Below are 112,440 nucleotides of genomic sequence, written 5' to 3'. Positions count from 1 at the left end.
GCGAGCCACAAGCCGATCGTCCCCGTCTGCCCCTGAAAGAATATAGGTCCTTGCGAAACCCACGGTCTTGGCTGCAATGGCAAAACAAATCCCCACCGCGAGCGGAAGAACCGAGACGGTAGACAGGGTGGAGAGCAATACGCCGAAACAGCTCACCACCATCGCATCGATCCAAAGGCCGAAGACGGTGGCCCAAAAAGGCCCGCCCAAATCCACTGGGTATTGCTGGGCGTAGTGCCGTCCAGCCAGGAAGGTCACGCCCCAGAGCAGCACGGCAAGACAGAGCGCCGCCACAGCCAGGAGCAGCGCAATTCCCGCACAACGCCCCAGCAGGTAGGCGCTGCGCGAAACAGGGTAGCTGACCGAAAAAATGACAGTCCTGCGCTCGACTTCCCGGGCGATCAGCTCCTGAACCCAGAACAGCCCGAGAAGTACCAGAACGATACGAAGAAACGAAAAACCGACGTCGAGAGCGACGGTCTGTGGCTGCCTCGGAGAGAATGACGCTGACAAATAGGCCACTCCCATGAGGAACAACCCTATTGCGGCGATCACCTGAATCGAACGCCCCCGCACACCAGCCTTCCATGCCGAAAGGCAGAATTCCTTCACCCCTCCCCCCCACTCGCATCGCAAGTCACCAAATGGAAAAGGCGCGCCAGAGCGCGCCTTTGTGCCGCCCGCAAACCTCAATCAACTGGCATTCAACGCCGCAGTCGCCGTAGTCGTCGAGACGTCCGATGTGGTACAACCAGCCGAACATTGCGCCCCTGCCTTCACCGCGCCACCGTTCGTATTACCCGAGAAGGTGAACTTCCCCTTGGCAGAACCCGAACTGACCCCCAGAGCGACACCGTCCTGATCGAAAGCCATGTGCACATTGGCCGAACACTTCGGAGTGAAGCCCACCTTCACAAAAGTGCTGGCGTCCGAAGTCACAGCAGTTCCGTTACCTGCCGCCCCACCGGCACAAACTGCACCGTTGGTCGCGGCGTTGGCACCCGTACTCGCGGCAAGAACCGTCACCAAGCCAAAGCCCAAAGCCAGAATTTCCTTTTTCATCTTGAATCTCCTATCTATTCATTCAATGGACAACGCGCAACCGGCCTTACTGCGACGAATTTGCCGTTGCTGCGGTCAGGAAGTTGCGGGCGTCGGACTGGGCTGCCTTGTCCTCACCTTTCTTGGTGTACTCGCTGAACTGGGGAATGGCGATGGCAGCCAGGATACCGATGATAGCGACCACGATCATCAGTTCGATCAGGGTGAAACCCTTTTGCAGCTTTTTCATAACGATAACCTCCTAAAAGAAAGCAACGGATCATCCGTTCGCTAGGACACTAACACATTTCATGCCAGCTTGAATCACGGTTCTTTGTTCGCTATTGCCAGAGTCAGAAAATTGCGCGCATCCGATTGCGCCGCCTTGTCCTCCCCCTTCTTGGCGTATTCGCTGAACTGCGGAATGGCGATAGCGGCGAGGATACCAATAATCGCCACGACGATCATCAATTCAATCAAGGTAAATCCACGTTCCATGAGCACTCCCCCGGTTGTCTGCGCGAAGCCACAAGCCAGAATTGTGCCAATACCATGGAGCGCAACCCGCTATTCCACCGCCCCCAAAACCTTCAGACTGACAATTTTCGTCACATCCGACCGCAACTCGTCACGTTTTCCGACCACCCCCGCGAGGATCCCCCCCGCGTCAGAATAGTTGTCGCCCCGATAGAATCGACAAACTGGGGGCGATGATGGAAGAACGAATTGGCTCGATACGGACAAGCATTCAAGGACAGAGCGGTGGCGAAGTTGTTGCCGCCGGAAAGCGCGACATTGGACGACGTGGCGCATGAGATCGGCGTTGGTGTCTCGACGCTGGAACGCTGGCGCAGCGAGGCGCTGTCCAGGCCCGCTCGCGAGCGGGCCTGGACAGCGGCCGCCCGCTTCGATGCCGTGCTGACCACGGCAGCGATGGACGAAGCAGGCAAGAACGCCTGGTGCCGCGCCAATGGTGTGTACCCGCAGGAGCTGGCAGCCTGGCGGCAAAGCGCCACGCAGGCACTGGCCGAGCCCGAAGAGGCCCGTGCCAGCCCGCAGCAGACCAAACAGGACCGGCGCCGCATCAAGGAGCTGGAGCGCGAGCTGCGGCGCAAGGACAAAGCCTTGGCGGAGACGGCAGCCCTGCTGGTGCTGTCAAAAAAAGTCGCGGCGATCTTCAACAAGGGAGAGGACGAATGATCGGCCTCGAAGATCGCCAGCGACTTGCCCGAGACATCCACACGGCGCACCAGGCCGGCGCCCGCTTGCGCCACGCCTGCGAGATTGCCGGCATCGACGTGCGCACCCTGCAGCGCTGGCAGGCCCACGACGGACTCACTGCGGGCGACGGCAGGCCCGCAGCGCTGCGTCCGGCACCGGCGCACGCCCTGAGCCCGGCCGAGCGCGCCGAGGTGCTGCGTGTGGCCAACGAGCCGCGCTTTGCCGACGTGCCGCCGGCGCGCATCGTGCCCATGCTGGCCGACGAAGGCGTCTATCTCGCCAGCGAATCGACCTTCGCCCGCGTCTTGCGCGCGCACGGGCAGAGCGCCCACCGTGGTCGCGCCAGAGCGCCTGCGGCCACGCGCCCGCCGACTACGCACATCGCCACGACACCGCGCCAGGTCTGGTGCTGGGACATGACCTACCTGCCGGCTGCCGTGGTCGGCCGCTGGTTTCACCTGTACCTGATCCTCGATCTGTACAGCCGCAAGATCGTCGGCTGGGAAGTGCATGAGACCGATGCCGCCGACCATGCTGCGCATCTGGTGCGGCGCACGGCGCTGGCCGAGGGCATCGCGGCCCTCGATACCAAGCCGGTGCTGCACGGCGACAACGGCGCCACACTCAAGGCCACGACCGTGTTGGCGATGCTGCACTGGCTGGGTATCAAGCCTTCGTACTCGCGTCCGCGCGTGTCCGATGACAACGCCTATGCCGAGGCGCTGTTCCGCACCGCCAAGTACCGCCCCGAGTTCCCGGCCAAGGGGTTCGACGATCTCGATGCCGCCCGTCGCTGGGCCGCCGGCTTCGTGCATTGGTACAACTTCGATCATCGCCACAGCGGCATCCGCTACGTCAGCCCGGCACAGCGCCATGCCGGCGAAGACCATGCGATTCTCGCGGCGCGTCATGCGTTGTATACCAAGGCGAGAGAACGCAACCCTGCCCGCTGGTCGGGCCATACGCGCGACTGGGCCCCCATCGGCGCCGTGACGCTCAATCCGGAACGCGACTCGGTGGTCAACACAACATCGCCAGCGACAGATAAGCAGCCTTTGGCGGCATGAATCAGGCGACAACTATCTTGACGCGCGCCGGATCTCGCGCGCGTCCCCGGCACGATGTGCCGAGAGGAGGGCACTGTTCGCCGATGCTCAACCTGCTCGTTCCACATCCCGCTGCAGGGGATCGAGAAACTGTTCCGCGTAGGCTGAATAAACATCTCCGGCCTGGAAGACCTCGAACAGCTCCGGGTCGATATGCCCGTTCTCCCTGAATTTTTGCATGATGCCCAGGGCCTGGGAGAGCTTCATCCCTTCCTTGTAAGGCCTGTCCTTGGCGGTCAGGGCTTCGAAGATGTCGGCGATTCCCATCATGCGGGCCTGCCAGCTCATCTGGTCGCGGGTGAGGCCGCGGGGGTAGCCTTTGCCGTCCATGCGTTCGTGGTGGCCGCCGGCGTATTCGGGGACGTTCTTGAGGTGCTTGGGCCAGGGGAGTTGCTCCAGCATCTTGATGGTGGCAACGATGTGGTGGTTGATGATTTCCCGCTCGGCCGCGGTGAGCGTGCCGGCGCGGATGGTGAGGTTTTCCGCCTCGTTGGGGGAAAGGAAGGGGGAATCCTCCCCCGCAGTATCGCACCAGCGCCGCGTAGCGGCGATGTGGCGCACCCGCGCGATGTCTTCGTCGCTCATGCGTTCGCCACCGATGTTGGCCCGGCGCAGGAATTCCCGATCCGACTCCAGGGCGGCGATGGCCTCCTGGCAACGCGCTGTGGCGGCGTCGGCGGCTTCTCCGGCCAGGATGGCTTGCAGGCGGGCAATCTCGGCGTCGCGCTTGAGCACTTCGAAGCGGGTGTCCACCAGGGCGATGCGGTCGAAGATGGTTTGTAGCTTGGTGGCCTTGTCGACCACGTGCACCGGCGTGGTGATCTTGCCGCAGTCGTGCAACAGGGCGGCGATGCGCAGTTCGTAACGGTCCTTGTCGGTCAGCTTGAAGTCGGCCAGGGGCCCTTCGGTCACGGCGTCGGCCGCTTCGGCCAGGAGCATGGTGAGGACGGGAACCCGCTGGCAGTGCCCGCCAGTGTAGGGCGACTTTTCGTCGATGGCGGTGTTGATGAGTTTGATGAAGGATTCGAACAGGTCTTCCAGTTGGGCGATGAGCTGGCGATTGGTCAGGGCGATCGCCGCCTGGGAGGCGAGGGATTCGGCCAGACGCTGGTCGGTGACGGCGAAGGCGCGCACATGGCCGTCGCCCTGATCGATGGCGTTGATCAGTTGCAGGACGCCGATAATCTCCCCTTCGTGATTCTTCATGGGCACGGTGAGGAAGGACTGCGAGCGGTAGCCGGTGCCCGCGTCGAAGCGGCGCGTCCCCGCAAAATCGAAGCCTTCGGCGCTGTAGGCGTCCTCGATATTGACGGTCTGCCCGGTGAGGGCGGCGTAGGCCGCCACCATGGTGTTGTTGGGGCTGCCGTCCTCGCGGTAGAGGGGAAGGTCGGCGAACTTGCTGGAAATGGGCGCGCCGCTGGAGCCGCCGAAGGCGATGCCCAGGGAATCGGTGCGCACGATCTCGAAGTGCAGATGGCGCTGGTCTTCCGAGACCAAGTAGAGTGTCCCGCCGTCGGCGTGGGTGATCGCCTTGGCGGCCAGCAGAATCTTTTCCAGCAGCCGGTCGACGTTGCGCTCGCTGGAAAGCGAGGCCCCGATGTCGTTGAGCTGTTCGAGGCGGCGGAAGAGTTGCTCCAGGGTATCCATGGCGACTCCTATTTGATGCACACGGACCGCACCTGCTTCATGTCGGTGATGCCCTGGACGACTTTTTCGATGCCGTCCATCTTGAGGGTGCGCAGGTTTTCATTGAGGGCGCAGGCCAGGATTTCCGCCACCCGCGCCTTTTCCTGAATCAGTTTCTTGACCGGGTCGGTGCCCACCAGCAGCTCGTGCAGGCCGACCCGGCCCTTGTAGCCGGTATCGTTGCAGGTGGGACAGCCCCTGGCCCGGTAGAAGGTGAATTTGCCGTCCTTGGCGTAGCGGGCGCCCCAATCCTTGTAGATGGCCTCCATGGAGCCCTTGGGATCCTTCTTCCAGCTCTCGGTATTGGCAAGCTCCTCGCAGTATTCGTGGATCAGGGCCTTGATCTCGTCCTGGCCGGGGTGGTACGCCTCCTTGCATTCCTTGCACAGGCGCTTGGCGAGGCGCTGGGCCAGGATGCCCAGCAGCGCGTCGGCAAAGTTGAAGGGATCCATGCCCATGTCCAGGAGCCGGATGATCGATTCCGGCGCCGAATTGGTGTGCAGGGTGGCGAAGACCAGGTGCCCGGTAAGGGAGGCTTCGATGCCGATCCCCGTAGTCTCGGGATCGCGCATTTCGCCCACCATGATGATGTCCGGGTCGGCCCGTAAAAAGGCTTTCATCACCGTGGCGAAGTCGAGGCCCGCCTTTTTGTTGACCTGAACCTGGCGTAGCCCTTTCTGCGTGATTTCGACCGGATCCTCGGCTGTCCAGATTTTGGTCTCGGGTTTGTTGAGGTAACCAAGGACGGAGTGCAGGGTCGTCGTTTTGCCGGAACCGGTGGGGCCGCACACGAAAAAGAGCCCGTAAGGCTTTTCGATGCACTTGATGAGATTTTCCCGGTTGCGTGGGGTGAGGCCAAGTTGTTCCAGGGGAATCGGTTCGCCGGCCGCCAGGATGCGCATCACCACATCCTCGACCCCGCCCGCCGTCGGAATGGTGGCGACACGCAGTTCGATGTCCAAGGGGCCGAATTTCTTGAACTTGATCTTTCCGTCCTGGGGTTTGCGCTTCTCGGAAATATCCAGGTCGCACATGATCTTGAGCCGCGTCACCAGGGAAGCCCGGTAGGACGCCGGCACTTCGATGTACTTGACCAGCGAGCCATCCTTGCGAAAGCGGATGGCGGTCTTTTCCTTGCCCGGCCGTGGCTCGATGTGGATGTCAGAAGCGCCCTGCTGATAGGCTTCGACAATGATCTTGTTTACGAGGCGAACGAGTTCGTTGTCGGCCGCGGCCATGGCGTCGTCGCCCCCGAGGTCACCCAATTCCTCGCTATCCCCCATGTCGGAAAGAAGGTCGTCCACCGACCCCATGTTGGAGAGGGCACCGAAGAATTGATCTACCGACTGCGCGAATTCACCATGGGTGGTCACGCGATAGACGATCTTGCTCTTGGGGAAAATGTTGTTGACGACGCGGGAATTGCGCACCCGCTCCGGGTCCGGGGCCATGACGACCAGCCCTTCCGGCGTGTCATCCAGGGGCAGCCAATGGCTTTCATCCACGTACTCGCGCTTGATATGGCGCAGAAGATCGATGGGTTTTATGCGGTCGGCTCTGAAGGGCTCGTAGGGCACGTCGAAAAACTTGGACAGTGCTGCACCGATCGCCGCGGGTTTGACGCTGAATTCCTTCTGAAGAACCGCCTCGATGTCAGCGCCCTTTTCCCGGGCGATGCGCTGGGCCCGCTCCAGGTCCGGAGCCGACAGGACACCGTCGGCGACCAGGTAGTCGTATTTCGAGCGGATGACGAAAACCGGCTTCTGGCGCTGGGTCAAGGCGACCGCCAGGGTCTTCGCCAGCTCGCCCACGCCTTCCACCGCCAGGGGCGGGAATGGGACATCGGCCCGGTTGTTGATGAGCTGGATGACCCCCAGGAGTTCCCCGTCGTCGTCGAGGATGGGCGCGACGAGCATTTGCTTGGACCGATAGCCGGTGCGCTTGTCCACCTCCTTGAGAAACTGCATCTTGGGGCTGTACTGCTTGAGCTCCACGTCATCGTAGACGTCGCTGATATTGGCCAATTGGCGCGTTGCCGCGACGTAACCGGCAATACTCTGGTCGGCGATGGGGAGCTTGATGTCCTTGAAGGAATTGAGGCCGGTCTTGACCCGCGAGACGATGGCCTGCTTGTCCTCGCCCACGACATAGATGGTCAGGCGATCGGCGTTGAAGAGATTGCAGATGTCCGGCGACAACTCCAGCATGATCTCGTCCACCGCGCTGGTGGCGTGGATCTTGTTGGTCACCCCATGGAGATTCTTGAGGAAGACCAGACGGCTCGCGACGTCCGATCCCCCGGCGGTTTCTGTCTTGTTCTGTGCATTCATGTCACGCTTCCCCGGCGTTCAATCCGCCCTCCAGCCAGCCGGCCCGAAAACCATGCTGGGAGAGCAGAAAGGCGGCGGCCGAACTGCGCCGGCCGCTCTGGCAATAGACGATGTATTCGGTGTCGGGCTGGAGCAGGCCGAAAGCGGCCCGCAGTTCGTTCAAGGGAATGTTGCGCGCGCAGGGCAGGCCGTCCTGGGCGAATTCCGCCGGATAGCGCACGTCCAGCCAGCGGGCGGCCCCCGCCGCCACTCGCGCCTCGGCCTCGGATCGCGACAGGGCATGCAAGAGGGGCTCCTTGAGCAACTCGTCGAAGTCCTCCTTGCCCAGGCGCAGGACCACCCCGTCGCGCTTCATGGTCACCGTGGCATTGCGGGTCGCACCGGACACCAGGGCTTCCTCCCCAAAGGCCTGGCCGCCCTTGAGTTCGGCGACATGGACCTGGCTGCCGCCGATGGCCCGGGTCACCTGCGCCCGGCCGCTCTCGATGACGAAGTAGTAGTCCCCCACTTCACCTTCGCGCACCAGCACCTCGCCTCGCTTCACCTTGAGGCGTTCGAAGCGCAGCATCAACTCGTAGAGATTGGCCGCCGGCAGGATCGAGAGGCCCGAACCGGGCTGGCTATGCAGGCTGATCGCGCCGGTGACGGTCTTCCACAGCGAACTGTCCTGGGCGTACTTGGGCGGCCGGTTTCCCTCGGCGGACAACTGGTCCCAGGTCATCATGATGTCCAGGAGGTCGTCGTCGATGCGCACCACTTCGATATCGGTGATGGCCCGGCTGGCCCGGATCGGCCCCGACTTGCGGCCCAGGGCCCATACGGCGTCCTCGCAGGAACCCACCAGCACCCGCACCCCGCCGGCGGCCAGGTCGAGCTTGATCTCGCCGCCGACGAGAAAGACCGACACCTTCTGCAGGTCGACCCCGAGCAGGGGGTCGGCACCCAGGGGAAAGCGCTCCATGGCGCACAGCCCGGCGAGTTCCTTCAGTCGCTCCGGCGACAGGCTGCCAAGGGGTTCCAGGCGAGCCAGGATGTCGGCCTTCATGGTTCAGAACTCGAAGATCTGATTGTTCTGAAGCATGCGGGGCTTGAAGGCGCCGAGGCAGTCCTCGATCTCCTCCATGGTCAGCTCGATCTGCCCCGGCTTGAGGTGGGTGATGTAGATGTCGCACTCCCGTTCGAGCTTCTGCAGCTCCTGGGCCAGCATCTTGGGGCACAGGTGACGGGACAACAGCGCGAGTTGCTCCTCCCGGTTGGAGAAGGCGCATTCGACGATCAGGTGCTTGAGGTTGCGAATGCGGTTCACCGCCTTCCAGAAGGCATCACAGATGCCCGTATCACCGGAGAAGACGAGGCTCGCCGATCCCGAATCGACCTGGTAGCCCACCGCCGGTACGGTGTGGTCCACCGGCAGCGGCGTCAGGCGTCGGCCGGACAGGGTCGTCCCCTGCCCCAACTCGATGACCTGGAAGCGCATGAAGGGGTTGGCGGCATTGGGGATTTCGGAAAAATCCGGCCAGATCGCCCAGTTGAAAATGTGGTTGCGCAGGATGGTGAGCACTGCTTCGGTGCCGTACACCGTCAGGGGCGTACTACGTCGGTCACCGACCGTGTCGATCATCAGCGGGAGCGAAGCGATGTGGTCCAGGTGGGTGTGAGTCAGGAAGACGTGATCGACCATGGCCAACTCGGCGATGGTGAGATCCGCGACGCCGGTGCCGGCATCGATCAGGATGTCATGATCGACGAGCAGTGAGGTGGTGCGCAGATGCCGACCCCCGATACCGCCGCTGCAACCGAGTACACGGAGTTTCATGGCTACTTGGTCTTGAAGGTGGTGACGCCGTCCCAATCCGCGGCGGGCGGATCGCTGCGCAATTCGGCGATACGTTCGATATAGAGACGATAGAGTCCCCGGTCGGGAAAGCGACGCGCCAGGTTGTGCAACTGCAATTCGGCCTGATCCCACTCCTGGGAGCGATAGAGTCGCAGGGCGTGTTGCCAGAGCTTGAGTTCATCCAGGGTTTCCGGCGTCACCTCGCCGACGATGCCCATCGGCTCGTAGATGGCGAGGGGCTCGCCTTTGCCCTTGGGCCGCACCCGATCGACTTCGCGGAAGACCATATCCTTGATCGCCGCCTTGGTTCCCTCACCTACCAGGATGCCGACGCCGTAGTTCTTGGTCAGTCCCTCCAGGCGGGAGCCGGTATTGACCGCATCGCCCATGACCGTATAGGCCTTGCGCACCGGCGAGCCCATGTCGCCCACCGTCATCATGCCGGTATTGATGCCGATGCCGATGTGCAACTCGGGCCAGCCCCGCGCCCGGAAGGGCTCGTGCAGGGACTCCATTTGCCGCTGCATCTCCAGCGCCGTCAGGACGGCATTGCGGGCGTGCTCGGGATCCGTCACCGGGGCGCCCCAGAACGCCATGATGGCGTCGCCGATGTATTTGTCCACCGTGCCGCGGTACTTCTGGGTCACGGCAGTCATCGCACCCAGATAGTCGTTCATGAGTTGAGTGAGTTCCTTGGGGTCGAGCCCTTCGGAAATGGTGGTGAAGTCACGCACGTCGGAAAACAGCACAGTCAGTTCCTGCTTGCGCCCTTCCATGCTGTAGCGCTCGGGATCCCGCGCCATCTCGTCCACCAGTTCGGGCGGTACGTACTGGCCGAAGAGTTCGGTAAATTGGCGCTTGCTCTTCGATTCCACGAAGTAACCCCAGGACATGTTCAGGGCGAAGAGCACGAAACACAGCAGGAGCGCGGAAGCCAGGGGAAGCACCATGCCCCCGGCGTACCAGAGAACCAGGTTGAGCACCACCACCACCACCAGGGCCGCAACGGTGAGCAGGGATGCGCGCAAGGGCGAGAGCAGGGGAAGCAGCAGGGTCAGCGCAGCGCCCACCAGAAGAAGCTCGACAACTTCCGCGCCGAGCACGTAGGAAGGCTTCTGGCGCAGGCTGCCGTCCATGATGCCGGCGATCATGTTGGCGTGAATCTCGACTCCGGGGTAAGTCGCGCCAACGGGGGTCGAGCGCAGATCCATGAGACCCGGAGCGGTAGTCCCCACCAGTACCGCACGCCCCTTGAGGACGGCCGCGTCCACCCGCCCCTTGAGGACATCGGCCGCGGAAACATAGGGAAAGCTGCGCTCATTGCCGCGATAGGGAATCAGGGCACCACCGTTTTCGTCCACCGGGATGCGCAGCAGAACCTTGTCGCCCCCCACGTCCAGCCATTCGATGGTGCCCTTGCCTTCCGGGAATCCGGGACGGACAGGGACCCCGCCCAGCAGGTAGCGGACCATGGCCAGGGAAAGCGCCTCGTAGTAGGCGCCTTCGTGCCGCACCACCAAGGGTACCCGGCGCGACACGCCGTCGAAATCGACGATGGGGTTGAAGTGCCCGGCACTGGCCGCCGTCTGCTGCAATTCTGCGAGGTTGGCACCAAAGCCTTTCCAGTCCAGCAGGGTATCCTGCCGGCTGCCGAACTGCCCGGCGGGCCACACCGGTGCGGGGAGGACGCCGCTGCGCCGGGCATCATCGATGCCGGAGAAGTAATAGCCGAGCACCACGGGCCGGCCCTTCAGGGTCTCGGCAAAGAGACGATCGAAGTTGAGGCTCGAGCGCAGCGCCGGGAGGGTTTCCTGAAACCCCTTCTCGCCCTTCAGTTGATCCTGCGCCAGCCTTTCCAGCACCTTGAGCCCCGAACTGTCGTCGGGCTCGGCGAACACCACGTCGAAGCCGACGACGGCGACCCGGTAATCGTCCGTGAGTTTGCGCACCAGTTCGGCGACCGTATCGCGCCCCCAGGGCCAGCGCCCCACTTCAGCCAGGCTTTTCTCGTCCAGGTCGACGACGACGACGCGGTCATCCTTGCCCCCCGGCATCGACATACGCATGCGGACGTCGTACAGGTAGCCATCGAGGAGGTGAAAGAAGGGAAGCTGCCAGATCCGGGCGCCGTGCCCCACGAACAGGAGCACACAGGCGGCACCGAGCAGGTAGCGGATGAGATGTTTTTTCAAGTTGGCCTGACGAAGGTGGTATCCCGGGCGTCAGGTCTTGAAAAAGAACTCCATCTTGATACCGGCGATCTCGATCACGTCGTGATCCGCCAACTGATGGGCCTGGGAATCGAGAACATTGCCGTTGACGATGGGGAACTGGGCGCCTTCGACATGGGTGATGAAAAAGCCGTGGGGGCGACGGGCGATGACCGCCACCTGAACTCCCGGTTTCCCGAGGGTGGTGAGGGTCTTGGTCAATTCGAGTTCCTTGCCGGCGTTGGCACCGGTCAGGAGCTGTATCGCTGCCGTGGGCGCCGCGGTGGTGGGCGTCGCCGCTCCTGCGGCAATGGCGGCCGGTGTGGGCCCCGGCACCACCGGGGCCTGGAGGCCCGCCGGCTGGCTTTCGCTGGCCTTCGCCATGGCCGCGGCCTCGGCGGGCTTGGGGGCTTCCGGTGCATTCTTCAACACGTTGGGCCGGATGAGCATGGTCTTTTCGAAATCCGCCCCACCGCCTCCGGCCGCGGGCTGTTCGCTGACGTACTTGAGCTTGTACTTGCCCAGTTCGACCACGTCGTTGTTACGCAGGAAATGCTTCTTGACCGGCTGGCCGTTGACCAGGGTGCCGTTGGTACTGTTCAGATCCTCTAGAAACGAGTCGTTGAGGATGGTGACGATGGCCGCGTGCTCGCCCGAAATGGCCAGATTGTCGATCTGGATGTCGTTGTGCGGCTTGCGCCCTATCGTCACCCGCTCCTTGTTGAGCGAGATTTCCTTGAGCACCAGTCCGTCCATCGAAAGGATCAGTTTTGCCATGTTGCCATCCTCATTTCACTTGAACCAGGCCAGGAAGCGCTGCCACCAGCCCCGCGGCGCTGCAAAATCGCCACGAACCTTGACAAGAATAACCGAAACGTTGTCCTTGCCACCATTGTCATTTGCCATCTGTATCAACTGATCGCCTGCCAAGGGAAGATTGGACGCAAGGCTCTGCAGGGTCATGGCGATTTCCTCGTCCTCGACCATGTCGTTCAAACCGTCCGAACACAGGAGATAGATGTCGCCGGGTTCCACGTCATAGTCGCGGACTTCGGGTTCCACCTCGGGATCGACGCCCAGGGCCCGGGTGACGAGATTCTTGTTCTGGGAATATTTGGCGTCTTCCGCGGTGATGAGGCCGCTGTCGATCTGCTCCTGCAGGAGCGAATGGTCCCGGGTAACCTGCTGGAATTCGTCGCCGCGCAGACGGTAGAGGCGCGAATCGCCGATGTGGGCCACGGTGACCAGATTGTCGTAGAACCAGGCCATGACGAGCGTCGTACCCATCCCCGCGTACTGGGGCTGGCTCTGGGCAGCGTTGTATATCGCCTCGTTGGTCCCGGCCACCTGCTCGCGGATGTGACGGTGGGACAGGCGCTTGCCGGTCTCCTCATCAAGCACCTGGGGGCTGCACGTCTGGACCAGACCGGTAAGATTGGAGGACAGCAAGGTGGTCGCCATGCCACTGGCCACCTCACCGGCGTTGTAGCCGCCCATGCCGTCCGCCAGGATGGCGAGACCGTGATCGGCGCTGCCGAATACCGCATCCTCGTTGTGCGAGCGCACGACCCCGGGATCGCTGCGGGTCACTACTTCCAGCACTTCAGCCAATTTCATCGTCCCCGTTCCCTAAAGCGTGATATCGACGTCGCCGGCGTTGCCGGTCTGGTCGGGCGAGGCCCGCCCGGACCCGGCCAGACAGGCCCGCAGATCGGCAGCGAGGTCGTTGCCGCGCTGGTAGCGTTCGTCCGGATCCTTGGCCATGCTGCGGGCGATGACCGCGTTGAGTTCGGGCGAAATCGCGCCATTGACCGATGCCGCTTCGGGCGCCGGCTCGTTGGCGATCTTGTACATGAGCTGGGCCATGGATTCCCCGACGAAGGGCAATTGGCCGCAGCACATCTGGAACAGGGTAACCCCCAGGGAATAGAGGTCGGAGCGGCCGTCCACCTTCTTGCCGGCCAGTTGCTCGGGCGACATGTAGGAAGGTGTCCCAAGAACCATACCGGTCTTGGTCTTCGAAGAATCTGTGATGCGCGCGATCCCGAAGTCGGTCACCTTGACCTGATCCCCCTCGGGCTCGTACATGATGTTGGCCGGCTTGATGTCGCGGTGGACGACGTTGTTCTGGTGGGCGTAATCGAGGGCTTCGGCCACCCGCGCAACGACGGAGAGCACCTGCGGCAGGGGCAGCAGCCCGGCCGCCTTGGTGGCGACGACCAGGTCCTTGCCCTTGAGGAACTCCATGGCGATGTAGGCCAGATCGTGCTCCTCACCCGCATCGAAGATGGTGACGATGTTGGGGTGATTGAGCCGACCTGCGGTTTCCGCCTCGCGGAAGAAGCGCTCCTTGACTTCGGCCAGTTCGTCCTCGGCGAACTCCTGGGCCAGAGCCATAGTCTTGATGGCGACGACCCGGTTGATCTTGGGATCGCGCCCCAGGTACACCACGCCCATGGCCCCCTTGCCCAGTTCCTTTTCGACCTGATAGCGGCCCAGCATGGGCTTTTCCACCTGGCCGTCTCCCAGGATCACGGTGCCGCTTGCAGCCTGACCACGGCTGCCGCCCAGCATGACCGTCTCCGACATCTGCTTGGCCTTGGTGATGCGCTGCTGCAAATCGCGGAACTTGGGGTTGAAATCGGCCATGTAACGGAAAACCGCCTCGGCCTTGTTGAACTGGCGCTTGCGCTCGTAGTCCAGGGCGAGGTTGTAGAGGTTTTCCATCAGTCCGTCGTCCATCGGACACTTGCGGAACTTGTCGAAAGCCATGTCGAGCTGGCCCTGCCCCTGGAAGGCGAGGCCCAGCATGCGGTTCGATTCGGCGGACTCGGTATCGGATTTCTGTTTGCCGCGCTCGGTCATCAGGTAGCGCTTGGTGGTCAGGAGAAGATGCCCTACCACCAGGAGCGAGGCAGCGCCCATGAGCTGAATCCACATGCCGGAACCGACCATGAGGCCGAAGTGCGTCCCGATGAGCAGAATGAGAAGCAGCGCCGTGGCCGCCGCTCCCAGGGCCGCAGAAAGCCGCGGCAGGAAGGCGATCAGATAAACCGCCACCAGCAGGAAGGCCCCCAAGGTCGCCGCGCCGCCCCAGGCCGGCGTCACGAAGAAGTGTTCCTGCAGGATGCTGGACACGGAATGCGCCAAGGTAAGAACCGGGGGCATGGCAGGTGAAATCGGGGTCACCTGGGGCGTTCCGACCCCAGCCGCCGTTGCTCCGACCAGGACGATCTTGCCGGCGTACTTGGCGGCGGGAATCTTGCCGGCGAGCACGTCGTAGAAGGAGTCCACCTGGAAGGCCGGGTGACCATCGACGTCCTTGTAGAAGAAGGTATTCATCTCGGTGGCCGGACCGGTGGCGATGCGCAGATTGCCGAGACGCACTTCCTCGCCCAGTTGCACGCGAATGTCGGCCGGACCGAGGTTGAGGCTCTTGGCGGCGATCATCAACGAGAGGGCGGGGTAATACTGGTCGAAGTACTGCACCACCAAAGGCTCGGCGCGGATTCCGCCGTCGACGTCCGGATTGGCATTGAGATGGCCCACCGCGGCCGCCTTGGCGCCGATGGCTTCGAAGGGATACTGGACCTGCATGCCCGGCAGCGCAAAACCGCTGCCCGGAGTAACCTGGGGAACTCGGTTGGCCACCACGTAATCCGGCAGGGGTTTGTCGGGCCTGCCGCGGGCCTCACCCAACTGGAAAGTGAGGGGCAGCAGGATGGTGCCCGTCTTGGCGTAGCTCTCCGCCAACTGGCGGTCGGTGTTGAGGGCGCCCTCGGCTTCCTTGAGCACCGCCGCGATTTTCTCCAGTTCGCCGCTGGCTGGCGCCCCCTCGGCCGCGGCCTGATTGACGATGTCGGTCAGCTTGGTGATATAGGCGTAACCGGGGGAGACTTCCGGTTCATAGAAGAAGACGGTATTGCCGACCGCCTTGGCCTGGGCAGTGGCCATGAGGTCGGCAAAGCGGGCGTGGACGTCCCGCGGCCAGGGCCAGCGGCCGATATTGGCGATGCTGTAGTCGTCTATGGCCACCACGGCAACCCGGTCGGAGGGCGTACGGCTGGACTTGTTCACGCCCATGTCGTAAGCCTTGCGCTCCAGACTCTGTACCAGGTCGGAGCCATTGGCGACGAGCATGAGCACCGTCACCACCACGCCGAGAAACCAGTCGGTCTTCCAGAAACCCGATTTACCCATGCCCCCTTTTCCTTCTATGTTTTTTCAGCGCAAGAGGCCGAAATACAACTATTTAACCGCTATTCTTACGCGGGCTTCTCAACATAGTCAAATTTCATCCGCCGGGCAGCGGCGACCCCAGGCCTTTCTGTTGCGCCGCCGCGAGAACCCGCACGGCGAGGGCCAAGTCCTGGATGGCCAGGCCCTGGGACTCGAAAAGCGTGATATCGAGGGGCGAAATACGCCCTGCACGCCGCCCCACGACGATATCTCCCAATTCGACCAACTGCCGGGAATGGAGCCTGCCCTTGTCCAGCGGCGGCAGCAGATCGCCGGCCTCGGCCAGGGCGGTCGGCACGGCATCGACGCAGATCAGGGCCGCCCGCCGGATGGCCTCCTCGGACAACTCGCGCCGGATCAGGGCATTGGAACCGGCAGCGTTGATGTGCGTCCCGGGCGCCAGCCAGGCGGCCTCGAAGAGGGGGCTTGCAGCGGTGGTCACCGTTCCCAGAACGTCGGCCTCACGGACCACGGCTTCCGGCGACGGCGCAGGGACGACGCGGACGCCGAGGCGCTCACCCATGCGGGCGCAGAAGTCGGCCAGACGATCCGCCCGGCGGGCATACACGCGGACTTCCTCGATGGGCCTCTGAGCGCAGACGGCCTCCAGGTGTCCCTCCGCCTGCCACCCGGCACCGAACAGGCCCAGCACCCGGCTTTCAGGACGCGCCAGGAGCCGTGTGGCCAGCCCGCTCGCCGCGCCGGTGCGCACCATGCCGAGGCGGTCGGCCGATATCGTCGCCAGAGGAATGCCGGTTCCCGCGTCGAAGAGGTGCACAAAGAACCGGTTTCCGCTGCGATTGCTGGTGTAGGCCTTGTAGCCGATAACGCCCTGCTCGGGCAGGGCGCCGTGCAAGACGTGCAGCGTGGTGCCCGGCAGGCGCGTCCTGGCCCGCGGCGTGTCCTGCGCCTGGCCGAGGGACAACTCGCGATGGGCCGACTCGACGGCTTCCAGGGCCATCGCCGTCGTCAAAACCTGACGGACGTCTTCCTCGCTCAGATAAAGCGCCATACACACTCCTCCATCACGCCGGACAACGGGGCTGACCGGCACCGGGCTTGCCCGAGACCAGGGGACGCAGCAGGGGCTCCATCTCCTTGAATACCTGCACCGGCAGGGCCGAGGTGAAATCGTAACCCGCCGCCTGCTCGCCGGGGACGAAGGCAGTCACGGTTCCGAAAAAACGCTCCCCCAGGTAAAAGACGAAGGTCGCCGCCCGATTGACCACCCGGGAGGACTTGATCTGCCCTCCGGCACCGATCACGTCGAAGCGATGGTCCCCGGTCCCGGTCTTGCCCCCAACCAGGAGCGGCTTGTCGTCGGGTCCACGATAAGTATCCTTGAGACGGCGCGCAGTGCCGCTATTGACCACCCGCAGAAGCGCCTTGCGGGCGGCAGCGGCCACTTCGACGGGCATCACGCGCGTCCCCGCGCGCGGTGTCCACAGCAACTGGGTCTCGAAGGGGGTGCCACTGGCGAAACGCAGCTCGTCCACCCGGACCGTCGCCTGGCGAATACCGCCGCCCACCACGATACCCATCAATTCCGCCAGGGCCGCCGGCCGATCGGCCGAACTGCCGATGGAGGTGGCATAGGAGGGGACCAGTCGATCGAAGGGATAACCCACCCGCTTCCAGCTCGCGGCGATGCGCTCGAAGGCCGCCACTTCCAGGGCGATACGGATGCGCACATCCTGGGCGCGCCGGAAGCGGGAGTTGAGCAGCCAGCGATAGGCCTCCTGCCGCTGCTGCACGCTGGCCGCGACGACCTGGTCGAAACCTGCTTTCGGGTTCTGCTTGAGATAACCCACCAGCCACAGTTCGAGCGGGTGCACACGGGCCAGGTAGCCCTGGTCGGAGAGATTCAGGCGCAGGGGGGCGTAGGTGGAGTAGAGCTTCCTGAGTTGCGCCTCGCTGCCCGCCCGGTCTCCGAGCTGGGCGTTCATGAAGGCGCTGAAGGAGGCAAAGTCCGCCTGGGGCTCCACACCAAGGAACGCTGCTGCCAGACGACTCGGCAGGGGGCGCAGGTCGGAAACCAGGGCCGGCAATAGATCCTCCGGCGCCGTACCGCGGTATTTGCGGAAGAAATGGGCCAGGAAGGCCCTGCCCTCCTGGTCGGCAAAGCGGCTGAGGAAGCTGCGGCGCGCCCTTTCCTCGTCCCTGCGCAGTTCCGCCCCCGGAGCATCTTCGGCTTCGTAGGCGTGGTAATGGACCACGTCGCGCATGATGCGCACGAAGGAGAGGTTGATCGATTGCTCCAGGGCCTCTTCGACCGTAGGCACTTTGGCATCGTCCTCGCGCTTGAAATTCTGGAAACTGTGCAAGCCGCCGCCAGTGAAAAAAGTTTCCTTGGGGTCGGCGGAATAGCGCCGGTTCAAAGCGGCATCGAGCAGGGCCGGGAGGCTCCTGTCCTCGCTGCGCAGCAGGTGCTCGATGGCCCAGCGGGTCAAGGGGTCGCTGCCTTCCGGACGCAGCTTGCGCAGATCCTCCGGCGTCAGGCTGCCGTAGCGCCGATGCAGGTCGGCGACGACTTCCAGGTAGCTCACCAGGGTACGGAACTTGGCGCTCGACCCCAGATCGAGCTTGGTCCCCACGTTGATGTCCAGGGGCTGATCCACGTTGTCCGCCTGGACCCGCAGCAGATTGCCCTGGGCGGTGGCCTCGAACAGGGTGAAGCTGAAGCGCACTTCAGTCGGATCGCCGCGCAGCAACAGGCGCTCGCTCTTCAAACCCAGGCATTTGAGCACCGTTTCTTCGCGCAGGCTGGCCAGGAAGCGCGTCACGCCGTTCTGGGCCTCCGCATCCAGGGTGGCGCGGGCCGTAAGATCGTAGCGGTCGAGGGCGTAGAGATTGTCCACGTCGAGATAGTCCGCCAGCACGGAACGGGCGGCATTGACCGCCTTGCGCTCGACGAAGGAGACCGCTGGCGGCGGCAGGGGCGTGTCGCGGGGATTGAGCTGTACGGCCAGAGCAGCGTCGCGCAAGGCGGCCGAAATGACGCCCTCCTGGGCCAGGATACGGAGGTGGCTGTCGGTGAGTTCGCCCAGGCGTCGTTCGCTCACGGCGAGAAGATCGGAAGGCCGACGCTGGGCGATGAAGAGCGACAGGGCCTCCTTGAAGGGTGCCGCTGCCGCGAACGGTGACTCCTGCGCTGCCACCAAGGCCCGATTGGCCTCGCCGAAGTCCCGCCCGTACCAGGCCCAGAGGCCATCGCCCAGGCCATTGACCTCGCCCACGCCGGGTACCGCGCCGAGAGGAACCGAATTGACGAAGTCGAGCACAATGCGCCGGCGAGTCTCCAAGGTCTCGACGCCCCCGTGGTAGGCCCGCAGCGAGGCCGACGCCATCTGGCGGAGTTTTTCCTCCGGCCCGTGGGTGCGACCGCCCGGCGAGTGGCGGAATTTTTCGATCTGGGTGGCGAGGGTGCTGCCCCCTGCCCGCCCGGCCCCCTCCGGATCGACGGCCCGTACGGCCTGACCGATCAGCGCCCGGCCGAAGCGATCCCATTCGACGGCCGGATTGCGGCGGGGGTGCTCGCTATCGAGAAGCTCGCGGTTCTCGATGAACAGGAGCGACGCGACCACGATGGAGGGAATGGCCTCGAAGCGTTCGTATTGGCGCTGGGGGTAGAGGGTCGAATAGAGCGTCTCGCCCTTGCGGTCGAGAACGGTAAGACCGGCCTGGGACTTTTCCCGATAGATGGGATTCAATCCGCGCCCGGTGATCTGCCGGAAACGCTCCGACTGCCGCGCCTGGGCGCTCACCTCGAACCCGGCCGCCGCCAGTTTGGGCAAGGCCACGCGCAACTGGGCGTAGCCCAGACGCTGGTCGTAGGGCCCCTCGGCCGGCAACCAGAGATCGGGATTGGCGCCCGGTTCGACGCGGAAATCGGCGCCCTGGGCCCATTCCGAAAAAAGGCGCGACTGAAGCCAGGATTCGCGCATTTCGATCCAGACGGCGATAGCCGCCGCCAGGGCCAGAATCAGGGTAATGCGAAACAACCAGCGAAGAGGGGAAAACCCCCGGCGGCGTCCGTCACGCCGCACTTCCCTTGGGGTACCTGCGTTATTCATGCGCTTGCCGCTCTCCCGGGCGACTTGGTGGATCAGATGATGCTATTGGGGTCGGGGCATTTTAGTCCGAAGCGGGCCAAAAAAACCCAGGCCCAAAACAAAAAAGCGCCGGGGGCTCCGGCGCTTTCTCGGGGGCGAAGGCGCGCTACAGCATGGCCTTGAGCAACTTGGCCATTTCCGACGGATTCTTCGTCACCTTGAAGCCGCAGGCTTCCATGATGGCGAGTTTGGCATCCGCCGTGTCGGCTCCGCCGGAGATCAAGGCACCGGCGTGGCCCATGCGCTTGCCGGCCGGGGCGGTGACGCCGGCGATGAAGCCGACGATGGGCTTCTTCATGTTGGCCTTGCACCACTGGGCGGCTTCGGCTTCATCGGGACCGCCGATTTCGCCGATCATGATGACGGCGTCGGTGTCCGGATCGTCGTTGAACATCTTCATGACGTCGATGTGCTTCAGACCGTTGATCGGGTCGCCGCCGATGCCGACGGCGGAGGACTGGCCTAGGCCCAACTCGGTCAGCTGACCGACGGCTTCGTAGGTCAGCGTGCCGGAGCGGGAAACGACGCCGATGCGGCCCTTCTTGTGGATGTGACCCGGCATGATGCCGATCTTCACTTCGTCCGGGGTGATGAGGCCGGGGCAGTTGGGGCCGAGCAGCAGGGTCTTCTTGCCGCCGGCGGCCTCCTTGGCCTTCATCTTGTTGCGCACCACCAGCATGTCGCGGACGGGAATGCCTTCGGTGATGCAGATGGCCAGGTCCAGGTCGGCTTCGACGGCTTCCCAGATGGCGTCCGCGGCACCGGCGGGCGGCACGTAGATGACGGAAACGGTGGCGCCGGTTTGCTTGGCAGCTTCCTTGACGGAACCGAAGATGGGGATGTTGAAGATGCTCTCGCCCGCCTTCTTGGGGTTCACGCCGGCGACGAAGCAGTTCTTGCCGTTGGCGTACTCCTGGCACTTTTCCGTGTGGAACTGGCCGGTCTTGCCGGTGATGCCCTGGGTGATGATCTTGGTGTCTTTGTTGATGAGGATGGACATTCTCAGTGCTCCTTACTTGACCGCGGCGACGATCTTGGTGGCGGCTTCGGCCATGGAATCGGCGGAGATGATGGGCAGGCCGGAATCCTTGAGGATCTGCTTGCCCAGATCCTCGTTGGTGCCCTTCATGCGGACGACCAGCGGCACGGACAGGTGGGTTTCCTTGGCCGCGGCGACGACGCCGGTGGCGATGGTGTCGCAGCGCATGATGCCGCCGAAGATGTTCACCAGGATGCCCTTGACCTTGGGGTTCTTGAGCATGATCTTGAAGGCTTCGGTGACCTTCTCGGTGGTAGCGCCGCCACCCACGTCCAGGAAGTTGGCCGGCTCGGCGCCGAACAGCTTGATGGTGTCCATGGTGGCCATGGCCAGACCGGCGCCATTCACCAGGCAGCCGATGTTGCCGTCGAGCGAAATGTAGGCGAGGTCGAATTTGGAGGCTTCGATTTCATCGGCATCCTCTTCGTCCAGGTCGCGCATGGCGACGATTTCCGGCTGACGGTAGAGGGAGTTGGAATCGAAGTTGAACTTGGCGTCCAGGGCCTTGACGGTGCCGTCGCCCTGGTGGATCAGGGGGTTGATCTCCGCCAGGGAAGCATCGGTCTCCATGTAGCAGGTGTACAGCTTCTTGAAGGTGTCGCAGGCCTGGGCGACGGAACCTTCCGGCATCTGGATGCCCTCGGCCAGGGTCATGGCCTGGTCGTCGGTCAGCCCGGTGAGCGGATCGATGAAGACCTTGATGATCTTCTCCGGGGTCTTGTGGGCAACTTCTTCGATATCCATGCCGCCTTCGTAGGAGGCCATCATGACGACCTTCTGGGAAGCGCGGTCGGTGAGGGCAGCCACGTAGTATTCGTGCTTGATGTCAGCGCCTTCCTCGATCAGCAGATTGCGCACCTTCTGGCCTTCCGGGCCGGTCTGGTGGGTCTTCAGTTGCATGCCGAGAATCTGACCGGCGTACTCGCGCACTTGTTCGAGGGTTCTTGCCACCTTGACGCCGCCGCCCTTGCCGCGGCCGCCGGCGTGGATCTGGGCCTTGACTACCCAGATGCTTCCCCCCAGGGTTTCGGCCGCCTTGACCGCGTCATCCACCGTCGTGCAGTGAATACCGCGCGGAACCGTCACACCGAATTTTTTCAGGATTTGTTTGCCCTGATATTCGTGAATTTTCATGCGCTTTCCTTGCTAGAGTTGAGTTGCGAGCGAAGGGCGGCAGAGCCGGGTTGGCCGGATTCCGCCCGATTGGAGCATCGGAAGGCTGAAGATACTAGCACAAGCTTTCATGAAGCTTGCAGCCTGAATTCATAATTACCTGGCCGCAGCGGACCTGAGAACCTGACGCAATAACACAGCCAACAGCACGCCCGCCAGGACCAGACCGAGGACGGCGGCGAGCCAGAATCCGGCCACGCCCAAGGGATCGGCCGCCCGATAGGCCAGCCACCAGCCGCCCCCCAGGGCGATGCCCCAGAAGCACAGAACCTGGATCACCATGGGCAGGAAAGCGACGCGGCACGCCCGCAGGGCGTGGCCGGCGACGGTCTGCCAGGCATCGCAGAGCTGATAGGCGACGATGAAGGGAATGAGGGCCAGAGCCACCTGCCGCACCCCGGCCTGATCCGAGTAGAACGCCACCACGGGCTCGGCCGCAAGCCACAGGACAGCGCCGGCCAGGATCGCGAGCCCCATGGCCAGCGCCAGCCCGGCCCCCACCGCTCGCCGCGCAGCCGGGAAGTCCTTCGCGCCCATGGCCTGCCCCACCGCCGCCAGAGTCGCGAGGGAGACCGACAGGGGAAGCATATAGCACAGCGTGGCCAGATTGGCGACGATGCGGTGTCCGGCGACGATTTCTGCGCCCAGGGGCGCAATGAACAGGGCGACCAGGGTAAAGGCCGTGATTTCCACCAGATTGGACAGACCCATGGGCAGCCCCAGGCGCAGGAGTTCCTGCCAGCGGGACCAATCGGGCTTGCGCCATCCCTGTAAGGGGCGGTAGCGCTTGCCCAGGGGGCCAAAGTGCAGATAGGCCGCACCAGCCCCGCAGGCAAGCCAGGCGATGCCGACGTTGGAGAGGGCGCAGCCCCTCACGCCGAGGGGTTCCCCCAACCAACCTTCCAGGGCCAGCCCCCAGGCCAGGAAGCCGTGCAGCAGCAGGCTGGAGAATCCGATGAACATGAGCACCCGGGGCTTGCCGAGGGCGTTGCAGAAGCCGTAGAAGGTCCGGTAGCACAGGGCGGCGGGCAAGCCCCAGGCCAACAGGGCGAGGTAGTCGCGCACGCGGGACTCGATGGCGGGATCCATGCTGGTCAAGGCCAGCGCCAGGTCGGGGTGGCGCAGGAAGGCGACACCGGGCACGCTGAACAGCAGCGCCAGCCAGAACCCCTGCTGCAGGACACCGGCCACCTCGTGGTCCTGCTTCGCTCCCTGCAGGTGGGCGACCACCGGTGCGACCGCCTGGAGGATTCCGGCCAGGGCAAAAATGACCGAGACGTGCAGACCGCCGCCGATGGCAACCGCCGCCAGATCGACGGCGCTGACGTGCCCGAGCACTACGGTATCGACCAGCATCATGCCGATGGATGAGAGCTGGGCCACCAGAATGGGAAGGGCATGGGCGATCAGCCCGCGGGCGGTGGCGACGAACATGGCGCCATTGTCGCACGCCATGGAGACCACTCTTTTGTCATGCAATTCTCAATGCCGAGGAGCCCCGATAAACGTGAAATATCTGTTTGCTCCGCCCCCGCAGATACACTAACTTTAGTAATAGAAATCTCAACTGAAAGCCCCCGGCCGATGCCCTTCCGTCAGCATTCGGCACCCGGCCTGCGGGGAAGGCGCACAAGGGAGAATCATCGTGAGCAGACCACATCGCCTCGCCTTCGGCGAAGGGGAGCCTTTTTGTCATTTGCCCCAGGACGATCTCGGTTGGCTTGCCGGGCGCATGGTGCAGGAAGATTACCCGGCCGGGCATACGGTGCTGTCGCCGGGCAGCCCCGGTGAACATCTGTATTTCATCGAGAGCGGCTATATCGGCCTCTTTCCGGAGACTGGTGACAGGGTTCTGGCCGAGTTGGTGCCGCGGGAATGCTTCCCCCTCGAAGCATTGGAGGATGGCAAGGCAGTCAGCGTCCGCTTCCGCGCCCTGCAGGATTCGATCTGCTGGCGCCTGAAGACGAATGACCTGCGCGAACTCTCCCGGCGCAATCCCCATTTCGCCAAGCGCCTCGCCGCCCGCGCCCAGTCCCTGGCCCGCCACGCAAGCCGCCCGGCCCCCGTGCCGGCCGCCCTGGCGCAAGAGCTCCCCATACCGCAGACCCTGGCTGCCTGCGCCGGCCGGCCGGTGGTCGAGGTCGATGCCGACGAAGCGCTGGTCTCCGCGCTCAAGCGCCTGCGCGATCAGGACGCCCACCTGCTCCTCGTGCGCGACCGCAACGGTTCCCTGGCCGGCGCCTTCGGCTATGGCAACCTGCTCGACGCCGTGCTGGCCGGCAAGGCCGAACTGACCGCCGCCATCGCCACGCGCATGACCCCCCTGCCGCCGTGCCTGCCGGAATCGACTTCGGTACACGAAGCGGCGGCGCTGATGATGGAACGGGGCATCGACGAAATCCTCGTCGAAAACGTAGCGCCTCGCCGATCCCTGCGGGTCGTCAGCCACCCCGAGTTGCTGGCGGCCGATGCGGCGCGTATCGGCTGGCTCCGGCACCGCCTCGCCAGCTCGGACTCCGGCCGCGATCTGCAGACGGCCGCCAAGGATATTCAGGCCTACTCGGCCCAGCTCCTGGGCCAGGGGGTCGCCGCCTGGCAGGCGACGCAAATCGTTTCCAGCCTGAGCGACCAACTGGCGCGGCGGGTGATCGAGGTCGAATTCGCCCAGGAAGAACTCTTCGACCTCGACCAGCTGGCGTGGATCGTCATGGGCAGCCAGGGGCGCCACGAGCAGACGCTCTTGACAGACCAGGACAACGGCATCATCTTCACGCCCCGCGACCCGGCAGCCACCGACGCCGTGCGCAACGCCCTGCTACGCGGCGCGCAGCGGGTGAACCAGACCCTCGCCAACTGCGGGGCATCCCCTTGTGCGAGGGCGGCATCATGGGCGGCAACCCGCGCTGGTGCCTGACCCTTGAGGAATGGAAAGCCCAGTTCCGACAGTGGCTCCATGTACCGGAGCCGGAAGCGATCCTCAACGCCACCATTTTTTTCGACCTCCGCCATCTGTGGGGCGATGGCACCCTGACCGCGGAGCTCACCCAGGAGCTTGCCAGCCAGGCGCCTGACAGCCAGCGTTTCTTGCGCCTTCTGGCCGAAACCGCCCTGCTGCGCTCGGTACCCATCGGCTTCTTCCGCGATTTCCGCGTGGATCGGGATGCCGAACCGCCCAACAGCATCGACCTCAAGCAAGGCGTGCTGTCGGTCTTCGTCGATGCCGCCCGTCTCTATGCCCTGCGCCACGGCATCCACGAGCAGGCCACGGCGGGACGGCTGCTCGCTCTGGGCGCGGCCGGTCACCTGCCGGGCAAGGAAGTGGCCGCCCTAGTGGAAGCCTTCCGCTTTCTGCAATCCCTGCGTCTGCGCCTGCAGCACGAGACCTTGGCCGGGGGCGGGAAGCCGCGCAACCGCATCGACCCCTACACCCTCAACGACCTGGACCGGCGCTTTCTGCTCGAGGCCCTGCGTCAGGCGGCACGCCTGCTGAAGCGCATAGGCATCGACTTTGCGATCACGGGCTGACGCACCGCCTCGAGCCAGGTCAGAAGAATCGTCGCTGAGGGGTCAGGCACCGGATGGCCCCCCATATCGCGGTGCGGCGCCGTTGCGTTTTCCTGGAAGGACGGGTCGCGCCAGAGGGACACGAATCACCGCCTGAAGACCGCCGAGGGGGCCTATGCCTTACGGGAATAAGGAGCCGCAGCCTTCGTCGTGAAACCGTGGAACAATTCACTCCCCGGCTACTACCTAAGTGATAGATTGCCCCCGTAAGTAAGATCAGGGGGTTGTAATGAAGCCTAGCATGTTCCGTCTCGGCGCCATGGCCGCGGCCTTTCTCGCCTTGGACGCAGGCGCGGCGGGATTCGGGGAGATCACCCTGCAATCGCGGGTGGGGGAGCCGCTGCGCGCCGAGGTCGCCATCGTCGGCGACGACCCCAATCTCGCGGGGGCCTGCCTGCGCCTCGCCCCCTTGAAGGACTCCGACCTGCCGGTGGTCACTGCCGCCCGCCTGCGTCTGGTCCGCGTCGGCGACGCCTACCGGGTCATCGTCACCGGCAGCCGCGCCATCCACGATCCGGTGTTCGTCCTTGCCCTGCGCGCCGACTGCGGCGTCGAATTGCAGCGTGACTTCGTCCTCATGCCTCAGGCGCCAGTGGCCCTGCCCGAAGTCGCCTCGGGCGAGGCACACGCCGTGGCCCCCCCGCGGTCCGGAAATGCCGGTAGCGTCGCAGCTTTCGAGGGTGACACCCTGGAGAGCATCGCCACCAGCCTCGCTGCCGACAGCCCCGCCCGCCAGCGCCGCCTGTTGGCCGGCTTGCGTCAAGCCAATCCAGACCTCGCCGATGACACGCCCCTGGCGGAAGGCACCCGCGTTCTCCTGCCGCCGAAACCCCGGCGCCCCGAAGCGGCGCGACCGGCGAAGCCGCCTGTGCGCACGGCTGCCGCCCCGCCTGCCGATCAGGAACGTCCCGCCCCCGCTCCCCACGCAGCCCCCCGGACTCCGCCCGCCGATACGGCGGACCGACTGGTACTCGGGGCTCCGCCGGTGGAACTCCGAGCGGGGGAAAAGCCCACGGCTCAGAAAGCAAGCCTGCCGGAGATCGAAGAACGCATTCTCAAGATGGAAACGACGCTGGGACTGCTGAATCAACAGGTAGACAAACTGAATCAGGCCATGAATCTGGCCACCGAGGCCCTGGCCCTGCAGCAACAGTTGCAGATGGCCCAGGCCCTCCAGGCACCGCCGGCCCAAGCCGCCGCTCCAGCCGTCGCCCCCCCGGCATCCCGCGCGCCTGCGACGCCGGCCACGACGACCTCCGGGCAATGGCTGGAACTCGCCTTGAGCGCCCTGATCGGCGGGATACTCGCCGCGGGGGGCGCCCATGTCCTGGCCCGCCGCCGTGGGCTGAACGATGGGGACCTTCCCCCTCCGGGCCGGCCCTCCGCCCAGATCCCTCCACCGCCACAGCCGCAATCCCGCCCCGCCGAGGCGCCCCCCGCACCGCTCGCAGCGGCGGCCCCGGAAATCGACCTTCTGCTCGACTCCGTGCCCGGAACCCCGCTCACGCCACCGGCCCAAACCCACTCGGTGCCCCCTTCCATCCCTGACATGGAAGTGGAAGAGGACGAGTCCGCCCTGCACCTGGCCGAGATCATGCTGTCCTTCGGTCGCCTGCGGGGAGCAGCGGACAGCCTGGCCTCGTTCATCGCCCAACAGGCGCCCGACCGCATCGAAGCCTGGCTCATGCTGCTCAATCTCTACCGTCGTGCCGACATGCGCGACGAGTACGAGACCCTGATGCGGCGCATCCGGGATCGCTTCAATTTCCGTGTACCCGACTGGGAAGAGTCCGAAACGCCGGTCTCGGGGCTCAAGTCCCTGGAGGATTACGAGCACATCACCCGACGTCTGACCAAGACCTGGGGCACCCAGTCCTGCCGCGACTATCTCGCCGGCCTGGTACAGGACAACCGCGAGGGCCAACGGGCGGGCTTCCCCCTGGAAGTCATCGAGGAAATCGTCTTTCTGCTGCACCTGCTGGATGAGGGCTATGGCTGCCAGCGGGCGAAAGTCGTCCCGCTGCCAAGAGCCGCCTGATCGACCGCAAGGTACGGCCTCAAACCGGGTTGTCGATATCGACGAAGCGGCAATCCAGGGCGAAGGTTTGCGCCAGATGGTCGGCGAGGGCCCGGACGCCGTAGCGCTCGCTGGCATGGTGACCGCAGGCCACGTAGGGCACACCGCTCTCCCGGGCCAGGTGAACCGTCTGTTCGGAAATCTCTCCGGAAACAAAGACGTCCGCCCCCAGGGCGATGGCGGCTTCGAAGTATCCCTGGGCAGCACCGGTGCACCACGCCATGCGGCGGACGGGTCGTTTCCCGTCACCGACGAGCAGGGCATCCCTTCCCAGAGCGCCGCCCAAGTCGGCCGCCAAATCTGCGGCCACCGGCGTCCCCGCCGGCCGCCCCAGACAGCCCAGATCCTGGTCCCCGAAGCGCCCCTCCGGCTGCCAGCCGGCAAGGCGCGCCAGCTGGACGTTGTTGCCGAATTCCGCATGGGCATCGAGGGGCAAATGGTAGGCAAGCAAATTGATGTCGGCGCTCAGGAGCGTTGCCAGGCGCCGGCGACGCATCCCGGTGACACGGCCATCCTCGCCGCGCCAGAAATAGCCGTGGTGGACCAGGACGGCATCGGCACCGGCCGTTACCGCCGCGTCGAGCAGGGCCTGACTGGCCGTCACGCCGGCGACGATGCAGCGGACATCGGCGCGTCCTTCCACTTGCAGGCCGTTTGGGCAATAATCCCGGAAGCGGCCGCAGTCCAGCACCCGGTCGAGATACTCCACCAATTCTTCCCGCTTCATCGTTCCGGTCTTCCATGCAGAGGTTGTGGCTGATTTTTGCACAAACGGTGACGGTTCTGCTGGCCGCCCTGTTCGTCGTCGCCACCCTCAAGCCCGAATGGCTTCCGCGGGAGCGGCCTGCGGTGGTGGCCCTGCACGAATCGCACACGCCCCCTGACGACGGCACGCGTCAGGCGTCCACTTACCGTGAAGCGGCACGCAAGGCCCTGCCTTCCGTGGTGCACATCTACACCACGCAGGAAATCCAGGCGCCCCGGCACCCCTTGCTGGAGGATCCGATCTTCCGCCACTTTTTTGGCGATCGCTTCGACAGCCGCCCCCAGCGCACCTCCAGCCTGGGCTCCGGCGTCATCGTCAGCGATTCCGGCTACATCCTGACCAATTTCCACGTCGTCGAAGCTGCCGAAGACATCCAGGTTTCCCTGGCCGACGGCAGCACGCAGAAGGCCCGGGTCATCGGCAGCGACCCGGAGTCCGATCTGGCGGTCCTGCGCATCGCCGGCGACCATTTGCCGGCTATCACCTTCGGCCAGATGGAGCACCTGCGGGTCGGCGACGTGGTGCTGGCCATCGGCAATCCCTTCGGCGTGGGACAGACGGTCACCATGGGCATCGTCTCGGCCCTGGGGCGCTCTCACCTGGGCATCAATACCTTCGAGAATTTCATCCAGACCGACGCGGCGATCAACCCGGGCAACTCGGGCGGCGCCCTGGTCGATACCGCGGGCAATCTGGTCGGCATCAACACGGCCATCTACTCCCGTACCGGCGGCTCCCTGGGGATCGGCTTCGCCATTCCGGTGTCCAGCGCCAAGGACATCATGGAGCAAATCATCCAGAATGGCGCGGTCACCCGGGGCTGGATCGGCGTCGAGGCCCAGGAAATCACGCAGGAACTGGCGGAGTCCTTCGGGCTGCCCGATACGGCGGGCGCCCTGATCGCTGGCGTGGTGCGGGGCAGTCCGGCCGACGGCGCCGGGGTTCGCCCTGGAGATGTTCTGCTAGCCGTCGGGGACAAGGCGGTCAAGGATTCCCAGGTCATGCTCGACCTGATCGCCGCCCTGAAGCCCGACGAGCGCGTCACCTTCCGCCTGCGGCGGGACAAGACCCTGCTCGAATTGCCTGTCCGCATCGGCAAGCGCCCGGCCATGAAGCCGCAGGAGGATTGAGCCGTGTGCCAGTTGCTCGGCATGAACTGCAACGTGCCGACCGACATCTGCTTTTCCTTCACCGGCTTTCAGGCCCGCGGCGGGGCCACCGATGTCCATACCGATGGCTGGGGCATTGCTTTCTTCGAGGGAGCCGGGGTTCGCCTCTTCCTCGACCCGCAGCCCTCCGCCGCGTCGCCTGTGGCCGAACTGGTGCGGGGCTACCCCATCCGCTCGACCAACGTCGTGGCCCACATTCGCAAGGCCACCCGGGGCTCGGTCGGCTTGGAAAATACCCACCCCTTCCTGCGGGAGCTCTGGGGACGGCACTGGATATTCGCCCACAACGGTCATCTCGAAGGCTTTGCGCCAAGCCTGACCGGCTTTCCGCAGCCGGTGGGCAGCACCGACAGTGAGGCCGCCTTTTGCTGGCTATTGCAGGAACTGCTGCGGGAATTCGGCTCGGTCCGCCCGCCGGACGATGCCCTCTTTGCGGCACTGGCGCGGCTGACGATCCGCCTCGCCGCCCACGGCGAATGCAATTTCCTGCTTTCGGGAGGCGAGTGGCTGATGGCCCACGCCTCCACCCGCCTCTCCTACATCGTGCGCCGGGCCCCCTTCACGGAAGCCCATCTGCGCGACCAGGATGTGACGGTGGATTTTTCTGCCCTGACGACCCCGGCGGATCGGGTGGCGGTGATCGCCACCGAACCGCTGACCGACAACGAAACCTGGCAGGAAATGCCCCCCGGAAGCCTCTGGTGGTTCCAGGAGGGCGAAGCAAGACGCTGGCTCCCGACGCTGGCCGGACAGCGGCGCACGCCGCCGGCCGCGCTTTGAGCAGAATTCAGGGCGGTGGCGCGTCGGTAGCAGCCGGCTCCGGTCGCGACACAAGACGTGAAGCAAGGATGCCAAGTTCATAGAGCAGGCACATGGGGATGGCCAGGGCCAGCTGCGACACCACGTCAGGCGGCGTCACCACGGCCGCAACGACGAAGGCCCCCACGATGAAATAGGAGCGCCATTCCTTGAGGCGCTCGACGGTGACCAGACCCATGCGCACCAGCACCACAAGGGCCACAGGCACCTCGAAGGACACGCCGAAGGCGACAAACATGGTCATCACGAAGGACAGGTAGGCCTCGATGTCCGGCGCCGGGGTGATGCTCTTGGGCGCGAACCCGGAAATGAAGGTGAAGACCTGACCGAAGACGAAGAAATAGCAGAAGGCCATCCCGAGCAGGAACAGCAGGGTGCTGGACACGATGAGGGGGATGCCCAGGCGCTTCTCGTGGGCGTACAGACCCGGAGCGACGAAGGCCCAGGCCTGATAGAGCACCACCGGGAGCGCCACGACGAAGGCCACCAAGGCCGTGATCTTGAGGGGAACCATGAAGGGCGTGATGACCCCGATGGCCACCATCTTGGCGCCTTCCGGCAGGGTCTTGGTCAAGGGCAGGGCGAGCAGGTCGTAGATGGCGCCCGGTCCGGGGTAGAGGCACAGCACCCCAAAGACGATCCCCACCGCAATCAGGCTGCGCATGAGGCGGTCGCGCAACTCGACCAGGTGGGAGATGAAGGACTCTTCCGCCGCGTCGCTCATGCAGTCGTCTTGGGGGTTGCGCCGTCCGCAGGTGGCGGAAGCGGGGTATCGAGCGACGCTGCTGCAGGTAGCGCCGCCTCGACCTCAGCCGCCACGGCGCTGACGGGCGCTTCGATCGCGGTGCGGGTGGCCTCCAGATCCTTCCGCAGGGAATCCTCGATTCCGCGGGCGGATTCCACCACCTCGGATTGCATCTTCTTCAACTCGTCGAGCTGGATTTCGCGGTTGATGTCGGCCTTGACGTCACTCACGTAGCGCTGTGCCCGCCCCAGGAGGTGGCCCACCGTCTTGGCCACCCGGGGCAGTTTCTCGGGCCCGATGACGATGAGCGCCACGATGCCGATGACGATGAGTTCGGAGAAGCCTATGTCGAACATGCTGGTATGCGGATCGGGTCCTTGGTGCGCAGAGACGAAGCAAGCGCCCGGCGTCTTGGCCGCGCACGGCCCGCCGACCCGCCCCCCGTGGCCTGAGCTAGCTCTTGGTCTTTTCCTTGACTTCGACGTCGATGGTCTGGCCGCTGACTTGCTGGGGGGGCACCGGTTCTGCCGCTTTGTCGGCGCTGCCTTCCTTCATGCCGTCCTTGAAGCCCTTCACGGCGCCGCCCAGATCCTGCCCCACGTTGCGCAGTTTCTTGGTGCCGAAGATGAGCATGACGATGACCAGGACGATGAGCCAGTGCCAAATGGAAAAACTGCCCATGATTCTCTCCTCAGATGCGTTTGAGCATGGGGCCGACCGGATCCGGCCCGCCCACGATGTGCATGTGCAGGTGCGGCACTTCCTGACAACCGACCCGCCCGGTGTTGATGATGACACGGAAACCGTCCGGGCTGCCCTGGGCGACGGCGATTTCGTTGGCCTTGAGGAGCATCCGGCCCAGTACCGCCGCGTCCTCCGGCACCACGGTGGCAAGCGAAGTGATGTGTTTCCTGGGGATCACCAGAATGTGCACCGGGCGAGCCGGATTGATGTCCTTGAAGGCGAGGATGTCTTCGTCTTCGAACACCCTGGCGGCCGGAATCTTGCCCTCGACGATGCGACAAAAGATGCAGTCGCTCATTTCTTCTGGCCCCGGGCCGCTTTTTCATCGATGCCCGAAATCCCCTCGCGCCGCCGCATCTCCTGGGAAACGTCCTCGATACCCATGTCGTAGAAGGCGAGCAGCACGAGAACGTGGTAGATGACGTCGGTGGATTCCCAGACGATGTTGAGCCGCTTGCCATCCTTGGCCGCCATGATGAGTTCGGCGCATTCCTCGCCGATCTTTTTCAGGATGGAATCCGGCCCCTCAGCAAAGAGTTTGGCGGTGTAGGATTTTTCCGGATCAGCGTGCTTGCGCTCAGCCAGGGTTTCGGAAAGGCGATGCAGGATGTCGTGAGTGCTCATTTGGCGTAGATGTCCTTGGGGTCTTTCAAAACCGGATCGGCGGGAACCCAGCGCTCCCCCCTGAGTTCGTTGAAAAAGCAGCTCTCGCGGCCGGTATGGCAGGCGATGCCGCCTTCCTGGGCGATGGCGAGGAGCACGACGTCGCCGTCGCAATCGGTGCGGATGGAACGCACGTTCTGGAAATGACCCGACTCCTCGCCCTTCTTCCACAGCCGGCCCCGGGACCGCGACCAGTACACCGCCCGTCCGGTGCGGGCCGTTTCCCGCAGCGCCTCGCGGTTCATCCAGGCAAACATGAGCACCCTGCCCGTCGTGTCATCCTGGGCGACAGCCGGTATGAGTCCGTCTGCATCCCATTTGAGCGCCTCCAGCCAGGGGAGCGCGTTGTCGAGATCACTCACGACCACGCCCCGCGCGCCGCGCCACCTGGGGGCGACACATTCCCGGAGCAGTCGTGCAGCCCGCTCATAGACGCACTTCGATGCCCCGGGAACGGAGGTGTTCCTTGGCCTGCCGTACCGTGTACTCGCCGAAGTGAAAAATGGAAGCTGCCAGCACCGCGTCGGCCCGCCCTTCGGTCACCCCATCGGCCAGATGCTGGAGATTGCCCACCCCGCCGGAGGCAATGACGGGAATCCCCACGGCGTCAGCCACCGCCCGGGTCAGGGCGAGATCGAAGCCGTTCTTGGTGCCGTCCCGGTCCATGCTGGTGAGAAGGATTTCGCCAGCCCCCAGGGTCTCGACCCGCTTCGCCCAAGCGATCGCGTCGAGACCGGTGTCGTTCCGCCCGCCGTGGGTGAAGACATGCCAAGTGCCCGGCCCGGTCTGCTTGGCGTCGATGGCCACCACGATGCACTGGGAGCCCACCTTGCTGGAAGCCTCGTGGACCAAATCCGGATTCTGTACCGCGGCGGTGTTCATGGAAACCTTGTCGGCTCCGGCATTGAGCAGCCGCCGCACGTCTTCCACCTTGCGCACACCACCGCCCACGGTGAGGGGGATGAAAACCTGCTCGGCGCAGGCCTCGACGATGTGCAGGATGATGTCGCGCTGGTCGGAGGAGGCCGTGATGTCGAGAAAGGTCACCTCGTCGGCCCCCTGCTCGTCGTAGCGGCGCGCGATCTCCACCGGGTCGCCCGCGTCCCGCAGGTCGACGAAATTGGTGCCCTTCACGACCCGGCCGGCGGTCACATCCAGACAGGGAATGATCCGCTTGGCCAGCCCCATCAGGCGCCAGCCTTGTCGGCCGCGGCCTGGGCCGCCTTGAAATCGAGGCTGCCGTCGTAGATGGCGCGGCCCGCGATGGTGCCGATGACGCCCTCGCCTTCGACGGCACAGAGCTTCTCCACGTCGGCGACGCTGGACAGCCCCCCCGAGGCGATGACCGGAATGCTCAGAGCCTGGGCCAGACGCACGGTGGCCTCGACATTGACGCCGGAGAGCATGCCGTCGCGGCCGATGTCGGTATAAATGATGGCCTCGACGCCGTAATCCTCGTATTTCCGCGCCAGATCGACGACATCGTGGCCGGTGAGCTTGGACCAGCCGTCGGTGGCCACCTTGCCATCCTTGGCATCCAGACCGACGATGATGTGGCCGGGGAAGGCGCCGCAGGCATCGTGCAGGAAGCCCGGATTCTTCACGGCCGCGGTGCCGATGATGACGTAGCTGATGCCGTCGTCCAGGCAGCGTTCGATGGTGTCGAGATCGCGGATGCCGCCGCCCAGTTGGACCGGGATCTTGGCACCCACTGCCTTGAGGATGGCCTTGATGGCCGACTCGTTCTTAGGCTTGCCGGCAAAGGCGCCGTTCAGGTCCACCAGATGGAGCCGGCGTGCACCCTGGTCGACCCAGTGGCGCGCCATGGCGGCGGGGTCCTCGGAAAACACGGTGGCCTGTTCCATCAGGCCCTGTTTCAGACGGACGCACTGGCCGTCCTTCAAGTCAATGGCGGGGATGATGAGCATGGGAAGCGGGAGAGGGAGATACGGAAAGTCACAGCCGCCGGCGCGGAGAAATCAGGGACGCCACTGGGCGAAATTCTTGAGCAACTGCAGCCCGTCGCGGGCGCTTTTCTCCGGGTGGAACTGGACGGCGAAGATATTATCCCGCCCCACTGCACAGGTAAAGGGGACGCCGTACTCGGTCGATCCGGCCACCAGGGCGCCGTCGCGGGGTTCGACGCAGTAGCTGTGCACGAAGTAGAAGCGGGCGCCGTCGGCGACGCCCTGCCACAGGGCATGGGGCCTCTGGCGCACCTCGTTCCACCCCATGTGGGGCACCTTGAGGCGCTGACCGTCGGCGGCGCTCATACGGGCTTCCGGAAAGCGCCGCACCGAACCGGCGAAGACACCCAGGCCGGCCACGTCGCCCTCTTCGCTGTGCTCGAAGAGCATCTGCAGGCCGATGCAGATGCCCAGAAAGGGCTTGTCCCGGGCTGCAGCGAGGACGGCGGGCCGCAGGCCACGAGCGTCGAGTTCCCGCATGCAGTCGGGCATGGCGCCCTGTCCGGGAAAGACGACGCGCTCGGCGGCGGCGACCACCGCCGGGTCGGCGGTGACCACCACCGGCTTTCCGTCCGCCACATGCTCCAGGGCCTTCGACACCGAACGCAGGTTGCCCATGCCGTAGTCGATGACGGCGATGGCCTTGCCAGCAGTCACAAAGTCCCCTTGGTGGAAGGCATGGCGCCGGCCATGCGGGGATCGGGCGTCGCCGCCATGCGCAGGGCGCGGCCGAAGGCCTTGAAGACCGTCTCGGCCTGGTGATGGGCGTTGACGCCGCGCAGGTTGTCGATGTGCAGGGTCACGCCGGCGTGATTGACCAGCCCCTGGAAGAATTCGCGCACCAGATCCACGTCGAACTGCCCCACCCAGGCGCGGGTGAATTCGACGTTGAAATCGAGCCCGGGACGGCCGGAAAGGTCGATCACCACGCGGGAGAGGGCTTCGTCCAGGGGAACGTAGGCGTGACCGTAGCGGGTGAGCCCCTTCTTGTCGCCCCAGGCCTGGGCCAGTGCCTGGCCGACGGTGATGCCGATATCTTCGACCGTGTGATGGGCGTCGATATGCAGGTCACCCGTGGCCTCGACGTCGAGGTCGATCAGGCCATGGCGTGCGATCTGGTCCAGCATGTGATCGAGAAAGGGCACGCCGGTGGCGAAGCGCCCCCGGCCGGCGCCGTCCAGGTCGAGACGCACGGTGATGCGGGTCTCCAGGGTGTTGCGGGTGATTTCGGCTTGACGCATGGGGCAGCGGCGTTCGGGCAAAGCGGCATGATACCATTTCGCCCTGTTTCCGCCCTTCCCGCCGCCATGAGTCGCTTCTGGAGCCAGGCCGTCCGCGGCCTCACCCCCTATGTTCCCGGCGAGCAACCCAGGATCGCCGACCTGGTCAAGCTCAACACCAACGAAAACCCCTACCCGCCCTCGCCCCGGGTGCTGGCGGCGATCCGCGCCGAACTGGGCGACGACGGCGCCCGCCTGCGCCTCTACCCGGACCCCAACGGCGAAGCCCTGAAGGCGGCCGTGGCGCGGGAATATGGCGTCGAGGCCCGCAACGTCTTCGTCGGCAACGGCTCCGACGAGGTGCTGGCCCACATTTTCCAGGGGCTCCTCAAGCACGAGGCGCCCCTCCTCTTTCCCGACATCACCTATAGCTTCTATCCGGTCTATTGCGGGCTTTACGGTGTCGATTACCGCAGCGTCCCCCTGGACGAGGACTTCGCCATCGACCCGGCGGCTTACGGCGGGAACTGTGGCGGCATCATCTTCCCCAACCCCAACGCCCCCACCGGGCGCCTGCTGCCGCTGGACGCCGTGGACCGTATCGCCGCCAGCAATCCCGACGCGGTGGTGGTGGTCGATGAAGCCTATGTGGATTTCGGCGGCGAGTCCGCCATCCCCCTCACCCGGACCCGGGACAACCTCCTGGTCGTCCACACTTTGTCCAAATCCCGCTCCCTGGCCGGCCTGCGGGTAGGCTACGCGGTAGGCCACCCCGACCTGATCGAGGCCCTGGAGCGGGTGAAAAACAGCTTCAATTCCTATCCCCTCGACCGCCTGGCCCTGGTCGGCGCCGTCGCGGCCCTGGAAGACAGGGAGCACTTCGAGCATTCCCGCCAGGCCGTCATCGCCACCCGGGAACGCCTCGCTGCTGCCCTCGCCGGCCTGGGCTTCGCCGTCGTGCCTTCGGCGGCCAACTTCCTCTTCGCCCGCCACCCCGGCCACGATGCCGGAGCCCTGGCCCAGGCCCTGCGGGAGCGCAGCATCATCGTGCGCCACTTCCGCCTGCCGCGCATCGACCAGCACCTGCGCATCACCGTCGGCACCGACACCGAGTGCGAACGCCTGGTCGCCGCCCTGACCGCCATCCTGGCATGAGCGCCGCCCCCTACGCGGCGGTCGCCGAGCAGATGGCCGATGCCCTCATCTACGCCGACAGGGCAGGCCATATAGTGCTCTGGAACCGCGCCGCCGAGGCCCTTTTCGGCCATCCCGCGGCAGCCGCCCGGGGCCAGAGTCTGGACATCATCATCCCCGAGCGCCTGCGCGCCGCCCACTGGGCCGGCTATCACCGCGCCCTGGCGGCCGGCCGGACCCGGGGCGACGGCAGCCCGACCCGCAGCAAGGCCCTCACCGCCGCGGGAGAGACCATCTACGTCGAGATGAGCTTCGCCGTGGTGAGTGACGACGCCGGCCAGCCCCTGGGATCGGTCGCCGTCGCCCGCCGCGCCCCCCCGCCGGCCCGCTGAGGGGGGCCGAACTCCGCGCCGCGACCTCCGTCCAAACTGCATAGCCCTCCACCCGACCATGAACCCCAAGACCGAAGACATTCGCTGGCTGCGCCCCGACGGATCCGTCGTCTCCTGCACCGAGAAAATCAAGGTGCTGCGGGAAAACCTCGCCGAACTGCGCCAGGTCGCCCAGGATTCCTTCGAGGACGCCCTCCTGATGGAGTGCTCCGAAGAGCAGATCCGGGCGGTGTTTCAGGAGCTGATCGCTTCGCTGGAGAATCCTTACCAGCCTTGAGCCCACAATACTTGACAACTTGACATGCAAGATCGGGCCACCTATTGGATGGATTCGATCCCAACCGGAGAACTCCCGTGAAATCCGTCCAGGTTGCCGAATTCAAAGCCCGCTTTTCCGAAATGATCGATGCCGTCCGCGCTGGCGAGACGGTCGTCGTCGCCTACGGGCGTAGCCAGGAGAAGGTCGCCGCCCTGATTCCCTACGCCCAGCTTCCCGTCGGGCAGCCCCGCCGCCTCGGCGTTCTGGCTGGCCGTGCAAAAGTCGTCCTGGCCGAGACTTCGCCCTTAGCGACGAAGAATTCCTCGGCGAATGAAGCTTCTCCTCGATACCCGCGCCTTCCTCTGGGCGGCGATCGATCCCGACCGGCTCTCGCCGGCTGCCCGCGGCGCCCTCTGCGACCCCGGCAACACAGTGGCCGTGAGCGCCGTATCGTTCTGGGAGGTGGCACTCAAGACCGCCCTCGGGAAGCTCACCCTCAGCGGCACGGACCCGGAAGGCCTGATCGACGCTGCTCTGGCCCAAGGCTTCGATCTCCTTCCCCTTGACCCCGGCCCGGCGGCCCGCTTTCATCGCCTGCCGACCCATCCACAGCACCGCGACCCCTTTAACCGCATGCTCGCCTGGCAGGCCCTGGCGGAGGGCTACACCCTGGTGAGCCGCGATCGCCAATTGACCCGCGCGCCGCCCGACGGGCTGCGGGTGTTGTGGTAGGGCTCACACCCAGCCCGCCAACCCCGCCGCCGCCCCGGCCGCGATGAACCACAGGGGATGGAACTGGGTGCGCAGGTTGAGAATCACCGCTCCGGCCGCCAGCACCCATCCCGCCCAGTCGAGCCCGGCCCCGCTGCCGATCAGCGCCGCCCCGGCGAAGACCAGCCCCACTGCCAGGGGCGCCACGCCCATCTGCACCGCCTGCTGCCAGCGGGCGCCGCGAAAGCGCTCCCAGCGGGGGATGAGAAAATAGATCACCACGCTCATGGGCAGGCACATGGCCAAGGTCGCCACCAGGGCGCCGGCCAGGCCGGCGACCTTCCAGCCGATCAGGGTCACCACCAGGCCGTTGGGGCCGGGGGCCGCCTGGGCGATGGCGTAGAGATGGATGAAGGTGGCTTCGCTCAGCCAGTGTTCCTGTTCCACCACCACCCGCTGCATTTCCGGCAGCAGGGCCGTGGCGCCGCCGAAGGCGATGCAGAAGAGCAGCGCGAACTGAAGGAAGAGCTCAGCGAGGAGCGGCATCCTGCAAGCGCCAGTAGGCCAGGGCTGCGGACACCCCGAGCAGGGCCACCATCAGCGCCGGCAAAGGCCAGCGCAGGACGGCGATGCCGATGAAGACGAGGCCTGCGAAGGGCAGGAAGAAGCGCTTGTCCCGTACCGCCATGCCCATGCGGATGGCGGTGGCGAAAAGGAGGCCGCAGCCCACGGCGGCGATACCCCGCAACATGCCCTGGACCAGGGCCAGTTCGCCATAGCGGTCATACAGCAGGGCCAGCAGCAGAGCAATGACCAGCGGCCCGCCCATCAGGCCCCCGGCGGCGGCCATGGCCCCGGCCACGCCCCGGTAGCGGGAACCCACCGCCACCGAGAGGTTGATGACGTTGGGCCCGGGCAGGAACTGACACAGGCCGAGGAGGAAATTGAATTCCTCCGCCGTCAGCCAGCGCCGCTCCTCCACCAGCATGCGCCGGGCGAAGGGCAGGACGCCGCCGAAGCCGGACAGACCCACCGAGGAAAAGCCGAGGAAGAGCTCCTTCAAGCCGGGCTTGGGAGCGCCCTCCCCCGCCATCAGGATTCCAGCCGGTATTCGGCCGACTGCGCGTGGGCCGGCAGGCCTTCGCCCTGGGCCAGGGTCGAGGCGATGCGGCCCAGGGTCTGGGCGCCGGCCTTCGACACCTTGATCAGGCTGGTGCGCTTCTGGAAGTCATAGACTCCCAGGGGCGACGAAAAGCGGGCGCTGCCGGAAGTGGGCAGCACATGGTTGGGGCCGGCGCAGTAGTCGCCCAGGGATTCGGAGGTGTAGTGGCCGATGAAGATGGCCCCGGCGTGGTGGATGTGCTCGACCCAGGGGTCGGGCTCGGCCAGGGACAGCTCCAGATGCTCCGGCGCCACCCGGTTGGCAATGGCGATGGCTTCGGCCAGGTCGTGCACCAGGATGAAGGCGCCACGATTGGTCAACGAAGTCTCGATCACCGCCCGCCGCGGCATGGTGGGCAGGAGCCTGTCGATGCTGGCCTGGACGCGGTCGATGAAGGCTGCGTCAGTGCAGATGAGGATGGACTGGGCCAACTCGTCGTGCTCGGCTTGCGAAAACAGGTCCATGGCCACCCAGTCCGGGTTGCCGGAACCGTCGGACACCACCAGGATTTCCGAGGGGCCGGCCACCATGTCGATGCCGACGATGCCGAAGACCCGGCGCTTGGCGGTGGCCACGTAGGCGTTGCCGGGGCCGACGATCTTGTCCACCTGGGGCACGGTGGCGGTGCCGTAGGCCAGGGCCCCGACCGCCTGGGCGCCGCCGATGGCGAATACCCGGTCCACGCCGGCCAGGCAGGCCGCCGCCAGGACCAGCTGATTCTTCTCGCCGTCCGGGGTGGGCACCACCATGATCAGCTCTTCGACGCCCGCCACCTTGGCGGGAATGGCATTCATCAATACCGACGAGGGGTAAGCCGCCTTGCCGCCGGGCACGTAGAGGCCGACCCGATCCAGCGGGGTGACCATCATGCCCAGTTTGGTGCCATCGGCCTCCGTGTAGGTCCAGCCTTCCATCTTCTGCCGCTCGTGGTAGGCGCGGATGCGGCCGGCGGCGGCTTCCAGGGCGGTGCGACGCTCGGCGGGCAGGCCGTCGAGGGCTGCCTGCAACTCGGCCTTGCCCAGCTCCAGGTCGGCCATGGACGTGGCGGAGAGGCGGTCGAAACGGTTGGTGTATTCGACCACGGCAGCGTCGCCCCGGGTCTTGACCTCGGCCAGGATGGCGGCGACGGTGCGCTCGATGGCGTCGTCAGCGGCGCCCTCGAAGGCGAGCAGGGCGTCGATGCGGGCGGTGAAATCGGCGTCTGCCGTGGATAAGCGTTGGATGGGCACGGTCATCCTATTTCTCCACCGCCCCGGCGAAGGCGTCGAGGATGGGTTGCAGGGCTTCCCGCTTGACCTTGAGGGAGGCCTGATTGACCACCAGGCGGCTGGAAATGGGCATGATGTCCTCCACCGCCACCAGATTGTTGGCCTTCAGGGTGCCGCCGGTGGAAACGAGGTCCACGATGGCGTCGGCGAGGCCCGCCAGGGGGGCAAGCTCCATGGAGCCGTAGAGCTTGATGAGGTCCACATGGACCCCCTTGGCGGCGAAGTGCTCCCGCGCCGTCTTGATGTACTTGCTGGCCACCTTGAGGCGGGCACCCTGGCGCACGGCGTTGTCGTAATCGAAACCGGCGGGCACGGCCACCATCATGCGGCACTTGGCGATCTTGAGGTCCAGGGGCGCATAGAGCCCTTCGCCGCCATGCTCGATGAGCACGTCCTTGCCCGCCACGCCGAGGTCGGCGGCGCCGTACTGGACGTAGGTGGGCACGTCGGTGGCGCGCACGATGACCACCCGCACCTCGGGTCGATTAGTGCCGATGATGAGCTTTCTCGAAGTTTCGGGGTTTTCGTCCGGGACGATGCCCGCCGCAGCCAGCAGGGGAAGGGTCTCATCGAAGATGCGGCCCTTGGAAAGTGCAATGGTGATGCCGTTCACGGGATGATCTCGTGGTAAAAAGCGGATTTTACCGCAAAGCCCACCCCTCCCCATGAGCGCCATCATCTACGCCCTGACTGCCAACGGAGGCATCGCCATTTCCAAAGGCGCCGCCGCCATGTACACCGGTTCCTCCGCCATGATGGCCGAAGCCGTCCATAGCAGCGCCGACTGCGCCAACCAGCTCCTGCTGCTCCTGGGGCTCAAGCAGGCCAAGAAGGAGCCCACGGCCCAACACCCCCTGGGCTTCGGCAAGGCCACCTATTTCTGGTCCTTCGTGGTGGCCCTGATGCTCTTCTCCCTCGGCGGTGCGTTCTCGATCTACGAGGGCGTACACAAGCTTTCCAGACCCGAGCCGGTGGAGAACCCCCTGGTCGCCATCGCCGTCCTGACCATCGGCATCGTGCTCGAAGCCTGGTCCCTCAAGGGCTGCATCGCCGAAATCCGCGAAAAGGCCGGCCCCATGCCCCTGTGGCGTTACTTCAAGGAAAGCCGCGAAGCAGAACTGGTCGTCATCATGGGCGAAGATATCGCTGCGCTTCTGGGTCTGTTCGTCGCCCTGGTGGCCATCAGCCTTGCGGCGCTCACGGGGAATCCGCTTTTCGACGCAGCGGGGAGCATCGCGGTCGGGGTGCTTCTGGTGGTGGTCGCCATCGGCGTCGGCTTTCAGGTGCAGAGCCTGCTGATCGGTGAGAGCGCTGCGCCGGAAACCGTCGCCGCCATGCGCGCCTGGCTCACCGGGCGCGACGAAATCGCCGAGTTGTACGACCTGATGAGTCTGCAAATGGGGAGCTACATCTTCGTCGCGGTCAAGGCGCGCATGAGCGAGGCCCAGGACGCCGGCCGCCTGGTGGACGACGTCAACCGCGTCCAGGACGGGTTGAAGGCCGCCTTCCCGGAAATCCGCTGGGTGTTCTTCGAACCGGACGACAAGGGGGAAGGCTGACCGCGCCGCCCGAAGCGCTGCCGCAGGGCACCCTGGCGATCAGTGCACGCGCTTCACCGAGGCCCCCCGAAAACGCGGCTTTTTGGCTGTCGCCAAAAACTCGCGAATCAGTGCACGCGCTTCACCGAGGCCCCCCGAAAACGCGGCTTTTTGGCTGTCGCCAAAAACTCGCGAATCAGTGCACGCGCTTCACCGAGGCCCCCCGAAAACGCGGCTTTTTGGCTGTCGCCAAAAACTCGCGAATCAGTGCACGCGCTTCACCGAGGCCCCCAGGCGCGCGAGTTTTTCCTCGATCCGCTCGTAGCCGCGGTCGAGGTGGTAGATGCGTTCGATGAGGGTTTCGCCTTCGGCGACCAGGCCGGCGATGACCAGGGAGGCGGAGGCGCGGAGGTCGGTGGCCATGACCGTGGCGCCCTGGAGTTGGGGGACGCCACGCACGATGGCGTTGCTGCCTTCGATCTGGATGTCGGCCCCCAGGCGCATCAATTCCACCGCGTGCATGAAGCGGTTTTCGAAAATGGTCTCGCGGATGGTCGCCACACCTTCGGCCACCGCGTTGATGGCCATGAACTGGGCCTGCATGTCGGTGGGGAAGGCTGGATAGGGCGCCGTGCGCAGGCTGACCGCCTTGAGCCGCTGCGGCGCCTTGAGGCGGATGGCATCGCGCTCGGTGACGATGTCGCAGCCGGCGTCCATGAGCTTGTCGATGACCGTGTCGAGATAGGCGCCCGAGGTCTTGAGCAGACGGATATCTCCGCCGGTGGCGGCGGCGGCGCAGAGGTAGGTGCCGGTCTCGATGCGGTCCGGCATGATGGCGTGCCTGGCGCCGGTCAGGCGCTCGACCCCCTGGATACGGATGATGTCGGTGCCCGCACCAGAAATGCGCGCCCCCATGGACACCAGGCAGTTGGCAAGATCGACCACTTCCGGCTCCCGCGCGGCGTTTTCGATGATGGTTTCGCCTTCGGCGAGGCAGGCCGCCATCATGAGGTTTTCGGTGCCGGTGACGGTGACCATGTCGGTGCAGATGCGGGCCCCTTTCAGGCGACTGGCCTTGGCGTGGACGTAGCCCTGTTCGACCCGGACTTCCGCCCCCATGGCCTGCAGGCCCTTGATGTGCTGGTCCACGGGTCTGGCGCCGATGGCACAGCCGCCGGGCAGCGATACCCGGGCCTCGCCGCAGCGGGCGACCAGGGGACCGAGGACGAGGATCGAGGCCCGCATGGTCTTGACCATCTCGTAAGAAGCCAGGGGATTGGACAGCCCGGCGCCGTCGAGAACCACGGAATCCGATCCCTCCAGGGTCACCCCGACACCCATCTGCCCCAACAGGCGCAGCATGGTCGAGATGTCGTTCAGGTGGGGAACGTTGGTGAGCGTCAGAGGCTGATCGGAGAGCAAGGACGCGCAGAGGATGGGGAGGGCCGCGTTCTTGGCTCCCGAGATCGCGACTTCGCCGGCCAGGGGAACGCCCCCTTGAAGCAGTAATTTATCCACGCTGGGCACTCCATTCTTCTGGGGTGTAGGTCTTGAACGAGAGCGCGTGCAGTTCCCCGGTGTCGAGGCGCTCGCGCAGGGTCTGGTAGACCCGTTGCTGCCGCTGGACGCGGTTCTTTCCGGCAAATTCGGCGCTCACCACGACGGCGTCGAAGTGGTGGCCGTCGCCATCGACGGAAAGGTGCTCGCAGGGAAGCCCTGCGAGGATGAGTTGCTTGATCTGTTCGGGATGCATCATTCTTATGCCCTCAGTTTCCAGCCGCGTTTCAGGAGCCCGAGGGTGAGCGCCGAAATTGCCGCGAGGCTGGCGACGACCACGATCAGGCTCAGGTGCGGCGGCACGTCGGAGACGCCGAAAAAGCCATAGCGGAAGCCGTCGATCATGTAAAAGACAGGATTGTAATGGGAGACGCGCTGCCAGAATTCGGGCAGCGAGTGGATCGAATAAAAGACACCGGAAAGCATGGTCAGCGGCATCACCAGAAAGTTCTGAAAGGCCGCGAGCTGGTCGAATTTTTCGGCCCAGATGCCGGCGATCACCCCCAGGGCGCCGAGCACGCCGCCACCCGCCAGGGCGAAGGCGAGAATCCACAGGGGAGCCTCGATGCGCAGGGGCGCGAACCAGGCGGTCACCGCCAGCACACCGACAGCCACCATCAGGCCCCGCACCATGGCGGCCAACACGTAGGCGGCGAAAAAAGCCCCATAGGAGATGGGCGACAGCAACACGAAAACGATGGACCCGGTCACCTTGGACTGGATCAGGCTGGAGGACGAATTGGCGAAGGCGTTCTGCAGCACCTGCATCATGACCAGACCGGGGACGAGGAAGGCGATGTAGCGCACGCCATGGACGGCCACATGCTCGTCGAGGACGTGGCCGAAGATGAGGAGGTAGAGCAGCGCCGTGAGCACCGGCGCCGCGACGGTCTGAAAGCTCACTTTCCAGAAGCGCAGCACTTCCTTGCTGAACAGGGTCCAGAAGCTAAGCACTTTTCATCACCCGCACGAACACTTCCTCCAACGAGGCACCCCGGTGAGCTGCCATGAGCCCTTCCCGGGTATCCAGGGCGACGACGCGCCCCTGTTTCATCAGGGCGATGCGCCCGCACAGGGCCTCGGCCTCCTCCAGATAATGGGTGGTCAGGATAATGGTGTGCCCCTCGCCGTTGAGGCGCCGCACGAACTGCCAGAGTCCCTGCCGCAATTCCACATCCACCCCTGCCGTGGGCTCGTCGAGCACGATGACCGGCGGCTTGTGCACCAAGGCCTGGGCCACCAGGACGCGGCGCTTCATACCACCGGAGAGGCGCCGCATGTTGACCTCGGCCTTGGCGCTGAGATCGAGATTGGCCAGGACTTCGTCGATCCAGTCGTCGTTGCGGCGCAGACCGAAGTAGCCGGACTGGATGCGCAGGGTCTCGCGCACAGTGAAAAAGGGGTCGAAAACGAGTTCCTGGGGGACCACGCCCACGAGACGGCGCGCCTCCCGATATTCCCGCCCCACATCGCGCCCCAGGACGCTCAGGCTTCCGGAGTCCGGCCGCACCAGGCCGGCAAGACAGGAAATCAGCGTGGTCTTGCCGGCTCCATTGGGGCCCAGGAGACCAAAAAACTCGCCCGCGGCGATCTCCAGGGACACCCCAGCCAGCGCCGTCAGGGCACCAAAACGCTTGACAACGTCAACGAGAGATACGGCGGCGGGCACGAAGGAAAAGCGGGATCAGACGAGGGGCAGGATACCGTCCAGGTCGTAGAGCCCTGCCAGGGCCCTGACACCGGACGGAGCGCCACGGAACGCAAGGCTTCCCCCCTGTTTCTCCGCCTGCCGTACCCAATCGAGGAGAACGGCAAGGGCCGAGGAATCAGCCCCGCCAACGGCCGCCAGATCCACCACGGCAACCCCCCCGTCGATGAGGGCAGCCCCGGCCGCGCGCAGGGCCGCGGCATTGTCTATGACCATGGGAACGGTCACCCGCCAGCCGCCGGGGCGGCGCTCGATCATTTCTTCTCCGCTTTGCCGGCTTCGAGCGACTGGTTCTTGCCAGCCAGGGACTGGATCAGGCCATCGATGCCGCCGTTGCGGATCTCCTGGCCGAACTGATCGCGGTAGTTGGTCACCAGGCTAATGCCCGCAACGACCACGTCGTAGACCTTCCAGCCGTTGTCCAGCCTTTCCAGGTTGTAGTCGAGCTGGATCGGCTTGTTGCCGGCCTGGAGAATTTCGGTGCGCACCAGGGCATCCGTGGCACCTGTCGCCAGCACGAAGGGCTTGTAGCGGACCGTCTCGTTGCGGTACGCGGACAGGGAATTGGAGTAGGTCCTCACCAGCAAGGTCGTGAATTCATGGGAAAGGCGCTCCTGTTGCTGGGGCGTCGCCCGCCGCCAGTCCTTGCCCACCGCCAGCGCGGTCATGCGAGTGAAGTTGAAGTGGGGCAGCACACGGGTCTCGACCAGTTCCACGGCCTTCCTGGCATTGCCGTTCTGGATTTCCTTGTCCTTGCGGACGATGTCGAGCACCTCGTCGGTCACCCGCCGCACCAGGGCGTCGGGAGCCTCCTGCGCCTGGGTGGCCAGGGAGAGGAGCAGCAGAAAAAAGGCAATAAAAAGTCTCATGCGGGCACGACTTCCGTAGGGCGAGGGGGATTACTCTTCGGGCAGCCGGGGCGGATTGCCGTCGAAAATCTGGCTGCGGCGGCGTTGCAGGTAGGCGTCCCGAATGTAGGCGTACTTGTCCAGGGCCGCCTCTTCGACCACCTTGTCGGCCGGCAGGAGGCTGGCCCGCACGTCGATGAAGCGCACGGCGTAGGCGGAATTGCGCACCCGCACGTCGTTCACCCCCCACTGGACGGGGTCGGCGAAGGTATCGACCACGAATCCCCCCGTATCGCGCAGGGTGCGCGGCCCGATGATGGGCCAGAAGAGGTAGCCACCGCCCCCCACACCCCAGCGGGCCAGGGTCTGGCCGAAATCCTCGTCGTGCTTTTCCAGGCCCATCTCGCTGGCCACGTCGAAGAGGCCGAAAATGCCCACGGTGGAATTGATGAGCAGGCGGCCCAGATCGCTGGCCCCATCGCCCACCTTGCCTTGCAGGCCGTTATTCACACCGATCCACAGATCGCCGATATTGCCGAAGAAGTTGCCCACGCCGGCCTTGGCGGGCAGGGGCATCACGGCGTCGTAGCCTTGGGCGACGGGCTTGGCGACCTTGTCGATCCCTTCATTGACGGAGAACATGGCCCGGTTGAAGCCCTCGTAGGGATCCCGCGGGTTGCCGCCGGTACTGGCGCAGCCGGACAGCGTTGCCATCAACGCCACCGCGGTCAGCCAGCCGCCGCAGCGGCCCGAGTTTCCATGTTCGCCCATCGCCATCATTGCTTTTCCTGTCCTTCAGCCGCTTTGTTGAAAAGAAACTGGCTGATCATCTTTTCCAGAACCACGGCCGATTGGGTCTTGCCGACCGCATCACCCGGATTGAGCATCTTTTCGTCGCCCCCCGGTTCCAGACCGACGTACTGCTCCCCGAGGAGGCCCGAGGTATAGATCGAAGCAAAAGTGTCCTTCGGAAACCTGTACCGCTGGTCGATCTTGAGGGTCACGACCGCTTCGTAGGTCTGACCGTCGAATCGGATGTCGTCTATGCGCCCGACCACGACCCCCGCGCTCTTGACCGGCCCCCGCACCTTCAGGCCGCCGATGTTATCAAACTTGGCGGTGAGGATATAACTCTCGGAGAGGTGGGCCGAGGAAAGATTCCCCACTTTCAGCGCCAAAAACAACAGCGCCGCAATGCCGATGGCAACAAATACGCCGACCCAGAGGTCGAGGACGGTGCGATTCATGAAGTTCCCCGGAACATGAAGGAAGTCAGGACGAAATCGAGGGCCAGGATGGTCAGGGCCGATGTCACCACGGTGCGCGTGATGGCACGGGAAACTCCTTCCGCGGTAGGCACCGAGTCATAGCCTTCGAAGACGGCGATGAGGGAAACCGCCACCCCGAAAACCACGCTCTTGATGACGCCATTCCAGACGTCGAAGCGAAAATCGACCGCCGCCTGCATCTGCGACCAATAGGCGCCGTCGTCGACGCCGATGAAGACCACGCCGATCAGCCAGCCGCCCAGGACGCCCATGGCGGAGAAAAGGGCCGCCAGCAGGGGCATGGCGATGACCCCCCCCCAGAAACGCGGCGCCACCACCCGGGCGATGGGATTGACCGCCATCATGTCCATGGCCTTCAACTGCTCGGTGGCCTTCATCAAGCCGATCTCCGCCGTCACCGACGATCCGGCGCGGGAGGCAAAGAGCAGCGCCGCCACCACCGGCCCCAGTTCGCGGGTGAGGGAAAGTGCCACCAGCACCCCCAGGGCCTCGGTGGAGCCGAAGCGCTGCAGGGTTTCATAGCCCTGCAGACCCAGAACCAGGCCTACGAACAGGCCTGAAACGACGATGATGAGCAGGGAGAGCACGCCGCTGAAAAAGACCTCGCGCAGGGTAAGGTGCAGGCGGCGGAAGGCCGTCCCGGACGCCAGCAGAATGGCTACCAGGAAGCGGCTCGCGAAGCCGACGCGCCACACCAGTTCGATGGCGCCGTGCCCGAGGCGGTGCAGGGGACTGCCCCGCTCAGCCACGCCCGCCCCCCAGGAAATCGCTGCGCAGATCGCTGGCTGGGTAGTCGAAGCGCACCGGCCCATCGACCTCGGCATGGACAAACTGATGCACGAAGGGGTCGCGGGACGCGCGGATTTCGTCCGGCGTGCCCTGGGCGACGATGCGCCCCTCGGAAACGAAATAGATGTAATCGACGATGAGCAGGGATTCCTGCACGTCGTGGGTCACCATGATCGACGTGGCCCCCAGGGCATCGTTCAGGCGGCGGATCAGTTGCCCGATCACCCCCAGGGCGATGGGATCCAGCCCGGCGAAGGGCTCGTCGTACATGACGAGGGCCGGATCGAGGGCCACGGCCCGGGCCAGGGCCACCCGCCGCGCCATGCCGCCGGAGAGTTCGGCCGGCATCAGGTTCCGGGCTCCCCGCAGACCGACGGCCTCCAGCTTCATGAGCACCATGTCGCGAACCATGGCTTCCGGAAGTTCGGTGTGTTCGCGCAGGGGGAAGGCCACGTTGTCGAACACCGTCATGTCGGTGAACAGGGCGCCGAACTGGAACAACATCCCCATCTTGCGCCGCGCCCGATAGAGGTCCCGCTGCCCCATGCGGGAAATGCGGTGTTCGCCGAGGCGGATTTCGCCGCGACTCGCCTTGAGCTGACCGCCGATGCAGCGCAGGAGCGTCGTCTTGCCGCAACCCGACCCCCCCATGATGGCGACCACCTTGCCGCGCGGAATCTTCATGTCGATCCCCCGCAACACGGGCCGGCCGTCATAGGTGAAGTGCAGGTCTTCGATATCGACCAGGATATCGTCGGGCAAGATGGGAATCCTTGAAAAAGGGGCCAATTCTAGCAGAAGGGAGCGATTTCCCCGGCCGATGCCGGGGCTATAATTCCGTGAAATATTTCCTGGTTCGCCCCTTGAGCCCGTCCCATCCCGCGAAACCCCTGCTGCTTCTCGTCGACGACGACCCGCTCATCAGCGATTCGCTGAGCTTTGCCCTGGCGCGGGATTTCGAGGTACTCACCAGTCATTCGCGCCCCCACTGCCTGCAAATCCTGAGGCAATTGAAGGCGGCGCCCGGAGCCGCCATCGTCGACCTGGGCCTGCCGCCCCTGCCCCACCGACCGGACGAGGGCTTTGCCCTGATCGGCGACCTCCTGGCCTTCGCACCGGCCATGAAGATCGTCGTTCTCTCGGGCCAGAACGGCGAGGAGAACGCCCGCCACGCCCGCGCGCTGGGCGCCATCGACTTCGTCGGCAAACCCTGCGATCCCGGCGACCTCCTGCGCCTGCTGCGGCAAGCCTTGAGTTTCACTGGGGCCACCGAAGCGGCCCTCGCGCCCGAGGAGCGCTGCCGCCTGATCGGGTCCAGCCTGCCCATCCAGCGCCTCCTGCTGCAGATCGGGCAGTACGGAGACTCCAGCTTTCCGGTCCTGGTCGAAGGCGAGTCGGGCAGCGGCAAGGACGTGGTGGTCACCTGCTGCCTGCATCATCGCACCCGCCGGCGCGACCGGCCCTTCCTGGCCCTCAACTGCGCCGCCATCTCGCCCAGCCTGGTGGAGCCGACCCTGTTCGGCTACGCCAAGGGCGCCTTCACCGGGGCCGGCGCCGCCAAGTCGGGTTATTTCGAGGATGCCGGCGAGGGCACCCTCTTCCTGGACGAAATTGGCGAATTGCCCCTGGACCTCCAGCCCAAGCTGCTGCGCGTCCTGGAAAACGGCGAGTACCAGCGCGTCGGCGAAACCCAGACCCGCCGCTCCCGGGCACGCATCGTCGCCGCCACCAATCGCGACCTGCGCAAGGAGGTGAAGGCAGGCCGCTTCCGCGCCGACCTCTTTCACCGGCTCTCGGTCTTCACCATCAGCGTGCCGCCCCTGCGCGACATGGGCGACGACCGCCTGCTGCTGCTCGACCATTTCCGCCAGATCTACGCCGAACAGACCGGCGCCCGCCCCTTTTCCCTCGACGCTGGCGCGGAGGCCCTCTGGGTGGCCTACGCCTTCCCCGGCAATGTGCGGGAGCTGCGCAATATCGTCATCCGCCTGACCACCAAGTACCCCGGGCGGGTGGTGGGCGCCGCCGATCTGCACGCCGAATTCGACGAGGGCGACGAGTCGCCCGCCAGCGCCCCTTCCCTGGCCGCCACCGATCTCGACACCGCCGTGCGCTCCGCCATCCGGCACCTGAACGACAAGGGCCGCATGGATCTCGACGCCACCCTCGCCCTATGGGAAAAGGGCTATATCGAAGCGGCCCTGCAACTGTCCAACGGCAACGTCAGCCAGGCCGCCCGCCGCCTCGGCATCAATCGCACCACCCTGTACAACCGCATGGCCGGCGGGGGGCGTCAGTGAGCCTCTACCTCGATCATTTCGGCCTTGCCGAACCGCCTTTCCGCATCACACCGCACACCGACTTCTTCTTTACCGGCGCCAACCGCGGCCCCACCCTGGAAGCCCTGATCTACGCCATCACCCAGGACGAAGGCATCGTCAAGGTCAGCGGCGAGGTGGGCAGCGGCAAGACCATGCTCTGCCGCATGTTGCTGGAAAAACTCCCCCCCGAGGTCGATACCATCTACCTCGCCAACCCCTCCCTCTCCCGCCAGGAAATCGTCGGCGCCATCGCCGACGAACTGGGCCTTCCCGCCGACGGCCGCAGCACCCATTCCCTCACCCGGGCCCTGCAGAACGCCCTGGTCGAGCGCTACGCCCAGGGGCGGCGGGTGGTGCTGCTCATCGACGAGGCCCACGCCATGCCCGCCGAATCCCTGGAGGAAGTGCGGCTCCTGTCCAACCTGGAATCGAAGAGCAGCAAGCTGCTGCAGATCGCCCTGTTCGCCCAGCCGGAAATCGACGCCCGCCTGGCCCAGAACGACATGCGGCAATTGCGCGAACGCGTCACCCAGCACTTCATCCTGGCGCCCCTGCACGCCACGGAGGTTTCGGCCTACCTGGAATTCCGCATGCGCACCGCCGGGTACCGCGGCCCCAGCCCCTTCACGGACAAGGCCGTCGCCGCCATCGCCCGCAATTCCCAGGGCCTCTCCCGGCGTATCAACATCCTGGCGGACAAGGCCCTCCTGGCCGCCTACTCGGCGGGCGGCCACCGGGTCGACCTGGCCGAGGCCCAGACCGCCATCCGCGACGCCCGCTTCACCTCCCTGGGGGAGCCACGCCGACGCCTCATCCCGGCGGCCGCCGCGGCGGGGGTGGCCGTGGCGCTCCTCTTCGGGGCCTACACCCTGGGCAGCCTCACTCCGGTCCCGGCGACGCCCGCGGCCAACGCCGCTCCCGGGAATGTCGCCCCGGCCCCCGGCACCGCCGCACCCGGGGAGCCCGAACCTGGCGCTGCCCCCCCCCGGGACGGCGCCGCCATGCCACGAGCGTCTGCGGCTCCCGCGCCGCCGGGAAGCGAAGCAGCCCCCACCCGAACCTCGGCCAAACCCGACCCAAGCACAGGGCACGCCACCGCCCTCCCCGCCATGCCTGTGCCGGCAGGCCCCGCGGGCCCTGCACCGACGGCGGCGTCAAACCCCGCAGCTCCCGTGGTGCCGACCCCGCAAGCGGCGGCGGCCTTCGGCCCCCTCACCCGCCGCAGCCTGGAGCGCTTCGACACCTGGTCCGCCGGCGCCCACGCCCGCCACTACTTCATTCAGCTCTACGCGGCCGACGCCAGCAGCCCGGGGCAGATCGAGAATTTTTTGCGTCGCCATACTGAAGGCCTCGACCCCGAGCAGATACGCGCCTACCGCTCCGACCGTTCGGGTCAAGATCGCCTGGGGGTCATCTTCGGCGAGTTCACCACCCGGGCGGCGGCGGTGGAAGCCATCGCCGCCCTGCCCGAGGGGCTGCGCCGCCTGGAACCCTACCCGCGGCAGGTTTCGAGACTGCAATGAGCGCCCCCCTTCCGCGCCCTGTGCATTGGGTTACTATTCGCCGTTGGGATAGCCCCGGCGTTCTGCTGCCGGGGCAAGCACAGGGAGAACACGCCGGATGAACAAGGGACGCCCCGCCGCGATCGCTGCCGCCCTGCTCCTGGCCGCCTGCGCCGCGCCGACGCCGCGCGAGCCGACCAAGGGACACCTGAACACGGCAAGCGCCACCGCGAGCCCCGCCGCCGACATTCCCGCACCGGTGGAACAGACCCTGGCCCTGCCCAAACCCCGCGCCCTGCCCAAGGCGGAAACCTACAGCGTGGTCGTCAATAACGTGGCGGTCAAGGATCTGCTCTTTGCCCTGGCCCGGGACGCCCGCCTCAACGTCGACATCCACCCGGGCATCAGCGGCAGCGTCACCCTGAACGCCATCGACCAGACCCTGCCCCAACTCCTCAGTCGCATCGCCAAGCAAGTGGACATGCGTTTCGAACTCGACGGCCCCAATCTGGCCGTGATGCCGGATTCCCCCTTCCTGCGGCACTACAAGGTCGATTACGTCAATCTGGCGCGCAACGTCACCGGCACGGTCTCGGCCAATACCCAGATCGCCACCCTCAGCGGCAATGCCGCCGGCGGCACGGGCGCCGCCGCGGGAGGCGGCAGCGGCAACGTGTCCTCCACGCGCATCGAGAACACCTCGCGCAACCGCTTCTGGGAGCAGTTGGAAAAGAACATCAAGGACATCCTGCACGAGACCGACAAGGTGCTCCCCGAGGGTTCCAGCGAGACGGTGACCGAGCAGACCGTCTCCCAGACCGCCACCGGCGCCGCCGCCCTGCCCCAGGGCACGGGATCCCGGGCGGCGCAGGCGGTGGCCAGCGCCCTGGGCATCAACCCGACGCCCAGCAGCGCGGCCCAAGGCGCCGGAACGGTCGTCGTACGGCGCAGCACGGTGAGGGAGGCGGCTTCCGTCATCGTCCATGCCGAGACCGGCGTGGTCACCGTGCGCGCCACCCAGCGCCAGCATGAACGCATCCAGGAATTCATCGACCGGGTGGTCCATTCCGCCCGGCGGCAGGTGATGATCGAAGCCACCATCGTCGAAGTAAAGCTGGCCGACGGCTACGAGCAGGGCATCGACTGGTCGGGCCTCCTGGGCGGGGGCCGCTTCGCCCTGGCCATGAACACCCTGCGCGCCACCAACGCCGTGAACAACATGACCTACACCGGCGATTCGGTCACTTCGGGCATCCGCCTCCTGGAAACCTTCGGTACCACCAAGGTGCTCTCCAGCCCGAGGCTTTCGGTCATGAACAACCAGACGGCCATGCTCACCGTGGTCGACAACGTGGTGTACTTCAACGTCAAGGCCGACGTCACCGCGGGCAACCTCAACGCCAATCCCATCATCGCCTATACCACGACGCCCCAGACGGTGTCGGTCGGCCTGGTCATGGCCGTCACGCCGCAGATCGGCGAAAACCGGGACGTGATCCTCAATATCCGTCCCACGGTGACCAGCATTTCCGACTTCGTCATCGACCCCAACCCCAATCTCACCACGGTCAGCAATCGGGTGCCCCAGATCCGCACGCGGGAGATCGAGTCGGTCATGCGCATCGCCAGCGGCGAAATCGCCGTCCTGGGCGGCCTCATGGACGACCGCATCGACTACAAGAACAACCGGGTTCCCCTCCTGGGCCAGGTGCCCCTGCTGGGCGAAGCCTTCACCAATCGCAACAATGCCGCCACCAAGTCGGAACTGGTCATCTTCCTGCGCCCCATCGTCATCCGTGACGCCAGTCTGGCCGGCGACTACGCCGGTTTGAAGGACTATCTGCCGGACGGGAACTTCTTCCCCCAACCGGCCGAAGCCCGCCCCCTCCAGGTCGGCCCGGGGCGGTGACGCCATGAGCCTCCTGATGGACGCCCTCAAACGGGCGGAGGAAAGCAAGCAGGACGCCGCCCGCCGCCTGACCGGCACGGTCCGGCCCCAAGCCGATCTGACCCTGGAACCCGTGGCCGAGGCGCCGCGGGATCTTCCCCCGGCCCGCCCTTCGCCCCCCCCTGACTTCCTGCTGGAGGACGCCGAGGCCGCCCCCGCGGCGCCCAACCCGACCCCCGCTGCCAGCGACGACGCCCGCCGCGAGGCGATTCGCAACGCCTTCGCCGTCAAGCCCCCGCTGCCGGGAAACCGCCCCCTGCTGATCGTCCTGGGCCTGCTGGCCTGCATCGCCGTCGGCATCGGAGGCTACATCTGGTGGGAAATCCGGCAACTCGGCGCCCCAGGGCTCGCCCGTCCCGCCGCGCCGCCTCGTCCCGCACCGACCCTGTCCCCGGCGCCGCCCCCGCTCGCCGTCGCGCAGGCCGAGCGCCCTCCGCCGGCAACACCCCCCTTGCCCCCCACTCCAGTGACCGCCGCACCGCCGCCGCGGGAAAGCGCCCCGGTGCCCGCCGCGCGCACCATGGCCCTGGAGGAAACCCTACCCCCCGCGCCGCCAGCCACGGCCATCCGCCTGCAGAAAACCCGACCCGAACCCGACCCGGGCGTACAGCGGGCCTACGATCATCTGCGGGGACGTGCCCTGGACGCCGCCCGCCAGGAGTACGAGCGGGCCCTGACCCGGGATCCCCGCAATCTGGACGCCCTCCTGGGACTGGCCGCCATCGCCCAGCGCGAAGGTCGGAGCGGGGACGCCGAGGCCTATCACCAGCGCGCCCTGGAGGCCGATCCCAAGGATGCCGCCGCCCAGGCCGCGGCCCTCGCCACCGTGGCAGCGGTGGATCCCGCCGGCGCCGAAAGCCGTCTCAAGTCCGCCCTGGCCGCCCAGCCGCAGTCGGCGCCGCTCAACTTCGCCCTGGGTAACCTCCTGGCCCGCCAGGCCCGCTGGGGGGAAGCCCAGGCCGCCTACTTCAACGCCGTGGCCGCCGACGCAGACAACCCGGACTATCTCTTCAACCTGGCCGTGAGCCTGGACCAGCTCCGCCAGCCGCGCCCCGCGGCTCAACATTACCGCCTGGCGCTGGAAGCCGCCGAACGCCGGCCCGCCGCCTTCGACCGCAGCCGGGCCGAACGGCGGCTGGCCAGTCTCGCCGCCACAGAAAGATGAACGCTCCCGCCGCACAGCGCCGGCCCATCGGCCAGATCCTGATCGCCGAGGGCATCCTGTCGGAAGACCAGTTGCGCATTGCGCTGCTGGAGCAGATGAAGTCCAACCAGCCCATCGGCAAGCTGCTGGTATCGCTGGGTTTCGTCACCGAAGCGACCCTGCGCGAAGCCCTTTCCGAGAGCCTGGGCCGCCAGAGCGTGGACCTCGGCCACGCCGTGGTGGACCCCCAAGCCGTGAAACTCGTGCCGCGGGAAGTCGCCAAGCGCCACCATCTCCTGCCCCTGGACCTGGATCTGGTGCAGCACCGCCTGACCCTGGCGGTGGCCGACATCAACGACATCGTCGGCCTGGACCGGGTGCGTGCCCTGATTCCCGACGGGATAGAACTCGACACCCTGCTGGCCGGCGAATCGGAGATCGACCGCGCCATCGACCAGTATTACGGCCACGAGCTGTCCATCGACGGCATCCTGCACGAAATCGAAACCGGCGAGGTGGATTGGAAGAGCCTCGCAGCCAGCGACGATCAGTACAGCCAGCCGGTCGTCCGCCTGATCGACTCCATCCTCACCGACGCGGTGAAGAGGGACGCCTCGGACATCCATTTCGAACCCGAGGCCAATTTCCTGCGCATCCGGTACCGCATCGACGGCATCCTGCGGCAGATTCGCGCCCTGCACAAATCCTACTGGCCGGCGATGACCGTGCGCATCAAGGTGCTCTCGGGCATGAACATCGCCGAGATGCGGGCGCCCCAGGACGGCCGCATCGGCCTGAGCGTCTCGGGCCGCCCGGTGGATTTCCGCGTCTCCTGCCAGCCCACCATCCACGGCGAAAACATCGTCCTGCGGGTTCTCGACCGCCAGAAGGGCCTGGTCCCCCTGGACCGGCTCGGCCTGGCCGACGAGCACCTGCAGTTGCTCAAGCTGATGATCGCCCGCCCGGAAGGCATCATCCTCGTTACCGGCCCCACCGGCAGCGGCAAGACCACGACGCTCTATTCGGTCCTCAATCACATCAACGACGAGGGCGTCCACATCATGACCCTCGAAGACCCGGTCGAGTACCCCATGACCCTGGTGCGCCAGACCTCGGTGGCCGATTCGTCCAAACTCGACTTCGCCAACGGCATCCGCTCCATGATGCGCCAGGATCCGGACGTCATCCTGGTGGGCGAAATCCGCGATGCCGAAACCGCCGAAATGGCCTTCCGCGCCGCCATGACCGGTCACCAGGTGTACACCACCCTGCACACCAATTCGGCCATCGGCGCCCTTCCGCGCCTGCTCGACATCGGCGTCCTGCCCGACATCCTGGCCGGCAACATCATCGGCATCGTCGCCCAGCGCCTGGTGCGGCGCCTGTGCGAGCACTGCAAGTCCGCCTACGCCGCCGAGCCCCACGAAATCCGCCTCCTGGGCATCACCACCGAGACGCTGCGGCCCCTGCTCTATCGCGCCAGCGGCTGCGAGCAATGCGACTTCCAGGGCTATCGCGGCCGCCTGGCCATCATGGAACTGCTGCGCGTCGACACCAGCATCGACGAACTCATCGCCCGGCGGGCGACGACCCATGAAATCCGCAGCCGGGCCCAGATGCGGGGCTTCACCTCCCTGGCCGAAGACGGCCTGCGGCGCGTCCTTGACGGGACCACCTCCCTGGAGGAACTTGGCCGCGTCGTCGACCTGACCGACCGGATGTAGCCATGCTTTTCGACTACACGGCGGTGAGCGCGGAGGGAAGGCGGGTCACGGGGCGCCTCGACGCCTCCAACCTGATCGACCTGGAACTGCGCCTCGGGCGCATGGAGCTCGACCTCATCTCCGGCCAGCCGGTGCAGTATCGCAACCTGTTCGGCGGCAGCCGGGTTCCGCGGCGGGAGATCATCCACTTCTGTTTTCACCTGGAGCAACTCACCGCCTCCAGCGTGCCCATCCTGGAGGGTCTCGCCGACCTGCGCGATTCCATCGAGCACCCACGCTTCCGCGAAGTCGTGGCCGGCGTGATCGAAAGCATCGAAGGCGGCCAGACCCTTTCCCAGGCCCTGGCGACCCACCCCGATGTCTTCAGCCAGGTTTTCGTCAGCCTCATCCGGGCCGGTGAAGTCTCCGGCGACCTGCCCCAGGTCCTCGGCAGCCTGTGCGAGTCCATCAAGTGGGAGGACGAGTTGGCAGCCCACACCCGCAAGCTGTTGCTCTACCCGGCCTTCGTGGGCGTCATCGTCCTCACCGCCACCACTTTTCTGATGCTCTACCTGGTGCCCCAGCTCAAGCTTTTCGTGCGCAACATGGGACAGTCCCTGCCCTTGCAGACCGAAATTCTCTTTTTCGCCTCCGATGTCCTGGCCCGCTTCTGGCCGCTCTTTGTCGCCCTGCCCGTACTACTCGTCATCGCCGCCCGCATCACCCTCCAGGTCAATCCCCTGGCCCGCCGGGCACGGGATGCCTTTCTGCTCCGCCTGCCCGTGGTCGGCGACATCCTGAAGAAAATCATCCTGTCCCGCTTCGCCAACACCTTTGCCATGCTCTACGCCTCCGGCATCCCCGTCCTCGATTCCATCCGCAGCACCCAGGACGTGGTGGGCAATCTGGCGGTTCGCGAAGCCCTGGTGCAGGCGGAGGGTTTCATCCGCGAAGGCAAGAGCGTCACCCAGGCGTTTCGCGACGTCGGCCTCTTCCCCCCCCTGGTCATCCGCATGTTGAGGGTGGGGGAAAACACCGGGGGCCTGGACCGGGCCCTGGCCAACGTGAGCTACTTTTACAACCGCGACGTGCGCGAGTCGGTCGAACGGGCCCAGGCCATGATCGAACCCCTGCTCACCCTGCTGCTCGGGGCGCTGCTGGGCTGGATCATGCTGTCGGTCATCGGCCCCATCTACGACGTCATCACCGGAATCAAGGCGTGAGCGGCCGCTGCATCCTCACCCTCAACGCCCAGCGCCTGGCGGTCTACGCCTGGAATCCCGGCCGCCTCACCGCCGCCGGGGAATTCCCGCCCACGCCCGAGGGCCTCTCGGCCTTCGCCACTTTCCTCGCAACCCTGGGCAGCCAGCCCTGCATGCTGCTCTGCAATCTGGCCGAGGAGAGCCATCTGATGGAGACCATCCCCTATCTGCGGGGAAGCGACCGCCGCACCCTGCTGGCGCGCAAATGCACCCAGGCCTTCTACGGAACCCCCTTCACCACGGTGCGTTCCCTGGGCCACGAGAAGGAGCGGCGGCGCAACGAAAAAGTGCTGCTCTCCGCCCTGACCGCCCCGGCCCAGCTCACCCCCTGGGTGAGCGCCATCACCGCCGCCCATGTGCCCCTGGCGGGTCTGTACACGGTTTCCCAACTGGGAGATGCCCTGGTGCGCACGCTGTGCCGCCCGCCCCCCCGCAGCCTGCTCCTCACCGTCCACGATCAGGCCCTGCGCGAAAGCTACCTGGTGGATGGCAAGACGGTTTTCTCGCGCATGGCGCCGCTCTACGACGCCAGCCCCGAGGGTCTGGCTTCCACCATCGCCGCCGAAGGCCAGAAGCTGCACCAGTATCTGGCCGCCCAGCGTCACTTCGGGCGCAACGACGCCCTGCCGGTCTTCGTCATTGCGCCGGATGACGCCCTGCCGGCCCTGGAAGCGGCTGCCACGGCCTCTCCCCTGCTGCACCCTCGCCTGATCGGCATCGATGAGGCATCCCGGGCGCTGGGCCTGCACGGGCGACCTGCCGGCGCCCGCTGCGGCCCCCTGTTCGCCTATCTTCTCGGCAAGGGCACCCCCGCCGAGCAGTACGCCCCCGACGAGGCCCGCCACGACTACGCCATCCATCGCATCAAGCAGGGCCTCATCGGCGCTGGCGCGGTCGCCCTGATCGCGGCCCTGCTTTTTTCCGGCAAGCAGCTCGCCGAGACCTACGCCGACCGTGAGGAAGTCGCCGAACTTCAAGCCCGCAGCCTGGAGCAGCGGCAGCGCTATGCGCAGATCACCGCCACCTTCCCGCAGCTCGGGATCGACAACGATGCCCTGCGCGCCGCCGTGGATCGCTACCGTGGGCTGGAAGGCCAGGCCGCCGGGCCCGGTGCCCTGATCGGAGCCCTGGCGCGCGCCCTGGATGCCTCGCCGGCCATCGAGGTCGAGGCTATCGATTGGCGCCTGGGGGAGGCCGAGAAGGGCAGCGCCCCGGCCGCCCCGGGGAGTACGGCCGGGGAGACGGCACTGATCAGGGGCAGCGTCACCCTCGGTCGGGAAAGCGAGCCGCGTCAGGTCGTGGCCGTCTTCACCGCCTTCGTCGAGCAGTTGCGACTCGATCCTGAACTCAAGGTCACCGTCCGCCAGCAGCCCTTCGATGTCGATCCGTCCCAGAGCCTGAGGGGCGGCACCCGGGAAGAAGAAAGCGCCCCGCCGCGCAGCTTCGCCCTCCTCGTGAGCCGCCCCGCGCCATGACCTTCACCAGCGCCGATCTCAAGAAGCTCCGCTGGCACCTGGCGGGCGTCGCCCTCCTGCTTCTGGCCGGTCTGTTCTTGGCCAGCCAGAGTCGCGCCCTGCGGCAGCACGCCGGAAACGCCCGCCAGGCGGCCGAAGCCGCGGCGCGGGAAGCGGAGAACCGCCTGCGCCGGGTGCGCATCGAGGAGAACGAAATCCGCGACAAGTCCCTCACCCTCGCGGCCATGCAGAAGCGCGGCACCCTGGGCAGCGAGCAGCGCCTCGCCTGGACCGAGACCCTGCGCGATGCCCAGCGCCGCCACAAACTGCCGGAAATCAGCTACGAGTTCGGACCCCGCGCCGCCCTTGCGCCGGCTGCAGCGGAGGCCGTGCGCTTCTACGCCAGCCCCATGAAACTGCGCCTGCGTCTGGTCCATGAAGAAGACCTGCTGCGTTACCTGGATACCCTGCGTCGCGAGGCGAGCGCCCTGGTCGTGGTGCGTGCCTGCACCCTCAAGCGGGGCGCCCCGCTGGGTTCTGCACCGGCGCCGGAAGCTGCCTGCGACCTGGACTGGGTCACGGCCCAGGCAGGGAACCCCGGGGAGGAAAAGCGTCCATGAGCGCCCCCCGCGCCCTGATCCCGGCCATGACCCTCGCCGCAGCCCTGGCCGCGCCGACCGAGGCCGCCGAGCCCGCTCCCCTGGGCCGCCTGTTCAACACCCCGGAACAACGGGCTCAACTGGACCGGCAGCGCCTCAACCCGAACCTCCCGGGTCCGGCAACGACCGGTCCCACCACCCTCAACGGCCGAGTGCTGCGCAGCAGCGGGCGCAACACCGCCTGGATCAACGGCGCCCCCGTGGCCGAAGAGAGCGCCCCCCAGCCGCTCCCCCCCATCAAACCGGGCCAGACCCTGCTCGGACCCGATGACCGCAATGCCAAGGACGTCCTCGATGGCGGAATCCTCTCCGTCCGCCCCCCGCCGCGGCGGCCGTGAGCCACGGGTCCGCAGGGGCCGACAGGCGGGCGTCGCGCTGCTGCTGCTCCTGCTCGCGGTCGTCATGGCCGGCGCGGCGCTTTTTCTTGGCGCCTGGAACGGCGCCGAAGCCCGTCGACAAGGGGAAACGGTGACCGCCACCGCGCTGCGGGACGCCAAGGACGCCGTGCTGGGCTGGTCGATCTCCCACGCCAGCCATCCCGGGCTCATGCCCTGCCCCGAAGACACCGCCGTCCTGGGCAGCGCCAACGAGGGCCAGGCCCGGGCCGCCTGCACCACCCCTGGCCCGCTGACGGGAAGGCTTGCGTGGCGGACCCTGAAGCAAGGCGTCCTGCTCGATGCTTCCGGCGCCCCCCTGTGGTACGTCCTTTCACCCGGATTCCGTAGCGCCCCCATCAACAGCAATACCGTCGGGCAACTCGGTCTGGACGGAACGCCCAACGCGGCGGTCGCTCTGCTCATCGCACCGGGCGTCCCCCTGCCCGGCCAGGCCCGCACGCTCCCTACCGCCGCCACGCCTCCCGCGGCGGCGGATTACCTCGATCTCGGCAATGCCGGCGGCGTCGCCTTCGTGAGCCAGGGGCCGGCCGCGACCTTCAACGACCGGGTGCTCGCCATTACCCGTACGGAACTGATGGACCGGCTGGTCCCCCGGGTGCTGGGCGAGTTGGCGGGCGAAGCCACTCTGGGGGGGCTGCGCCGCTTTCACAACGATTTCGGCGAATTCCCCTGGGCCGACGGCAACGCGGACGGCATTGCGGAGCCCGGCCTGGTGTCCGGAGCCCTGCCGTACAAGGACATGACTTTCGATGCCACCACCGGGAGCTGGCTACTGGCCAACGCCTGGTTCCCCCTCGCCGCCTATACCCGGGCCGACGCCCATTCGGCCCTCATCACCCTGGGCGGCAAGACGCTGAAGGTGCTGCCATGACGCCCCGCAGCATGCGGGGCTTCACCCTGGTCGAACTGACCATCGTCCTGGTCATCGTCGCCCTGCTCACCGGCGGCCTGATGATTGCCGTAGGCGTCCAGAGCGAGCAGCGCGCCCGCAGCGAGACGCAGAATCTGCTCCTGGAAGCGCGGGAGGCGCTCCTGGGCTACGCCGCCTCCCATAGTGCCCTGGACGGCCATCCCTACCTGCCCTGCCCGGACACCAACGGTGACGGCCTGGAAAATCGCGCCGCCAATGCCTGCACCGCCAGCGAAGGCCTCCTGCCCTGGTCCACCCTGGGGGTTGCCCCCCAGGACGCCTGGAGCAACCGCATCCGTTACCGGGTCGAAGGCAGTTTCTCCCGCTCCGACATCGGCTTCACCCTGGCGACCGCCCCGACACTGCGCGTATGCCAGGACGCCGCCTGCACCGCGACCCTGGCCACGACCCTGCCTGCCGTCCTGGTCTCCCACGGCCCCAACGGCCTGGGAGCGACCAACGCGTCCGGCGGCGCCAACGCGGCGGCGGCCACCGCCGAGGAACTGGAAAACACCGACGGCGACACCAGCTTCGTCCTCCGCCCCCCCCAGGCGCCGGGGCCCGGGGTCTTCGACGATCAGGTGGTCTGGCTATCGCCCAACGTGCTGTTCAACCGCATGATCACCGCCGGCCGCCTCCCCTGAGCCTCTCCACACCGATGCCAGGGACCTGGGCCGGGCGCCCGTGGCGCCGTCCTCCGCGCCGCTCTGTGCACTGCCCATCCCGCCGTATTGACCGCTCCCGGCCCGACTGCCACACTGCGCCTGCGGTTTTTGCCGCCGCCGGGTTCCCATGAAAGAAAACCAATCCTTGTTCAATCTGCGCGATGCCGGCTTCGATCCCGGTGACAATGCCAACACGCGCCTGAGCAAGTCCCTGCTCATTTTCGCCACCGGCCTGGTCAGCCTGGGCGCCATTCTCTGGCTCTTCCTTTACTGGCAACTGGGCCCCCAGTTCTCCGCCACGCCGCCCGTCGCTTTCCAGCTCCTGCTGGTGGGCAACCTGGTGCTGTACTTCAAGACGCGCAATTTCAATTTTTTCCGCCACACCCAACTGGCGCTCTTCCTCTTCGTGCCCTTCGTGGTGCAGTGGAGCATCGGCAATTTCATCACGGCCAGCGGCGTCAGCCTGTGGGGCCTGCTGGCCCCCATCGGCGCCGTGCTCATCCTCGGCCCGCGGGAGTCCCTGGCCTGGTTCGTGGCCTACCTCTTCCTCACCGCCCTCTCCGGCCTGTTCGACTACCTGCTGGCCGACGCCTACCCCCTCGTCCCCGCCAGCGCCCCGGTGGTGTCCATCCGCACCAGCGTTTTCTTCTTTGCCCTCAATTTTGCGGCCATATCGACCATCGTCTACCTCCTGCTGCGCTATTCGACCCTGGAAAAGGCCCGCGCCCAGGCGGAACTCGAATCCGCCCACCTGCTGCTCAAGGACGAGCAGGAGCGCTCGGAGCGTCTGCTGCTCAACATCCTGCCGGCCCCGGTGGCGGAGCGGCTCAAGCACGAACGCCAGACCATCGCCGACGGCTTTGCCGACGTGACGGTCATGTTCGCCGATATCGTCAATTTCACCCGGGTTGCCGAAGGGCTCACGCCACAACAGGTGTTCAGCATGCTGAACCGCATCTTCTCTTCCTTCGACGAACTGGCCGAGCAGTACGGCATGGAGAAGATCAAGACCATCGGCGACGCCTACATGGTCGCCGGCGGGCTGAACGACGGTCCGGAAAACTACACCGAAGCCATCGCCGAACTGGCCATCGCCATGCGCGATCTCCTGCAACGCGATACGGCGGTCAATCAGATGCACGTGGAAATCCGCATCGGCATCGGCACCGGGCCGGTGGTGGCCGGGGTGGTGGGCAAGAAGAAATTCATCTACGACCTGTGGGGCGACACGGTCAATCTGGCCAGCCGCATCACCAGTGAAGGCGTCCCCGGCATGATCCAGGTGGATGAACTCACCTGGCGGCGCCTGCGCGAGCGCTTCGAGTTTCACGATCCCCAGACCCTTTACCTCAAGGGCAAGGGGGATACGGTGGTGCATCGCCTCATCGGCCCCCGCCAGGCCCCGGCCTCCCGGGAGGGGGACCCGTTGGCGCAGCCCGCTGGCGAAGCCGCCAGCCTCGACCCCCTGCCGCAAGGCGTCGCCCTGCGGGAGTAGACGGGGGAGCGACCGCACCCGATCGTCGCGGTGCCAAGCCCTTCAGCCCCGGGGGGCCAGGATGAAGCTCACGTGGCCGGGCCGGTTTTCCTCCAGGGCCAGGCGGTAATCGAGTTCCTCCGCCTGCCGGGCAGCGTGGTAGAGGCCGATGCCCAGGCCGTCCTCCGAGGGCACTGGTTCCCGCATCAGGCGGTGCGCAAGCCCTTCGGCCACCGGCGAGCCGGTATCGCAGACCCGCAGGGCCCACCCCCGGGCGCCGGGCGCCAGTTCGGCAACGATCTCCAGACCGTCTTCGCGGCGTCCCTTGGCCAGGGCATTCTGCAGCAGATTCTCCGCCACGCTGTCGAAAAGCCCCTTGGGCACCATGGCGCCCTCGTGCCAATAGCCATTGACCCAGGTGATCGCCGCCCCGCTGTAACGCTGTTGCAGGGATTCCCACCAGCCTCGGGCCTGGGTGAGGTCGTCGGCCACCCGGGGCGGACGTTGCAGCTTTTCCAGGGTCGCCTTCAGGCGCTCGGTGATCTGGGGAAGCTGACGCCCGAGAAGGTCGGCCACCGCCGCCGGCTCCCCGGGCTGGGTCGCCGCGTAGCACAGGGTATGGAGCGACTGGAGCAGGTTCTTCACGTCGTGGGTGACGCGGGCCCCCGTTTCGTACACCGCCTGCTGGTAGGCCACCCGGTTCAATTCCCGGGTCTGGCGCTTGACCAGGTAGAACTCCGCCGCCAGACGCAGCAGCCAGTCGACATGCCAGCAGACCGCAGGCGAGGGCGGCTGACGAAAACACAGGGTCAGCCGCAAGGTGCTGCCGCGGGAATACTCATAGGTGGCGACTGACTGGGTTCCCGCCTTCCCCTCCAGACCCTCGGCGGCCCAGCGCGCCCCGGTCACCCAGGGCAGTTGCAGCAGGCGCGCCATGATGGCCTGCAGGAAGTGCTCCGGGTCCACCTGGCGGTCGCTCTCCTCCTTGATGTAGACCAGCCACTGCTCCAGGGGCAGACCGATGGACAGGACGTAGCGCGAGAACACCGATCCGATGCCGGAAAATCCCGCCCGTGGGTTCCACAGCCAGGCGAGGACCAGGAGCGCCCCGGCCAGGGAAAGGGAGGTGCGGAAGACGGCCTCCAGGTAATTCACCTGCCCGATGAGCATGTAGGCGATGCTGCCCAGGACGAAGACCGCCAGGAACAGGAATACCAGGACGCCATAGAGAAAATCGAAGGCGTCCCCGGCGCGCCAGCGCACCGGGCGCGCGGGAAAGAGCGGCAACACCAGGAGCAGGAGGGGGTATTGCAGGCGCAGCCCCTCCCGCGAGAGGGGTTCCAGGGAAAGGGCGCCGGGCGCCGCCTCCGGGACGATGCCGAGGATCACCAGCCCCAGCAGATAACCGAAGGCATACAGGAATCCGACCCGCTCCAGGCGCTTGCCGGTCCAGAAGACGCGGCCCCCGATGACCGCGGCGAGGGCCCCGCACCAGATGAGCAGAATCCAGGGATTGAGAAAGACCGTGGTGGTGGCGACGATGAGCAGCAGGACAGCCCCCTGGGCGGGGCCGACACGCTTTTCCCCGGCCACGAAAGGCTGCCAGAGCAGCACGAGGCCCAGGGCCACCGGCCAGAGCAGGCGCACCGCCGGCACCTGCCAGCCCCCGAAGGCGGTGATGTGCAGCACCAGGAGGTGCGCCGCCAGGAGCAGATTGGGATGGCGGGCGATCCAGGCGGATGGGGGTTTGAAAGGGAAAGCGTTCATCTTTCGACTGTTGTGTCAGATTTTTGACACTTTGATTGCCAAAACCACCCCCAGGAAGCGCCGGATATTACTTTAGTAATAGGCACGGGTCTTGCTTTAGTTTTTTCACACTTTCTTGCCTGAGAGCATGCCATGAAAAACAAACAAGCGGGTTTCACCCTGGTCGAAATCGCCATCGTCCTGGTCATCATCGGTCTCCTGCTGGGGGGCGTCCTCAAGGGGCAGGAGCTCATCAACAGCGCCCGGGTCAAGAACATGGTGGGCGACTTCCGCACCGTCTCCGCCCTGGTCTACGGCTACCAGGACCGCTTCCGCGCCTTCCCGGGGGACCAGAACCAGAGCCAGCTCGACACCGCCTTCGGGGCCGGCGTCGCCACGGTGTGCACCCCTGCCGCCGCGGGACTGTGCGCGGTGAACAACGGACGCCTGGATGGCGACTGGGACGCCGCAGCGGTCTCTTCCGAGACCTACGTCTTCTGGCAGCACGTTCGCCTGGCCAACCTGGCCACGGGTTCGGTCAATACCGCCGACGCCAACTACGCCCCGGTCAATGCCGACGGCGGCCGCATCGGTATCGAGAGCGGCATCAACAATGCCGGCGCCGCGGCGCCCTTTATCGCCGGCATGCGGGGATCGTTCTTCGTCTGCTCCGGCGGCATCCTCGGCCGTTACGTGCGCCAGATCGACACCACCATGGACGACGGCAACACCGCCGGCGGATCGGTGCAGGCCGTCGCCGTGGGCGCGGCCCGCGGCGCGCCGGCGGTAGCCACCAACGCCATCGTCGACGGCCAGCAATACACCGTCTGCGCCGGCTACTGAACCCCGGGCCGGGCGCCAGCAGAGTACCGCGCGCCGCCTGGCACTGCCCCCCTCCCCTTCAAGGGGAGGGCCGGGGTGGGGATGGGGTAATACAAGGCGCAGGAGTGGTCCGGGACGGGTTCAGCTCCCCCGCAAAAGCCGCTCCTCGGCGGCATCGAGCACCTCCGGCACCCCCAGCAGAACCACCACATCGCCCTCCTCCAGGGTCATGGCGAGGTCGGGCTCCACGGCGCGGATGCCGCGCCGGCGGATGGCGCTCACTTCGCAGCCCAGGGCGGCCAGATCGAGGTCGGCCAGGGGCCGGCCAATGGCTGCCGCGCCCTTGCCCAGCCACACCGAATGGAGCCGCGGCTGGCCCGAATCGTCCTCGTCCCGGTCGGAGAGGCCGTGGAAAAAGCCCCGTAGCAACTTGTAGCGCTGGGAGCGCGCCAGGCGCACCCGCTTGAGCACACGATTGAGGGGCACCCCCACCAGGACCAGGGCGTGGGAGGCGAGCATCAGGCTGGCCTCCAGCGTTTCGGGAACGACTTCCGCCGCCCCGGCCCGACTGAGCCGGTCCATGTCCCTTTCGTCGCTGGTCCGCACCACCACCGGCAACTCGGGACGCAACTCGTGGACGTGGTGCAGGATGCGCTCCGCCGCCGGGGTGTCGGCCACCGACACGATGACCACGCTGGCTCGCAACAGCCCCGCGGCGGTGAGGCTCTCGCGCCGCGTCGCGTCGCCGAACACCACGTTCTCCCCCGCCGCCGACGCTTCCCGCACCCGGTCCGGGTCGAGATCGAGGGCGACGTAGTTCACCCCTTCCTGGGTGAGGAAGCGGGCCAGATACTGCCCATTGCGCCCGAAGCCGCACAGGATGGCGTGCTTTTCCGTCGTCATCGACTGGGCCGCGATGCTGGTGAGCTGCATGGAGCGCAACAGCCATTCGCTGGCCACGAAGCGCATGACGAGCTTTTCGCTGTACTGGACGATAAAGGGCGCCGCCAGCATGGACAGCACCAGGGCCGTGAGGACGACCTGCTCGACGATCTTGGGCATCCCCCCCACTTCGCCCAGGAGCACGAAGCCGAACTCGCCGCCCGCCGCCAGCCAGAGCCCGACCCGAATGGCGTTACCCTGGCTGGCGCCCAGGCGCCAGGCCAAGAGCCCCGCCACCAGGGCCTTGAGCGTGAGGACGGCGCAGACCACCAGGAGCACCAGCCCCCAGTTATCCACGAGGATTTCCATATTGAGGCGCACCCCGATGGTGACGAAGAAGAGCCCCATGAGCACGTCACGGAAGGGTTTGATGTCCTCCTCCACCTGGATGCGGTACTCGGTCTCCGAAATGAGCATGCCGGCGACAAAGGCGCCCAGGGCCAGCGAAAGACCGGCCAATTCGGTGATCTGGGCCAGCCCCAGGGTAATGAGCAGCACATTGAGGATGAACACCTCGGAGGATTTGGCCCGGGCCACGATGTGGAACCAGCGCCGCATCAGGTGCTGGCCGAAATAGAGGATGAGCGCCAGGACCGCCACGGCCTTGAGCAGGGCCTTGCCCATGAGCATGGCCAGCATCTCCGGCGGCTGCGAGAGGGCGGGCAAGAGGACCAGGAGGGGCACTACCGCCAGATCCTGGAAGAGCAGGACACCCATGATGTCCCGGCCGTGAGGCGAATCCAGGGCCAGCCGTTCGGCCAGCAGCTTGCTCAGCACGGCGGTGGACGACATGGCCAGGATGCCCCCCAGGGCGACACCCAGATGCCAGGAAAACCCCAGGAGCATCACGATCGCGGCCACCAGGCCCAGGGTCAGCACCACCTGCAACAGGCCCAGCCCGAAGACGATGCGCTTCATGGCGAAGAGCTTGGGCAGGGAAAACTCCAGGCCGATGGAGAACATCAGGAAGACGACGCCGAACTCGGCCAGATGCTGCGCCCGGGACACATCCTGCAAGAGATTGAGGGCGTGGGGACCGATGAGGCTGCCCACCGCCAGATAGGCCAGGATGGGCGGGAGATTGAGGCGGCGGAAGAGCACCACCGCCCCCACCGAGGCACCGAGCAGGACGAGGACGAGGGCAAGGGCGTTCAAGGTCGGCTGGCGAACTCGGGTATACTCCGGCCACCATCATCGCATGAAAAGCATGGAAACAAGCGCCACCGCCCCCAACTTCTCGCCGCAACGGGCTCTGCAACTGGCCCGCCAGACGCTGGCCATCGAAGCCGCCGCGGTGAGCGGCATGATGGACCGTCTGGATGCTTCCTTCGCGGCGGCGGTGGATCTCATCCTGCATAGCAAGGGCCGCCTCATCGTGAGCGGCATGGGCAAGTCCGGACACATCGCGCGCAAGATCGCGGCGACCATGGCCAGCACCGGCACCCCGGCCTATTTCGTGCACCCCGCCGAGGCGAGCCACGGCGACCTGGGCATGATCGCCCGGGACGATGTCCTGCTCGCCCTCTCCAATTCCGGCGAATCCGAAGAACTGGTGCGCATCGTGCCCCTGGTCAAGCGCCAGGGGGCCAAACTGGTGGCCATGACCGGCAACGCGGCCTCGTCCCTCGCCCGGGAGGCGGACGTGCATCTCGACGCCGCCGTGGCCCAGGAAGCCTGCCCCCACAACCTCGCCCCCACCGCCAGCACCACTGCGGCCCTGGCCCTGGGCGACGCCCTGGCGGTAGCCCTGCTCGATGCGCGGGGCTTCGGTCCCGACGATTTCGCCCGCTCCCACCCGGGCGGCTCCCTGGGCCGCCGCCTGCTCACCCACGTGCGGGATGTCATGCGCCCACGGGAGGCCGTCCCCGCCGTCGCACCGGACACCGCCCTGCGCGAGGCCATTCTGGCCATGTCCCGCGGCGGTCTCGGCCTCATCGCCATCGTCGGGCCTGACGACGACATCCTGGGCATCTTCACCGACGGCGACCTGCGACGCGCCTTCGAAAAGGGCGCCGACCTCCAGACCGCCACCATCGCCAGCCTGATGTCCGCGGCCCCCCGCAGCATCGCCGCCGAGCGCCTGGCGGTGGAGGCGGTCGAAATGATGGAGCGCTACCGCATCAACGCCCTCCTGGTTGCCGATGCCCAGAGACGACTTCTCGGCGCCCTCAACATGCACGACCTGTTCACCGCGCGGGTGATCTGATGGACGCCCGCCAGCGCGCCGCCCGCGTCCGCCTCATGGCCTTCGACATCGACGGCGTGATGACCGACGGTGGCCTCACCTACAGCGACGACGGCCGCGAGCAGAAGACCTTCAATGTCATGGACGGCCTGGGCCTCAAGCTGCTGCAAAGGGCAGGCATCGAGCTGGCCATCATCACCGGCCGCAAGTCCGGCGTGGTCGCGGCCCGGGCAGCCGATCTGGGCATCCGCCATGTCTTCCAGGGCAACGAGGACAAGCGCACCGTCTGCACAGCCCTGCTCGCCGACCTGGGCCTCCAGTGGCCGGACGTCGGCTACATGGGCGACGACATCATCGACCTGCCGGTGTTGCGCATCGCCGGTTTCGCCATCGCACCGGCCAACGCCCACCCCCTGGTGCGTGAAAGAGTCCATGCGGTCACCGATGCCCGGGGCGGCCACGGCGCCGTGCGCGAGGCTGCCGAGTTCGTGCTCGCGGCCCAGGGGCGCCTGGAAACCCTCCTCTCCCCCTACCTGGACGAGCGATGAAGCGCTGGACGGGGCAGGTCTACCCCATCGTCCTCCTGTCGCTGCTGGCCGCCCTCAGCTACTGGCTGCAGCAGGTCCTCGACCAGCCGGTCGCGCCCCCCCCCGACAAGACCCGCCACGATCCGGATACGGTGGCCGAAAACTTCACCGTGCGCCGTTTCGATCCCGAGGGCCGTCTGCGCTACCGGCTCATCGCCCCACGCATGCTCCACTACGGCGACGATGACAGCTCGCTCATCGAAAACCCCCTCCTCGTCCAGACCCGCCCCGACGCCCCCGACATGACCCTCGCCGCCGAACGCGCCGTGGTCGCCGCGGAAGGCGAGACGGTCTTCTTCTGGGGCGACGTGGTGGCGACCCGGGCGGCCAGTGGCGACCGCCCCGAAATGGTCGCCCGCATGCCCGACCTCACCGTGCAGCCCGACGCCGGCACCGCCTTCACCGACGGCCCGGTGGAGATCACCCGGGGACAATCCTGGACCCGGGGCGTAGGACTCTCCCTCGACAACAACACCTCGGTCCTGGTCCTCAAATCCCAGGTGACGGGCCTGCTCTACCCCTCGAAAGCCCCCCGATGACCTTTCGTGGCCCTGCCCTCCTCGCGGCTCTGCTCGCCGCCTGCGTCAGCCTGCCGGCGCTGGCCGAAAAGGCCGATCGTGACAAGCCCATGCAGCTCGAAGCGCAGCGCATCACCGTAGACGACGGCAACAAGGTCCAGATCCTGGAAGGCGACGTCGTGCTCAGCAAGGGCACCTTGCAGATCCAGTGCGACAAGATCATCGTCAAGGAGGACGCCTACGGCTTTCAGCGCGGGACAGCCTTCGGCGGCAAGGGTGGCCTGGCCCGCTTCCGCCAGAAGCGCGAAGGCAAGGACGAGTACGTCGAGGGCGAGGCCGAGCGCATCGAATACGACACCCGCAGCGAAGTCGCCGAACTCTTCCACCGCGCCTGGATCAAGAGCGGCGAGGACCAGATCAGGGGCGACTACATCTGGTACGACTCGATCAACGAAAAGTACCTGGTCACCGCCGGTGAGACCCGCGACCCCAAGGGCCCGCCGCCCCGGGTGCGGGCGGTCATCACCCCCAAGGCCAAGACTCCCCCGCCGGAGGAGGTCACGACGCGGCGCGCCGACCACCTGGAACTGAAGGGCGCGGGGGTCCTCGAAGCCCCTCCCCAGCATTGACGCTCGCCTTCGGCGACGCACCAACCGGGGCACCGCCGACCCCTTTCAATATGGCTGAAACCCGCTCCAGTACAGGAAATGCAGATTTTTTGTGCAGCGCACAAAAAAGGGCTTGACTCCGGTCAACTCCGGCCTATAATGGAGTCCATGATGCAGTGCAACATCGCGCCGTACAGGCCCGCAGTACAGCCCAGATGAACGCCCTGCCAGGCTTTAGAAGTTTCTGTATTTCAACCCTTCAGGAGTAACGCCATGTTCACCACCCCCGAGCAATTCGCTACCGCCAACAAGTCCACCGTCGATTCCCTGCTCTCCCTGGCCAACACCGCCCTGGCTTCCGCCGAGCGCATCGCCGCCCTGAACCTGAACACCGCCCGCTCCGTCCTGGAAGACGGCGTGTCCGGCGCCAAGGCCCTCATGGGTGCCAAGGACGTGCAGGAAGCCCTGGCCATCCAGGCCTCCCTGGCCCAGCCGAACGTCGAAAAGGCCGTCGCCTACTCCCGTTCCGTGTATGAAATCTCCGCCCAGACCCAGGAAGAGCTGTCCAAGATGGTCGAAGCCCAGTTCGGCGAATTCCAGAAGACCGTTTCCGCCCTGCTGGACAAGGCTGCCAAATCCGCCCCCGCCGGTTCCGACGTCGCCGTCGCTGCCGTGAAGAGCGCCATCGCCGCCGCCAACTCCGCCTTCGACAACATGAACAAGGCTGCCAAGCAGGTCGCCGAACTCGCCGAAGCCAACGTGGCCGCCGCGACCAACGCTACCGTCAAGGCCGTGACCACCACGACCAAGGGCAAGAAGTAAGTCAAAGCAAAAATAAGAAACCCCCGCCTCGAGCGGGGGTTTTTCCTCCCCAGCAAGGAAAACAGCGCACCCATAACCACTCTTTTCCGGAGGAACCACCCATGAGCACTACCCCGAATCTCGAACAACTCGCCGCCGCCCAGAAGGCCAACGCCGAAGTCATGATGGCCCTGCTGCGCACCGCTTTCAGCGGCGTGGAGCAACTGACCGCCCTCAACATGGCGGCCTCCCGCGAATTCTTCAACTCTGCCGTGTCCAACACCCAGCAACTGCTGAAGGCCAAGGACACCAAGGAAATGGCCAAGCTGAACAGCCAGCTCGCCCAGCCCAATGTCGACAAGTGGACCGACTACTCCCGCAGCATCTACGACCTGGTGTCGTCCATGCAAAAGGAAATCACCTCTGTCCTCGAGTCCCAGTACAGCAACTTCAGCAAGAACGCCTCCAGCGCCGTCGAGAAGGCCTCCGCCAGCGCCCCCGTGGGCGGTGACGTCTTCGCCGCTGCCATGAAGTCCATGCTCAACGCCTCCACCAAGGCCTTCGACAACATGACTTCCATGGCCAAGCAGCTTTCCGACATCGCCGAAGCCAACGTCCAGGTCGCCACCAAGGCCACCAAGACCAGCGCCACCGCCGCCGCGGCCAAGAAGGGCAAGTAAGCCCCCTGCAGCAGCACTGCAAAAACCCGGCCGCGGCCGGGTTTTTGTCGTTTACCCGTCCCGCCAGCGCCAGGTGATGCCGCGCCGCTCGACTTCGAGGCGGATTTCCTCCATCGCCTGATCGACCAAGGCCGGATCGCCCTCCACCCCCAGTTCCAGATGGCGGCGCTCGGTGCCCTGGATGGAAGGCAGGGAGAAGAGGCGCAGGGTCGGGTAGGCGGCGACGATGCGCTCCATGAGGTCGAGGAGCGCGCTTTCGTAGGCCGTCGACCCGGTGAGGAGGAAGGCCTTGTCCACCGTGGCGGCTACCGGCCGGAAGCAACCCCGATAGAAGGTTTCCAGCACCCACTCGATCATCGGGTGCGCCATCTGCGGAAAACCTGGAACGAAGTAGTGTTCCCGGGCCATGAAACCGGGGATGCGGTTGAAGGGGTTGGGAATGATCCTGGCGCCGGCCGGGAAGGTGACCAGTTGCAGGCGCTGGGGGGTCATGTCGTCGCCGAAGCGGGCCCTGGCCTCCTCCACGCCCTCCGGGTGGATTTCCAGCGCTACGCCCAGGGCGGCAGCCGCCGCCTGGCGGGTGTGGTCGTCCGGCGTATTGCCGATACCGCCGCAGGAAAAGACCACGTCGCCGGCGGCCATCGTGCGCTGGAAAGTCTCGCTGAGGCGCTGCCGGTCGTCCCCCAGGTATTCCGCCCAGGAGAGGCGCAGCCCGCGTTGCCCCAACATGGCCGCGATACGCTCGAAATGCTTGTCCTGGCGTTTGCCCGAGAGGATCTCGTCGCCGATGATGACGGCGCCGAATGTGCGTGCCTGGCTCATACCCGTTCTCCCTCGATCGTGACGACGGCGCCGCCCCGGGAACGGCGCAGGGCTTCCAGCCCGAAATGGACGAAGGACAGCGCCGCCAGGGCCGGCACCAGGAGGCCGACGATGGGCACATGGGCCAGCAGCGCCAGGGTCAGGCCGAGCATGAAGAGAGGCCGCTTGTGCTCCCGCCGCAGGGCCTGCCACTCCTCGGCGCTGGCGTGCAGGGAAAGCGCGTCGTAGGCAAAGGTGCGGCGGTTGAACCAGGCCATGAGCAGCAGGGGCAGGATGAGGGACAGGCCGGGGACGAGCCACAGGGGCAGGGTCAGCAGCCAGCCGAGGACGAAGAGGACGGAAGCGAGGACGCTATTGACCGTCGCCGCCACGAAGCTGTCCCGCCCCATGGCCGCCACATCGCGATACTCGGTGGTGGCCAGGTGCTTCAGGAGCAGGGGCAGGATGACCACCGCCGCCAGCAACGAGGTGGTCAGGTAGGCGCAGGCGAAGATGGCCATCCAGCCGCCCAGGTAGGCGAGGATATGGGCCAGCCAGGCGACGCCCCAGGCGGTGAGGAGGGACATGGGGGGGTGACCGAGGAGCCAGTCGACGAACACGCCCAGGCCCCAGACGGCGAGGCCGATCCACAGCAAGAGGGAAAAGGCGGCCGGCGCCAGGACGTAGCCCCAGACCTTGCGGTCGCGCAGGCTGGCCAGGGTGCGCATGAAGGCCAGGACCAGACTATCCATACTGAATTCCTTCCCATTGTTTCTGGAGTCGTTTCACCGAGACCGGCACCGGCGTGCGCAGTTCCTGGGCGTAGAGGCTGACCCGCAGTTCCTCCAGCAGCCAGCGGAACTGTTCGATCTGCGGGTCGGCGGCGCCCTGTTTGGCGAGTTGCAGGGCCCGCCGCTCGTAGTGGGTCCATAGGGGCCCGTACTCGGCCATCAGTTGGGCATCCCGGGCGGGGTTGCCTTTCAGTTTGTCGAGGCGGACCTGGATGGCCTTGAGGTAGCGGGGGTAATGCTGCAGGCGCTCGAAGGGCGTGTCGATGACGAAATTCTTGCCCAGCAGGCGCTTCACCTGGGCTTCGATGTCGGCCAGCGCCGCCCCGTGGGCCTTGAAGGCCGGCAGTTTCTTGCTCACCGCCTGCCACTCTGTGAGCACCGTGCCCACCAGACGGGCGATCTCCTGCATGATGAGACCCAGGCGGGCCTTAGCCTCCGTGCAGCGGGCCTTGAACGCGGCGGCCTCGGTGGGGAGCGGCTCGGTGAGGCAGGCCCGGGCAAAGGTGAGCTCCACGATCTGGCGCTTCAAGTCCTCGGCGCTGCCCAGGGCCATGTACTGCATGGCCATCTGGGTGAGGCCAGGGACGTTCTTGTCGAGGTACTTCACCTGCTCCTTGAACTGGAGCATGAAGAGGCGGGAGAGGCCGGCGCGATGGATTTTTTCCGCCTCCTCCTGGCTGTCGAAGACCTTTAGGCTCACCGTCTCGCCCTCGTCCACAAGCGCCGGGTAGCCCAGCACCTTCTGGCCAGCCACCGGCACTTCCATCAGTTCCGGCAGCTCGCCGAAGGTCCAGTCGGTGAGATTGGCGTACTGGGAGGGCGTCTCGTGGAGCTCGGCAAACTCCTGCTTGGCCTCCCGCCCCCACTCGGCCCGCAAGTGCACCAGGCTGCGCCCCATGTCGAGCTGGCGGCCATGCTCGTCGACCAGCCTGTAATTCATCGAGAAGTGCTCGGGCAGGGCGTCAGGGCGGAAGGCGTCGGGTGTCACCACCCAGCCCCGGGCGTTCAGCCCCCGGGTGTCCAGAATGGTGTCGATCAGCGGCCCGATCAGGCCCTGGCCCATCTTCTTTTCGTCGCCTCCCACGGCGGCGATGAATTCCTCGACGAATTCCGGTACCGGCACCAACTTCGCCCGAATCTTCTGGGGCAGGGTCTTGATCAGCTGTACCAGTTTTTCCTTGAGCAGCCCCGGCACCAGCCATTCCATGCGCGCCGCCGGAATCTGGTTGAGCTGGGCCAGCGGCAGGGTGAGGGTCACGCCGTCCCGGGGCGAGCCGGGTTCGAAGTGGTAGGTGAGCGCGTACTCCGCCCCGCCGACCTTGAGGTGATGGGGGAAGGCCTCCGTCGTCACCCCGGCAGCAGAGTGGCGCATGAGGTCGTCCTTCGCCAGGAAGAGGAGCTTGGCGCTCTCCCGCTCGGCTTCCTTGCGCCAGTGGTCGAAGGTGGCGCCGTTGTGGATGCCTTCGGGGATCAGATGGTCGTAGAAGGCGAAGATGAGCTCGTCGTCCACCAGCACGTCCTGGCGGCGCTGCTTGTGCTCCAGGTGCTCGATCTCGCGGATGAGCTTCTGGTTGTGCTGGAAGAAAGGCCAGCGGCGGCCGTAGGCGTCGTCGATCTCCTCCCCCACCAGGCCCTGGCGGATGAAGATTTCCCGGGCCTCGGCCGGGGCCAGGGGGCCGTAGTGGATACGCCGCTTGGGGTTGATGACCACGCCGTACAGCGTGGTGCGCTCCCAGCCGGAGACCTGCATGGACTTCTTTTCCCAGTGGGGATCGAAGAAGCTGCGCTTGATCAGGTGAGCGCCCACTTTTTCCAGCCAGTCCGGTTCGATGCGCGCGACACAGCGGCCGAAGAGCTTGGTGGTCTCGGTGATCTCGGAGGCCATGATCCACTTGCCGGCCTTCTTGCCGAGGGGCGACGAGGGATGGATGAGGTAGCGGATGCCCCGCGCCCCCAGGTAGTAGCCGGATTCGTCGGATTTGCAGCCGATGTTGCCCAGCAATCCGGTGAGCAGGGCGTGGTGGATGCCCTCGTAGGTACCGGGCAGCTGGTTCTCCTTCCAGCCCAGCTCGGTGACCATGGCGTGGAGTTGGGTGTGCACCTCCCGCCACTCCCGCAGGCGCAGGTAGGAGAGGAAGTGGGCGTGGCAGTTGTCCACCAGTTGCTTGTTGGATTTCTTGTGCTCGACGGCCTGCTGGAACCACTGCCAGAGCTTCCACCAGGCGAGGAATTCCGATTTCTCGTCGGCGAATTGCCTGTGCTTCTCGTCGGCGGCCTGCTGGCGCTCCTGGGGCCGTTCCCGGGGATCCTGCACCGACAGGCCGGCGGCGATGACCAGCACTTCCTTGAGGCAGCCGAGGTCCCGGGCGGCCACCAGCATGCGGCCGATGCGCGGGTCCAGGGGCAGCTTGGCCAGGGCTTGCCCGACTGCCGTGAGGGCATTGGCCTCGTCCAGAGCCCCCAGCTCCTGCAGCAGGGCGTAGCCGTCGGCGATGGCCTTGGGGGGCGGCGGCTCGATGAAGGGGAAGCTCTCCACGTCGGTGAGTTTCAAGGACTTCATGCGCAGGATGACACCAGCCAGACTGGACCTCAGGATTTCCGGGTCGGAGAAGGGCGGTCGGGCGTTGAAGTCGGCCTCGTCGTAGAGGCGGATGCAGACCCCCGCCGCCACCCGGCCGCAGCGCCCCGCCCGCTGCCGGGCCGCCGCCTGGGAGATCTTCTCCACCTGCAACTGCTCGACCTTGTTGCGGTAGGAATAGCGCTTCACGCGAGCCAGGCCGGTATCGACCACGTAGCGGATGCCCGGCACGGTGAGCGAGGTTTCGGCGACGTTGGTGGCCAGGACGATGCGCCGGCCGCCGCCGGGCTTGAAGATGCGGTCCTGCTCCTGGGCCGAGAGACGGGAGAAGAGCGGCAGGATTTCCGCATGGGCGGGGTGGCGCTTGCGCAGGGCTTCGGCAGCCTCGCGGATTTCCCGCTCGCCGGGCAGAAAGACCAGGGTGTCGCCAGAACCCAGACGGGCCAGCTCGTCCACGGCATCGACGATGGCATCGTAGAGGTCGCGCTCGTCGTCCTGCTTCTCCAGGTCTTCCACCGGCCGGTAGCGCACTTCCACCGGGTAGAGGCGGCCGGAAACCTCGATCACCGGCGCCCCGGAAAAATGCCGCGAGAAGCGTTCGGCGTCGATGGTGGCCGAAGTGATGATGAGCTTCAAATCCGGCCGCCGGGGCAGCAGCTGCTTCAGGTAGCCGAGGAGGAAGTCGATGTTGAGGCTGCGCTCGTGGGCCTCGTCGATGATGAGCGTGTCGTAGGCGGAGAGCCAGGGATCGCCTTGTGATTCGGCCAGCAGGATGCCGTCGGTCATGAGCTTGACCCAGGAATCCGGCGTCGTCCGGTCGTGGAAGCGGATCTTCACCCCCACCCCGGCGCCGACCTGGGTCTGCAGCTCCTGGGCCAGGCGGGTGGCCACCGAACGGGCCGCCAGGCGCCGCGGCTGGGTGTGGCCGATAAGGCCCCGGGCGCCGCGCCCCAGCTCCAGGCAGATTTTGGGCAGCTGCGTGGTCTTGCCGGAACCGGTCTCGCCGCAGACGATGAGCACCTGGTGCTTGTCGATCAGGGCGGCGATCTCGGCGCGGCGTTCGTTGACCGGCAGGTCGGCCTGGAATTGCGGCCTGGGCAACCGCGCCCGGCGGGCGGTGACGGCGGCCTTCGACTTCTCCAGCAGTTCGGCGAAATCGGCCCGGGCCTTCTCCCGCCGCGGGCCGGGCTGGCCCATGTCGCGGGCCAGGGCCCGCAGGCGCCGGGCGTCCGCGGCAAGACAATCATGAAGGGGTAGAGAAATACCGGCCTGCCCGGTGTGAGCTTGACGGGGCTGCATGTCCAAGAATCAGAAATAAACCGGCTTCCGTGGGGAATTTGCTGGAAAAGCGGGATTTTCCCCTTCCCCAAGCGAAGGACCAGGATTATTTTTGCAGTTGTCCCATTTACCGAATGATTCGATCATGGATCCCTACGGCGAATTCCTCGTCGGTCTGGAAATCATTCTCGCCCTGGCCGGAATCCCGCTCTACTTCCTGTCCAAGCGGACTTCCCGACGCAATTACCGCAGCCACGAGACCTACCAGGCCATCGCCATCTTCATCCTGCTCCTGGCCGGCATCGCCGCAGCCATGGCCATGTATGGCGCGGGGATGACCGAGGACATCATTTTCCTGCAAGCCCTCCTGCCGCCGATTCTGACCATCGCCCTATGCACGATGGTCGTCTACCGCGCCTCCAGGGCCCGCCTGTTCAGCCGACGCCGCTACAAGCGCCACTAGACGTCACGCCCAGATACGCTGGGCGCCAACGCTCACCAGACCGAGGTAGGTCGCCGCCAGGGATCCCGCCAGATGCACCGAGGCCAGCCCGATGGCCCAGCCCGGCTGCCCGGCGAGGAGGCGCTCCACCACCTCGGCCGAGTAGGTGGAAAACGTCGTCAGCCCGCCCAGGAAGCCCGTGATGGCAAAGAGCTTCCAGGCGCCCGGGAAATGGGTATTGAGGTGAAAGAGCCCCACCGCCGCCCCCACCAGATACCCCCCTAACAGATTGGCGACCAGGGTTCCCAGGGGCAAGGCGACGAAAAGGGGGTTGAGGGCGAGCCCCAACAGCCAGCGACACCAGGCCCCCAGGGCTGCTCCGGCGCCGACCGCCAGAAAATTCAGGGGGGTGAGATGGTGCAGGGCGTTCATGGGCGGGAATTGTAGCGGCTCCTCCCGGGGTGACGGTTAAAATACCGCCACCATTCCCCGAGGTTTCCCCCGTGAGCAGCCCCAACAAGCCCGATACCGCCCCCGCCGCCAATTTCATCAAGAATATCGTCGAAGCCGACCTTGCCGCCGGCAAGCATGCCCAACGCCGCTGGGCCGGCCACCCCGGCGCCGCCGCCGACCACGCCGCCGCACCCCTTGACCCGGCAAGAATTCGTACCCGCTTCCCGCCGGAGCCCAACGGCTACCTGCATTTCGGCCACGCCAAATCCATCCTGCTCAACTTCGGCCTCGCCCAGCAATACGGCGGCCGTTGCCACCTGCGCTTCGACGACACCAACCCGGAGAAGGAAGAGCAGGAATACGTCGATTCCATCGTGGACGCCGTCCATTGGCTCGGCTGCGCCTGGGAAGACGGCGGCGAAACCAACCTCTACTACGCCTCCAACTACTTCGACTGGATGCTTCAATTCGCGGAATACCTGATCCAGTCCGGCCACGCCTATGTGGACAGCCAGAGTGCCGAAGCCATGCGCGCCAACCGCGGCACCCTCACCGAGCCCGGCAAGGACAGCCCTTACCGCAACCGCAGCGCAAACGAAAACCTGGATCTCTTCCGCCGCATGAAGGCCGGCGAATTCGCCGACGGCGCCCACATCCTGCGCGCCCGGATCGACATGGCCTCGCCCAATATCAACCTGCGCGACCCGGCCATCTACCGCATCCGCCACGCCACCCACCACAACACCGGCGACAAATGGTGCGTGTACCCCATGTACACCTACGCCCACCCCATCGAGGACGCCCTGGAGAACATCACCCACTCCATCTGCACCCTGGAGTTCGAAGACCAGCGCCCCTTCTACGACTGGCTCCTGGAGCGCCTGGCCGAAGGCGGCCTGCTGCAGCGCCCGCTGCCGCAGCAGATCGAATTCTCCCGCCTCAACCTCACCTACGTGGTGCTCAGCAAGAGGAAGCTCATCCAGTTGGTGGAGGAAAAGCACGTCGCAGGCTGGGACGATCCCCGCATGCCCACCCTGGTCGGCGCCCGCCGCCGCGGCTACACCCCGGAGGGCTTCAAGCTCTTCGCCGAGCGCATCGGGGTTTCCAAGTCCGACTCCCTCATCGACTACAGCCTATTCGAGGACGCCCAGCGGGAGGTACTCAACGAAGCCGCCCAACGCCGCATCGCCGTCCTCGATCCCCTGAAGCTCATCATCACCAACTACCCGGAAGGCCAGACCGAGACCTGCCAGGCCCCCAATCACCCGCTCAAACCGGAACTGGGCAAGCGCGACATCCCCTTCGGCCGCGAACTGTGGATCGAGGCCGAGGATTTCATGGAAGAGCCAGTCAAGGGCTACCACCGCCTCTACCCCGGCAACATGGCCCGGCTGCGCTACGGCTACGTGGTCAAGTGCCTCGGTTGCGAAAAGGACGCGGCCGGCCGCGTCACCGCCGTGCTGTGCGAATACCTGCCGGAAACCAAGTCCGGCACCCCGGGCGCCGACAGCGTCAAGGTCAAGGGCAATCTGCACTGGGTCTGCGCCGCCTCCGCCTACACCGCCGAGATCCGCCTCTATGACCGCCTCTTCAAAGTGCCCGCCCCCGGCGCCGGCGATCGGGATTTCCTGGACGACATCAATCCCCAATCCAGGGTGCTCATCATCGCCCAACTGGAACCGGCACTCAGGGCCGCGCAGCCCGAAGAGCGCTTCCAGTTCGAACGCCACGGCTACTTCGTCGCCGACCGGGTGGATTCCCGGGACGGCGCGCCGGTGTTCAACCGGGCGGTGACGCTGAAGGACTCCTGGAAGTAGGCAAAGCGATGCTTTACCTGGACCTCTTCCGCGCACTCGATGCCCATGGCGTCAATTACCTTCTAGTGGGCGGTCTGGCCATGAACATCCATGGCGTTCCCCGCATGACCCTGGATATCGACGTCGTTCTGGCGCTGGACGAGGCCAACCTCGACCGCTTCATCGCCTGCGCCGTTTCGCAAGGCCTGGAGCCGGTCGTTCCAGTCCCCCTGGCGGCACTAAAGGATCCAGCCATGCGCCGCCAATGGGCCGAAGAGAAGCGCATGATCGCCCTCGGCCTACAGAATCGCTCCGCTCGCGTGCCCCTGATGGTCGACGTCCTGATCGCCCCGCCTATCGATTTGCCCGCGGCCCTTGCCAGGGCGAAGCTCGCCGATCTGAATGGCGTCCCCCTTCGTGTGGCCTCCATAGAAGACATGATCGCCTTGAAGAGCGGCACCGGTCGCGCTCAGGACGAGAGCGACATCAATCACCTGGAGCAACTGCGTGACCGCCCCTGATGCAACGGACTGCCGCGGCGGCTACCACTACACAGTCAGCGAAGAGCAACTGGCGGCCTTCGCCCGGCTCACCCCGCTGCAAAGGCTCGAATGGGTCGAAGCGGCCCGGGAATTCACCCTCCTGACCGAGACCGCGGAAAACCGCGAGCGGCGGGAACGTCTGCGGCAGGGCAAGACCATCGTCTGATCGCAGGCATGCCCTTGCGCCGGGCCGGCGCTACGTTTTGCAACACTCGCTTGCATTTCCCGGGTTGAAGGCGCCGCGGGGGAAATCTATCTTTTCCTCGTCCCGCAGCGGCTTCGGCTGCCTCGGGATGCGGGCCGCCAGGGCCCGCCGCCCCCTGAACTGCCCCCTTGCCTGCGAGGAAACAAAACCATGACGCCCCTTCGCCTCAAATTGACCGTTGCCACCGTGGCCATCGCCTCGGCCCTCACCGGCGCCTACTCCGCCAGCCATCTTGCCGGCATCGCGGACGCCCATGCGGCCTCCGCGCCGACCCCCGCCCTCGCCCCCGCCCCTGCGGCGCCCCTGCCAGCCCTTTCCGGAACCCTTCCCGGCGCCGTTCCCGACATGAGCGCCATCGTCGCCGCCAACGGACCCGCCGTGGTCAATATCGGCGTCTCCGGAACGCGCCGCACCGCCAACGGCCCGGAGTTCTCACCGCTCGAACCGGACGACCCCTTCTACGAATTCTTCCGCCACTTCCGCGGCCAGCCCCAGCCCGGCGCCAAGGTGCCGGTGCGCGGCCAGGGTTCGGGCTTCATCGTCAGCGCCGACGGCACCATCCTGACCAACGCCCATGTGGTGGAAGGCGCCGAGGAAGTGGTGGTCAAGCTCACCGACCGGCGCGAATTCAAGGCCCGGGTGCTGGGCCTGGACAAGGCGAGCGACGTCGCCGTGCTCAAGATCGACGCCAAGGGCCTGCCTGCCGTGCGCATCGGCAGCGCCAACGCCACCCGGGTCGGCGAATGGGTCCTGGCCATCGGATCGCCCTTCGGCTTCGAAAACAGCGCCAGCGCCGGCATCGTCTCGGCCAAGTCCCGCGCCCTGCCCGACGGCAGCTACGTGCCCTTCATCCAGACCGACGTGGCGGTCAATCCGGGCAACTCGGGCGGCCCGCTGTTCAACATGGCCGGGGAAGTCATCGGCATCAATTCGCAAATCTTTTCCAGGAGTGGCGGCTACCAGGGCCTCTCCTTCGCCATTCCCATCGAACTGGCCATGAACGTGGAACGCCAGATCGTCGCCTACGGCAAGGTGCAGCGGGGTCGCCTCGGCATCACCATCCAGGAGGTCGATCAGCCCCTCGCCGAATCCTTCGGCCTCAAGCGCCCGGCCGGCGCCCTGGTGAGCGCGGTGGAAAAGGGCGGCCCCGCCGCCCGGGCCGGTCTGGAACCCGGCGACGTCATCCTGTCCGTCGACGGCAAGGCCATCGGCAGTTCGGTGGAACTGCCCGCCACCGTGGCGGCGCTGCCGCCGGGCAGTTCCGCCCGCCTCGAGATATGGCGCCAGGGCGGGAGCCGTAGTGTGGACGTCCAGGTGGGCAAGTTCGAGGACGACAGGCTCGCCGCGTCCGAGCCGGCGGCCGGCCCCGCCGGCGGGCGCCTGGGCGTGGCCGCCCGCGCCCTCACGCCGGAAGAAGCCCGGCGCGCCGAAATCAAGGGAGGCGCTGTCGTCCAGGAAGTCCGCGGCGCCGCCGCCCGGGCGGGCCTGCGCCCCGGCGACATCATCGTCTCGCTCGATGGCAAGGCCGTGAGCAGCCCGGAGCACCTGAAGGACCTGGTGGGCAAGGCCGGCAAGCGGGCCGCCCTGCTCGTCGAGCGCGGGGAGGCCCGCCTCTTCGTCCCCGTTGATCTGGGCTAGCCTGGTGCGGCGGCACAATACCGTATTTGCCATGCAGAACAACGATTCTTTGCCAACCGTGAAATATTTTTGTTGCAGTGCAGCAAAAGACGGGGCATAATTCACCCGTCTCCTCCACTCCTTCAGGAATGGTTAAACCCGCCCCACCGGCGGGTTTTTTTTGTCCGGCGGCCGGCTTCCCGCCGCCGGAATCCGCCGGTATAGTCCCCGCACGCCGCAACCGGAGACCGCCATGGCCTGGAAGATTTCCCTCTTGAGCCTCCTACGCAGCAACCTCCTGGCCATCATCAGCGTGCTGATCGCCCTCGCCAGCCTCTCCTACAACACCTGGCGCAACGACGCCACGGAGATCAACCGCAATCAGCGGGCCGCCGGCTTCGCCGCCCTGCAGGAACTTGCCGCCCTGCAACTCCTCACCGACCACATCACCTACGGCAACGATCACGACAAGGGCGACCCCATCGCCGGCTGGACGCGGGTCATCTTCATCTGCGACCTGGCCCGCCTGACCTCCCCCGACCTGGAGGCCCAGTCGCTGCGCCTGAAGGAGTCCTGGGCGGCCCACGTGGAGCGCCTGGACGATGACGAAGCGGCCAACAAAACCATTTCCGGCGAGATCGCCGCCATGCGCGAGGGAACCCTGAAAACCCTGCGCAGCCTGCGCTGACCCGCGCCCACGGGGCGCTGCCTGGCCGCGCCCCGGCGAGCCTCCCGCGGCACACCTCCTTCGTCTTCCGGCATTGGCGCAGCCCAGGCTTGCCGGTATAGTCGGAGCGGATTTCCAGCTCCTTCCTTACACCCCACCATGACCTTCACCGCCCAACTGGCCGCGGCCTGGGAAAAAAACGATTCCCTGCTCTGCGTCGGCCTGGACCCCGATCCCGCCAGGTTCCCCGCCCACCTCAAGGGCCGCGACGACGCCATTTTCACCTTCTGCGCCGCCATCGCCGACGCCACGGCCGATCTGGTGTGCTGTTTCAAGCCCCAGATCGCCTACTTCGCGGCCCGCCGGGCCGAGGATCAACTCGAGGCCCTCATCGCCCACCTGCACGCGAAGCACCCCGGCATTCCGGTCATCCTCGATGCCAAGCGCGGCGACATCGGCTCCACCGCCGAGCAGTACGCGGTGGAAGCCTTCGAGCGTTTCCGGGCCGATGCCATCACGGTCAATCCCTATATGGGCCGCGACTCGGTCGAGCCCTATCTGGCCTACCCGGAGAAGGGCGTGATCCTGCTCTGCCGCACCTCCAACCCGGGCGGCAGCGACCTGCAATTTCTCGACGTGGGCGGCCCCGCCGCCCCGGAGCGCCTCTATGAGCGCGTCGCCCGCCTGGTGGCCAGGGAATGGAACAGCACCGGCCAGTGCGCTCTGGTGGTGGGGGCCACCTTCCCGGCCGAAATCGCCCGGGTGCGCCAGATCACCGGCGACCTTCCGCTGCTGGTACCGGGCATCGGCGCCCAGGGCGGCGACGTCGAAGCCACCGTCCAGGCCGGCCGCAGCGCCGCCGGCACCGGATTGATGATCAACTCCTCCCGCGCCATTCTCTACGCGGGCCAGGGCGAGGATTTCGCCAGTGCCGCCAGGGCGGCCGCACGGGAAACGCGGGATGCCATCAATCGCTACCGCTGAAAGGCGAGCCCGACGGCCATGCGCCGGGGGCGGCAGGAAGGCACCCGCAGTCCGTTGATTTGGGCTGCGTCGATGCCGAGGCGTGCCGAACAGAACTGAACTTGTCTGACTGATGACCAAAGACGCCCCGCGTCTTTTCCCTTGAGGAGCGCGCCATGCGCCTGGAAGACCAAAGAGAAAGCGACAACGTCGAGGACCGCCGCGGCAGCGGCGGCGGCCGCGGCGGCCTGGCGGGTGGCCGCCTGGGCCTCGGGGGCGTCGTTCTCGCCCTGGTCGTGAGCTACTTCACCGGCATCAACCCCATGACCCTCCTGGGCCTGGTGGAGCAGGTTCCCAGCGCCCGCCAGGAAGCCCCGGCCCAGCGCCCGCCGGCCGACGACCCCATGGCCCGTTTCGTGTCCCGCGTCCTCGCCTCGACGGAAGACGTCTGGCACGACATCTTCCAGTCTTCCGGCCGCCGTTACGAAGACCCCAAACTGGTGCTGTTCACCGGCTCCACCCCCACCGCCTGCGGCACCGGCCAGTCGGCCATGGGGCCCTTCTACTGCCCGGGCGACCACAAGGTCTATATCGACCTCGCCTTTTTCCGCGACCTAAAAGAGCGCTTCCGGGCCCCCGGCGACTTCGCCCAGGCTTACGTCATCGCCCATGAAGTGGGCCACCACGTGCAGAACCTGCTGGGCATTTCCGCCAAGGTGCAGGAAGCGCGCCAGCGCTCCCGGGAAGCCGAGGGCAACGCCCTCTCGGTGCGCCTGGAACTCCAGGCCGACTGTCTGGCCGGCGTCTGGGGCAAGCGCACCGCGACCATGAAGGACGTCCTCGAACCCGGCGACCTGGAAGAAGCCCTCACCGCCGCCACCGCCATCGGGGATGACCGCCTGCAACAGCAGTCCCGCGGCCATATCGTCCCGGAAAGCTTCACCCACGGCACCTCGGCCCAGCGCGTGCGCTGGTTCCGCCGCGGCTTCGACAGCGGCGACATGAACCAGTGCAACACCTTCGCCGCAAGCGCGCTCTAAACCGCTGCGGCGGCAAACCCCCCGCGCCAGGGAGGGGCGCAGAGACGCTGTGCTTCTTTCGCACTAGAATCCCGGGGTGTGCAACCAGACGCCCGACCAAGGATCGGCGTCGCCCGGCCCCCAGGGGAATTCCGTGATCGCCAAGACCGTCTCGTTCCTGCAACACCTCACAGGCTGGCGCCTCGTCGTGGCGGTTTCCTCCATCGCCATGTCCCAGGCCCTGCTCATCGTGGCGGCGCTCTCCGTGGGGCTGCGGGGCCGGGTGGATGGCGATTTTCTCCTGGCCGGCTTCATTACCACGGCCATCGTCGCCCCCACCTGGGTCGCGCTGCTGGGCCGGGCCCTGCAAGCCCTGGCCCGCCGCACCCACCTCCAGATGGCCGCCCGGGCGGAACAGGCGGAAAGCCGCCTGCGCATCGCCCTGGAGGCGGCGGACGAGGGGGTGCTGATGGTTGCCGCCGATGGCAGCGTCCTGGCGATGAACCGGCGTTTTCTCGATCTGTGGCGGGTACCGCCTGAACTGGGCGCCAGCGGCCAGGACGCGCCACTGCTCAGCCATGTGCTCGATCAACTGAGCGACCCGGACGCCTTCCTCGCCCAGGTGCGAAAGCTCTACGGCACCGACGACGAATCCCGGGACACCCTCCATTTCAAGGACGGCCGCGTCTTCGCGCGCTACACCCGGGCGCTGTCCGTCGCCGGCGAGAAGGGCCGCATCTGGTGCTTCCGGGACGTCACGCAGCAAGCGCGCACCCAGGCCGCCCTCACCGAGCAGGAGGAGATTTTCCGCACCATCGTCACCCAGGCCAGCGACGCCATCGCGCTCCTCGACGCCGAATCCCTGGCCTTCGTCGAATTCAACGACGCCGCGGCGGAAGGCCTGGGACACGCCCGCGGAGATTTCGGCCAGCTTTGCCTGCCCGATCTCCTTGCCCGCGGGGACGCCCTTCTGGCCTCCCTTCCCGGCCGTTCCGGAGAGGCGATCCGCCACCGGGAGACCCGCATGCTCCACCGCGACGGCTCCTCCCGCAGCGTGTCCCTCAGCTTGAGGACCATCGACCTGCGGGGCCACCGTCGCATCGTCGCCACCTGGTCCGACATCACCGAGCGCAAGCGCAGCGAAGAGGCCCTGCGGGTGAGCGAACAGAAGCTGCTCACCATCCTGGACAACGTGGATGCCTACATCTACCTCAAGGACATCGAAGGCCGCTACCTCTTCGCCAACCGGCCGGTACGCCACCTCTGGCAGGCGGATATGGACGCCATCGTGGGCAAGGGCGACGAAGCCTTCTTCGACGCCCCAACCGCCGCAGCCATCCGCCGCAACGACCGCCGCGTCCTGGACGGCGGCGAAACGCTGCGCGTCGAAGAGAAGAACACCGTCCCCGCCACCGGGCAGACCGCCACCTACCTGTCGACCAAACTTCCCCTGCGGCGCCCGGACGGCGGCATCTACGCCCTGTGCGGCATTTCCATCGACATCAGCGAGCGCCTCGCCGCCGAGGGCGCCCTGCGTCAGGCCGAGGAGAATTCCCGAACTCTCGCCACCCTGCTGCGCCTGATGTGCGACAACGTCCCGGACATGATCTGGGCCAAGGACACCGAGAAGCGCTACCTCTTCGCCAACAAGGCCCTGTGCGAACAACTGCTGTGCGCCGACACCACCGACGAACCCGTCGGCCGCACCGATGTCCATTTCGCCCTGCGCCAGCGGCAGGCCCACCCGGAAGATCCCGGCTGGCACACTTTCGGCGAGCTCTGCCAGGACTCGGACAGCGTCACCCTGGAGCGGGGAACGCCCTCGGTCTTCGAGGAATTCGGCGCGGTGCGCGGGCGGCATCTCATCCTGGACGTCCACAAGGCCCCCTTCGTCGATGCCGAGGGACGCATCATCGGCACCGTCGGCTCGGCGCGGGACATCACCGAACGCAAGCGCATCGACGCGGAACTGGAGAAGCATCGCCACCACCTGGAGGCCCTGGTCCAGGAACGGACCGCCGCCCTGTCCATCGCCAAGGAAGCCGCCGAGGGTGCCAACCGGGCCAAGAGCACCTTCCTCGCCAACATGAGCCACGAGTTGCGCACGCCGATGAACGCCATCATCGGCCTCACCCACCTCCTGAGCCGTTCCAGCACCGATCCGGGACAGGTGGGCAAGCTCGCCTCGATCACGGCTTCCGCCAACCATCTCCTGCAACTGCTCAACGACATCCTCGACCTGTCCAAGATCGACGCCGACCGCATGACCTTGGAGGAAGCCCCCTTCACCCTGGGCGGTCTGGCCTCCAATCTGGAAACCCTCCTCGGCCACAAGGCCGCCGCCAAGGGGCTGGACCTCGCCTTCGACCTGCCCCCCGAAGCCCGCGAGCCGGTCCTGCTGGGGGATCCGCTGCGCCTGCAGCAGATACTCATCAACCTCATCAACAACGCGATCAAATTCACCGATGAGGGCCACATCACCCTCGGCGCGGTCGTTGCGGCGACCACGGCGGCACGCCTGACCATCGTCTTCACCGTCGAGGACACGGGGATCGGCATGCCGCCACACGTCGTCCAGCGCATCTTCGATCCCTTCGAGCAGGCCGACGGCTCCACCACCCGCAAGTACGGGGGAACCGGTCTCGGTCTCACCATCTGCCAGAAACTGGTACGGCTCATGGGCGGCGACATTGTCGCCAGCAGCACCCCGGACCAGGGCAGTCGCTTCACCTTCCGCCTGGAATTCTGGAAAGCGGACCGGCCGGCACCGGAAGCCCTGCCCGCCTCTGACACCGAGGCCCGCCTGCGCGCCGCCCACGCCGACACGCGCATCCTGGTGGTCGAAGACGACTGGATGAACCGGGAAGTCATCCGCGAATTGCTGGGCGAAATCGTCGGCTTCGAAGTCGACCTTGCCCACGACGGGCAGCAGGCGGTGGAACTGGCTTGCAGCCGGCACTACGCCCTCGTCCTCATGGACGTGCAGATGCCCGTCCTCGACGGCCTGGAAGCCACCCGCCGCATCCGCGCCCTGGCCCCGCACAGGACCCCCATCGTGGCCCTGACCGCCAACGCCTTCGCCGATGACCGCACCCGCTGCCTGGCGGCGGGCATGGACGACTTCGTCACCAAGCCTGTGGACCCTGACCTCCTCTTCGCCACCGTCCTGCGCTGGCTGGAAAACCCGACCGCCCAGGCAGACGGCGGGTAAACGGAAGCGGGGCACCCCCAAGGGTGCCCCGCCGGCAGACTGGAGCGTGATCAGGCTTTTGGTTTGGAAGGAGTGCTCATCTGCTTGTCGTCCTTGGCCTTGTCTCCGGGGCACGCGAGCGCAGACAGGCTGGAAAGGGCGAAAAAGGCGGCCAGAAGGCCGGCAACGCAACGTTTCATGGGATCTCCTTGTGAACAGGACAGGGGTTCGATTACTCTAGCCGGCCGAAGTTCATTGCACAAGCCGCCGGCCCAGCGGCGCCCCCCGCGACACCGCCCGCCCCAGACATGCCCTTCTTCCCCACCCTCGCCCGCCACACCCTCGCCCTGTCAGCCCTCCTCGCCGCAAGCCATGGCGCCATCGCCCTGCCCCGCCACGACCCCGTCCCCGGCGGCGTGGCCGTGGTCGAACTCGAAGGCGCCGACACCCCGCCGCCCCGCGCCCGCCTCGACGGCCGCCGTCTCGCCATCGTGCAGGAAGGAGGCCGCTGGTACGTCCTGGTCGGCATCCCCCTCGACACCCCGCCCGGCCCCCTGCCCTTCAGTGTCACCGGCGGCGCACGGCCCGCGAGCCTCAGCATCGCAGTACGGCCCAAGCACTACCCCACGCAGCACCTCAACATCCGCGACCGGCGCCGGGTGGAACCCGACGCAGCCGACCTCAGCCGCATCGCCCAGGAAAAGGACATCACCGACGCCATCAAGGCCAGCTTCAGCGAAGGCGCAGCGGACACGGACTTCCTGCAACCGGCCGCCGGGCCCCTCAGCTCCCGCTTCGGCCTGAGGCGCGTCTTCAACGGCCTGCCCCGCAACCCCCATGCCGGACTCGACGTCGCCGCCGCCACGGGAACACCGGTCAGGGCACCGGCCCCGGGTACGGTGCTCAGCGCCCGGGATTACTTCTTCAACGGCAATACCGTCTTCATCGACCACGGCCAGGGACTCATCACCGCCGCCATGCACCTCGCCCGCATCGACGTCAAGGAGGGCCAGACGGTGAAGCGCGGCGACCTGCTGGGGGCCGTCGGCGCCACCGGCCGGGTGACCGGCCCCCACCTGCACTGGGCGGTGTTCCTCAACGCCACGGCGGTGGATCCGGAACTGTTCCTGCGCCGCTGAGTGTCCGGCCCACGGACGCCTCACAGACTCTGAGCCGGCACAGCGACCAAGCCCATGCCCAGCACGCTCATCCCCCTGCACCGCGCCGCTCCGCCCAAGCCGGCCTTGGGCGCCCCCTGCAACGGCTGCGGCGTGTGCTGCGCGGCGGAAACCTGCCCCCTGGGCCGCGTCGTCTTCCGGCAGCGGCAAGGCCCCTGCCCTGCCCTGGAGTGGCACGCAGAGCGCTACCGCTGCGGCCTGCTGGCGGAGCCCCGCCGCTACCTCCCGTGGCTCCCCCGAGGCTGCGCAGGGGCCGTCCATCGCCTCCTGTCCCGCTGGATCGCCGCCGGCGCCGGTTGCGACAGCGACGCCACCTGCAGCGACGGGCCTCTCTGATCAGCCTGCACCGGGCCCCAGGCGTTGACGGAAGTATTCGGCGTATTTGCGATCGTCCCCGTCGATATGTTCGGTGAGCCAGCCATACAGGAGTTCCGAAGTCTGGTGAGCGATGGAGTCGGTCACCGCCTGGGTGCGATAGCCATCGAGCGCTGCCTTGAAACGGCGATGACCTTCGATGTGGGCCGCCGCCCCGGGGTAGCCCATGATCTCCATGAGCGCCTCTTCGACGGCGAAGTGAAGGTCGGCCCAGTGCGCGACCTCATTGAGCAATTCGCGCAGGGCAAGCCAGCCCTCCCCCCGCCGCAAGGAGGCGTCCAGCCGCTCGAGATAGTCGAACAAGCGACGATGCTGATCGTCGATGGCATCGATCCCGAACGCGAAACGCTCGGACCAGGCGAGTGATTTTTCCCGCATGGGGCTGTCTCCAAGAAAAGGGCGGCGTTTCTTGCATACGGGCGTCGCGCCGTACCCGGCAATCCTGCGGCAGGATTCTATATGACGTAATTTTGCGGGGGCACGAAACACGCGGCCTGCCCGTGCAGCGTCCCGTCACCGTCGATCAGGTTCCACACCGTCGCCCCGGCGATGGCGAAGCGGCGGCCGTCGGCGGTGATGCGCACCCCGGCGTAGTCGTCGATGTAGCCCTCGCACCGCACCCGCTCCAGAAGGCGCGCCCGCTCCTCCCGGGCCAGGGGTTCCGCCGAATAGCGCGAGGGAAGTCGGGTGAAGGCGGCGAAATCCAGGGCAAAGACCTCCACGGCCAGCCGGTTGCCGTAGAAGAAGACCGGGTCCGGCTCGCTGCCATGGGCGACGATGACCCGCGGCGCCTCCCACAGCGCCCGCGGGAGGTCTGCCCCCGAGGGCACCAGGAGCCTGCCGGTGAGGCGCCGATAGCTTTCCGCCAGGAGTGGCAGGCGGGGATGGTCGGGCGGGTTCATGGGCCGCCATGATACCGGCGCGCACCTGCGATGCTCAAAACCTGGGAAGAGGATGCCGAAGCACCCGAGGGGTCGAACTTTCCTGCGGCCGAGCACCCGTCGCCCAGGAAGAAGGCCCCCTTGGGCCGCCACAAGATTGCCCCTATGCTCTCCGCCATGCGCCATCCGGTCCTCGCCATCGTCGTCGCCCAGCTTTTCGGCACCTCCCTCTGGTTTTCCGCCAACAGCGCGGCGGACGAGCTGGTGCGGGCCTGGGGCATCGGGGCGGCGGACATCGGCACGCTGACCAACGCCGTCCAGCTCGGTTTCATCCTGGGTACCCTGGGTTTCGCCATCACCGGCCTGGCCGACCGCTACGCGGCGAGCCGCATCTTCGCCGTCTGCGCCGTGCTGGGGGCAGGGTGCAACGGCGCCTTCGCCCTCTTCGCCGACAGCCTGAGCAGCGGTGTTCCCCTGCGCTTTGCGGTGGGCCTCTGCCTGGCCGGGGTTTACCCCCTGGGCATGAAGCTGGTGGTGAGTTGGGTGCCAGAGCGGGCCGGTGCCGCCCTGGCTCAACTGGTGGGCATGTTGACCCTGGGTACGGCCCTGCCCCACGGGGTGCGCTTTGCCGGGACGGATTGGGCCTGGCAAACCCCTCTGCTGGTCGCCAGCGGCCTGGCCCTGGCGGCGGCCGTGCTCATCCTCCGCCTGGGCGACGGCCCCCACCTCAAGCGCCGTCACGATGCGCCCCCCCTGCGCCTGGGACGGGTGTTCCTCGCCTTCGCGCGCCGGGATTTCCGGGCTTCCGCCCTGGGTTACTTCGGCCACCAGTGGGAGTTGTACGCCTTCTGGACCCTGGTGCCGGGGCTCATCGTCCTGGCCGGCCTGAGCGCTCCGGGCAGCCCCGCCCTCTCCGCCGGCGCCTTTGCCGTCATCGGCATCGGAGCCCTGGGCTGTATCGCCGGGGGCCTCTGGAGCCAGCGCGTCGGCAGCGCCCGGGTGGCGGCCGCGGCCCTCGGCATTTCCGCCCTGTGCTGCGCCCTCTTTCCCTTGTCCGGCCCCTGGCCCGCCTGGGCGCGGCTGACCCTGTTGCTGGTCTGGGGGGCCAGCGTGGTGGCCGATTCCCCCCACTTTTCGGCGCTGTCTGCCCGCGCCTGCCCGGCGGAAATCGTCGGCAGCGCCCTGGCCATCCAGAATTCCCTGGGCTTCGCCATCACCATGATTTCCATCGCCCTGGGCACCCGCTGGGTGGAAACCTGGGGCATGAGCATCGCCTGGCTCTTGCTGCCCGGCCCGCTTCTCGGACTTGTGGGGCTCTACCCCCTGTGGCGCCGCGGCCGGTAGGGCGCCAGATCGGTTCAGCGCTGTTCGGCACGCCCCACGGGGCACCTTCCCTGCCCTCATCCAAGGCATGCACGAGGGGCCGGCACAGAGGCCACCGCTCTTCCCGTTTGGTCAATTCCCCCCGATGGGCGAAAATGACACATTCCCCTTCCCCGGCAGCCCATGGACAACCTGATCAAGGACACCGCGACGCTGGAGCTCGCCGCCTGGCTCGACCCCGGCGCCGACCTGCCGGGCTGGGACATCCTCAAGGGCAGCCCCTTCGGCGCCACCCTGGCGGCGCCCGAGGGCGGCGAGCCGACCCCCGGCAGCCAGTTGGTAACGGTGCAGAACTACTTCGCCGAATACCATCTGGAATACTTCCGCCAGCGGCGCTACAACCATTTCCCCAGCCGCCTGCACGCCCTGCTCCTCTTCGCCACCCGCACCGACGCCATGACCTTCCGCACCAAGCACCCGGACCGGGTGTTCGGCAAGGATCTGGTCGGGGCGCGGACCAAGGGGCCTTACATCTGCTCCTTCCACGACGCCAGCTGGCTGGACTACCTGCGCCTGCCCCACAGCCTGTCCCTCGCCGCCCTCGACGAAGTCGCCGACCACTACTGGTCCGGCCGTACGGTGGAGGAAATCGGCCTCACCTTCATGGACGAGCCCTGGCAGGAACCCCCCGTCATCGAGGCCCTGTTCCAGGGCGCCCTCGAGCCCATCTGGGGCTATCCGCGCACCGGTTTCCTGCCTGGATTCGCTTGAAATGACGGTCATCCTGCGCCGCTTCGCCCTCTTTGCCACGCTCATCGCAGTGCTTGCCGCCCTCATCTGGTGGGGCACCCGGCCCAAACCCATCCCCGTGGTGCTGAAGGAAGTGGCGACCGGTGCCGTGGAATCCACCCTCGCCAACACCCGGGCCGGCACCGTGGATGCCTGCCAGCGCACCAAGCTTTCGACCATCCAGGGCGGGCGCATCGAGTTCCTGGGGGTCAAGGAAGGAGACAGGGTCAAAAAGGGCCAGCTCCTCATGAAGCTGTGGAACGACGACCAGCAGGCCCAGGCTGCCCTGGCCCAGACCCAGATCGCTGCGTCGGAAAAACGGGTGGCCGAAGCCTGCGTCGTCGCCGCCAACGCCGAGCGCGAGGCCGAACGCCAGGCCCGCCTGCGGGCCCAGGGCTTCGTCTCGGTGGGCAAGGAAGAAGCCGCCCGCACCGAGGCCGAGGCCAGGCGGGCCTCCTGCAACACCGCCAAGGCCGACGTCGCCTCGGCCCAGGCCAAATTCCGGGCCACCCGGGTCGAGCAGGGGCGTACCGCCCTCTACGCCCCCTTCGACGGTATCGTCGCCAAGATCGTCGGCGAACTGGGCGAGTATTCCACCCCCTCGCCCCCCGGCGTGCCGACGCCGCCGGCCATCGACCTCATCGACGATACCTGCCTCTACGTCACCGCCCCCATGGACGAGGTGGACGCCCCCAAGATCAAGCCCGGCCAACCGGTGCGCATCAGCCTCGACGCCCTGCCCAGGCAGGTGATCCCGGGCACGGTGCGGCGGGTGGCGCCCTACGTCTCCGCCGTGGAAAAACAGGCGCGGACGGTGGATATCGAGGTCGATTTCGCCCAGCCGGAAACCGCCGGCAAGCTGCTGGTGGGCTACAGCGCCGACGTGGAAATCCTGCTCGCCGTGCGCGACAAGGTGCTGCGCATCCCCACCGCCGCCCTCCTCGAAGGCAACCGGGTGCTGGTCTATAACCCGGAGACGGAAAAACTCGACGAGCGCACGGTCAAGCCCGGCCTCGCCAACTGGGAATACACCGAGATCGCCGAGGGCCTCCAGGCGGGCGAGCGCATCGTCACCTCCCTGGAAAAGGAAGGCGTCAAGGCCGGCGCCCACGTCGTACCGGACGACAAGGCCAAGGCCTCCAAGTAGGACATGCCCCTCATCGAGCTTGCCGGCATCGAGCGCGTCTTCCAGCTGGGGGACAGCGAGGTCCATGCCCTGGCCCAACTCGACCTGGCCATCGACGCCGGGGAGTACGTCGCGGTGATGGGCCCCTCCGGTTCCGGCAAATCGACGCTGCTGAACCTGCTGGGCCTGCTGGATCGCCCCGATGCCGGCCTCTACCGCCTGGAGGGGCGGGACGTCACCACCCTGTCGCCGGAAGAGCAGGCCCGGGTGCGCAGCCGGCGCATCGGCTTCGTCTTCCAGAGCTTTCATCTGGTGCCGCGGCTCACCGCCGCCGAAAACATCGCCCTGCCCATGACCCTGGCCGGCATCCCCCCCAAGGAGCGGGCTGAACGGGTGAATCGGGCACTCAAGGATTTCGGCCTGGAGAACCGGGCCGACCACCGCCCGGACCAGCTTTCCGGCGGCCAGCGCCAGCGGGTGGCCATCGCCCGCGCCACCATCATGGAGCCCGCCCTGCTGCTGGCCGACGAGCCCACCGGCAACCTGGACCGCCACACCGGCGACGAGGTGGTGCACCTCCTGGAAGAACTCAACGGCCGCGGCGTCACCCTGATCGTGGTCACCCACGACCCCACCCTGGGCGCCCGCGCCCGGCGGCAACTGGTGATGGAAGATGGGCGCTTGAAGCAGGATAGTGCGGGGCCGGCGCCGTGACGGTGGGCCTGCCCCCTCCTCCATTCGGAGCGAGCCGCTGTGGCCGGCCCCTTGGCCGGAGATTTCCGGCTGCCCCGCCTCCGTTCACTTCGACATTGCGCAGAACAGGCCTGTCGAAGCCCGGAGCATCCCGCCCTTCGACAGGCTCAGGGCGAACGGCCAGCACGCTGCCGCGGATTTAGGGGATCGCACCATGCGCACCGCCGATATCCTGCGCTTCGCCCGCGACGCGGCCGTCGGCACCCCATTGCGCACCGGCCTCTCGGTGCTGGCCATGTCCATCGGCGTCGCCGCCGTGGTGGTCCTCACCGCCCTGGGGGACGGGGCACGGCGCTACGTGGTGGGGCAGTTTTCTTCCCTGGGCACCAATCTGGTCATCGTGCTGCCGGGCAAGACCGGCACCGGCGGCTTCAATCCCGCCACCGCCATCACCAGCACGCCGCGGGACCTCACGGTGGACGACGCCGCCGCCCTGCTGCGCGCCCCGGCGGTCAAGCGCCTGGCGCCGCTGACGGTGGGAACGTCCGAGCTGAGTTTCGGCGGCAAGCTGCGGGAAGGCATGGTCGCCGGCTCCACGGCTGAGCTTCTCGCCGTGCGCAATTTCGAACTCGCCCAGGGAAGCTTCCTGCCCGAGGAAGACTGGAACCGCGGCGCCCCCGTGGTGGTGATCGGCGCCAAGATCCGCGAGGAAGTCTTTGGCGCCACCCCGGCCGTCGGCCAACTGGTGCGTGTCGGCGACCGCCGGGTGCGGGTGGTGGGAGTGCTCAAGTCCGCCGGCACCGGCCTGGGGATGGATACCGATCAGCTCATCATCGTCCCCGTGGCCCTGGCCCAGGCCATGTTCAATTCCAACACCCTGTTCCGCATCCTGGTGGAGGCCAAGAGCCGGGAGGCCATCCCCGCCGCCCGGGACCAGGTGCTGGCCATCCTCAAGGCCCGCCACCAGGGCGAGGAGGACGTCACGGTCATCACCCAGGACGCCGTGCTGGCCACCTTCGACAAGCTCCTCGGCGCGCTCACCCTGGGCGTCGCCGGCATCGCCGCCATCAGCCTCGCCGTGGCCGGCATCCTGGTGATGAACGTCATGCTGGTGGCCGTCACCCAGCGTACGGGCGAAATCGGGCTGCTCAAGGCCCTGGGCGCCCCGGGCCGCACCATCCGCGCCGTGTTTCTCACCGAGGCGGCCATGCTCTCTACCGTGGGGGCCGGCGTCGGTTACGGATTGGGCCAACTCGGCGCCTTTGGCATCCGCCTTGCCTTTCCGGTCTTTCCCGCCTACCCGCCCGATTGGGCAGTCATCGCCGGCCTCGGCACGGCGCTTGCCACCGGCCTCATCTTCGGCGTCATGCCGGCCCGCCGGGCGGCACGGATGGACCCGGTGCAGGCTTTGATGAAGCATTGATGCTCTTTTCCGACGCCCTCCGCCTCGCCCTGCGCGCCATCACCGCCCAGCGCCTCAGGAGCTTCCTCACGCTCCTGGGCATCGCCGTGGGCATTGCCGCGGTGATCCTGCTCACGTCCATCGGCGAGGGCATCCATCGCTTCGTCCTGGGCGAATTCACCCAGTTCGGCACCAACAACATCACCATCGTGCCAGGCAAGACCAAGACCGGGGGAACACCCTCGGGCCTGCCTTCCAGCGCCCGCCCCCTGACCCTGGACGATGCCCGGGCCCTGGAGCGGCTGCCTCACATCGTCGCCGTCACCCCCAACGCCCGGGGCAACGCCGAGGTGGAGGGCAACGGCCGCACCCGGCGCACCTTGATCTATGGGGTCAACGCCCAAATGCCGGCAGTCTTCAAGGCCCGCGTGCGAAGCGGCCAGTTCCTGCCTGCGGAGGACGGCGACGCCGGTGCCCGGGCCTTCGTGGTCCTCGGCCCCAAGCTGAAGAACGAGTTGTTCGGCAGCGAGAACCCCCTTGGCCAGCGCCTGCGCATCGGCGGCCTGCACTTCCGCATCATCGGCATCATGGAATCCAAGGGCCAGTTCCTCGGCATCGACCTGGACGACAGCGCCTTCATCCCCGCCGGCCGCGCCCAGGAGTTGTTCAACCGGGAAGGCGTGGACGAGATCAACGTCTCCGCCGCCGAAGGCGTGCCCTCGGCCATGGTCGCCAGCGCCATCAAGGAGCGCCTGATCGCCCGCCACAGCCGCGAGGATTTCACCATCGTCACCCAGGAGGAGATGCTGAAAACCCTCTCCAACATCCTCGACGTGCTGACCCTGGCCGTCGGTGCCCTGGGCGGGATTTCGCTGCTGGTGGGTGGGGTCGGCATCGTCACCATCATGACCATCGCCGTCAGCGAGCGCACCGGCGAGATCGGCCTGCTGGTGGCCCTGGGAGCGCCGCGGCGCTCCATCCTCGCCCTCTTTCTCGGCGAGGCGGTGGCGCTTTCCGCCCTGGGAGGGCTCTTCGGCCTGATCCTTGGCGTCGGCCTGGCTCAGGCGATCCATCTGGCCGTCCCCGCGCTCCCCGTCCATACGCCCTTGGCCTTCGTCATCGCGGCGGAAGTCGCCGCAGCGGCTATCGGCCTGCTGGCCGGCGTTCTCCCCGCCCGCCGCGCAGCCCTGCTCGACCCGGTAGAAGCCCTGCGCACCCAGTAACCCGCCCTTCCCCCTTCCCCTCCACCTGCCAGGAGTTGCCATGATCTACACCGTCGCCGACCTTGTCCCGGGAATGACCGACAGTCTCGCCAAAACCATCACCGAAGCGGACATCGTCCTCTACGCGGGCATTTCCACCGATGTGAACCCCGCCCATCTCGACGAGGAGTTTGGCAAGAGCACGCAATTCGGTGGCCGCATCGCCCACGGCATGCTGACCGCCAGCCTCATCTCCGCCGTTCTGGGCACGCGCCTGCCCGGCCCCGGCTGCATCTACGTGGCCCAAAGCCTGCGCTTCAAATCCCCGGTCCGGCCGGGGGACACGGTCAGGGCCACGGCGACGGTGCGCGAGGTCTATCCGGAGCGCAACCGGGTGGTGCTGGATACCGTCTGCACCGTGGGAGACCGCGTGGTCATCGAGGGCGAAGCGACCATGATGCCCGCCAAGGCCCCCCGTCCGTGACCGCCCCCGTCGACCGCCACCAAGTCGCCGCCTGGATCTTCGCCGCGACTGCCCTCCTGGGTGCGCTGCTCCTGCACCTGCTTCCGGCCCTGCTGGCGGGGCTCCTGGTCTTCGAACTCGTGCATCGCCTGGCGGCGCGCCTGCCCAACGGTCTGGGGGAGCGCCGCAAGACCCTGGCCTTGCTGCTCTTCGCGGTGATCGTCGTGCTCGCTGTAGGCGCGGCGCTGATCGGCGCCCTCGCTTTCTTCCGCTCGGACCAGGGCAGCCTGACCGTGCTGCTGGCCAAGATGGCAGAAATTATCGAAGGCGCGCGGGATCGCCTGCCCGCCTGGCTGGCGGACCGACTGCCAGGCAGCACCGACGAAATCCGCGAGGCCCTCGGCCACTGGCTGCGCGATCACGCGGCCGAACTGCAGACCCTGGGCAAGGAGGCCGGGCATGCCTTCGCCCACATCCTCATCGGCATGGTCATCGGGGCCATGGCTGCCCTGCGGGAGGCCTGCGCCGCCGCCGATCTCGCCCCCCTCGCCACGGCCCTGAGCGAACGCATGCGTCGTTTCGCCGATGCCTTTCGCCAGATCGTCTTTGCCCAGGTCAAGATTTCGGCGGTCAATACCCTGTTCACCGGGATTTATCTCGCCCTGATCCTGCCGCTGCTGGGGATTCATCTCCCCCTGACCAAGACCCTCATCGCCGTCACCTTCGTCGCCGGCTTGATCCCTGTGCTCGGGAATCTGGTCTCGAACGTCGTGATCGTGGTGGTCAGCCTCTCGGTCTCCCTCGAAGCCGCCGGAGCCTCACTCGCCTTTCTCGTCGTGATCCACAAGCTGGAGTACTTCCTCAACGCCCGCATCGTCGGCGCCGGGGTGGGGGCCACCGCCTGGGAACTGCTGGTGGCCATGCTGCTGATGGAATCGATCTTCGGCATCCCCGGCGTGGTCGCTGCACCGATCTATTACGCCTACCTGAAAGGCGAACTCTCGGACCGGGGGCTTGTTTAGAACCTCTCGCCCTCGTGCAGGAAGCGCCATTTCCCGGGGGGCAGGTCGCCCAGCATGACCCGGCCGATGCGCACCCGCTTCAGACCGGTCACCTTGAGGCCCACCAGTTCGCACATGCGGCGAATCTGGCGCTTTTTGCCCTCCTGCAGGATGAAGTGCAACTGGTCCTCGTTCAATTGCTTGACGCGGGCGGGCTTGAGGGCCTTGCCATCCAGTTCCAGTCCATGCTTCAGGAGACTGAGGCCATTGGCCACCATCTGGCCGGAAACCCGCACCAGGTATTCCTTCTCCACCTTGCCGTCTTCGCCGATGAGGAGCTTGGCCACCCGCCCATCCTGGGTAAAGACCAGGAGGCCGCTGGAATCGGAATCGAGCCGCCCGGCAGGAGCCAGGCCGCGCAACATCCAGGGTTTGAACTCCGGGTCGCCCTGGGTACGCACCTGGCTGTCGGCATCGATGAGTGTCACCGCTGGCGTGCAGCCGGGTTCCGGCTGGCCGGAAACGTATCCGACCGGCTTGTTGAGCAGGATGGTGACCTGTTTGGCCTGGTCCTTCTGCGCCTCGCGGGAAACGCTGATCTCGGCTTGGGGGTCGATGCGGGTGCCCAGTTCGGCTGTGCGCTGGCCATCGACGAAGACCCAGCCCCGCTCGATCCAGGCGTCGGCCTCGCGGCGCGAACACAGGCCCCGCTCGGCCATGATCTTGGAAAGGCGCACGCCTTCCCGGGGCCGCTCCCCTGGGACGGCGGGGGGAATGATCTGCACGTCACGCGGCGGGGACGATTGCCCCGGCGCAGGCCTGGGCGCGGGCCCCTCACTGCGCTTCGGACGGGCGGCAGGAGCCTCTTTCCAGGGGGATGGCGCGAGCGCCGGTTTTTTTCCGACAGGACGCCCCTCCGCCCCCTCCAGGCCCGACCGGCCTTCGCGGACGGGCCGGCCGGCCGCTCCGGACACCTTGGCCACTCCGGACACCTTGGCCGCTCCGAATGGCTTGGCCGACTCCGGAGCGCCCGTCCCTGAATCGTCCCGGCGCCAGCGCGCCCAGGGATCCTCCGCAGGCTTCACCGCCCGCGGCGGCTTGCGACCGTCGCCCCCGGGCTCGCTCATCGTACGTCGAGCAATTCGACTTCGAAGACCAGGGTGGCGTTGGGAGGAATGACGCCGCCGGCACCGGCCGCGCCGTAACCCAGATTGGGCGGAATGGTCAGGCGGCGACTACCGCCCACCTTCATGCCCTGCACGCCCTCGTCCCAGCCGCCGATCACCTGGCCACGACCGAGGTGGAAGGCAAAGGGCTGGCGCCGGTCACGACTGGAATCGAACTTGGAGCCATCGGTGAGCCAGCCGGTGTAATGCACGAAAACGTATTGGCCGGCGCTCGCTTCAAGCCCGGTGCCCACCGTCAGGTCGTCGATGACCAGGCCGGAGGAGGTCGTGATTTCAGCCATGGGGATTCCTTCGAAAAGGCGGCAAGTCTAGCACAAGGCTTTGACTCGCCTGAGAAATTGTGTAGAATGCGCGGTTCTTTGCAACACGTTTCGGAGTCCAACATGTATGCGGTCGTAAAAACCGGGGGCAAGCAGTATCGCGTGTCCGCCGGCCAAAAACTCAAAGTAGAACAGATACCGGCAGAAGTTGGCGCAGAAGTCACCCTCGACCAAGTCCTCATGGTAGGCGAAGGCGAGTCGGTGAAGGTCGGCGCCCCCCTCGTCGCTGGGGCTTCCGTCAAAGCGACCGTGGTTTCCCACGGCCGCCACGACAAGGTCAAGATCTTCAAGATGCGCCGTCGCAAGCACTACCAGAAGCACCAGGGGCATCGCCAGAACTACACCGAGCTGCGCATCGAAACGATCGCCGCCTAAGTAGAGAGCAAGGAGTACTCAAATGGCACACAAAAAGGCAGGCGGCAGTTCCCGCAACGGTCGCGATTCAGAATCCAAACGCCTGGGCGTCAAGCGCTACGGCGGCCAATTCGTCCTCGCCGGCAACATCATCGTCCGCCAACGCGGCACGGAGTTCCACCCTGGCGAAAATGTCGGCTGCGGCAAGGATCACACCCTCTTCGCGCTGAAGGACGGCACCGTTCAGTTCACCATCAAGGGCGAGGCCAAGCGGCGCACGGTCAACATCGTCCCAGCCACCGAATAAATCGGTCCGGCAGGAATCAAGGGGCCCTATCCGCCGGATAGGGCCTTTGTTTTTTTGGCGCAATCTCCATGAAATTCATCGACGAAGCCAAGATCTACGTCAAAGCCGGTGACGGCGGCAATGGCGTGGCCACCTTCCGCCGCGAAAAGTACATCCCCATGGGCGGGCCGGATGGCGGCGACGGCGGCCGCGGCGGCAGCATCTACGTCATCGCCGACCGCAACATCAACACCTTGGTCGATTACCGCTACACGCGAAAATTCCTTGCCCAGCGCGGGGAGAACGGCCGCGGTTCCGATTGCTACGGCGCGGGCGGTGAAGACATCACCCTGCGCGTGCCGGTGGGGACGGTCATCAAGGTTCTCGACAGCGAGGAGATCCTGGCCGACCTGGATCACCACGACAAAAAGGTGCTGCTCGCCAAAGGCGGCAAGGGCGGCCTGGGCAACATCCACTTCAAGTCGAGCACCAACCGCTCGCCGCGCAAATGCACCAAGGGCGAGGCCGGTGAGGAATTCGAACTGGCCCTGGAACTGCGGGTGCTGGCCGACGTGGGCCTGCTGGGCCTGCCCAACGCGGGCAAGAGCACCCTGATCCGCGCCATTTCCGCCGCCCGGCCCAAGGTGGCGGACTATCCCTTCACGACCCTGCACCCCAACCTGGGCGTGGTGCGGGTCGATGCCAACAAGAGCTTCGTCGTCGCCGACGTGCCGGGCCTCATCGAGGGCGCTGCCGACGGGGCCGGCCTGGGTATTCGCTTCCTGAAGCACCTGCAGCGCACCCGCCTGCTGCTGCACCTGGTGGACTTGGCCCCCATGGACCCGGAAGCCGATCCGGTCCATGACGCCGTCGCCATCGTGGGGGAACTGGCCAAGCACGACCCGGAACTGGCGGCCAAACCCCGCTGGCTGGTTCTCAACAAGCTCGACCTCATTCCCGAGGAGGCGCGTGAAAAAGCGATCAAGGCTTTCCTCAAGGCCTACAAGAAAGCCTCCGGCTACGACTGCCCCGTTTTTCCCATCAGCGCCATCAGCGGCGATGGCACCAGGCCCCTGATCTACGCCGTCCAGGAGTTGCTGCAGCAGATCGCCCCGCCGCCGTTGGCTACGCTAGAATCTGAACCCGCTTCCCCAACCGACAAGGACGTCGATGGCGACCTTTGACCAACTCCTGGCGCAGCGCGACACCATCCTGGCCATGGCAGCCTCCCACGGTGCCGAGGCGGTTCGCGTTTTTGGCTCGGTCGCCCGGGGTGACGATCGCGGCGACAGCGATATCGACTTCCTGATCCACATGCAGCCGGAGCGTTCCCTCATGGACCTGATCGGCTTCAAGCTCGATCTGGAGTCCCTTCTTCATCGGCCGGCTGACGTCGTAACCGAGGGAGGACTCCACCCGCTGATTCGCGACCGCGTCCTGCGCGACGCTCGGCCGCTATGAGCGACGATCGCCGCGAATTGCTGCTCTACCACGCCCGCGAACTCATTCACCGCATTCAGGTGTATACCGAACCAGGGCGAGAGGTTTTTTTTCGGATCAAAAGACACAGGATGCGGTTCCTATGACCCTGGCTGCACCTTCGCGTCAGTTTGGCTTCACCCCATTTCCATGACCCGTCTCGCAACCGTCCGCCGCCTGGTCGTCAAGGTCGGCTCCGCCCTGGTCACCAACAACGGTGCAGGCCTCGACCTTGCCGCCATCGACAACTGGGCGCGGCAGATCGCCGCCCTGCGTCGCCAGGGCAAGGAAGTGGTCCTCGTCTCCTCCGGCGCCATCGCCTGCGGCATGCAGCGTCTGGGCTGGAGCAAGCGGCCCAAGTCGGTACACGAGCTCCAGGCCGCCGCCGCCGTCGGGCAGATGGGTCTGGCTCAGGTCTATGAGGGCGCTTTCAGCCAGTACGGCCTGCCTACCGCGCAGATCCTGCTCACCCACGACGACCTGGCCGACCGCAAGCGTTACCTCAACGCCCGCTCGACCCTCACCACCCTGCTCGAACTGGGGGTCGTGCCCATCATCAACGAGAACGACACCGTGGTCACCGACGAAATCAAGTTCGGCGACAACGATACCCTGGGGGCCTTGGTGGCCAACCTCATCGAAGCGGAGGCCCTCATCATCCTCACCGACCAGCCGGGTCTGTACACCGCCGACCCGCGCAGGGACGCCAGCGCCACCCTCATCGCCGAGGCCACGGCGGGGGACGAGTCCCTGGAAGGCATGGCCGGCGGCGCGGGAAGTTCCCTCGGCAAGGGCGGCATGATCACCAAGGTGCTCGCCGCCAAACGTGCGGCCAAGAGCGGAGCTCATACCGCCATAGCCAGCGGCCGCGAAGCCGACGCCATCGTCCGCCTGGCCGCCGGTGAGGCGGTGGGCACCCTGCTGCTTTCCGCCACCCCTCCCCTGGCCGCGCGCAAGCAGTGGCTGGCGGATCATCTGCAAACCGCCGGCCGTCTCCTCCTGGACGCCGGCGCCGTCACCGCCCTGCGCGCCGGCAGGAGTCTCCTGCCCATCGGCGTGCTGGCCAGCGAAGGCGATTTCGAGCGCGGTGCCGCCGTCGCCTGCATCAGCCCGGAGGGCCACGAAATCGCCCGGGGACTGTGCAACTACGGCAGCGGCGAAACCCGCCTCATCGCCCGCAAGTCGAGCCAGGAAATCGAAGACGTTCTCGGCTACGTGGATGAGCCCGAACTCATCCACCGCAACAATCTCATCGTCCTGAACTGAACCGGGCGGGGGCCGCCGCCCTTCTCTTCCTACCCCTCGTGAGGGCGAGGAGAGTCCTTGGCCGCTTGCTCGCGGGCGCCGAGGCGCGCAGCACGCCGGGAATCGGGAATCGCCTCCCACATCCCCGGACGGCAAAACACAGGCAACAAAAAAGGGGCCGAAGCCCCTTTTTCGCGTTGCGTGGTCTGCCTTACTGCTGCTTGGCGCGACGGCGGGAAGCCGCGACACCGACCAGGCCCAGACCCAGTAGAGCCAGGGCGCCGGGTTCCGGAGCAGCGTTGAAGGAGGTGGAACCGTCGGACTGGAAGTGGAAGTCGCAACGGGCAACCACGACACCGGCTTCGGTCAGGCCGCCGGAGGTGCAGTCGGCATCGCCGTTCACCGCAACGCCACCGACGTTGGTGTAGACCGGGGTGACGCCCACGACGGCGTCGGACGGGTTGGTCTGGGCGAAGGGATCAGCCAGGTTGGTCGTGTCGTTGAGACCGATTTCCAGGGTGGTCAGGATGCTGCGGAAGAAGTTGCTGTCCTGGCTATCGACGTGGGCGTTGATGGTGGAGGAACCGTTACCCGTGTGGCTCAGGACGCCGCTCTGGTTATCGACACCGAAGCCGTCGAGCAGAGTCGGGGTGCAACCGGTAGTCTGAACGCCCAAGGAACACAGGGTAAGACCGCTACCCGGGATGAGCTCGGTATTGCCGCCGATGGTGGCATTGTTGAAGGCGCCGGTACCGTTGAGGATGGTCGCGCTCAGGATCATGGTGCCGTCACCGTAGCCACCACCGGTAATGGTGTTGGCGTCGGGCGTCGTGTCGTAGAACATGTTGATGACGCCGCCCAGCACGGTGAAGCTGGCGGAACTGCCGCCCAGACCGGTCGCCACTTCGATGATGCTGGCCTGAATGGTGAACTCGGTGCCTGCCAGCGGGGAGAAGACGGTCTGACCACCGCCGCCTTCGTTCTTCACCGCAGAACCCAGCTTGGCTTGGTAGACGGTGGTGAAGGGGACGCCGGAGCCGGAACTCAGTGCGCCGATGGACAGGGCATTGCCCGGCAGCCAGTCGAAGAAGCTGATGGTCTGTTGACCACCGGCAGCGGCACCGTTGAAGTCGAACACGATGTCGTTGAAGGCGTTGGCCTGGCCGGAGGCGAGGGCGCCGGCGATCAGGGAAGCCAGAAGAACTTTTTTCATTTTCATCTCCAAGTAAAGAGTCTGTTACCTTTTACTTGCCTTCCAACTGATCTGGAGAGCACGCCGACTAATAAGCACGCAGCGTGCCAGCTATACGTTTTTATTTAAAAACAATCGCTTAATAAGCACCCCCCGCATGCACGCCGGCTGGAGTGTAAAGAATTCCGACGCTGCCGTTACCGGAATTCCCCTCATCCTCAGAAGGTGTAGCGCACCTCGGTATACACGCGGTCGCGCTCGTCGTATTGGCCGAACAAGCCCGTGGGCTTGCCGCCGAAGACGTCGGCCCCCACCAGAAGACGCCAGTTCTTCTGGAAATTCCACAGCACCCGCGGTCTGGCCAGCCAACTGGAGCGGTTCAGGCTGGCGATATAGGTCACCTGGGATTCGATGGCCGGGATGATCTTGGTGTTCAGGTACAGGCTGTAGCCGTTTTCTTCCCGGTCCTGCAGGCTGTCGCGATCATGATTGGTATAGATGCGCTGGAAGAACTGCACGTTGAAGCGGGTGTCGGCGGGCAGGGTGAAGTCCAGGCCCGCCGCCCAATCGACGGTGTTCTGCTCGGCCAGACCGTCGGCGTCCATAAAGCGCAGCACCGGGTATTTGCGGCCATGGGTATGCACCGCCTCCATCTTGAACACCACGCCGTCGATGTCCTTGGCCAGGGTCCCGCCAAACTGCCGGATGCGTTCGTGGCGGGCCTGGTAGATCACCGTCGGCACCGGCGGGGTGAGGCTGATGCTGCGGTGGAAGGTGGGCTGGACATCCATGCTGCTGTAGGCGAAGCCGGAAAGATCCCAGCCGCTTAGGAGCGCAGACAGGCGAACGCCGTAGTTCATGTGGTCCCAATCCGCCTTGGGCCGCTTTTCGTGCAGATAGGTGACCCGCCCGGTCAGGTCGGGCTGGTAGGGATAGAACTCGGCCCCCGGCTTGCCGATCTTGTCGTAGGTAGCCACCGGGACCCAGAGGAATTCAGCGTGGAAGTCATCCTTGTAGTATTCGGCTCGTGCCGCCCATTGCGGCGTGCGCAGGGCTTCGAATTCCGGCAGGATGAACTCGCGCAGATCCCGCGCGGAAACAACGTCGGCGAAAAACAGGCCGACCATTTCGCCCCATACGACGTGCTGGCGCCCCAGGCGGAAGTCCCAATCGCCGCGGCTGATGTCGAGATAATTCTCCCGCAGGGCAAAGTCAAAACGCTGGTCGTGGCGGACAGGCTGCGGATAGAAGTCGTTGAGGTCGTAGACCGCGTCGTAGTCGGCCCGGGCACTGAGCTTGTAGCGGATGCCGCCGCCCAGATCGCCCCGGCTGGCGAGTTCGCCCCGCGCCCTGAGTTTCGACCAGTGGTCGGGAGACGAGACGGTTCGCGCGGCTTCCAGTTGGATATAGCCGGTGACGCCTCCGGTTTTCTTCTCGCTTTTGGCCTTGGGGAGGGGGTCGTCGTCCTCGAACAGGGCGTCGCGCCCGTCGGCCCCGTGGGCAGCGGGGATGGTAGCGAAGCAGGCCATCAAAACGGCAAGGGCTGCCCCTTGCCAGCCCAGGTTTTTCACAACGGCGCCCGGGGCGCCGCCTGCGTATTTCATGCGATCCATGCCTAACTTTCTCCTGCTGCCATTTCCGAAAGGTTGCGCACCCGAACGAGCTTCCACTGGTTGGCGTCGTCGCGCACCCCAAGAGATTTGATGGTTCCGTCTTCCATTTTGACCAGACGGTCCGAAACATCGACCACCTTCTGGTCGTGGGTCGAGAAAATGAAGGTCGTGCCCAGGTGCTGGTTGATGAGCTTCATCAAACGCAGGATTTCCTTGCCCGTCGCCTTGTCCAGGTTGGCGGTGGGCTCGTCGGCAAGAACGATCGCCGGCTGGATGGCCAGCGCCCGGGCAATGGCGACCCGCTGCCGCTGCCCGCCGCTCAGCTGGTTGGGACGGTGATGCACGTATTTGGACAGACCGACGATATCGAGAAAGTAATCGACCCGCTTCTTGCGGTCGGAAGCCGTCAAGTCCTTGCGCTGCAGCAAGGGATATTCGACGTTTTCGGCAGCGGACAGCACGGGAAGGAGATTGAAGGTCTGAAAGATGAAGCCGATCGAACGCGACCTGAGGTCGGCAAGTTGATCCGAATTCTTTTCGGTGACGTCCTCGTCGTTGATGTAGATCTTCCCGCTGGTCGGACGATCGATACAGCCGATGAGGTTGAGCAGCGAGGTCTTGCCGCTCCCCGAAGGCCCCGAGATGGCAAGGAACACCCCCGGCTCGACGGACAGTGTTATATCATTGACCGCCTGGACGATCTGCTCCCCAAGCAGATAGTCCTTGAACACACGCTCTATGCGCACAACACTCATGGTCTGATCCTTGCAGCATTAGCCGAGGTTCGCCGAACCGACACAGGTGAAAGCATGATTTCCATTCGTTCCCCGTTCCGCAAGGGCGCCCTTCTTTTTACCCTGTCCACCCTGCTTGCAACCCCATTTGCGCTTGCGGAAGAGCAGCCCCCGGTTGCCCCTGACGACGCCTATGCCCGGAGTATAGTGGAAAAGGCAGACCAGGTGCGCTTTCCCGCCGAGGGATTTCAGGTCGAAATCGGCATCTCCACCACACAAACCGACAAACCCGCCGAAAATCGCAAATATCGCATCCTGTCCAAGGGCAACGAAAACACCATCGTCATGATCACGGAGCCTGCCTCGGAACGAGGCCAGATTCTGCTCATGAAGGGCCGCGACCTGTGGGTGTTCATGCCCGAAGTTTCCCAGCCGGTGCGGATTTCCCTCGCCCAGCGCCTGACCGGTCAGGTGGCCAATGGCGACCTCGCCCGCGCCAACTTCGCGGGTGACTACAAACCCAAGGTGCTGCGCTCCGAATCCATCGGCAACGAGGACTATTACGTCCTTGAACTGACCGCCGTGGATCGTGGCGTGACTTACCAGAAGGTCATGTACTGGGTTAACAAGAAATCTTCGTGGCCGCTCAAGGCGGAGTTCTACTCTCTCTCCAACCGCCTGCTAAAAAAATGCCGTTATGAGAAATTTGAAACCATGCAGGGCAAGATGCGCCCCACGCGGCTGGTGATGGAGGATGCCCTGCGCGGCAACGAGCAGTCGGTTCTAGATTACAGCGGCATGAAACTGCGCGACCTGCCGGACAAAATGTTTACCAAGGAGTACCTCAGCAAACTGGGGGGCGAGTAAGCGTAACCCGCTGCACGCCGCGCCAGCCTCACGGCTCCGCCTCAGGGACCGCCCGCCTTAGCCCCCGCAAGGCCGCGCCCTCCTCCTCAGAGCGCCCTGGCCCTCATTTCCTTGACCACGCCCTCGGCCCCTCTTTCGCACAGTTCAAGCACACGTTCGAAACCCGCGAGATTGCCGTAATAGGGGTCGGGGACGTCCCCTGAGCCCACTTGGGAAAATTCGAGGAAGAGGCAAATCTTGTCTTGCAGTTCCGCCGGGCAACGGCGACGCAGGGTCTCCAGATTATCTCCATCCATGGCGAGAATGCAGTCGTAGAGGGTGAAATCATCCAGCCGAATCCTCTTTGACCGGATGCCGCTCAGGTCGTAGCCTCGCTTGGCGGCCACCTGCAGGGCTCTGTTATCCGGCGCCTCGCCGGCATGAGCCCCCGCGGTTCCAGCAGACGCAACGCTAACCCGCGCGCCCAGGCCCGCACGCTGGAGATGCGCCCTGAGCACGCCTTCGGCCATGGGTGAACGGCAGATATTGCCCATGCACACCAACAGAATCTTGAACATTCGTACTCCGCGGGGACGGGAAGGACCAGAGGGAGTCGCTACTGGGGAATGTTTGGTCGGAGTGACATGATTCGAACATGCGACCCCTGCGTCCCGAACGCAGTGCTCTACCAGGCTGAGCTACACTCCGAGGGCAGTCGAGGCGGTCAGTGGTTCCGCTCGACAGCAAAGAGGGTTAATTGTAGCAGAGCATCACGATATTTTGAAGGCGAAAGCTCTGCCAGAGCACCTCTCGCCAGCGCGGCCTCTTCACTTGCCCGGCGCCGCGCATGGTCGAGAGCACCGGTGAGCCGGATGGCCTCGAGCACCGCAGGGAAGTCTTCCCGCCCGCCCGATTCGATGGCCCGCCGAACGCACGCGGCCTGCTGAGAACTCCCGTTCTGCAGAACGAAGATCAAGGGCAGGGTCGGCTTGCCTTCCGCCAGGTCATCCCCAAGATGCTTCCCCGTATCCACTTCCTGCCCGGAATAATCCAGCACATCGTCGACGAGTTGGAATGCCGTTCCAAGATGCATGCCGTAATTCGCGAATTCCTCGACGCATCCCGGCGCTCCACCACCGATCAAAGCCCCGAGCTGAGCCGCCGCCTCGAAAAGCTTGGCGGTCTTGTAGCGAATCACTCTCAGGTAGCGCTCCTCGTCGACGTCGGCATCGTGACAGTTCATCAACTGCAAGACCTCGCCTTCGGCGATCACATTGGTAGCATCCGAAAGCACGCGCATCACCCGCATGTCGTCAACACCAACCATCATCTGGAACGCTCGCGAGTAGAGGAAATCGCCCACGAGCACGCTAGCGGCGTTGCCAAACATGGCGTTGGCCGTATCCCGCCCACGCCGCAACGAAGACTCATCCACCACGTCGTCATGCAGAAGCGTTGCAGTGTGGATGAACTCCACCACTGCGGCGAGTTCGTGATGATGGCTCCCCCGATACCCGAGGGCGCCTGCTGCGAGGAGGACGAGCGCAGGTCTGAGCCGCTTTCCCCCACTTCCGATGATGTATTCAGCTACTTGACGAACGAGAACGACGTCGGAATGGAGTCGGCTCCGGATGACCGAATCGACAGCCCGCATGTCCGGCCCGATCAGAGCATTGAGTTGGTCCAAAATCTATTGCGCCGCCGCTATGCAGAAGGGCGAGATGTTAGGCGGCGCCCGCAGCAGCGTCAAGGCGACGACCTTCCTGGTTTCGTGTCTTGTTCCCCTGCCCTCTGCTCCGGCGCAGCTTTGGGCTACACTTGGACGCTTACACGAAGCGCAGGGAGATTGAACCGATGGATGTGCGAAACATCATCGCCCCGGTCGTCAGCGACCGCGGCGCCCTTGAGGAATTCGCCGACGCCTTGGCCGACCGGGCACCGGAAATTGAAAGGGATGTCACTCGCCTGCGCAAGGCGCCCCAGGATCGGGAACTGATTGCCGATTTGTTCCGTGCGGTCCACAACGTCAAAGGCGATGCTTCGCTATGCAAATTTGATCTTGCGGTGGCGATTGCCCATCCCATCGAATCGGTCCTTGCCCGCTTCCGCTCGGGCGAAATTCAGTTCTCTGATCTGCTCGCCGAAGCGGTACTGTTATCCGTCGACCGGCTGGAGTTGGCCACTGACGGCATCTTGTCAGGGAAGTCTCTCGAGAATTTGCGCCTTCTCCCCTTGGTCAACGGTTTGGAGCGCATCGCTGTCGCACTAGATGAAGAAGTCGATGACCTGAGCCGGCAGCTGATAGAGGCGGTGACCGGTTTCCCCCCCGTGATCGCAACGCTTTCGACCAAACCCCCCCGTAAGTCTTCGCCTCCCCCGGGGCAGCAGAACGCCCCGGCCGATCTACAATTCTTCCGCTCCCTCGCCCTTCAATTCGAGAGTCGCTCGCCGCTGTTCAAGGGGCGTACGATGCGCATTCTGCGTCTGGCGCTTGAAACCAATCGTGCGGTCGGTAGCACGGTCGACGCGGTACAGCTTGAGGCCGCGGTCTACCTCCACGATCTTGGGATGATGTTTCTTCCTGAATCCACTTGGCTCAAAGTGGGCAGGATGACTGACGAGGATCGCGCCGCGCTGCGCAACCACCCGGGATTCGCAGCAGGACTCCTCCAGCGCATGGCGGGATGGGAGGCTGCCGCCCAGATGATCGCCCAACACCATGAAATGCCCGACGGCAAGGGCTACCCAGCGCAGTTGGCTGGTAATGCCATATGCGATGGCGCAAAAATCCTCGCCATCGTCGATGCGTTCGAAGCCGTCATGCTCAAGCATATCCACCGGGGCAAAAATCGATCGGTTTTGCGTGCCATCGCCGAGGTCAACGCTTGCGACAATCAATTCGCCCCTGAGTGGATTGCCCCATTCAATCTGGTTATCCGGAAGACGATCGAGGCTTGATGTCTGGGGCCGATGAGCGGCGCTTTGGCGGTATCGCGAGGCTTTACGGAGCTGACGGCGCGCACCGATTAGGACAGGCGCACGTTGCTATTGTGGGCATCGGTGGAGTTGGGTCGTGGTCCGCGGAAGCCTTGGCCCGAAGCGGGGTTGGAACACTTACACTGATAGATCTCGATGTCGTCGCCGAATCCAACGTCAATCGCCAGATCCATGCCCAGGACTCGAATTTCGGCAAGGCCAAAGTCACGGCGATGGCCGAGCGGATACGGGAATACAGCCCCAGGTGCCAGGTCCACACCGTGGACGATTTCCTCTCCCCGGACAACGCGGAAGCCCTGCTCGACCGATCGTTTGACGCCCTCATCGACGCCACGGACCAAGTCAAGGCAAAGTGCGCCATGATTGCGTTCTGTGCGCAGCGCACCACGTACTTGGTGACCATTGGCGCCGCTGGCGGGCAAATCGACCCAACCCGTGTTCGCGCTGACGATTTAGCGCGTACCGTCCAGGATCCCTTGCTCGCAAGAGTTCGCGCTGAGTTGCGCAAGCAGTACGGATTCCCGCGCCAGACGGGAAAACGTTTCGGAGTCGATGCGATTTACTCGGAGGAGCCACTGCGAAATCCCCCAGCCGCTTGCGCACCGCCCTCTGGAAGTGCAGGACTCAATTGCGCAGGGTTTGGGTCCTCCATCTGCGTAACAGCGACCTTCGGGTTTGCAGCCGCCGCCAGCGTGATCAA

The 112,440-nt window shown here is 66.0% G+C and carries 114 protein-coding genes and 1 tRNA gene (2 of these 115 only partly in view); 57 read left to right on the top strand and 58 right to left on the bottom strand.

Annotated features, from left to right (window positions below; translation table 11 throughout):
- The 4 genes from IPM73_02765 to IPM73_02750 all read right to left on the bottom strand — a co-directional run.
- Positions 1-612, bottom strand: the 5' portion of a protein-coding gene (locus tag IPM73_02765) for a hypothetical protein (protein MBK8917009.1). It extends 192 nt beyond the left edge of the window; the window shows 612 of its 804 coding nt (coding positions 1-612); the start codon lies at positions 610-612; its stop codon lies off the left edge, out of view.
- Between the two features lie 81 nt (positions 613-693).
- Positions 694-1,062, bottom strand: a complete 369-nt coding sequence (locus IPM73_02760) for a hypothetical protein (protein ID MBK8917008.1) — start codon at positions 1,060-1,062, stop codon at positions 694-696.
- Between the two features lie 46 nt (positions 1,063-1,108).
- Positions 1,109-1,291 (bottom strand): prepilin-type N-terminal cleavage/methylation domain-containing protein, encoded by a 183-nt coding sequence (locus IPM73_02755; protein MBK8917007.1) that lies wholly within the window; start codon positions 1,289-1,291, stop codon positions 1,109-1,111.
- Positions 1,292-1,365: 74 nt separating this feature from the next.
- Positions 1,366-1,545, bottom strand: a complete 180-nt coding sequence (locus tag IPM73_02750) for a prepilin-type N-terminal cleavage/methylation domain-containing protein (GenBank protein ID MBK8917006.1) — start codon at positions 1,543-1,545, stop codon at positions 1,366-1,368.
- 222 nt (positions 1,546-1,767) lie between these two features.
- Here IPM73_02750 and IPM73_02745 point away from each other — a divergent pair.
- Positions 1,768-3,329, top strand: a protein-coding gene (locus tag IPM73_02745) for an IS3 family transposase (protein ID MBK8917005.1) whose coding sequence is annotated in 2 segments (ribosomal slippage) — positions 1,768-2,206 and positions 2,206-3,329 — 1,563 coding nt in all. Because the reading frame shifts where the segments join, the coding sequence is not laid out codon by codon here.
- 87 nt (positions 3,330-3,416) lie between these two features.
- Here IPM73_02745 and IPM73_02740 read toward each other — a convergent pair.
- The 13 genes from IPM73_02740 to IPM73_02680 all read right to left on the bottom strand — a co-directional run bounded on the left by IPM73_02740 (position 3,417) and on the right by IPM73_02680 (position 23,428).
- Entirely contained in the window at positions 3,417-5,015 is a 1,599-nt protein-coding gene (locus IPM73_02740) for a GAF domain-containing protein (GenBank protein ID MBK8917004.1), read from the bottom strand.
- Between the two features lie 8 nt (positions 5,016-5,023).
- Complete coding sequence (gene tadA / locus IPM73_02735; protein ID MBK8917003.1) at positions 5,024-7,384, bottom strand: Flp pilus assembly complex ATPase component TadA; 2,361 nt, start codon at positions 7,382-7,384, stop codon at positions 5,024-5,026.
- 1 nt (position 7,385) lies between these two features.
- A complete protein-coding gene (locus IPM73_02730; protein MBK8917002.1) occupies positions 7,386-8,429 on the bottom strand; it encodes a cyclic nucleotide-binding domain-containing protein in 1,044 nt (347 codons plus the stop codon).
- A 3-nt stretch (positions 8,430-8,432) separates the two neighbouring features.
- Positions 8,433-9,200: a 3',5'-cyclic-nucleotide phosphodiesterase gene (locus IPM73_02725; protein MBK8917001.1), complete on the bottom strand. Its 768-nt coding sequence runs from the start codon at positions 9,198-9,200 to the stop codon at positions 8,433-8,435.
- A gap of 2 nt (positions 9,201-9,202) precedes the next feature.
- Positions 9,203-11,413, bottom strand: coding sequence for an adenylate/guanylate cyclase domain-containing protein (locus tag IPM73_02720; protein MBK8917000.1), 2,211 nt, complete (start codon positions 11,411-11,413; stop codon positions 9,203-9,205).
- Between the two features lie 30 nt (positions 11,414-11,443).
- Positions 11,444-12,208 carry an FHA domain-containing protein gene (locus tag IPM73_02715; protein ID MBK8916999.1) on the bottom strand — a complete coding sequence of 255 codons (765 nt, stop codon included), beginning with the start codon at positions 12,206-12,208 and terminating at the stop codon, positions 11,444-11,446.
- Between the two features lie 15 nt (positions 12,209-12,223).
- Complete coding sequence (locus IPM73_02710) at positions 12,224-13,048, bottom strand: Stp1/IreP family PP2C-type Ser/Thr phosphatase (GenBank protein ID MBK8916998.1); 825 nt, start codon at positions 13,046-13,048, stop codon at positions 12,224-12,226.
- 12 nt (positions 13,049-13,060) lie between these two features.
- Positions 13,061-15,631, bottom strand: a complete 2,571-nt coding sequence (locus IPM73_02705; GenBank protein ID MBK8916997.1) for a CHASE2 domain-containing protein — start codon at positions 15,629-15,631, stop codon at positions 13,061-13,063.
- A gap of 94 nt (positions 15,632-15,725) precedes the next feature.
- On the bottom strand, positions 15,726-16,682 hold the full coding sequence (locus IPM73_02700) for an ornithine cyclodeaminase family protein (GenBank protein MBK8916996.1): 957 nt from the start codon (positions 16,680-16,682) through the stop codon (positions 15,726-15,728).
- A gap of 13 nt (positions 16,683-16,695) precedes the next feature.
- Positions 16,696-19,743, bottom strand: coding sequence for a transglycosylase domain-containing protein (locus IPM73_02695; protein MBK8916995.1), 3,048 nt, complete (start codon positions 19,741-19,743; stop codon positions 16,696-16,698).
- Positions 19,744-19,888: 145 nt separating this feature from the next.
- The gene (sucD, locus tag IPM73_02690; GenBank protein ID MBK8916994.1) at positions 19,889-20,782 is read right to left on the bottom strand and encodes a succinate--CoA ligase subunit alpha; all 894 of its coding nucleotides are present in this window, start codon (positions 20,780-20,782) and stop codon (positions 19,889-19,891) included.
- A 12-nt stretch (positions 20,783-20,794) separates the two neighbouring features.
- Positions 20,795-21,955, bottom strand: a complete 1,161-nt coding sequence (gene sucC, locus IPM73_02685) for an ADP-forming succinate--CoA ligase subunit beta (protein ID MBK8916993.1) — start codon at positions 21,953-21,955, stop codon at positions 20,795-20,797.
- A 135-nt stretch (positions 21,956-22,090) separates the two neighbouring features.
- Positions 22,091-23,428, bottom strand: a complete 1,338-nt coding sequence (locus IPM73_02680) for an MATE family efflux transporter (GenBank protein MBK8916992.1) — start codon at positions 23,426-23,428, stop codon at positions 22,091-22,093.
- A 211-nt stretch (positions 23,429-23,639) separates the two neighbouring features.
- Between IPM73_02680 and IPM73_02675 the strand changes: the two genes are divergently transcribed.
- The 3 genes from IPM73_02675 to IPM73_02665 all read left to right on the top strand — a co-directional run bounded on the left by IPM73_02675 (position 23,640) and on the right by IPM73_02665 (position 27,596).
- A complete protein-coding gene (locus IPM73_02675; protein ID MBK8916991.1) occupies positions 23,640-24,908 on the top strand; it encodes a cyclic nucleotide-binding domain-containing protein in 1,269 nt (422 codons plus the stop codon).
- Positions 24,881-25,519, top strand: a complete 639-nt coding sequence (locus IPM73_02670; GenBank protein MBK8916990.1) for a hypothetical protein — start codon at positions 24,881-24,883, stop codon at positions 25,517-25,519. Before IPM73_02675 ends, IPM73_02670 begins: the two co-directional genes overlap by 28 nt.
- Positions 25,520-25,787: 268 nt before the next feature.
- On the top strand, positions 25,788-27,596 hold the full coding sequence (locus IPM73_02665) for a hypothetical protein (protein MBK8916989.1): 1,809 nt from the start codon (positions 25,788-25,790) through the stop codon (positions 27,594-27,596).
- Between the two features lie 19 nt (positions 27,597-27,615).
- On the opposite strand, the gene IPM73_02660 is transcribed toward IPM73_02665, so the two are convergent.
- Positions 27,616-28,362: a Nif3-like dinuclear metal center hexameric protein gene (locus tag IPM73_02660; protein MBK8916988.1), complete on the bottom strand. Its 747-nt coding sequence runs from the start codon at positions 28,360-28,362 to the stop codon at positions 27,616-27,618.
- Between the two features lie 14 nt (positions 28,363-28,376).
- Here IPM73_02660 and IPM73_02655 point away from each other — a divergent pair, with 14 nt between their 5' ends.
- Entirely contained in the window at positions 28,377-29,531 is a 1,155-nt protein-coding gene (locus IPM73_02655) for a Do family serine endopeptidase (GenBank protein MBK8916987.1), read from the top strand.
- A 3-nt stretch (positions 29,532-29,534) separates the two neighbouring features.
- The gene (locus tag IPM73_02650; protein ID MBK8916986.1) at positions 29,535-30,350 is read left to right on the top strand and encodes a class II glutamine amidotransferase; all 816 of its coding nucleotides are present in this window, start codon (positions 29,535-29,537) and stop codon (positions 30,348-30,350) included.
- 7 nt (positions 30,351-30,357) lie between these two features.
- Here the strand turns inward: IPM73_02650 and tatC are convergent, their stop codons facing one another.
- From tatC to hisB, 10 genes are all read right to left on the bottom strand, one after another.
- Positions 30,358-31,113: a twin-arginine translocase subunit TatC gene (gene tatC / locus IPM73_02645; GenBank protein ID MBK8916985.1), complete on the bottom strand. Its 756-nt coding sequence runs from the start codon at positions 31,111-31,113 to the stop codon at positions 30,358-30,360.
- The gene (tatB, locus tag IPM73_02640; GenBank protein ID MBK8916984.1) at positions 31,110-31,490 is read right to left on the bottom strand and encodes a twin-arginine translocase subunit TatB; all 381 of its coding nucleotides are present in this window, start codon (positions 31,488-31,490) and stop codon (positions 31,110-31,112) included. The genes tatC and tatB overlap by 4 nt, the downstream gene beginning before the upstream one ends.
- Positions 31,491-31,587: 97 nt before the next feature.
- Positions 31,588-31,815: a Sec-independent protein translocase subunit TatA gene (tatA, locus tag IPM73_02635; protein MBK8916983.1), complete on the bottom strand. Its 228-nt coding sequence runs from the start codon at positions 31,813-31,815 to the stop codon at positions 31,588-31,590.
- Positions 31,816-31,825: 10 nt separating this feature from the next.
- Positions 31,826-32,176 (bottom strand): histidine triad nucleotide-binding protein, encoded by a 351-nt coding sequence (locus tag IPM73_02630; GenBank protein MBK8916982.1) that lies wholly within the window; start codon positions 32,174-32,176, stop codon positions 31,826-31,828.
- Positions 32,173-32,502, bottom strand: a complete 330-nt coding sequence (locus IPM73_02625) for a phosphoribosyl-ATP diphosphatase (GenBank protein ID MBK8916981.1) — start codon at positions 32,500-32,502, stop codon at positions 32,173-32,175. Before IPM73_02625 ends, IPM73_02630 begins: the two co-directional genes overlap by 4 nt.
- Entirely contained in the window at positions 32,499-32,903 is a 405-nt protein-coding gene (gene hisI, locus IPM73_02620) for a phosphoribosyl-AMP cyclohydrolase (GenBank protein MBK8916980.1), read from the bottom strand. Before hisI ends, IPM73_02625 begins: the two co-directional genes overlap by 4 nt.
- A gap of 64 nt (positions 32,904-32,967) precedes the next feature.
- Positions 32,968-33,729 carry an imidazole glycerol phosphate synthase subunit HisF gene (gene hisF, locus IPM73_02615; GenBank protein ID MBK8916979.1) on the bottom strand — a complete coding sequence of 254 codons (762 nt, stop codon included), beginning with the start codon at positions 33,727-33,729 and terminating at the stop codon, positions 32,968-32,970.
- Positions 33,729-34,469, bottom strand: a complete 741-nt coding sequence (gene hisA, locus IPM73_02610) for a 1-(5-phosphoribosyl)-5-[(5-phosphoribosylamino)methylideneamino]imidazole-4-carboxamide isomerase (GenBank protein MBK8916978.1) — start codon at positions 34,467-34,469, stop codon at positions 33,729-33,731. Before hisA ends, hisF begins: the two co-directional genes overlap by 1 nt.
- A 51-nt stretch (positions 34,470-34,520) precedes the next feature.
- Positions 34,521-35,126 (bottom strand): imidazole glycerol phosphate synthase subunit HisH, encoded by a 606-nt coding sequence (gene hisH, locus IPM73_02605; GenBank protein MBK8916977.1) that lies wholly within the window; start codon positions 35,124-35,126, stop codon positions 34,521-34,523.
- Positions 35,127-35,161: 35 nt separating this feature from the next.
- Complete coding sequence (gene hisB / locus IPM73_02600; GenBank protein MBK8916976.1) at positions 35,162-35,749, bottom strand: imidazoleglycerol-phosphate dehydratase HisB; 588 nt, start codon at positions 35,747-35,749, stop codon at positions 35,162-35,164.
- Positions 35,750-35,815: 66 nt separating this feature from the next.
- On the opposite strand from hisB, the gene IPM73_02595 reads away from it, so the two are divergent.
- The 4 genes from IPM73_02595 (at position 35,816) to IPM73_02580 (ending at position 38,245) form a co-directional block, all read left to right on the top strand.
- Entirely contained in the window at positions 35,816-36,883 is a 1,068-nt protein-coding gene (locus tag IPM73_02595; GenBank protein ID MBK8916975.1) for a histidinol-phosphate transaminase, read from the top strand.
- Positions 36,880-37,254, top strand: coding sequence for a PAS domain S-box protein (locus IPM73_02590; protein MBK8916974.1), 375 nt, complete (start codon positions 36,880-36,882; stop codon positions 37,252-37,254). Before IPM73_02595 ends, IPM73_02590 begins: the two co-directional genes overlap by 4 nt.
- A gap of 58 nt (positions 37,255-37,312) precedes the next feature.
- Positions 37,313-37,531 (top strand): hypothetical protein, encoded by a 219-nt coding sequence (locus tag IPM73_02585; protein ID MBK8916973.1) that lies wholly within the window; start codon positions 37,313-37,315, stop codon positions 37,529-37,531.
- Between the two features lie 312 nt (positions 37,532-37,843).
- Positions 37,844-38,245 (top strand): type II toxin-antitoxin system VapC family toxin, encoded by a 402-nt coding sequence (locus IPM73_02580; GenBank protein ID MBK8916972.1) that lies wholly within the window; start codon positions 37,844-37,846, stop codon positions 38,243-38,245.
- A 3-nt stretch (positions 38,246-38,248) separates the two neighbouring features.
- On the opposite strand, the gene IPM73_02575 is transcribed toward IPM73_02580, so the two are convergent.
- Genes IPM73_02575 through IPM73_02560 form a run of 4 tightly spaced genes read right to left on the bottom strand, consistent with a single transcriptional unit; the run spans position 38,249 to position 41,267 of the window.
- Entirely contained in the window at positions 38,249-38,770 is a 522-nt protein-coding gene (locus tag IPM73_02575) for a chromate transporter (GenBank protein ID MBK8916971.1), read from the bottom strand.
- Complete coding sequence (locus IPM73_02570) at positions 38,754-39,317, bottom strand: chromate transporter (protein ID MBK8916970.1); 564 nt, start codon at positions 39,315-39,317, stop codon at positions 38,754-38,756. Before IPM73_02570 ends, IPM73_02575 begins: the two co-directional genes overlap by 17 nt.
- Positions 39,317-40,621, bottom strand: coding sequence for a histidinol dehydrogenase (hisD, locus tag IPM73_02565; protein MBK8916969.1), 1,305 nt, complete (start codon positions 40,619-40,621; stop codon positions 39,317-39,319). The genes IPM73_02570 and hisD overlap by 1 nt, the downstream gene beginning before the upstream one ends.
- A 1-nt stretch (position 40,622) precedes the next feature.
- Complete coding sequence (locus IPM73_02560; protein MBK8916968.1) at positions 40,623-41,267, bottom strand: ATP phosphoribosyltransferase; 645 nt, start codon at positions 41,265-41,267, stop codon at positions 40,623-40,625.
- A 52-nt stretch (positions 41,268-41,319) separates the two neighbouring features.
- Here IPM73_02560 and IPM73_02555 point away from each other — a divergent pair, with 52 nt between their 5' ends.
- Positions 41,320-42,213 (top strand): cation diffusion facilitator family transporter, encoded by an 894-nt coding sequence (locus IPM73_02555; GenBank protein MBK8916967.1) that lies wholly within the window; start codon positions 41,320-41,322, stop codon positions 42,211-42,213.
- A 243-nt stretch (positions 42,214-42,456) separates the two neighbouring features.
- On the opposite strand, the gene murA is transcribed toward IPM73_02555, so the two are convergent.
- The 10 genes from murA to IPM73_02505 are packed head-to-tail and all read right to left on the bottom strand — an operon-like array spanning position 42,457 to position 49,067.
- Positions 42,457-43,710: a UDP-N-acetylglucosamine 1-carboxyvinyltransferase gene (gene murA, locus IPM73_02550; protein MBK8916966.1), complete on the bottom strand. Its 1,254-nt coding sequence runs from the start codon at positions 43,708-43,710 to the stop codon at positions 42,457-42,459.
- On the bottom strand, positions 43,703-43,945 hold the full coding sequence (locus IPM73_02545) for a BolA family transcriptional regulator (protein MBK8916965.1): 243 nt from the start codon (positions 43,943-43,945) through the stop codon (positions 43,703-43,705). The genes murA and IPM73_02545 overlap by 8 nt, the downstream gene beginning before the upstream one ends.
- Before the next feature lie 5 nt (positions 43,946-43,950).
- Positions 43,951-44,703, bottom strand: coding sequence for an ABC transporter permease (locus IPM73_02540; GenBank protein MBK8916964.1), 753 nt, complete (start codon positions 44,701-44,703; stop codon positions 43,951-43,953).
- The gene (locus tag IPM73_02535) at positions 44,696-45,418 is read right to left on the bottom strand and encodes an ABC transporter ATP-binding protein (protein MBK8916963.1); all 723 of its coding nucleotides are present in this window, start codon (positions 45,416-45,418) and stop codon (positions 44,696-44,698) included. Before IPM73_02535 ends, IPM73_02540 begins: the two co-directional genes overlap by 8 nt.
- Positions 45,419-45,433: 15 nt before the next feature.
- On the bottom strand, positions 45,434-45,715 hold the full coding sequence (locus tag IPM73_02530) for an STAS domain-containing protein (GenBank protein ID MBK8916962.1): 282 nt from the start codon (positions 45,713-45,715) through the stop codon (positions 45,434-45,436).
- Positions 45,712-46,326: an ABC transporter substrate-binding protein gene (locus tag IPM73_02525; GenBank protein MBK8916961.1), complete on the bottom strand. Its 615-nt coding sequence runs from the start codon at positions 46,324-46,326 to the stop codon at positions 45,712-45,714. The genes IPM73_02530 and IPM73_02525 overlap by 4 nt, the downstream gene beginning before the upstream one ends.
- 30 nt (positions 46,327-46,356) lie before the next feature.
- Entirely contained in the window at positions 46,357-47,082 is a 726-nt protein-coding gene (locus IPM73_02520) for a VacJ family lipoprotein (protein MBK8916960.1), read from the bottom strand.
- The gene (gene mlaD / locus IPM73_02515; GenBank protein MBK8916959.1) at positions 47,082-47,552 is read right to left on the bottom strand and encodes an outer membrane lipid asymmetry maintenance protein MlaD; all 471 of its coding nucleotides are present in this window, start codon (positions 47,550-47,552) and stop codon (positions 47,082-47,084) included. The genes IPM73_02520 and mlaD overlap by 1 nt, the downstream gene beginning before the upstream one ends.
- Positions 47,549-48,406, bottom strand: a complete 858-nt coding sequence (gene mlaE / locus IPM73_02510) for a lipid asymmetry maintenance ABC transporter permease subunit MlaE (GenBank protein ID MBK8916958.1) — start codon at positions 48,404-48,406, stop codon at positions 47,549-47,551. The genes mlaD and mlaE overlap by 4 nt, the downstream gene beginning before the upstream one ends.
- Positions 48,336-49,067 (bottom strand): ABC transporter ATP-binding protein, encoded by a 732-nt coding sequence (locus IPM73_02505; GenBank protein MBK8916957.1) that lies wholly within the window; start codon positions 49,065-49,067, stop codon positions 48,336-48,338. Before IPM73_02505 ends, mlaE begins: the two co-directional genes overlap by 71 nt.
- 209 nt (positions 49,068-49,276) lie before the next feature.
- Here IPM73_02505 and IPM73_02500 point away from each other — a divergent pair, with 209 nt between their 5' ends.
- From IPM73_02500 to IPM73_02445, 12 genes are all read left to right on the top strand, one after another.
- A complete protein-coding gene (locus tag IPM73_02500; GenBank protein MBK8916956.1) occupies positions 49,277-50,683 on the top strand; it encodes a sigma-54-dependent Fis family transcriptional regulator in 1,407 nt (468 codons plus the stop codon).
- Positions 50,680-52,227, top strand: coding sequence for an AAA family ATPase (locus tag IPM73_02495; protein MBK8916955.1), 1,548 nt, complete (start codon positions 50,680-50,682; stop codon positions 52,225-52,227). The genes IPM73_02500 and IPM73_02495 overlap by 4 nt, the downstream gene beginning before the upstream one ends.
- A gap of 97 nt (positions 52,228-52,324) precedes the next feature.
- On the top strand, positions 52,325-54,115 hold the full coding sequence (locus tag IPM73_02490) for a secretin N-terminal domain-containing protein (GenBank protein ID MBK8916954.1): 1,791 nt from the start codon (positions 52,325-52,327) through the stop codon (positions 54,113-54,115).
- Between the two features lie 4 nt (positions 54,116-54,119).
- Positions 54,120-55,319: a hypothetical protein gene (locus IPM73_02485; protein MBK8916953.1), complete on the top strand. Its 1,200-nt coding sequence runs from the start codon at positions 54,120-54,122 to the stop codon at positions 55,317-55,319.
- Positions 55,316-57,022 carry a Flp pilus assembly complex ATPase component TadA gene (tadA, locus tag IPM73_02480; protein ID MBK8916952.1) on the top strand — a complete coding sequence of 569 codons (1,707 nt, stop codon included), beginning with the start codon at positions 55,316-55,318 and terminating at the stop codon, positions 57,020-57,022. Before IPM73_02485 ends, tadA (IPM73_02480) begins: the two co-directional genes overlap by 4 nt.
- A gap of 2 nt (positions 57,023-57,024) precedes the next feature.
- On the top strand, positions 57,025-58,224 hold the full coding sequence (locus tag IPM73_02475; GenBank protein ID MBK8916951.1) for a type II secretion system F family protein: 1,200 nt from the start codon (positions 57,025-57,027) through the stop codon (positions 58,222-58,224).
- A complete protein-coding gene (locus IPM73_02470) occupies positions 58,221-59,738 on the top strand; it encodes a hypothetical protein (protein MBK8916950.1) in 1,518 nt (505 codons plus the stop codon). The genes IPM73_02475 and IPM73_02470 overlap by 4 nt, the downstream gene beginning before the upstream one ends.
- Positions 59,735-60,337 (top strand): hypothetical protein, encoded by a 603-nt coding sequence (locus IPM73_02465; GenBank protein MBK8916949.1) that lies wholly within the window; start codon positions 59,735-59,737, stop codon positions 60,335-60,337. Before IPM73_02470 ends, IPM73_02465 begins: the two co-directional genes overlap by 4 nt.
- On the top strand, positions 60,334-60,714 hold the full coding sequence (locus tag IPM73_02460) for a hypothetical protein (protein MBK8916948.1): 381 nt from the start codon (positions 60,334-60,336) through the stop codon (positions 60,712-60,714). Before IPM73_02465 ends, IPM73_02460 begins: the two co-directional genes overlap by 4 nt.
- Entirely contained in the window at positions 60,671-61,645 is a 975-nt protein-coding gene (locus tag IPM73_02455; GenBank protein MBK8916947.1) for a hypothetical protein, read from the top strand. Before IPM73_02460 ends, IPM73_02455 begins: the two co-directional genes overlap by 44 nt.
- Positions 61,642-62,328, top strand: coding sequence for a type II secretion system protein (locus IPM73_02450; GenBank protein MBK8916946.1), 687 nt, complete (start codon positions 61,642-61,644; stop codon positions 62,326-62,328). The genes IPM73_02455 and IPM73_02450 overlap by 4 nt, the downstream gene beginning before the upstream one ends.
- Before the next feature lie 148 nt (positions 62,329-62,476).
- The gene (locus tag IPM73_02445) at positions 62,477-63,844 is read left to right on the top strand and encodes an adenylate/guanylate cyclase domain-containing protein (protein ID MBK8916945.1); all 1,368 of its coding nucleotides are present in this window, start codon (positions 62,477-62,479) and stop codon (positions 63,842-63,844) included.
- A gap of 42 nt (positions 63,845-63,886) precedes the next feature.
- Here IPM73_02445 and IPM73_02440 read toward each other — a convergent pair whose 3' ends face one another.
- A complete protein-coding gene (locus IPM73_02440; protein ID MBK8916944.1) occupies positions 63,887-65,590 on the bottom strand; it encodes a sensor histidine kinase in 1,704 nt (567 codons plus the stop codon).
- 132 nt (positions 65,591-65,722) lie between these two features.
- Between IPM73_02440 and IPM73_02435 the strand changes: the two genes are divergently transcribed.
- Positions 65,723-66,412 carry a prepilin-type N-terminal cleavage/methylation domain-containing protein gene (locus IPM73_02435; protein MBK8916943.1) on the top strand — a complete coding sequence of 230 codons (690 nt, stop codon included), beginning with the start codon at positions 65,723-65,725 and terminating at the stop codon, positions 66,410-66,412.
- A 120-nt stretch (positions 66,413-66,532) separates the two neighbouring features.
- Here the strand turns inward: IPM73_02435 and IPM73_02430 are convergent, their stop codons facing one another.
- Positions 66,533-68,488, bottom strand: a complete 1,956-nt coding sequence (locus IPM73_02430) for a cation:proton antiporter (protein MBK8916942.1) — start codon at positions 68,486-68,488, stop codon at positions 66,533-66,535.
- A gap of 52 nt (positions 68,489-68,540) precedes the next feature.
- On the opposite strand from IPM73_02430, the gene IPM73_02425 reads away from it, so the two are divergent.
- The 6 genes from IPM73_02425 to IPM73_02400 all read left to right on the top strand — a co-directional run bounded on the left by IPM73_02425 (position 68,541) and on the right by IPM73_02400 (position 72,712).
- Positions 68,541-69,539 (top strand): KpsF/GutQ family sugar-phosphate isomerase, encoded by a 999-nt coding sequence (locus IPM73_02425; GenBank protein ID MBK8916941.1) that lies wholly within the window; start codon positions 68,541-68,543, stop codon positions 69,537-69,539.
- The gene (locus tag IPM73_02420) at positions 69,539-70,066 is read left to right on the top strand and encodes an HAD hydrolase family protein (protein ID MBK8916940.1); all 528 of its coding nucleotides are present in this window, start codon (positions 69,539-69,541) and stop codon (positions 70,064-70,066) included. The genes IPM73_02425 and IPM73_02420 overlap by 1 nt, the downstream gene beginning before the upstream one ends.
- A complete protein-coding gene (gene lptC, locus IPM73_02415) occupies positions 70,063-70,644 on the top strand; it encodes an LPS export ABC transporter periplasmic protein LptC (GenBank protein MBK8916939.1) in 582 nt (193 codons plus the stop codon). The genes IPM73_02420 and lptC overlap by 4 nt, the downstream gene beginning before the upstream one ends.
- On the top strand, positions 70,641-71,252 hold the full coding sequence (gene lptA, locus IPM73_02410; protein ID MBK8916938.1) for a lipopolysaccharide transport periplasmic protein LptA: 612 nt from the start codon (positions 70,641-70,643) through the stop codon (positions 71,250-71,252). The genes lptC and lptA overlap by 4 nt, the downstream gene beginning before the upstream one ends.
- A gap of 252 nt (positions 71,253-71,504) precedes the next feature.
- A complete protein-coding gene (locus IPM73_02405; protein ID MBK8916937.1) occupies positions 71,505-72,053 on the top strand; it encodes a phasin family protein in 549 nt (182 codons plus the stop codon).
- A 101-nt stretch (positions 72,054-72,154) separates the two neighbouring features.
- The gene (locus IPM73_02400) at positions 72,155-72,712 is read left to right on the top strand and encodes a phasin family protein (GenBank protein MBK8916936.1); all 558 of its coding nucleotides are present in this window, start codon (positions 72,155-72,157) and stop codon (positions 72,710-72,712) included.
- A 51-nt stretch (positions 72,713-72,763) separates the two neighbouring features.
- Here IPM73_02400 and IPM73_02395 read toward each other — a convergent pair whose 3' ends face one another.
- Genes IPM73_02395 through hrpA form a run of 3 tightly spaced genes read right to left on the bottom strand, consistent with a single transcriptional unit; the run spans position 72,764 to position 78,181 of the window.
- On the bottom strand, positions 72,764-73,534 hold the full coding sequence (locus tag IPM73_02395) for a competence/damage-inducible protein A (GenBank protein ID MBK8916935.1): 771 nt from the start codon (positions 73,532-73,534) through the stop codon (positions 72,764-72,766).
- Positions 73,531-74,265, bottom strand: coding sequence for an EI24 domain-containing protein (locus IPM73_02390; GenBank protein ID MBK8916934.1), 735 nt, complete (start codon positions 74,263-74,265; stop codon positions 73,531-73,533). The genes IPM73_02395 and IPM73_02390 overlap by 4 nt, the downstream gene beginning before the upstream one ends.
- Positions 74,258-78,181 (bottom strand): ATP-dependent RNA helicase HrpA, encoded by a 3,924-nt coding sequence (hrpA, locus tag IPM73_02385; GenBank protein ID MBK8916933.1) that lies wholly within the window; start codon positions 78,179-78,181, stop codon positions 74,258-74,260. The genes IPM73_02390 and hrpA overlap by 8 nt, the downstream gene beginning before the upstream one ends.
- A gap of 124 nt (positions 78,182-78,305) precedes the next feature.
- Between hrpA and IPM73_02380 the strand changes: the two genes are divergently transcribed.
- On the top strand, positions 78,306-78,623 hold the full coding sequence (locus IPM73_02380) for a hypothetical protein (protein MBK8916932.1): 318 nt from the start codon (positions 78,306-78,308) through the stop codon (positions 78,621-78,623).
- Between the two features lie 3 nt (positions 78,624-78,626).
- Here the strand turns inward: IPM73_02380 and crcB are convergent, their stop codons facing one another.
- On the bottom strand, positions 78,627-79,034 hold the full coding sequence (gene crcB / locus IPM73_02375) for a fluoride efflux transporter CrcB (GenBank protein ID MBK8916931.1): 408 nt from the start codon (positions 79,032-79,034) through the stop codon (positions 78,627-78,629).
- Positions 79,035-79,105: 71 nt separating this feature from the next.
- On the opposite strand from crcB, the gene IPM73_02370 reads away from it, so the two are divergent.
- The 10 genes from IPM73_02370 (at position 79,106) to IPM73_02325 (ending at position 90,568) form a co-directional block, all read left to right on the top strand.
- Positions 79,106-80,872: a glutamine--tRNA ligase/YqeY domain fusion protein gene (locus IPM73_02370; protein ID MBK8916930.1), complete on the top strand. Its 1,767-nt coding sequence runs from the start codon at positions 79,106-79,108 to the stop codon at positions 80,870-80,872.
- A gap of 8 nt (positions 80,873-80,880) precedes the next feature.
- Positions 80,881-81,372: a nucleotidyl transferase AbiEii/AbiGii toxin family protein gene (locus IPM73_02365; GenBank protein MBK8916929.1), complete on the top strand. Its 492-nt coding sequence runs from the start codon at positions 80,881-80,883 to the stop codon at positions 81,370-81,372.
- A complete protein-coding gene (locus tag IPM73_02360; protein ID MBK8916928.1) occupies positions 81,359-81,559 on the top strand; it encodes a hypothetical protein in 201 nt (66 codons plus the stop codon). Before IPM73_02365 ends, IPM73_02360 begins: the two co-directional genes overlap by 14 nt.
- Before the next feature lie 189 nt (positions 81,560-81,748).
- Complete coding sequence (locus IPM73_02355) at positions 81,749-83,236, top strand: Do family serine endopeptidase (protein ID MBK8916927.1); 1,488 nt, start codon at positions 81,749-81,751, stop codon at positions 83,234-83,236.
- 232 nt (positions 83,237-83,468) lie between these two features.
- Entirely contained in the window at positions 83,469-83,903 is a 435-nt protein-coding gene (locus IPM73_02350; GenBank protein ID MBK8916926.1) for a hypothetical protein, read from the top strand.
- Between the two features lie 138 nt (positions 83,904-84,041).
- Positions 84,042-84,866: an orotidine-5'-phosphate decarboxylase gene (gene pyrF / locus IPM73_02345; GenBank protein ID MBK8916925.1), complete on the top strand. Its 825-nt coding sequence runs from the start codon at positions 84,042-84,044 to the stop codon at positions 84,864-84,866.
- Positions 84,867-85,021: 155 nt separating this feature from the next.
- Entirely contained in the window at positions 85,022-85,885 is an 864-nt protein-coding gene (locus tag IPM73_02340) for a neutral zinc metallopeptidase (GenBank protein MBK8916924.1), read from the top strand.
- A gap of 133 nt (positions 85,886-86,018) precedes the next feature.
- A complete protein-coding gene (locus tag IPM73_02335; protein MBK8916923.1) occupies positions 86,019-89,075 on the top strand; it encodes a PAS domain-containing protein in 3,057 nt (1,018 codons plus the stop codon).
- A gap of 287 nt (positions 89,076-89,362) precedes the next feature.
- Positions 89,363-90,193 carry a peptidoglycan DD-metalloendopeptidase family protein gene (locus tag IPM73_02330; GenBank protein MBK8916922.1) on the top strand — a complete coding sequence of 277 codons (831 nt, stop codon included), beginning with the start codon at positions 89,363-89,365 and terminating at the stop codon, positions 90,191-90,193.
- A gap of 54 nt (positions 90,194-90,247) precedes the next feature.
- Positions 90,248-90,568, top strand: coding sequence for a hypothetical protein (locus tag IPM73_02325; GenBank protein MBK8916921.1), 321 nt, complete (start codon positions 90,248-90,250; stop codon positions 90,566-90,568).
- Here IPM73_02325 and IPM73_02320 read toward each other — a convergent pair whose 3' ends face one another.
- Positions 90,569-90,985 (bottom strand): hemerythrin family protein, encoded by a 417-nt coding sequence (locus IPM73_02320; GenBank protein ID MBK8916920.1) that lies wholly within the window; start codon positions 90,983-90,985, stop codon positions 90,569-90,571.
- A 77-nt stretch (positions 90,986-91,062) separates the two neighbouring features.
- A complete protein-coding gene (locus IPM73_02315) occupies positions 91,063-91,509 on the bottom strand; it encodes an MEKHLA domain-containing protein (protein MBK8916919.1) in 447 nt (148 codons plus the stop codon).
- Between the two features lie 156 nt (positions 91,510-91,665).
- On the opposite strand from IPM73_02315, the gene IPM73_02310 reads away from it, so the two are divergent.
- The 8 genes from IPM73_02310 to IPM73_02275 all read left to right on the top strand — a co-directional run bounded on the left by IPM73_02310 (position 91,666) and on the right by IPM73_02275 (position 99,508).
- Entirely contained in the window at positions 91,666-92,832 is a 1,167-nt protein-coding gene (locus tag IPM73_02310) for an MFS transporter (GenBank protein MBK8916918.1), read from the top strand.
- Positions 92,833-92,994: 162 nt separating this feature from the next.
- Complete coding sequence (locus tag IPM73_02305; GenBank protein ID MBK8916917.1) at positions 92,995-93,582, top strand: hypothetical protein; 588 nt, start codon at positions 92,995-92,997, stop codon at positions 93,580-93,582.
- Between the two features lies 1 nt (position 93,583).
- Positions 93,584-94,747, top strand: coding sequence for an efflux RND transporter periplasmic adaptor subunit (locus IPM73_02300; GenBank protein ID MBK8916916.1), 1,164 nt, complete (start codon positions 93,584-93,586; stop codon positions 94,745-94,747).
- 3 nt (positions 94,748-94,750) lie between these two features.
- A complete protein-coding gene (locus IPM73_02295) occupies positions 94,751-95,440 on the top strand; it encodes an ABC transporter ATP-binding protein (GenBank protein ID MBK8916915.1) in 690 nt (229 codons plus the stop codon).
- A 193-nt stretch (positions 95,441-95,633) separates the two neighbouring features.
- Entirely contained in the window at positions 95,634-96,842 is a 1,209-nt protein-coding gene (locus IPM73_02290; protein MBK8916914.1) for an ABC transporter permease, read from the top strand.
- On the top strand, positions 96,842-98,044 hold the full coding sequence (locus tag IPM73_02285) for an ABC transporter permease (protein MBK8916913.1): 1,203 nt from the start codon (positions 96,842-96,844) through the stop codon (positions 98,042-98,044). The genes IPM73_02290 and IPM73_02285 overlap by 1 nt, the downstream gene beginning before the upstream one ends.
- A 40-nt stretch (positions 98,045-98,084) precedes the next feature.
- Complete coding sequence (locus IPM73_02280) at positions 98,085-98,507, top strand: MaoC family dehydratase (GenBank protein ID MBK8916912.1); 423 nt, start codon at positions 98,085-98,087, stop codon at positions 98,505-98,507.
- Positions 98,504-99,508 carry an AI-2E family transporter gene (locus IPM73_02275; GenBank protein MBK8916911.1) on the top strand — a complete coding sequence of 335 codons (1,005 nt, stop codon included), beginning with the start codon at positions 98,504-98,506 and terminating at the stop codon, positions 99,506-99,508. Before IPM73_02280 ends, IPM73_02275 begins: the two co-directional genes overlap by 4 nt.
- Here IPM73_02275 and IPM73_02270 read toward each other — a convergent pair.
- Positions 99,505-100,416 (bottom strand): pseudouridine synthase, encoded by a 912-nt coding sequence (locus IPM73_02270; GenBank protein ID MBK8916910.1) that lies wholly within the window; start codon positions 100,414-100,416, stop codon positions 99,505-99,507. The genes IPM73_02275 and IPM73_02270 overlap by 4 nt on opposite strands.
- Positions 100,417-100,610: 194 nt before the next feature.
- Positions 100,611-100,955, bottom strand: a complete 345-nt coding sequence (locus tag IPM73_02265) for an FKBP-type peptidyl-prolyl cis-trans isomerase (protein MBK8916909.1) — start codon at positions 100,953-100,955, stop codon at positions 100,611-100,613.
- A 102-nt stretch (positions 100,956-101,057) separates the two neighbouring features.
- On the opposite strand from IPM73_02265, the gene rplU reads away from it, so the two are divergent.
- The 5 genes from rplU (at position 101,058) to IPM73_02240 (ending at position 104,379) form a co-directional block, all read left to right on the top strand.
- On the top strand, positions 101,058-101,369 hold the full coding sequence (rplU, locus tag IPM73_02260) for a 50S ribosomal protein L21 (GenBank protein ID MBK8916908.1): 312 nt from the start codon (positions 101,058-101,060) through the stop codon (positions 101,367-101,369).
- Positions 101,370-101,391: 22 nt separating this feature from the next.
- Positions 101,392-101,655, top strand: a complete 264-nt coding sequence (gene rpmA, locus IPM73_02255; GenBank protein MBK8916907.1) for a 50S ribosomal protein L27 — start codon at positions 101,392-101,394, stop codon at positions 101,653-101,655.
- Between the two features lie 68 nt (positions 101,656-101,723).
- Positions 101,724-102,818: a GTPase ObgE gene (obgE, locus tag IPM73_02250; protein ID MBK8916906.1), complete on the top strand. Its 1,095-nt coding sequence runs from the start codon at positions 101,724-101,726 to the stop codon at positions 102,816-102,818.
- Entirely contained in the window at positions 102,805-103,095 is a 291-nt protein-coding gene (locus IPM73_02245) for a nucleotidyltransferase family protein (GenBank protein MBK8916905.1), read from the top strand. Before obgE ends, IPM73_02245 begins: the two co-directional genes overlap by 14 nt.
- A 168-nt stretch (positions 103,096-103,263) precedes the next feature.
- Positions 103,264-104,379: a glutamate 5-kinase gene (locus IPM73_02240; GenBank protein MBK8916904.1), complete on the top strand. Its 1,116-nt coding sequence runs from the start codon at positions 103,264-103,266 to the stop codon at positions 104,377-104,379.
- Between the two features lie 190 nt (positions 104,380-104,569).
- On the opposite strand, the gene IPM73_02235 is transcribed toward IPM73_02240, so the two are convergent.
- The 3 genes from IPM73_02235 to IPM73_02225 all read right to left on the bottom strand — a co-directional run bounded on the left by IPM73_02235 (position 104,570) and on the right by IPM73_02225 (position 107,918).
- Positions 104,570-105,202, bottom strand: a complete 633-nt coding sequence (locus IPM73_02235; GenBank protein MBK8916903.1) for a PEP-CTERM sorting domain-containing protein — start codon at positions 105,200-105,202, stop codon at positions 104,570-104,572.
- A gap of 566 nt (positions 105,203-105,768) precedes the next feature.
- Complete coding sequence (locus tag IPM73_02230; GenBank protein MBK8916902.1) at positions 105,769-107,163, bottom strand: hypothetical protein; 1,395 nt, start codon at positions 107,161-107,163, stop codon at positions 105,769-105,771.
- 2 nt (positions 107,164-107,165) lie between these two features.
- Complete coding sequence (locus IPM73_02225) at positions 107,166-107,918, bottom strand: ABC transporter ATP-binding protein (GenBank protein ID MBK8916901.1); 753 nt, start codon at positions 107,916-107,918, stop codon at positions 107,166-107,168.
- A gap of 54 nt (positions 107,919-107,972) precedes the next feature.
- On the opposite strand from IPM73_02225, the gene IPM73_02220 reads away from it, so the two are divergent.
- Positions 107,973-108,764, top strand: coding sequence for an outer membrane lipoprotein-sorting protein (locus IPM73_02220; protein ID MBK8916900.1), 792 nt, complete (start codon positions 107,973-107,975; stop codon positions 108,762-108,764).
- An 86-nt stretch (positions 108,765-108,850) separates the two neighbouring features.
- Here IPM73_02220 and IPM73_02215 read toward each other — a convergent pair whose 3' ends face one another.
- The 3 genes from IPM73_02215 to IPM73_02205 form a co-directional block, all read right to left on the bottom strand.
- Positions 108,851-109,321, bottom strand: coding sequence for a low molecular weight phosphotyrosine protein phosphatase (locus IPM73_02215; GenBank protein ID MBK8916899.1), 471 nt, complete (start codon positions 109,319-109,321; stop codon positions 108,851-108,853).
- 53 nt (positions 109,322-109,374) lie between these two features.
- Positions 109,375-109,451: transfer RNA gene (locus IPM73_02210), tRNA-Pro, on the bottom strand.
- Positions 109,452-109,467: 16 nt separating this feature from the next.
- Entirely contained in the window at positions 109,468-110,397 is a 930-nt protein-coding gene (locus tag IPM73_02205) for a polyprenyl synthetase family protein (GenBank protein MBK8916898.1), read from the bottom strand.
- A gap of 200 nt (positions 110,398-110,597) precedes the next feature.
- Between IPM73_02205 and IPM73_02200 the strand changes: the two genes are divergently transcribed.
- Positions 110,598-111,701: an HD domain-containing protein gene (locus IPM73_02200; protein ID MBK8916897.1), complete on the top strand. Its 1,104-nt coding sequence runs from the start codon at positions 110,598-110,600 to the stop codon at positions 111,699-111,701.
- Positions 111,701-112,440 carry the 5' portion of a tRNA threonylcarbamoyladenosine dehydratase gene (locus IPM73_02195; GenBank protein MBK8916896.1) on the top strand. The gene runs 16 nt beyond the window's last position, so the window shows 740 of its 756 coding nt (coding positions 1-740); its start codon is at positions 111,701-111,703; its stop codon lies off the right edge, out of view. The genes IPM73_02200 and IPM73_02195 overlap by 1 nt, the downstream gene beginning before the upstream one ends.

It is taken from the genome of Betaproteobacteria bacterium (assembly GCA_016720065.1).
Classification (GTDB): domain Bacteria; phylum Pseudomonadota; class Gammaproteobacteria; order Burkholderiales; family Rhodocyclaceae; genus SSSZ01.
The sequence above is the reverse complement of the archived record's forward strand: the minus strand, read 5'-3'. Positions and strand labels throughout refer to the sequence as shown.

Bases quoted from the DNA above. Each gene is read 5' to 3' on its own strand.
- tatC (MBK8916985.1), bottom strand. From the start codon at position 31,113: ATGAGCGACGCGGCGGAAGAGTCCTTCATCTCCCACCTGGTCGAGTTG.
- IPM73_02305 (MBK8916917.1), top strand. From the start codon at position 92,995: ATGGACAACCTGATCAAGGACACCGCGACGCTGGAGCTCGCCGCCTGG.
- IPM73_02435 (MBK8916943.1), top strand. From the start codon at position 65,723: ATGAAAAACAAACAAGCGGGTTTCACCCTGGTCGAAATCGCCATCGTC.
- hrpA (MBK8916933.1), bottom strand. From the start codon at position 78,181: ATGCAGCCCCGTCAAGCTCACACCGGGCAGGCCGGTATTTCTCTACCC.
- hisH (MBK8916977.1), bottom strand. From the start codon at position 35,126: ATGGGCAACCTGCGTTCGGTGTCGAAGGCCCTGGAGCATGTGGCGGAC.
- IPM73_02625 (MBK8916981.1), bottom strand. From the start codon at position 32,502: ATGAGCACTCACGACATCCTGCATCGCCTTTCCGAAACCCTGGCTGAG.
- IPM73_02655 (MBK8916987.1), top strand. From the start codon at position 28,377: ATGCAGAGGTTGTGGCTGATTTTTGCACAAACGGTGACGGTTCTGCTG.
- IPM73_02490 (MBK8916954.1), top strand. From the start codon at position 52,325: ATGAACAAGGGACGCCCCGCCGCGATCGCTGCCGCCCTGCTCCTGGCC.
- lptA (MBK8916938.1), top strand. From the start codon at position 70,641: ATGACCTTTCGTGGCCCTGCCCTCCTCGCGGCTCTGCTCGCCGCCTGC.
- IPM73_02450 (MBK8916946.1), top strand. From the start codon at position 61,642: ATGACGCCCCGCAGCATGCGGGGCTTCACCCTGGTCGAACTGACCATC.
- IPM73_02695 (MBK8916995.1), bottom strand. From the start codon at position 19,743: ATGAATAACGCAGGTACCCCAAGGGAAGTGCGGCGTGACGGACGCCGC.
- IPM73_02505 (MBK8916957.1), bottom strand. From the start codon at position 49,067: ATGAAGATTCCGCGCGGCAAGGTGGTCGCCATCATGGGGGGGTCGGGT.
- IPM73_02555 (MBK8916967.1), top strand. From the start codon at position 41,320: ATGAGCGCCATCATCTACGCCCTGACTGCCAACGGAGGCATCGCCATT.
- sucC (MBK8916993.1), bottom strand. From the start codon at position 21,955: ATGAAAATTCACGAATATCAGGGCAAACAAATCCTGAAAAAATTCGGT.
- IPM73_02520 (MBK8916960.1), bottom strand. From the start codon at position 47,082: ATGGCGATGGGCGAACATGGAAACTCGGGCCGCTGCGGCGGCTGGCTG.
- IPM73_02200 (MBK8916897.1), top strand. From the start codon at position 110,598: ATGGATGTGCGAAACATCATCGCCCCGGTCGTCAGCGACCGCGGCGCC.
- IPM73_02440 (MBK8916944.1), bottom strand. From the start codon at position 65,590: ATGAACGCTTTCCCTTTCAAACCCCCATCCGCCTGGATCGCCCGCCAT.
- IPM73_02575 (MBK8916971.1), bottom strand. From the start codon at position 38,770: ATGCCGCTCCTCGCTGAGCTCTTCCTTCAGTTCGCGCTGCTCTTCTGC.
- IPM73_02660 (MBK8916988.1), bottom strand. From the start codon at position 28,362: ATGAAGCGGGAAGAATTGGTGGAGTATCTCGACCGGGTGCTGGACTGC.
- IPM73_02580 (MBK8916972.1), top strand. From the start codon at position 37,844: ATGAAGCTTCTCCTCGATACCCGCGCCTTCCTCTGGGCGGCGATCGAT.
- IPM73_02245 (MBK8916905.1), top strand. From the start codon at position 102,805: ATGGCGACCTTTGACCAACTCCTGGCGCAGCGCGACACCATCCTGGCC.
- IPM73_02300 (MBK8916916.1), top strand. From the start codon at position 93,584: ATGACGGTCATCCTGCGCCGCTTCGCCCTCTTTGCCACGCTCATCGCA.
- tatA (MBK8916983.1), bottom strand. From the start codon at position 31,815: ATGGGCAGTTTTTCCATTTGGCACTGGCTCATCGTCCTGGTCATCGTC.
- IPM73_02585 (MBK8916973.1), top strand. From the start codon at position 37,313: ATGAACCCCAAGACCGAAGACATTCGCTGGCTGCGCCCCGACGGATCC.
- IPM73_02265 (MBK8916909.1), bottom strand. From the start codon at position 100,955: ATGGCTGAAATCACGACCTCCTCCGGCCTGGTCATCGACGACCTGACG.
- IPM73_02420 (MBK8916940.1), top strand. From the start codon at position 69,539: ATGGACGCCCGCCAGCGCGCCGCCCGCGTCCGCCTCATGGCCTTCGAC.
- mlaE (MBK8916958.1), bottom strand. From the start codon at position 48,406: ATGGGCCGGTGCGCTTCGACTACCCAGCCAGCGATCTGCGCAGCGATT.
- IPM73_02280 (MBK8916912.1), top strand. From the start codon at position 98,085: ATGATCTACACCGTCGCCGACCTTGTCCCGGGAATGACCGACAGTCTC.
- hisB (MBK8916976.1), bottom strand. From the start codon at position 35,749: ATGCGTCAAGCCGAAATCACCCGCAACACCCTGGAGACCCGCATCACC.
- IPM73_02285 (MBK8916913.1), top strand. From the start codon at position 96,842: ATGCTCTTTTCCGACGCCCTCCGCCTCGCCCTGCGCGCCATCACCGCC.
- tadA (MBK8917003.1), bottom strand. From the start codon at position 7,384: ATGAATGCACAGAACAAGACAGAAACCGCCGGGGGATCGGACGTCGCG.
- rplU (MBK8916908.1), top strand. From the start codon at position 101,058: ATGTATGCGGTCGTAAAAACCGGGGGCAAGCAGTATCGCGTGTCCGCC.
- IPM73_02350 (MBK8916926.1), top strand. From the start codon at position 83,469: ATGGCCTGGAAGATTTCCCTCTTGAGCCTCCTACGCAGCAACCTCCTG.
- hisF (MBK8916979.1), bottom strand. From the start codon at position 33,729: ATGGGGCTGGCCAAGCGGATCATTCCCTGTCTGGATGTGACCGCCGGC.
- IPM73_02390 (MBK8916934.1), bottom strand. From the start codon at position 74,265: ATGGATAGTCTGGTCCTGGCCTTCATGCGCACCCTGGCCAGCCTGCGC.
- lptC (MBK8916939.1), top strand. From the start codon at position 70,063: ATGAAGCGCTGGACGGGGCAGGTCTACCCCATCGTCCTCCTGTCGCTG.
- IPM73_02380 (MBK8916932.1), top strand. From the start codon at position 78,306: ATGGATCCCTACGGCGAATTCCTCGTCGGTCTGGAAATCATTCTCGCC.
- IPM73_02715 (MBK8916999.1), bottom strand. From the start codon at position 12,208: ATGGCAAAACTGATCCTTTCGATGGACGGACTGGTGCTCAAGGAAATC.
- IPM73_02355 (MBK8916927.1), top strand. From the start codon at position 81,749: ATGACGCCCCTTCGCCTCAAATTGACCGTTGCCACCGTGGCCATCGCC.
- obgE (MBK8916906.1), top strand. From the start codon at position 101,724: ATGAAATTCATCGACGAAGCCAAGATCTACGTCAAAGCCGGTGACGGC.
- IPM73_02760 (MBK8917008.1), bottom strand. From the start codon at position 1,062: ATGAAAAAGGAAATTCTGGCTTTGGGCTTTGGCTTGGTGACGGTTCTT.
- pyrF (MBK8916925.1), top strand. From the start codon at position 84,042: ATGACCTTCACCGCCCAACTGGCCGCGGCCTGGGAAAAAAACGATTCC.
- IPM73_02205 (MBK8916898.1), bottom strand. From the start codon at position 110,397: ATGCGGGCTGTCGATTCGGTCATCCGGAGCCGACTCCATTCCGACGTC.
- IPM73_02725 (MBK8917001.1), bottom strand. From the start codon at position 9,200: ATGAAACTCCGTGTACTCGGTTGCAGCGGCGGTATCGGGGGTCGGCAT.
- IPM73_02225 (MBK8916901.1), bottom strand. From the start codon at position 107,918: ATGAGTGTTGTGCGCATAGAGCGTGTGTTCAAGGACTATCTGCTTGGG.
- IPM73_02365 (MBK8916929.1), top strand. From the start codon at position 80,881: ATGCTTTACCTGGACCTCTTCCGCGCACTCGATGCCCATGGCGTCAAT.
- IPM73_02400 (MBK8916936.1), top strand. From the start codon at position 72,155: ATGAGCACTACCCCGAATCTCGAACAACTCGCCGCCGCCCAGAAGGCC.
- rpmA (MBK8916907.1), top strand. From the start codon at position 101,392: ATGGCACACAAAAAGGCAGGCGGCAGTTCCCGCAACGGTCGCGATTCA.
- hisD (MBK8916969.1), bottom strand. From the start codon at position 40,621: ATGACCGTGCCCATCCAACGCTTATCCACGGCAGACGCCGATTTCACC.
- IPM73_02545 (MBK8916965.1), bottom strand. From the start codon at position 43,945: ATGCATCCCGAACAGATCAAGCAACTCATCCTCGCAGGGCTTCCCTGC.
- IPM73_02240 (MBK8916904.1), top strand. From the start codon at position 103,264: ATGACCCGTCTCGCAACCGTCCGCCGCCTGGTCGTCAAGGTCGGCTCC.
- IPM73_02235 (MBK8916903.1), bottom strand. From the start codon at position 105,202: ATGTTCTACGACACGACGCCCGACGCCAACACCATTACCGGTGGTGGC.
- tatB (MBK8916984.1), bottom strand. From the start codon at position 31,490: ATGTTCGACATAGGCTTCTCCGAACTCATCGTCATCGGCATCGTGGCG.
- IPM73_02295 (MBK8916915.1), top strand. From the start codon at position 94,751: ATGCCCCTCATCGAGCTTGCCGGCATCGAGCGCGTCTTCCAGCTGGGG.
- IPM73_02445 (MBK8916945.1), top strand. From the start codon at position 62,477: ATGAAAGAAAACCAATCCTTGTTCAATCTGCGCGATGCCGGCTTCGAT.
- IPM73_02595 (MBK8916975.1), top strand. From the start codon at position 35,816: ATGAGTCGCTTCTGGAGCCAGGCCGTCCGCGGCCTCACCCCCTATGTT.
- IPM73_02630 (MBK8916982.1), bottom strand. From the start codon at position 32,176: ATGAGCGACTGCATCTTTTGTCGCATCGTCGAGGGCAAGATTCCGGCC.
- IPM73_02230 (MBK8916902.1), bottom strand. From the start codon at position 107,163: ATGGATCGCATGAAATACGCAGGCGGCGCCCCGGGCGCCGTTGTGAAA.
- IPM73_02755 (MBK8917007.1), bottom strand. From the start codon at position 1,291: ATGAAAAAGCTGCAAAAGGGTTTCACCCTGATCGAACTGATGATCGTG.
- mlaD (MBK8916959.1), bottom strand. From the start codon at position 47,552: ATGAATCGCACCGTCCTCGACCTCTGGGTCGGCGTATTTGTTGCCATC.
- IPM73_02340 (MBK8916924.1), top strand. From the start codon at position 85,022: ATGCGCCTGGAAGACCAAAGAGAAAGCGACAACGTCGAGGACCGCCGC.
- IPM73_02315 (MBK8916919.1), bottom strand. From the start codon at position 91,509: ATGAACCCGCCCGACCATCCCCGCCTGCCACTCCTGGCGGAAAGCTAT.
- hisA (MBK8916978.1), bottom strand. From the start codon at position 34,469: ATGCTCATCATCCCCGCCATTGACTTGAAGGACGGCCAGTGCGTCCGT.
- tadA (MBK8916952.1), top strand. From the start codon at position 55,316: ATGAACGCTCCCGCCGCACAGCGCCGGCCCATCGGCCAGATCCTGATC.
- IPM73_02425 (MBK8916941.1), top strand. From the start codon at position 68,541: ATGGAAACAAGCGCCACCGCCCCCAACTTCTCGCCGCAACGGGCTCTG.
- crcB (MBK8916931.1), bottom strand. From the start codon at position 79,034: ATGAACGCCCTGCACCATCTCACCCCCCTGAATTTTCTGGCGGTCGGC.
- sucD (MBK8916994.1), bottom strand. From the start codon at position 20,782: ATGTCCATCCTCATCAACAAAGACACCAAGATCATCACCCAGGGCATC.
- IPM73_02525 (MBK8916961.1), bottom strand. From the start codon at position 46,326: ATGAGACTTTTTATTGCCTTTTTTCTGCTGCTCCTCTCCCTGGCCACC.
- IPM73_02320 (MBK8916920.1), bottom strand. From the start codon at position 90,985: ATGCGGGAAAAATCACTCGCCTGGTCCGAGCGTTTCGCGTTCGGGATC.
- IPM73_02570 (MBK8916970.1), bottom strand. From the start codon at position 39,317: ATGGCGGGGGAGGGCGCTCCCAAGCCCGGCTTGAAGGAGCTCTTCCTC.
- IPM73_02485 (MBK8916953.1), top strand. From the start codon at position 54,120: ATGAGCCTCCTGATGGACGCCCTCAAACGGGCGGAGGAAAGCAAGCAG.
- IPM73_02330 (MBK8916922.1), top strand. From the start codon at position 89,363: ATGCCCTTCTTCCCCACCCTCGCCCGCCACACCCTCGCCCTGTCAGCC.
- IPM73_02670 (MBK8916990.1), top strand. From the start codon at position 24,881: ATGGGCGGCAACCCGCGCTGGTGCCTGACCCTTGAGGAATGGAAAGCC.
- IPM73_02405 (MBK8916937.1), top strand. From the start codon at position 71,505: ATGTTCACCACCCCCGAGCAATTCGCTACCGCCAACAAGTCCACCGTC.
- IPM73_02310 (MBK8916918.1), top strand. From the start codon at position 91,666: ATGCGCCATCCGGTCCTCGCCATCGTCGTCGCCCAGCTTTTCGGCACC.
- IPM73_02700 (MBK8916996.1), bottom strand. From the start codon at position 16,682: ATGGCGCTTTATCTGAGCGAGGAAGACGTCCGTCAGGTTTTGACGACG.
- IPM73_02590 (MBK8916974.1), top strand. From the start codon at position 36,880: ATGAGCGCCGCCCCCTACGCGGCGGTCGCCGAGCAGATGGCCGATGCC.
- IPM73_02290 (MBK8916914.1), top strand. From the start codon at position 95,634: ATGCGCACCGCCGATATCCTGCGCTTCGCCCGCGACGCGGCCGTCGGC.
- IPM73_02220 (MBK8916900.1), top strand. From the start codon at position 107,973: ATGATTTCCATTCGTTCCCCGTTCCGCAAGGGCGCCCTTCTTTTTACC.
- IPM73_02680 (MBK8916992.1), bottom strand. From the start codon at position 23,428: ATGTTCGTCGCCACCGCCCGCGGGCTGATCGCCCATGCCCTTCCCATT.
- IPM73_02710 (MBK8916998.1), bottom strand. From the start codon at position 13,048: ATGAAATTGGCTGAAGTGCTGGAAGTAGTGACCCGCAGCGATCCCGGG.
- IPM73_02395 (MBK8916935.1), bottom strand. From the start codon at position 73,534: ATGAGCCAGGCACGCACATTCGGCGCCGTCATCATCGGCGACGAGATC.
- IPM73_02740 (MBK8917004.1), bottom strand. From the start codon at position 5,015: ATGGATACCCTGGAGCAACTCTTCCGCCGCCTCGAACAGCTCAACGAC.
- IPM73_02460 (MBK8916948.1), top strand. From the start codon at position 60,334: ATGAGCGCCCCCCGCGCCCTGATCCCGGCCATGACCCTCGCCGCAGCC.
- IPM73_02215 (MBK8916899.1), bottom strand. From the start codon at position 109,321: ATGTTCAAGATTCTGTTGGTGTGCATGGGCAATATCTGCCGTTCACCC.
- IPM73_02705 (MBK8916997.1), bottom strand. From the start codon at position 15,631: ATGGGTAAATCGGGTTTCTGGAAGACCGACTGGTTTCTCGGCGTGGTG.
- IPM73_02465 (MBK8916949.1), top strand. From the start codon at position 59,735: ATGACCTTCACCAGCGCCGATCTCAAGAAGCTCCGCTGGCACCTGGCG.
- IPM73_02730 (MBK8917002.1), bottom strand. From the start codon at position 8,429: ATGAAGGCCGACATCCTGGCTCGCCTGGAACCCCTTGGCAGCCTGTCG.
- IPM73_02665 (MBK8916989.1), top strand. From the start codon at position 25,788: ATGAAGCCTAGCATGTTCCGTCTCGGCGCCATGGCCGCGGCCTTTCTC.
- IPM73_02325 (MBK8916921.1), top strand. From the start codon at position 90,248: ATGCCCAGCACGCTCATCCCCCTGCACCGCGCCGCTCCGCCCAAGCCG.
- IPM73_02455 (MBK8916947.1), top strand. From the start codon at position 60,671: ATGGCGGAATCCTCTCCGTCCGCCCCCCGCCGCGGCGGCCGTGAGCCA.
- IPM73_02530 (MBK8916962.1), bottom strand. From the start codon at position 45,715: ATGATCGAGCGCCGCCCCGGCGGCTGGCGGGTGACCGTTCCCATGGTC.
- IPM73_02475 (MBK8916951.1), top strand. From the start codon at position 57,025: ATGCTTTTCGACTACACGGCGGTGAGCGCGGAGGGAAGGCGGGTCACG.